This is a genomic window from Sphingobium sp. BYY-5 (genome assembly GCF_022758885.1).
GTDB lineage: Bacteria > Pseudomonadota > Alphaproteobacteria > Sphingomonadales > Sphingomonadaceae > Sphingobium.
On the sequence record NZ_JALEBH010000002.1, the window covers coordinates 287,739 to 403,081 of the forward strand.

General features: G+C 62.3%; 78 protein-coding genes (3 of these 78 running past the window's edge). 24 read left to right on the forward strand and 54 right to left on the reverse strand.

Annotated features, from left to right (window positions below):
• The 5 genes in view from MOK15_RS17535 to MOK15_RS17555 are tightly spaced (at most 16 nt apart) and all read right to left on the reverse strand, a layout consistent with a single transcriptional unit that may run on beyond the window.
• Window positions 1-911: the 5' portion of an LLM class flavin-dependent oxidoreductase gene (locus tag MOK15_RS17535; RefSeq protein WP_242933007.1), read on the reverse strand. Its footprint begins 178 nt before the window's first position; 911 of the gene's 1,089 nt are visible here — the first part of the coding sequence; it begins with the start codon at window positions 909-911; the stop codon falls past the left edge of the window.
• Between the two features lie 16 nt (window positions 912-927).
• The gene (locus MOK15_RS17540; RefSeq protein ID WP_242933008.1) at window positions 928-2,190 is read right to left on the reverse strand and encodes a rhodanese-like domain-containing protein; all 1,263 of its coding nucleotides are present in this window, start codon (window positions 2,188-2,190) and stop codon (window positions 928-930) included.
• Entirely contained in the window at window positions 2,187-2,801 is a 615-nt protein-coding gene (locus tag MOK15_RS17545; protein ID WP_242933009.1) for a cysteine dioxygenase, read from the reverse strand. The genes MOK15_RS17540 and MOK15_RS17545 overlap by 4 nt, the downstream gene beginning before the upstream one ends.
• A complete protein-coding gene (locus tag MOK15_RS17550) occupies window positions 2,798-3,589 on the reverse strand; it encodes an ABC transporter ATP-binding protein (protein WP_242933010.1) in 792 nt (263 codons plus the stop codon). Before MOK15_RS17550 ends, MOK15_RS17545 begins: the two co-directional genes overlap by 4 nt.
• Before the next feature lie 2 nt (window positions 3,590-3,591).
• The gene (locus tag MOK15_RS17555; protein WP_242933011.1) at window positions 3,592-4,425 is read right to left on the reverse strand and encodes an ABC transporter permease; all 834 of its coding nucleotides are present in this window, start codon (window positions 4,423-4,425) and stop codon (window positions 3,592-3,594) included.
• A gap of 304 nt (window positions 4,426-4,729) precedes the next feature.
• Here MOK15_RS17555 and MOK15_RS17560 point away from each other — a divergent pair, with 304 nt between their 5' ends.
• Complete coding sequence (locus tag MOK15_RS17560) at window positions 4,730-5,566, forward strand: LysR substrate-binding domain-containing protein (RefSeq protein WP_242933012.1); 837 nt, start codon at window positions 4,730-4,732, stop codon at window positions 5,564-5,566.
• A 20-nt stretch (window positions 5,567-5,586) separates the two neighbouring features.
• Here MOK15_RS17560 and MOK15_RS17565 read toward each other — a convergent pair whose 3' ends face one another.
• Genes MOK15_RS17565 through MOK15_RS17580 form a run of 4 tightly spaced genes read right to left on the reverse strand, consistent with a single transcriptional unit; the run spans window position 5,587 to window position 8,856 of the window.
• Window positions 5,587-6,534: a D-isomer specific 2-hydroxyacid dehydrogenase family protein gene (locus MOK15_RS17565; RefSeq protein WP_242933013.1), complete on the reverse strand. Its 948-nt coding sequence runs from the start codon at window positions 6,532-6,534 to the stop codon at window positions 5,587-5,589.
• Window position 6,535: 1 nt separating this feature from the next.
• A complete protein-coding gene (locus MOK15_RS17570; protein WP_242933014.1) occupies window positions 6,536-7,723 on the reverse strand; it encodes an acyl-CoA dehydrogenase family protein in 1,188 nt (395 codons plus the stop codon).
• 4 nt (window positions 7,724-7,727) lie between these two features.
• A complete protein-coding gene (locus tag MOK15_RS17575; RefSeq protein WP_347567231.1) occupies window positions 7,728-8,705 on the reverse strand; it encodes an ABC transporter substrate-binding protein in 978 nt (325 codons plus the stop codon).
• A 1-nt stretch (window position 8,706) separates the two neighbouring features.
• Entirely contained in the window at window positions 8,707-8,856 is a 150-nt protein-coding gene (locus MOK15_RS17580) for a hypothetical protein (protein WP_242933016.1), read from the reverse strand.
• Window positions 8,857-8,956: 100 nt separating this feature from the next.
• On the opposite strand from MOK15_RS17580, the gene MOK15_RS17585 reads away from it, so the two are divergent.
• The 4 genes from MOK15_RS17585 (at window position 8,957) to MOK15_RS17600 (ending at window position 16,658) form a co-directional block, all read left to right on the forward strand.
• A complete protein-coding gene (locus MOK15_RS17585; RefSeq protein WP_242933017.1) occupies window positions 8,957-10,309 on the forward strand; it encodes an FAD/NAD(P)-binding protein in 1,353 nt (450 codons plus the stop codon).
• A 103-nt stretch (window positions 10,310-10,412) separates the two neighbouring features.
• Window positions 10,413-11,750, forward strand: coding sequence for an LLM class flavin-dependent oxidoreductase (locus tag MOK15_RS17590; RefSeq protein ID WP_242933018.1), 1,338 nt, complete (start codon window positions 10,413-10,415; stop codon window positions 11,748-11,750).
• A 282-nt stretch (window positions 11,751-12,032) separates the two neighbouring features.
• Window positions 12,033-14,537, forward strand: coding sequence for a sulfite reductase flavoprotein subunit alpha (locus MOK15_RS17595; protein WP_242933019.1), 2,505 nt, complete (start codon window positions 12,033-12,035; stop codon window positions 14,535-14,537).
• Window positions 14,538-14,564: 27 nt separating this feature from the next.
• On the forward strand, window positions 14,565-16,658 hold the full coding sequence (locus MOK15_RS17600) for a TonB-dependent siderophore receptor (protein WP_242933020.1): 2,094 nt from the start codon (window positions 14,565-14,567) through the stop codon (window positions 16,656-16,658).
• 6 nt (window positions 16,659-16,664) lie between these two features.
• Here MOK15_RS17600 and MOK15_RS17605 read toward each other — a convergent pair whose 3' ends face one another.
• Both MOK15_RS17605 and MOK15_RS17610 read right to left on the reverse strand, forming a co-directional pair.
• Window positions 16,665-18,131 (reverse strand): alginate export family protein, encoded by a 1,467-nt coding sequence (locus MOK15_RS17605; RefSeq protein WP_242933021.1) that lies wholly within the window; start codon window positions 18,129-18,131, stop codon window positions 16,665-16,667.
• Window positions 18,132-18,197: 66 nt separating this feature from the next.
• A complete protein-coding gene (locus MOK15_RS17610; RefSeq protein ID WP_278254318.1) occupies window positions 18,198-19,538 on the reverse strand; it encodes a dicarboxylate/amino acid:cation symporter in 1,341 nt (446 codons plus the stop codon).
• Between the two features lie 210 nt (window positions 19,539-19,748).
• On the opposite strand from MOK15_RS17610, the gene MOK15_RS17615 reads away from it, so the two are divergent.
• Together MOK15_RS17615 and MOK15_RS17620 are read left to right on the forward strand one after the other, a co-directional pair.
• Entirely contained in the window at window positions 19,749-21,503 is a 1,755-nt protein-coding gene (locus MOK15_RS17615) for an ATP-binding protein (protein ID WP_242933022.1), read from the forward strand.
• The gene (locus MOK15_RS17620; protein ID WP_242933023.1) at window positions 21,500-22,813 is read left to right on the forward strand and encodes a sigma-54 dependent transcriptional regulator; all 1,314 of its coding nucleotides are present in this window, start codon (window positions 21,500-21,502) and stop codon (window positions 22,811-22,813) included. Before MOK15_RS17615 ends, MOK15_RS17620 begins: the two co-directional genes overlap by 4 nt.
• A gap of 25 nt (window positions 22,814-22,838) precedes the next feature.
• Here the strand turns inward: MOK15_RS17620 and MOK15_RS17625 are convergent, their stop codons facing one another.
• Window positions 22,839-23,732 carry a LysR family transcriptional regulator gene (locus tag MOK15_RS17625; RefSeq protein ID WP_242933024.1) on the reverse strand — a complete coding sequence of 298 codons (894 nt, stop codon included), beginning with the start codon at window positions 23,730-23,732 and terminating at the stop codon, window positions 22,839-22,841.
• Window positions 23,733-23,899: 167 nt separating this feature from the next.
• Here MOK15_RS17625 and MOK15_RS17630 point away from each other — a divergent pair, with 167 nt between their 5' ends.
• Window positions 23,900-24,889: an aldo/keto reductase gene (locus tag MOK15_RS17630; protein WP_242933025.1), complete on the forward strand. Its 990-nt coding sequence runs from the start codon at window positions 23,900-23,902 to the stop codon at window positions 24,887-24,889.
• Window positions 24,890-24,954: 65 nt separating this feature from the next.
• Here MOK15_RS17630 and MOK15_RS17635 read toward each other — a convergent pair whose 3' ends face one another.
• The 3 genes from MOK15_RS17635 to MOK15_RS17645 all read right to left on the reverse strand — a co-directional run bounded on the left by MOK15_RS17635 (window position 24,955) and on the right by MOK15_RS17645 (window position 29,489).
• Entirely contained in the window at window positions 24,955-26,220 is a 1,266-nt protein-coding gene (locus tag MOK15_RS17635) for an aminotransferase class V-fold PLP-dependent enzyme (protein ID WP_242933026.1), read from the reverse strand.
• Window positions 26,221-26,237: 17 nt separating this feature from the next.
• A complete protein-coding gene (locus MOK15_RS17640) occupies window positions 26,238-28,613 on the reverse strand; it encodes a TonB-dependent receptor (RefSeq protein WP_242933027.1) in 2,376 nt (791 codons plus the stop codon).
• Window positions 28,614-28,718: 105 nt separating this feature from the next.
• Window positions 28,719-29,489, reverse strand: coding sequence for a helix-turn-helix transcriptional regulator (locus MOK15_RS17645; protein ID WP_242933028.1), 771 nt, complete (start codon window positions 29,487-29,489; stop codon window positions 28,719-28,721).
• An 87-nt stretch (window positions 29,490-29,576) separates the two neighbouring features.
• On the opposite strand from MOK15_RS17645, the gene MOK15_RS17650 reads away from it, so the two are divergent.
• Window positions 29,577-30,797 (forward strand): MFS transporter, encoded by a 1,221-nt coding sequence (locus MOK15_RS17650; protein WP_278254357.1) that lies wholly within the window; start codon window positions 29,577-29,579, stop codon window positions 30,795-30,797.
• Window positions 30,798-30,851: 54 nt separating this feature from the next.
• Here the strand turns inward: MOK15_RS17650 and MOK15_RS17655 are convergent, their stop codons facing one another.
• Window positions 30,852-32,762, reverse strand: coding sequence for a CocE/NonD family hydrolase (locus MOK15_RS17655; RefSeq protein WP_242933030.1), 1,911 nt, complete (start codon window positions 32,760-32,762; stop codon window positions 30,852-30,854).
• A 155-nt stretch (window positions 32,763-32,917) separates the two neighbouring features.
• Here MOK15_RS17655 and MOK15_RS17660 point away from each other — a divergent pair, with 155 nt between their 5' ends.
• A complete protein-coding gene (locus MOK15_RS17660; RefSeq protein WP_242933031.1) occupies window positions 32,918-34,042 on the forward strand; it encodes an MFS transporter in 1,125 nt (374 codons plus the stop codon).
• A 197-nt stretch (window positions 34,043-34,239) separates the two neighbouring features.
• Here the strand turns inward: MOK15_RS17660 and MOK15_RS17665 are convergent, their stop codons facing one another.
• Genes MOK15_RS17665 through MOK15_RS17675 form a run of 3 tightly spaced genes read right to left on the reverse strand, consistent with a single transcriptional unit; the run spans window position 34,240 to window position 39,854 of the window.
• On the reverse strand, window positions 34,240-35,655 hold the full coding sequence (locus MOK15_RS17665) for an efflux transporter outer membrane subunit (RefSeq protein ID WP_242933032.1): 1,416 nt from the start codon (window positions 35,653-35,655) through the stop codon (window positions 34,240-34,242).
• Window positions 35,648-38,725, reverse strand: a complete 3,078-nt coding sequence (locus MOK15_RS17670) for an efflux RND transporter permease subunit (RefSeq protein ID WP_242933033.1) — start codon at window positions 38,723-38,725, stop codon at window positions 35,648-35,650. Before MOK15_RS17670 ends, MOK15_RS17665 begins: the two co-directional genes overlap by 8 nt.
• Window position 38,726: 1 nt before the next feature.
• The gene (locus MOK15_RS17675; protein ID WP_242933034.1) at window positions 38,727-39,854 is read right to left on the reverse strand and encodes an efflux RND transporter periplasmic adaptor subunit; all 1,128 of its coding nucleotides are present in this window, start codon (window positions 39,852-39,854) and stop codon (window positions 38,727-38,729) included.
• 560 nt (window positions 39,855-40,414) lie between these two features.
• Here MOK15_RS17675 and soxR point away from each other — a divergent pair.
• Complete coding sequence (gene soxR / locus MOK15_RS17680; protein ID WP_242933035.1) at window positions 40,415-40,903, forward strand: redox-sensitive transcriptional activator SoxR; 489 nt, start codon at window positions 40,415-40,417, stop codon at window positions 40,901-40,903.
• Window positions 40,904-40,948: 45 nt separating this feature from the next.
• Here the strand turns inward: soxR and hutU are convergent, their stop codons facing one another.
• The 4 genes from hutU to hutI are packed head-to-tail and all read right to left on the reverse strand — an operon-like array spanning window position 40,949 to window position 46,156.
• On the reverse strand, window positions 40,949-42,616 hold the full coding sequence (hutU, locus tag MOK15_RS17685; RefSeq protein ID WP_242933036.1) for a urocanate hydratase: 1,668 nt from the start codon (window positions 42,614-42,616) through the stop codon (window positions 40,949-40,951).
• 14 nt (window positions 42,617-42,630) lie between these two features.
• Window positions 42,631-43,434, reverse strand: a complete 804-nt coding sequence (gene hutG / locus MOK15_RS17690; protein ID WP_242933037.1) for an N-formylglutamate deformylase — start codon at window positions 43,432-43,434, stop codon at window positions 42,631-42,633.
• Complete coding sequence (hutH, locus tag MOK15_RS17695; RefSeq protein ID WP_242933038.1) at window positions 43,431-44,960, reverse strand: histidine ammonia-lyase; 1,530 nt, start codon at window positions 44,958-44,960, stop codon at window positions 43,431-43,433. Before hutH ends, hutG begins: the two co-directional genes overlap by 4 nt.
• Window positions 44,957-46,156, reverse strand: coding sequence for an imidazolonepropionase (gene hutI, locus MOK15_RS17700; protein WP_242933039.1), 1,200 nt, complete (start codon window positions 46,154-46,156; stop codon window positions 44,957-44,959). Before hutI ends, hutH begins: the two co-directional genes overlap by 4 nt.
• A gap of 72 nt (window positions 46,157-46,228) precedes the next feature.
• Between hutI and MOK15_RS17705 the strand changes: the two genes are divergently transcribed.
• Together MOK15_RS17705 and hutC are read left to right on the forward strand one after the other, a co-directional pair.
• Window positions 46,229-47,593 (forward strand): formimidoylglutamate deiminase, encoded by a 1,365-nt coding sequence (locus MOK15_RS17705; RefSeq protein WP_242933040.1) that lies wholly within the window; start codon window positions 46,229-46,231, stop codon window positions 47,591-47,593.
• Complete coding sequence (gene hutC / locus MOK15_RS17710; protein ID WP_242933041.1) at window positions 47,590-48,288, forward strand: histidine utilization repressor; 699 nt, start codon at window positions 47,590-47,592, stop codon at window positions 48,286-48,288. The genes MOK15_RS17705 and hutC overlap by 4 nt, the downstream gene beginning before the upstream one ends.
• A gap of 23 nt (window positions 48,289-48,311) precedes the next feature.
• On the opposite strand, the gene MOK15_RS17715 is transcribed toward hutC, so the two are convergent.
• From MOK15_RS17715 to MOK15_RS17740, 6 genes are all read right to left on the reverse strand, one after another.
• A complete protein-coding gene (locus MOK15_RS17715; RefSeq protein WP_242933042.1) occupies window positions 48,312-49,679 on the reverse strand; it encodes an amidohydrolase family protein in 1,368 nt (455 codons plus the stop codon).
• A gap of 164 nt (window positions 49,680-49,843) precedes the next feature.
• Complete coding sequence (locus MOK15_RS17720; RefSeq protein WP_242933043.1) at window positions 49,844-52,642, reverse strand: TonB-dependent receptor; 2,799 nt, start codon at window positions 52,640-52,642, stop codon at window positions 49,844-49,846.
• Window positions 52,643-52,993: 351 nt separating this feature from the next.
• Window positions 52,994-54,325: an oligogalacturonate lyase family protein gene (locus tag MOK15_RS17725; RefSeq protein WP_242933044.1), complete on the reverse strand. Its 1,332-nt coding sequence runs from the start codon at window positions 54,323-54,325 to the stop codon at window positions 52,994-52,996.
• A 15-nt stretch (window positions 54,326-54,340) separates the two neighbouring features.
• The gene (locus MOK15_RS17730) at window positions 54,341-57,043 is read right to left on the reverse strand and encodes a Tat pathway signal sequence domain protein (RefSeq protein WP_242933045.1); all 2,703 of its coding nucleotides are present in this window, start codon (window positions 57,041-57,043) and stop codon (window positions 54,341-54,343) included.
• Between the two features lie 22 nt (window positions 57,044-57,065).
• Window positions 57,066-57,752, reverse strand: coding sequence for a DUF6250 domain-containing protein (locus MOK15_RS17735; RefSeq protein WP_242933046.1), 687 nt, complete (start codon window positions 57,750-57,752; stop codon window positions 57,066-57,068).
• Window positions 57,753-57,757: 5 nt separating this feature from the next.
• Window positions 57,758-60,433 (reverse strand): TonB-dependent receptor, encoded by a 2,676-nt coding sequence (locus MOK15_RS17740; protein WP_242933047.1) that lies wholly within the window; start codon window positions 60,431-60,433, stop codon window positions 57,758-57,760.
• A gap of 377 nt (window positions 60,434-60,810) precedes the next feature.
• Here MOK15_RS17740 and katG point away from each other — a divergent pair, with 377 nt between their 5' ends.
• The gene (gene katG / locus MOK15_RS17745; protein ID WP_242933048.1) at window positions 60,811-63,012 is read left to right on the forward strand and encodes a catalase/peroxidase HPI; all 2,202 of its coding nucleotides are present in this window, start codon (window positions 60,811-60,813) and stop codon (window positions 63,010-63,012) included.
• Window positions 63,013-63,058: 46 nt separating this feature from the next.
• Here the strand turns inward: katG and MOK15_RS17750 are convergent, their stop codons facing one another.
• From MOK15_RS17750 to MOK15_RS17780, 7 genes are all read right to left on the reverse strand, one after another.
• Window positions 63,059-66,016, reverse strand: a complete 2,958-nt coding sequence (locus tag MOK15_RS17750) for an amidohydrolase family protein (protein WP_242933049.1) — start codon at window positions 66,014-66,016, stop codon at window positions 63,059-63,061.
• A gap of 260 nt (window positions 66,017-66,276) precedes the next feature.
• Window positions 66,277-66,909 carry a DUF4198 domain-containing protein gene (locus MOK15_RS17755; RefSeq protein WP_242933050.1) on the reverse strand — a complete coding sequence of 211 codons (633 nt, stop codon included), beginning with the start codon at window positions 66,907-66,909 and terminating at the stop codon, window positions 66,277-66,279.
• 15 nt (window positions 66,910-66,924) lie between these two features.
• Window positions 66,925-69,000 carry a TonB-dependent siderophore receptor gene (locus MOK15_RS17760; RefSeq protein ID WP_242933051.1) on the reverse strand — a complete coding sequence of 692 codons (2,076 nt, stop codon included), beginning with the start codon at window positions 68,998-69,000 and terminating at the stop codon, window positions 66,925-66,927.
• Between the two features lie 323 nt (window positions 69,001-69,323).
• Window positions 69,324-70,910, reverse strand: coding sequence for an amidohydrolase (locus MOK15_RS17765; RefSeq protein WP_242933052.1), 1,587 nt, complete (start codon window positions 70,908-70,910; stop codon window positions 69,324-69,326).
• Window positions 70,911-70,927: 17 nt separating this feature from the next.
• Window positions 70,928-72,511, reverse strand: a complete 1,584-nt coding sequence (locus MOK15_RS17770; RefSeq protein WP_242933053.1) for an amidohydrolase — start codon at window positions 72,509-72,511, stop codon at window positions 70,928-70,930.
• Between the two features lie 24 nt (window positions 72,512-72,535).
• Entirely contained in the window at window positions 72,536-75,337 is a 2,802-nt protein-coding gene (locus MOK15_RS17775; protein WP_242933776.1) for a TonB-dependent receptor, read from the reverse strand.
• A 459-nt stretch (window positions 75,338-75,796) separates the two neighbouring features.
• Window positions 75,797-76,291 carry an Lrp/AsnC family transcriptional regulator gene (locus tag MOK15_RS17780; protein WP_242933054.1) on the reverse strand — a complete coding sequence of 165 codons (495 nt, stop codon included), beginning with the start codon at window positions 76,289-76,291 and terminating at the stop codon, window positions 75,797-75,799.
• A 131-nt stretch (window positions 76,292-76,422) separates the two neighbouring features.
• Between MOK15_RS17780 and MOK15_RS17785 the strand changes: the two genes are divergently transcribed.
• The gene (locus tag MOK15_RS17785; RefSeq protein WP_242933055.1) at window positions 76,423-78,858 is read left to right on the forward strand and encodes a zinc-dependent metalloprotease; all 2,436 of its coding nucleotides are present in this window, start codon (window positions 76,423-76,425) and stop codon (window positions 78,856-78,858) included.
• 123 nt (window positions 78,859-78,981) lie between these two features.
• The gene (locus MOK15_RS17790) at window positions 78,982-79,293 is read left to right on the forward strand and encodes a hypothetical protein (protein ID WP_242933056.1); all 312 of its coding nucleotides are present in this window, start codon (window positions 78,982-78,984) and stop codon (window positions 79,291-79,293) included.
• Between the two features lie 45 nt (window positions 79,294-79,338).
• Here MOK15_RS17790 and kduI read toward each other — a convergent pair whose 3' ends face one another.
• The 4 genes from kduI to MOK15_RS17810 form a co-directional block, all read right to left on the reverse strand.
• Window positions 79,339-80,175: a 5-dehydro-4-deoxy-D-glucuronate isomerase gene (kduI, locus tag MOK15_RS17795; RefSeq protein ID WP_242933057.1), complete on the reverse strand. Its 837-nt coding sequence runs from the start codon at window positions 80,173-80,175 to the stop codon at window positions 79,339-79,341.
• Window positions 80,176-80,192: 17 nt separating this feature from the next.
• Entirely contained in the window at window positions 80,193-81,338 is a 1,146-nt protein-coding gene (locus MOK15_RS17800; RefSeq protein ID WP_242933058.1) for a glycoside hydrolase family 88 protein, read from the reverse strand.
• 90 nt (window positions 81,339-81,428) lie between these two features.
• On the reverse strand, window positions 81,429-84,299 hold the full coding sequence (locus tag MOK15_RS17805) for a TonB-dependent receptor (RefSeq protein WP_242933059.1): 2,871 nt from the start codon (window positions 84,297-84,299) through the stop codon (window positions 81,429-81,431).
• Between the two features lie 87 nt (window positions 84,300-84,386).
• Window positions 84,387-85,112 carry a FadR/GntR family transcriptional regulator gene (locus MOK15_RS17810; protein ID WP_242933060.1) on the reverse strand — a complete coding sequence of 242 codons (726 nt, stop codon included), beginning with the start codon at window positions 85,110-85,112 and terminating at the stop codon, window positions 84,387-84,389.
• Between the two features lie 167 nt (window positions 85,113-85,279).
• Here MOK15_RS17810 and MOK15_RS17815 point away from each other — a divergent pair, with 167 nt between their 5' ends.
• A complete protein-coding gene (locus MOK15_RS17815; protein ID WP_347567232.1) occupies window positions 85,280-86,170 on the forward strand; it encodes a DUF4861 family protein in 891 nt (296 codons plus the stop codon).
• Window positions 86,171-86,181: 11 nt separating this feature from the next.
• Window positions 86,182-87,450, forward strand: coding sequence for a DUF2264 domain-containing protein (locus MOK15_RS17820; RefSeq protein ID WP_242933061.1), 1,269 nt, complete (start codon window positions 86,182-86,184; stop codon window positions 87,448-87,450).
• Window positions 87,451-87,467: 17 nt separating this feature from the next.
• Here MOK15_RS17820 and MOK15_RS17825 read toward each other — a convergent pair whose 3' ends face one another.
• Window positions 87,468-88,649, reverse strand: a complete 1,182-nt coding sequence (locus MOK15_RS17825; protein ID WP_242933062.1) for an MFS transporter — start codon at window positions 88,647-88,649, stop codon at window positions 87,468-87,470.
• A gap of 152 nt (window positions 88,650-88,801) precedes the next feature.
• On the opposite strand from MOK15_RS17825, the gene MOK15_RS17830 reads away from it, so the two are divergent.
• Window positions 88,802-89,716, forward strand: a complete 915-nt coding sequence (locus MOK15_RS17830) for a LysR family transcriptional regulator (protein ID WP_242933063.1) — start codon at window positions 88,802-88,804, stop codon at window positions 89,714-89,716.
• A 53-nt stretch (window positions 89,717-89,769) separates the two neighbouring features.
• Here the strand turns inward: MOK15_RS17830 and MOK15_RS17835 are convergent, their stop codons facing one another.
• Window positions 89,770-90,519 carry an SDR family NAD(P)-dependent oxidoreductase gene (locus tag MOK15_RS17835; RefSeq protein ID WP_242933064.1) on the reverse strand — a complete coding sequence of 250 codons (750 nt, stop codon included), beginning with the start codon at window positions 90,517-90,519 and terminating at the stop codon, window positions 89,770-89,772.
• Window positions 90,520-90,817: 298 nt separating this feature from the next.
• Here MOK15_RS17835 and MOK15_RS17840 point away from each other — a divergent pair, with 298 nt between their 5' ends.
• Together MOK15_RS17840 and MOK15_RS17845 are read left to right on the forward strand one after the other, a co-directional pair.
• Window positions 90,818-94,423 (forward strand): TonB-dependent receptor, encoded by a 3,606-nt coding sequence (locus MOK15_RS17840; RefSeq protein ID WP_242933065.1) that lies wholly within the window; start codon window positions 90,818-90,820, stop codon window positions 94,421-94,423.
• 168 nt (window positions 94,424-94,591) lie between these two features.
• Window positions 94,592-95,905 carry a patatin-like phospholipase family protein gene (locus MOK15_RS17845; RefSeq protein WP_242933066.1) on the forward strand — a complete coding sequence of 438 codons (1,314 nt, stop codon included), beginning with the start codon at window positions 94,592-94,594 and terminating at the stop codon, window positions 95,903-95,905.
• Between the two features lie 15 nt (window positions 95,906-95,920).
• Here MOK15_RS17845 and MOK15_RS17850 read toward each other — a convergent pair whose 3' ends face one another.
• The 11 genes from MOK15_RS17850 to MOK15_RS17900 form a co-directional block, all read right to left on the reverse strand.
• Window positions 95,921-97,786 carry a sugar phosphate isomerase/epimerase and 4-hydroxyphenylpyruvate domain-containing protein gene (locus tag MOK15_RS17850; RefSeq protein ID WP_242933067.1) on the reverse strand — a complete coding sequence of 622 codons (1,866 nt, stop codon included), beginning with the start codon at window positions 97,784-97,786 and terminating at the stop codon, window positions 95,921-95,923.
• Window positions 97,787-97,804: 18 nt separating this feature from the next.
• Entirely contained in the window at window positions 97,805-98,677 is an 873-nt protein-coding gene (locus tag MOK15_RS17855) for a shikimate dehydrogenase (protein ID WP_242933068.1), read from the reverse strand.
• Window positions 98,678-98,737: 60 nt separating this feature from the next.
• The gene (locus MOK15_RS17860) at window positions 98,738-101,677 is read right to left on the reverse strand and encodes a TonB-dependent receptor (protein WP_242933069.1); all 2,940 of its coding nucleotides are present in this window, start codon (window positions 101,675-101,677) and stop codon (window positions 98,738-98,740) included.
• A 71-nt stretch (window positions 101,678-101,748) separates the two neighbouring features.
• Window positions 101,749-103,041, reverse strand: coding sequence for an MFS transporter (locus tag MOK15_RS17865; RefSeq protein ID WP_242933070.1), 1,293 nt, complete (start codon window positions 103,039-103,041; stop codon window positions 101,749-101,751).
• Window positions 103,038-103,493, reverse strand: a complete 456-nt coding sequence (locus MOK15_RS17870; protein ID WP_242933071.1) for a type II 3-dehydroquinate dehydratase — start codon at window positions 103,491-103,493, stop codon at window positions 103,038-103,040. The genes MOK15_RS17865 and MOK15_RS17870 overlap by 4 nt, the downstream gene beginning before the upstream one ends.
• 98 nt (window positions 103,494-103,591) lie before the next feature.
• Window positions 103,592-104,710 (reverse strand): hypothetical protein, encoded by a 1,119-nt coding sequence (locus MOK15_RS17875; RefSeq protein WP_242933072.1) that lies wholly within the window; start codon window positions 104,708-104,710, stop codon window positions 103,592-103,594.
• 5 nt (window positions 104,711-104,715) lie between these two features.
• Window positions 104,716-106,323, reverse strand: coding sequence for a carboxylesterase family protein (locus tag MOK15_RS17880; RefSeq protein WP_242933073.1), 1,608 nt, complete (start codon window positions 106,321-106,323; stop codon window positions 104,716-104,718).
• On the reverse strand, window positions 106,320-107,309 hold the full coding sequence (locus MOK15_RS17885) for an alpha/beta hydrolase (RefSeq protein WP_242933074.1): 990 nt from the start codon (window positions 107,307-107,309) through the stop codon (window positions 106,320-106,322). Before MOK15_RS17885 ends, MOK15_RS17880 begins: the two co-directional genes overlap by 4 nt.
• A gap of 80 nt (window positions 107,310-107,389) precedes the next feature.
• Window positions 107,390-108,049, reverse strand: a complete 660-nt coding sequence (locus MOK15_RS17890) for a TetR/AcrR family transcriptional regulator (RefSeq protein ID WP_242933075.1) — start codon at window positions 108,047-108,049, stop codon at window positions 107,390-107,392.
• 102 nt (window positions 108,050-108,151) lie between these two features.
• Window positions 108,152-109,231 (reverse strand): PepSY-associated TM helix domain-containing protein, encoded by a 1,080-nt coding sequence (locus MOK15_RS17895; RefSeq protein ID WP_242933778.1) that lies wholly within the window; start codon window positions 109,229-109,231, stop codon window positions 108,152-108,154.
• Window positions 109,231-111,375 (reverse strand): TonB-dependent receptor, encoded by a 2,145-nt coding sequence (locus MOK15_RS17900; RefSeq protein WP_242933076.1) that lies wholly within the window; start codon window positions 111,373-111,375, stop codon window positions 109,231-109,233. The genes MOK15_RS17895 and MOK15_RS17900 overlap by 1 nt, the downstream gene beginning before the upstream one ends.
• Before the next feature lie 139 nt (window positions 111,376-111,514).
• Here MOK15_RS17900 and MOK15_RS17905 point away from each other — a divergent pair, with 139 nt between their 5' ends.
• The 3 genes from MOK15_RS17905 to MOK15_RS17915 all read left to right on the forward strand — a co-directional run.
• Complete coding sequence (locus tag MOK15_RS17905; RefSeq protein ID WP_347567244.1) at window positions 111,515-112,615, forward strand: helix-turn-helix transcriptional regulator; 1,101 nt, start codon at window positions 111,515-111,517, stop codon at window positions 112,613-112,615.
• 237 nt (window positions 112,616-112,852) lie between these two features.
• Window positions 112,853-113,695 carry a MucR family transcriptional regulator gene (locus MOK15_RS17910; RefSeq protein WP_242933078.1) on the forward strand — a complete coding sequence of 281 codons (843 nt, stop codon included), beginning with the start codon at window positions 112,853-112,855 and terminating at the stop codon, window positions 113,693-113,695.
• A 434-nt stretch (window positions 113,696-114,129) separates the two neighbouring features.
• Window positions 114,130-115,343: the 5' portion of an MFS transporter gene (locus MOK15_RS17915; RefSeq protein ID WP_242933079.1), read on the forward strand. 46 nt of this gene lie beyond the right edge of the window; only the first 1,214 of its 1,260 coding nucleotides appear in the window; the start codon lies at window positions 114,130-114,132; its stop codon lies beyond the right edge, outside the window.
• Window positions 115,339-115,343: the final stretch of a hypothetical protein gene (locus MOK15_RS17920; RefSeq protein WP_242933080.1), read on the reverse strand. Its footprint extends 142 nt past the window's final position; the window shows 5 of its 147 coding nt (coding positions 143-147); the start codon falls outside the window, past its right edge; it ends in the stop codon at window positions 115,339-115,341. The two genes, MOK15_RS17915 and MOK15_RS17920, sit on opposite strands and share 51 nt — an antisense overlap.

The following is a 115,343-nucleotide window of genomic DNA, read 5'->3' on the forward strand; positions in this document are numbered from 1 at the left end:
CCGACCAGGCCCGTGCTGTTGCCCGCCGCACCGGTCAGCGCCGCAACGCCGGTCCACAGGCGCGTATCGCGCCGGTTGCTGCTGGCGGTGTCGAGCAAGCGCAGCGACCCGGCATTGGGCGGACGATGGCCGCTGATCGGCAGGCCGGCGGCAACGCGATTCTCACGCACCTGCTCCTCAATCTCGGCCGCGCGTTTCCAGGCGGCTTCTTCGGTATCGGCGATCACCGGACGCAGCGAGAGCGAAAAGCCGGGGTCCCGGCCATAGCGCGCCGCCGACTTGCGTACCGCGCGAACCGTATCCTGCACCGCCTCCAGCGTTTCGCCCCAGAGTGCATAGACATCGGCATGGCGACCGGCGACCTCGATCGCGTCATCCGACGACCCGCCGAAGAAGACCGGCAGATTGTCCGGCTTGATCGCGCTGAATGCCTGACGAATATCATAATATTTGCCCTGATGGTCGAACGGCTGGGCTGCCGTCCATTCCTGCCGCAGGACGGTCAGATATTCGTCGGTACGGGCATAGCGTTCCGCCTTGACCGTCCGCGTATCGCCATCGCGTGCCATTTCCTCGTCAGCGCCACCGGTGATGATGTGGACAGCCACACGGCCGCCCGAAAGCTGATCGAGCGTGGCAAGTTGGCGCGCGGCCACGGTCGGCTGGGTGAAGCCGGGCCGGTGCGCAACCAGGAAGCCCAGCTTCGTCGTGATCGCCGCCGCATGGGCTGCGACGATCTGGCTTTCCGGGCTGTTGGACCCGAAGGGGATGAGAACGCGGTCGAAGCCGCCCTCTTCCTGCGCCTTGGCCGCCGCATTCACATAATCCGTGTCGAGCGCACGACTGCGCACCGCCGACTGGGTCTCCGACCCGTTGTTGAAGCCGATATAACCGATGAACTTGACGCTCATATGCGCCTCCTCAATATCAAATGACGTAGAAGCCGTGGGTGCCGTCACGCTCCAATTGAGCGACGAGGCCATATTCCCAGTCGAGATAGGCCTGCATGGCAGCCGCCTTGTTGTCGGTGCCCTCATAAGGGCGCTTGTAGCGGCCCTCCGGCCCGCGCGGAGAGGGCGCGCCATCCGATCCCTTTTCCAGGGCGATGGCCGTCCAGTCGACGTCGAGCACGGACACGTCCCAGCCAAGCTGAGCCAGCCAGGATGCGGTCATGTCGGCGCGCGGCCCCAGCGTGTCGGCCACGACGATGCGCGCACCGCGTACCGGCGCATTATGGTCGGTTTCCTGTACCAACTGACCGCCCTGCGCGTTGCGGAAGCCTGGCAGATGGCCGCTCTCAAATTCGCGCGGCTGACGGACGTCGTAGAGATAGAGGGTTCGCGCCGTATCAGCCTTGAACGCCTCCAGTTCCGCCCAGCCGATCCGTTTGACCCCGGCGCGGTAAGCGACGTCGCGGGCATAGGCGCGCGCTTCTTCGGTCGATATATCATCGACTTCCGGCGCGACGCGGGTCTGACCGGTTTCCAGCTCCTGGCCCGCCAGCGTCCAGCCAATCGTGCCGTTACGCAGCGCGAAAATCTTGTTGGGAATACCGGAATTGACCAGCGACTGGGCGCCGATGATCGATCGCGTGCGACCCGCGCAATTGACGATGATCGTCGTATCGGGATCGGGTGCGATCGTCCGTACGCGCAATACCAGTTCGGCGCCCGGTACACTGGTGCTGGTCGGAATGTTCATCACATTATATTCATCATAACGGCGCGCATCGAGGATGGCGATGTCGGCCTTTTCGCGGATCAACGCCTGCACTTCCTCCGCCGCGAGGCTGGGCGTGTGGCGGCGATGCTCGACCAGCTCGCCAAACGCCTTGGAGTAGCTGTTGACGTCCTCGAACAATTCAAAGCCAGCGTCGCGCCATGCGGAAAGGCCGCCTTCCAGCTCGCGAACATGGGTGTAGCCCAGCCCCTCGAAACGCACCGCCGCCTTGCGCGCGAACCCTTCGCCATTGTCATAGACGACGATCGGGGTGTCCAGGCGCGGGATGCGCCAGCGCGCTTCCTCATCGATGCGGCGCAGCGGGATCTGCGCGGCGAAGAGCGGATGGCCCTGCGCGAATTCATGTTCCTCGCGCACATCGATGATGGCGATTTCGCTGCCGACCAGCAGCGCGTGGCGGATGTCCTGCGGGGTGGCAGTCTGGATGCGTTCAAGCGTATCGGTGGTCATGCGGTTTTCGATCTGTCCCAGAGATTGGGGATCACGCCGTTGGCGTAACCCGAAATGAAGGTCTTGGGCGTGCCGTCGGGGGCATAGGTCGCCCGCTCGACCGCGCCGATATTGGCGCCATAGACATGGATGCTGATGGACGGCCGGTCGGTAAGGCCATTGGTCACGCGATGAATGTCGCCGACGCGCGGAGAGACGGCGTCCACTTCCCCCTCGCGCAGCAACTCTTCGCCTTCCGCGACAAGTCCACCGGTCGGCAGGCGGCGAAAGCGCTCCACCTTCTCGACGCCGCGCAGCACGCCGACCAGACCCCAGACCGTATGATCGTGGATCGGCGTCGCCTGGCCCGGTCCCCAAACGAAACTGACGACGCTGAACCGTTCGCGGCTGTCGCAGTGGAGCAGATATTGCTGATAACGGTCCGGATCAGGACGGGTGAACGCCTCCGGCAGCCAATCATCGGTCGCGATCAGGCGAGCGAGAAGCGAACGACCACTCTCCAATATCGCCTGCTCATCGCGCGTCGCCGCCAGCAAATCCGCGAAAGCGGTAACGAAACCGCGCAACCGCCCCGTATCGACCGGTCGCTCCAGAACGGCGAGTGCCGTCATTCGGCAGCTTCCGCGATCGGGGCGAACGGCACCACGCTGTCGCCATGATCGTCACCACCCAGATAGGAGAGCAGCTTTTCACGCAGGCGACCGGCAAAGCTGGCACGCTCGCCACGGGGGGTGGTGATGCGTTCCTGGGCGACGATGCGGCCCTTGTCGAGCACTAGCACCCGGTCGGCGAGCGCGATCGCTTCCTCCACATCATGGGTCACAAGCAGCACGGCCGGCTGGTGCGCGCGCCAGAGCGACAGGACCAGATCGTGCATCCGGTAACGGGTCAGCGCATCGAGCGCAGCGAAAGGTTCGTCGAGCAGCAACAGCTTTGGCTCACGCACCAGCGCGCGCGCCAGGGCGGCGCGCTGCGCTTCACCGCCCGATAAAGTCAGGGGCCAGGCATCGATACGATGGCCAAGCCCCACTTCCTTGAGCGCCGCCTCGCTACGTTCGCGCGTCCGGTCGCCACGAAGGCCCAATGATACATTCTTCCAGACCGGTTTCCAGGGCAGCAGGCGTGCGTCCTGAAATACGACGGCGCGCGAGTCGGGCACTTCGACATCCTGACCGCGCACCTCATCAAGGCCGGCGAGCGTCCGCAACAGGGTCGTCTTGCCTGAACCCGACCGGCCCAGCAGCGCGATGAACTCCCCCGGCGCGATGTCGAGGTCCAGGCCATCGATGATGGTGTTGGCGCCGAAGCGCCGACTAAAGTCGCGCAGGCGAACGACAGGGTCGGGATGCGGTTGGTGGGCAGCACTGTCCACCGTGGAAAAACCGAGGCGAGCGTCCATGCTTATTGCTCCACTATGCTGGGGCGCCAGATAAGGGCGCGGGCTTCGATGGTGCGGACCAGCCAGTCGGCGCCAAGGCCGAGAATGGCGTAGACCATGAGGCAGACGACGATGATGTCGGTCCGCATGAAATCGCGGGCGTTGTTGATGAGATAACCAAGCCCCGCGGATGCATTTATCTGTTCGGCGACGACCAGAATCAGCACCGAAATCGAGATGGCGTAGCGCAGGCCGACCAGAAGCGACGGCAGGGCGGATGGCAGCACGACGTGCCAAACCTGCTCCCAGCGGCTAAGGCCGAAGCTCTTCGCCGCATCGAGCAGACGCAGATCGACGCTGCGAATGCCGCTGTAGAGATTGAGATAGACGGGGAACATCGTCGCAAAGGCGATCAGCGCCACCTTGGGCGTCTCACCGATGCCGAACCAGACGATGAACAAAGGCGTCAAGGCCAGCGGCGGAATGGTGCGCTTGATCTGCATCAGTGGATCGACCGCCAGTTCCCCCGCTCTGGACAGGCCGGCAACCACGCCGAACCCCAGCCCGAGACCAACTCCGATCAGCAGCCCGACACCTACGCGAGCGAAGGACACCAGCAGGTTGGACGGCAATTCGCCAGAAACCACCATTCCGATCAACGTGCCCAGCACAGTCGATGGCGCTGCCAATGTACGCTCCGGGATCAGCCCGACGCGCGACCCCAACTCCCATAGCAACAGCAACAAAAGGGGAGAAAGCCACCGCCCCCCGAAGCGGGAAAGCGAAAAGCCACGGGCCGAGGAAGCCGACCGGCCGCGCCTTGCGCTGGAAACATCATTGATCGTCAGAACCGCCATGTTCGGGCCTTTTGTAAAATCCCGGATAAGCCAACATGATTTGTCTACTCATTCAATTAAGTTTTTCTAGGCCGACCTATCAGTATTCGTCATAGATGGTATTTCATCGCCGATGTGGCGCGGATGAGCGCGGATAACGGTGGTTTCTGGCCTGGGGAGCGGCCCGCCCAAGTTTTTTCTTCATCCTATAAATCTCTACTATTTTGATTGATATATAAGCATCGGCGATAGACGCTCATCCTATTATCGACACTGGCCGTTTCCGGCACCGGATCGGCACCATCCTTTTACGAAGAGGTCCATCGTGCCGGTCAACTTACCGACCAATTTGCTGCGCAGCTTCGTTGCGATCGTCGACACAGGGTCGATGCTCAACGCATCGGAACAGGTGTTCGTGACCCAATCCGCCCTCAGCCTTCAGATCAAGCGTCTGGAGGAACTGGTGCAGCAGACGCTATTTCTGCGGGAAGGCCGACGGCTCAACCTGACGGCGGCGGGGGAAGTCCTGCTCGACTATGCACGACGGGTGCTGTTGCTGCATGATGAAGCGGTGGCCGCCGTCAGCGCCGGGCGCTTTGCCGGCCCTGCCCGGATCGGCATGGTGCAGGACTTTGCCGACACGCTGCTGAGCGGCCTGTTGTCGCGCTTTTCCGAACTGCATCCCGATGCGCAAATCTATGCCCGCGTCGCCGGTACGGCCGAGTTGCAAACGATGCTGGAGCGGCGGGAGCTGGACATTCTGCTGGGCTTTGCCGCCCCCAACGACAGCCATGCCGTGACCGTCGCACCGATGAGCTGGTATGGCGACGCCGCATTGGCGGATCGGGACATCATTCCGCTGGCCGTGCTGGAAGAACCATGCCGCTTCCGGGAAGCCGCTATCCGTGGGCTGGAAGATGCGGGTCTGCAATGGCGGATCGCGGTGGAAACGCCCAATCTGGCGACGCTCAAGGCCGCCGTGGGCGCGGGCCTGGGTATCACGTGCCGCACGCATCTGTTCCTGGGGGACGGTCCCACGCTGGAACATGATCGGCTGCCGCAACTGCCGCGTGTGGCGGCGATCCTGCGATCGGGCGAGAAGCTGGACAAGGCCGCCAATCGGCTGGCCGAACTGGCGCGGGAGACGGTTCAGGCGCTCTGAACCGTCCCGCCGCAACATCGTCAATATCCCCGCGCCGGATCGACAATATCGCTCGGCGCCTCACCTCGTACGAATCGCGATATATCGTCCCGCACCTTTTCCAGCAGGCGATGGCGCACCAATGTATGATTGCTGGAGATATGCGGCGTCAGCCGCACGCGCGGATGGGTGTAGAGTGGATGCCCATCCGGCAGCGGTTCGGGATCGGTCACGTCCAGCGTTGCGAAGCCCGGCCCGCTTTCGCCATCCAGCGCACGCACCAGCGCTTCCTGGTCGATCACTGATCCCCGCGCGACATTGATGATATGCGCGCCAGGCTTGACCTTCCGCAACAGATCATCGTTGAATAAATGCTGGGTTTCCGCCGTCGCCGGCACAGCAATGACGATATGGTCGGACCGCGCCACAAGCGTCTCTATATCGCGAACATGCTCGACACCGCTGATGCTGGATTGCGCACCGGAGCGACGCAGGCCCACAACCTGCGCGCCCAGCGCCAGCCCGCGCCGCGCCACCGACTGGCCAATCGCGCCCAGCCCGACGACGCCGATCGTCGTACCCGACACGCGGCCAAGGGGCACGTTGATCCATTCGGCCCGAGAGCGGGCGGTCACAGCCTCCAGATTCTTGGCATAGGCGTAGATGGCGGCGATCACATAATCGGCGATTTCATCGGAAGCAACGCCGCGCCCACATGTGACGAGCGGCGCGTCGAGCAGCCATTCGGGATAGAAATCGATCCCGGCCGACGCGCTATAGACCCATTTCAGCCGACCCGGCCACACGGGCGGGCGCACAACCGTGGGTTGCCGCCAGGCGGGTGAAGGTCGAATCAGCAGAAGATCGGCCTCGCTCGCCGCCGCCCACGGCTCATCATCGGCGACATCGATCAAAATCGGCGCGATCGGGTGCTGGCCAAGGCCCCGGTTGAAATCGGCGTCCAACTGGCTGGCGATAATCAGGGACATGTCAGTTTCCCAATGCCGCGCGGCCGGCGGCGATCAATATGGTGTCGGTCTGGGGCGAATGGATGCGGCTGCACAGCACATCGCGATAATGGCGCTCGAGCGGGTTCTTCCGGCTGATCCCCGGATTGCCGGTAAGCTCCAGGCCGATCTCCACCGCCCGAATGGCGTTAGCGGTAGCCAGATATTTGATATTATTGACTTCCACCGCGCCTGGCGGATCACCTCCATCATAGCGGGCTGCCGCATCACGGATCAGGGTGCGATTGACCTGCAGCAACGCCTCTATCTCGCCGAACTTCTCCTGCACGCGCGGCAGGGTGGCGAGCGACGCGCCCAGATTGGTCGGCACCCGATCATTGAGATAAGCGCGCAACCAGTCGCGCGCAGCCCGTGCCACGCCGTCATAGATGGTCGAGATGGACAGCGCATTCCAGATCGCCAGACTGGGATCGCCCGCGCCAGCCGCCCATTGTTCGGGCGGGCGGATATCGACCGCATGGTCGAGTGGGGTGGGCGTGTCCGCGAAATGCACGGCATGACTGACCGTCGCACGCATCCCCAGATGATCCCATACCGGTTCGATCGTAATGCCCGGACTATCGGATCGGACCAGGAAATTGCCGACACGGGGGCTGTCCTCATCGGTCTTCGCCCAGACCGAGAACCAGTCGAGGCCGGTCGAGCCGGTCGAATAGATTTTCGTACCGCTCAGCGACCAGCCATCCGCCGTGCGCCGTGCGATCGTGGCGGGCAGTCCGCCCCGGACCGGCGTGCCCAATTCCGGCTCGACGCGCAAACCGCCGATGAGACCACGGCCTGCAACGGCTTCGCGCGCCAGCCGCTCGTAAATGTCCTGCGGCCAGTTGCGCGCCCGTGCCGGCGTCGCATGATAATGATAGGTCATGAAAAGGATGAGCGCGGTCGACGGCTCCCCCTTCGCCACCGCACCCAGCACACGGATCGCTTCGGAAAGCGATGCGCCCTGCCCGCCCAGTTCGCGGGGGACGGTAAGGCCGATCAGCCCTTCCTGCGCCAGCAGATCGAAATTGGCGCGGGGAAACTCCGCGCTGCGATCATAATGTTCCGCCGTCTCGGCAAGCTGCTTCGTCAGCCAGTCGAGCCGCTCGGCGCTCACTGCCGGGAACAGCGGGTTGGTGACTTGATCGTGGATAATCGCCTGACTTGCCATGATTTCAGACTCTCTTGGGAATGGCGTCGTTGAAACGGGCGTCCCACAGCGGGCGGACATCGACCGCCTTGGGCAGCAGCTTTTGCTGGAAGAACAGGTCCGCCACCTGCTGCTGTGAGGCGATGGCCTGATCGCTCACCGGTCGCAGCTCGTAGCTCGCGCTCTTGCGTTTGAACTGGTCGGCGACATAGTCGCGCGGCACACCGATATCCTGGGCGATGATGCCCGCCCATTCCTCCTGGTTGTTGACTGCCCAGCCATAGGCTTTCTGCACCAGGCCCAGATATTCGCGGATGATCTGTGTCTTGTCCGGGTCCTTGAGCGCATCGACATGGGCCGACACAAGATAGTTGCCCGATAATATGCCATAGGCCGTCTTGAGAATGCGTGCGCCTTCGGTCGCAATGGCGCGCTGGATCGGAAAGCCATAGATCGCCCAGGCATCGAACGCACCCTGTGAAAAGGCTGCTGCGCCATCCGAAACGCCCATGGCGACCGGCTTGATATCGTCCCAGCTCAGGCCGACTTCTTCCAGCATCCGGATCAGGAAATATTGCGCCGTGGTGGCGCGGACATAGCCTACGCGCTTGCCCTTGAGATCGGCGATGGACTTTGCCTTCGATCCCTTGGGCACCAGCACGACCTGGTTGTTGACGTCGCCATGCGCCACCGCGATCTGGCGAAAGCTCTGGATGGTGGATGCCGCTGCAAAGATCGGCGGAATCTCGCTCATCCCGCCATAATCGAGCGAACCGCCGTTCAGCGCCTCCACGACCAGATGGCCGGATTGAAATTCGCTATAGGCAAGGTCGAATCCCTCCGGCTTGATGCCGGCGGCCTTGAACAACAGCCGGGTATCGCCCTCGCCCTTGCCAGTGACCGACACGCGCAGGGTCGGGCGGGCGCCCTTCCCTGCTCCGCAACCAGCCAGGAGCAAACAGGACGCGGTCCCCGCACCCACAAATGCGCGCCTTGACAGCATCTTAGCGGCCACCCCTGCCTTCATGCGTTAATGTGGCCGCCTGCTCCGGCCCGCGCTCGAACAGCACGACATTGGGATCGCGCAAAAATTCGCGTCGCGCGGCATTCCTCAACTGATTCCACCTCTGGCCCCAGGACCGCAACAGGCTCATAATCGTCCTTCCGACAAATGCAGATGCCTCTTTATCTATTCATGAAGTAGAGATATGTCCCACAAGCAATGCTGCCAGAACCATTAGAAATGCTTGATCCATGATGAGGGTCGACCATGTCGCCGTCGTCGGCGGCGGCTTCAGCGGCGTGCTGCTGGCCATCAACCTGCTGCGACACGGCACCGTCCGGGTGACATTGATCGAGCGCCGGCCCGATCGACTGGGGCGCGGCCTGGCCTATGGCGCAGCGCAGGCGGATCATGTCCTCAATGTCCGCGCCGCCAATATGAGCGCGCTGCCTGATCAGCCCCGCCATTTCACCGAATGGTTGCAGGCACAGGGTTTGGGACAGGAAGGCAGTTTTGCGCGGCGGCGTGACTATGGCGGCTATCTCTGCGCGATGCTGGATGAAATGCGTACGGCGGCAGGGGAACGGCTGACGGTTCTCCCGGACGAAGTTATTGACCTCACCATAGCGGAGGATGGCGCATTTCTGGCGCTCAAGTCCGGCGGCACCGTCGCGGCCGATGTCGCGGTGGTCGCGGCGGGCAATCTGCCACCGCATGACCTGCCTGCCCTCGTCGGCCAGCAGCGCCCCGCCTATGTCAATGATCCCTGGGCTGCAGACATTGGGGAGGGCTTGACCGCAAGGGACAGCGTCCTGCTGCTGGGCAGCGGCCTCACTGCGGTGGACTGCGCGTTGAGCCTCGAAAGCAGCGGCTTCGAGGGCAGGATCATCGCCCTGTCCCGGCGCGGCCTTTCCCCCTATGCCCATACGCCGACCCAGCCCTATGCCGTGCGTAGCGACCGCCCGAATAGCCCTGCTTCCGCGCTGGTCCATGCCGTTCGCGCACGCGCCGTGGAAATTGGCTGGCGCAATGCGGTGGACGAACTACGCCCCTTTACGCAGGATATGTGGCGTGCCGCCAGCGCGACCGAACGGAGCCGCTTTCTGCGTCACCTTCGCCCCTATTGGGACGTGCACCGCCATCGCATCGCGCCGGAGGTTGCCGCCCGACTGGACGCATTGCGCGCCCAGGGCAGACTGGAAGTCCGTGCAGCGAAGGTCGTCGCCTCTCGGACGGACGGCGATGGGTTGAAGGTGGATCTACGCCCGCGCGGTCGCGAAGCGGTCGAAACGCTCCGGGTGGCGCGCGTCGTCAACTGCACAGGGCCGCTGGGCGATCTTCGCCGGGTGAAAGACCCATTGCTGCGCAAATTGTTCGATCGCGGCGACATCCGTCCCGATCCGCTGGCCATCGGCATTGATGTCGACCGTCAATGCCGCGCGATCGACGCGAATGGCGATGCGCAGGAACGCCTGATGATCGTCGGCCCGATGACGCGCGGCGCGCATTGGGAGATCGTCGCCGTACCCGACATAAGGCGGCAGGTCTGGGCGCTCGCGCGTCAGATCACCAGCGCGCACTGGGTTGAGGCCGAAGGCCTGTAGCCCGTCTATTTGACCAAATCATAAGTCATCGAGGAGTCCGCGTTGGTCACATTTGGCGTGCCGTCCTACCAATAAGGGATAGCTCATCCCGAAAGGCACCGCCATGACTCAGCAACGGCACATCAAGCTCGGCTTCATCCTGCACGGTGTCGGGCGAACCTGGAACGACTGGCGGCACCCGGATCGCGACGTCGGCGCCAGCACCAGCTTGACCCATTATCAGAAGCAGGCGGCGACCGCCGAACGCGGCAAGTTCGACTTTCTGTTCGTGGCCGACAGCCTGTCGATCAATGAAAAGTCCAGCCCGCATTATCTCAACCGGTTCGAACCGATCACCATCTTGTCGGCGCTGGCCGCCACGACGTCCCGCATCGGCCTGGTCGCGACCTTGACGGTCAGCTATTCCGAGCCGTTCAATGTCGCACGGCAATTCGCCTCGCTGGATCATCTGAGCGGGGGCCGCGCCGGCTGGAATGTCGTCACCTCCTGGCTGGGCGACACGGCCGCCAATTTCAGCAAGACCGAACATCCCGCCCACGCCGTCCGCTATCGTATCGCTGCCGAATATCTGGATGTGGTCCAGGGCCTGTGGGACAGTTGGGAGGATGGCGCCCATGTCGCGGACAAGGAAACGGGTCAATTCGTCGATCCCGACAAGTTGCACCGCCTGGACCATCAGGGCGAATTTTTCCAGGTTCGCGGGCCGCTCAACATCAAGCGGACGCCGCAGGGACAACCCGTCATCTTCCAGGCCGGTGCATCCGACGATGGCCGCAGCTTCGCCGCCCGGCGTGCCGAGGTGATCTTCACCCACGCACCGGCGCAGGAAGACGGGCAGGCCTATTATGCCGACGTGAAGGCGCGGGCAAAAGGGTTTGGCCGCGATCCCGATCAGCTTTTCATCCTGCCCGGTATCGCGCCGATCGTGGGCGACACGGACGAGGATGCGGAAGCCCGCTATCGCGAACTGGCCGCGCTGGAATCGATCGACACTGGCCTGGGCTTTCTGTCGCGCACCTTCAACGATCATGATTTCCGCCAATATGATCTGGATGCGCCCTTCCCGGATGTCGAGCATATCGGCCTCAACAGCCAGCAGAGCGGCACGCTGCGCATCTTTGCCGAAGTGCGGGCGGAAAATCTGACGCTCCGGCAGGTGGCTGAACGGCTGGCAACGCCGCGCGGCGCTTTTGTCGGATCGGCCGAGACGGTAGCGGATCGGTTGCAGCTATGGTTCGAAAGCCAGGCGGCCGACGGTTTCGTATTGTTCGAGCCTCTGCCGGGCCAGCTTGACCTGTTCGTCGACAGGGTGATTCCGATCCTGCAGGCGCGCGGTTTGTTCCGCACCGATTATGAAGGAACGACCTTCCGCGAACATCTGGGCCTTGGCACGCCGGACAATCGCCATAGCGCAGCAAGGGACCACAAGAGCGCCGCCTGACGCACCCCGGCACATCCATGCGTGTCGAAGTCGATGCGCGTCAAATCAGCCAAGCAGCAATGCGCCCGCGACCAGTGGCGCATTGCTGTTTTTCCGTATGAACGCCGCGCCGTAAAGCGGCCATGACCTCCCTTGCCCTCGCGCAAGCTTGCGCAAAATAACAATTGCAAATGGATTGCAATATCACTAGCCGGCGGCTCAGGAGATAATGGGCGCCCGGATGTCAATCGGCACGGGCCTTTCTCGGGTCGGTTTGCGACCCTTCCGCCAGGGGCAGCCGAAGTGACGCGTCGCATATTGTTCCAGATTCATTGGTTTCTTGGGATCACTGCCGGACTCGTGCTCGCTGTCATGGGCGTAACCGGCGCCTCGCTGAGCTTCGAGGACGAGATCATGGCGACGATCAGTCCCGGCATCGTGACGCTCGCCCCCGACAATATACCCAGTCTCACGCCCGATGCCGTCATCGCCCGCGCCTCTGCCCAACGCGACGGCCTGCGGGTCGCTTCCCTGACGGTGGAGGCTGACCCGGCGCGCGCCTGGCAGGTGCAGTTCGATCCGGTGAAGGGCAAGGGCCGGCGTGGCGAGCGCAGCTATATCGATCCGCGCAATGGCCGTCTCCTGGGTCAGGCCAATGGCGCCACTTTCTTCCGCACGATGGAAGATCTGCATCGTTGGCTCGCCTTGCCGGGCGGTGGCAATGGCATTGGCCGGCAGATCACGGCCTTTTCTGCGATCGCCCTCTTCTTCTTCGCCCTGTCCGGCCTCTATCTGCGCTGGCCACGCAAGCCGCTCGACTGGCGCGCCTGGTTGGTGCTCGACCTGCGCAAGAGCGGCCGCAATCTCTATCGCGCCCTCCATGCCGTGATTGGCGGCTGGGTCGTGATCTTCTATTTGTTGAGCGCCTGCACGGGTCTTTGGTGGTCCTATGACTGGTATCGGCAGGGTATGCTTTATGCGCTGACCGGCCAGACCAGCCGTGGCGAGGCTGAGCGTCCCGGCAAGCCGCAAAAGAGCGCCGCCGATGTGTCCGGCTTGTCGTACGCTTGGCCGACAGTGCAGAAGGCCATAGATAACCGGTTCGAATCCATATCGATCACCTTGCCCAAGGGTAACGAACCGGCGCGCTTCCGGGCTCTTCTGCCCCATGCCCGTCACGAACGGATGACCGACAATCTGCAGGTCGACCTCGCGCAAGGCCGCATCCTCAAGGTCGAACGCTATGCCGACCGAAGCCTGGGACAGGTCATCGCGACATCGATGTACGAACTGCATCGCGGCGCCTTCTTCGGCCTGCCGGGGCGAATCATCCTGTTCCTCACCAGCCTCGCCATGCCGCTCTTCACCGTGACCGGCTTCCTGCTCTACATCGCCCGCCGGCGGCGAAAGAGACCTTTGGAGCCTCTGTCGCTGGACAATCTTCCCGCGACGATCGACGCGCAGGCCACGCTGGTGGTCTTCGCCAGCCAGACCGGCGGCGCGGAACGGCTGGCCCGCCAGACCGCCGCATCGCTGGGCGGCGCGCGCGTGGAATCGCTTTCCTCGATCGACGCTGCGCTGCTAGCACAAGTCGATCGGGCGTTGTTCGTCGTCAGCACCTATGGCGAAGGCGAACCGCCCGACGGCGTCCGTCGCTTCGCGCGGCAGGCGATGGCGACGCCCTCGGATGCCGCGCATCTCCATTATGCCGTGCTGGCGCTGGGCGATCGGGAATATCCCGATTTCTGCGCCTTCGGTCATCAGGTCGATCATTGGCTCCATGCCGGTGGCGCACAGCGCCTGTTCGACATGATCGAAGTGGATGGAGAGGATAGTGACGCCCGGCGGCAATGGCAGCAGCAACTGGCCGCACTCGGCGCGCGTCCCGATGTTCCTGACTGGACACCGGCGCGCTACGAACCCTGGCGATTGGCCGAACGACGCCTGCTCAATCCCGGCAGCGCGGGCGGCAGCGCCTGGCTGATCGCACTGGAACCCAATGGCGGACCGCTGCCCGATTGGGAAGCGGGTGACATTGCCGAAATCCTGCCGCAAAATGATCCGATACGGGTCGCCGCCCTGATCGAAACGCGGAATGATGGCGTGGAAATGATGGTCGAAGACCATCTCCTTGCCGGTCAGCTAGCCCGCAGCATCCTGCCCGACTCTCTCGCGCCGGCGAATGCCATACCGGACCTGCGCCCCCTGCCCCATCGGGAATATTCGGTCGCCTCCATTCCCGGCGATGGCCGGATCGAATTGTTGGTGCGACAATTCATCCGCACCGACGGCAGCCTGGGCCTGGGTTCGGGCTGGCTGACCCAGCATGCGCCTCTGGGGGCGGAGATCAGCCTGCGCGTCCGCGCCAATAGCGGTTTTCGCGCACCCCACGGGGATCACCCGCTGATCTTGATCGGCAACGGCACGGGCCTTGCCGGACTGCGCGGCCATCTGCGCCAGGCAGCGGCCAGAGGCAGCAAGGGCCATTGGCTTTTCTTCGGTGAACGCAACGCTCTCCATGATGCCCTTCTGGCCGACGAACTGGATGCCCGGCTGGCCGACCGCACGCTTGCCCGGCTCGACCGTGCCTGGTCGCGTGATCCCGGTTGTGGTCGCTATGTCCAGCATCTCGTGATGGAAGCTGCAGAAACCATTGGCGAGTGGGTCGATCGGGGCGCCGCCATCCTGGTTTGCGGCAGCCTGGAGGGGATGGCCCCCGCAGTCGACATCGCCCTGCGTGCGGCGCTGGGCGATGAACGGCTCGAAGCAATGGCCGAGACCGGTTTCTATCGCCGCGACATTTACTGATTTTCGAACCTACAGGACTTAAATCCCATGGCAGCCCGTTTTCTGGCCCCGTCCCTTCTTGCCCTTGCTTTTGGCAGCATCATGCCCGCTCACGCCGCAGAAGCGGCTGCCGACAACATCATCATCACCGCCCGCGCCCAGACGCTCTATCGCGTGCAGGATACGGAGGTGGGCAAGGTTCCGGCCAATCCGCTCGACATGCCGCAGTCGGTACAGGTCATCAACAGCGACATGATAGAGGATCAGGGCGCTCGCGACATTCGCGACCTTTACCGCAATGTGCCTGGCCTCAGCGCCAATAACTACGCCACCGTCACCTTCCGCGGCTTCCGCCAGGACACGACCTATTATGACGGGCTGCGCGGCGATCCGTTCCAGACCTTCTCCGTGCCGCAACTCTTCACCATCGACCGGGTGGAGTTTCTGAAAGGCCCGGCCGGTATGCTCTACGGCGCAGGATCACCAGGCGGAACGATCAACTATGTGACCAAGAAGCCAAGCGAGACCTTCGCCGCCAATATCCGGGCCATCGCCGGCGGGCGTAGCCGCTATGGCGGATCGGGCGACGTTACCGGGGCGCTCGACGCCAGCGGTGCGATCAGCGGTCGCCTCGGCCTTGTCTACGAGGATTTCGACAGTTACCGCGTAAACGCCAGCAGCAGGACGATCATCGCCGATGGCGGCCTTAAATTCCGGCTGGACGAAAACACCAGCCTGACGGTGCAGATCACCGACTATGACCAGGATCTTCCCGGCAACCGGCTGCGTGGGATTCCCGTGGACGCGAATGGCAATTTCCTGACCTACCGTAGCTGGAACCACAATGAACCGGGTGATTTCATCCGCTATAATGGCCTCGTCAGTCAGGCCCGGCTGGACAGCAAATTGTCCGAAGCGGTGTCCTTCAACGTCGCGGGCCGCTGGTTCCGCTATCGCGAGCATCAGGAATATCATGAACCGGTCGCCCTGCGCGACACCGATGCCGACGGCATCTTTGACAGCATCACCCGCGAATTCCGCGCCCAGCGACGCAATGTCGAAGGACTGTCCTTCGGCTCCAATTTCGTGGTCAAGACGAACACCGGCCCGATCAATCACACCATCCTGCTGGGCGGCGACTGGTATCGGGAGGATGCGAACAGCCGTCTGCAATCAAGCCGGAATGTGCCAATGCTGTCGCTGAACGACCCGCAATATGGCACGGCAAACCCGATCGACCTGTCGACCTTGCCGATTACGCGAAGCGACGCCCGTGTGACCCGCTACGGCGTCTATGTTCAAGACCAGATCGGCTTCGGCGATCATATCATCCTGGTCGGCGGCGTCCGGCGCGACTGGTTCAAGGACGAGGATCATATCGCCGGGACCCAGGCGGACGCCAGCGCCACGACCTGGCGCGGCGGTGCGATCTACAAGCCGCGCAAGGACGTCTCGCTCTATTTCAACTGGTCGCAATCCTTCGAACCGCAAAGCGTGGCCAACCAGTCGCCATTGGTGGGCGGCCCCTTCTCGCCCGAAACCGGGAACCAGATCGAGGCGGGCGCCAAGACCGACCTGCTCGACGGCCGTATCCAGGCGACGGCGGCCCTCTATCGCATCGTCCGGCGCAACGTGCTGCAAATCGACGACAACCAGGATGCCGTCAATGGCGTGGATCAAATGGCGCCAGTCGGTGAAGTGACCAGCAAGGGCATCGAACTGACTCTGACCGCTGATATCACCCGCAACTGGCTTGTGTCGGGCAGCTATGCCTATAATGACACGCGCATCACCGGCAGTGCCGAAGGCCAATCGATCGACAATAGCGTCGGCGATCGTTTTCCCAACGCACCACGGCACCAGGCCGGCTTCTGGACCCGCTATCAGATCCCCGCGATAGACACGGCCATCGCCTTTGGCGGCCAGCATGTGTCCAGCCAACTGGATCGTTCGGGCGACCGGTTGAAGCCTTTCACCATCTTCGATACGACGCTCACCAAGAGTTTCGCCTTTGCCGAGGTGAAGTTGCGTATCGAGAATATCTTCGACAAATATTATGCCGTGTCCGGCTTCACCGGTCCCAAGGGCGCCTATATCGGCAATGCGCGCAGTTGGTTCATCGAATTGCGCAAGCGGTTCTGACGATCGCTAGAAGCGGAAACTGATCCAGCTTCCGAGGAAAGCGGAGTCGGTATAGCCGGCGCGCCGGAGGACTGTGCCGGCCTTGAGATATTCCGCCCGCGTCGTCAGCGTCAGCCGGGGAGCGATGTTGTAAATCAATTGCGCGCGCGCCAGGCGCGCGACGGACTTGCCCGCAACCGTCTCCGTCCCGACATAGGGCGTATAATTGGCGCGATAGACGGCATCCTTCTCATCGTCGCGCCATGTGAACTGATATTCGAAGGACGCGCGCAGCTTGTCGGTCGGGTTGAAGCTGACATTCGGCGCGATCGCGATCATGTTGGTGGCGGTCAGGAACAGGCCGTAGCTGAAATAGATATTGTTGCCGTAGGGCGCATAGGCGTTGCGCAGCGTGCCCTTGTCATAGCCTCCGCCGCCGCTGCCATAGTCGACATGCACGCCAATCTTCGGGGCGGCCTTGTCTTTGCCCAGGCGCCAATTCTGCGCAAAAAAGGCCTGCCAGGCACGGATCGGCCGATCCTGGAACTCGCCATATTGATGGACCAGCGTCCAGTCGAGATTGAGCCGACCAACATCGCCCCAGAGCCGCGCGCCCGCATAATAGCGTACTGCCGGTGCAATGACGCCGCCCCAGGTGCCGACGCGGTTGCGTCGCCGCCAGAAAAAGGGGTCGAAGAACAGCTTCGATCCACCCAGCCACTGTTGCGGCACCACGAAACCGGCGGAAACCCCGCTGAACCGCCGATTCCTGTCGGGCACGTCATCGCCCAGGCCGCCATTGCCCAGATCCGTGGTCTCGAAATCGAACAGCGTCGCGCGCATGGTCGGCGTACGCACCCAGGTGCGGGCGCCGTTCAGGACGAACCGGATGGTGTTGTTGTCGCGTTGGGAAATCAGCAGATTGGGGCCATCGGTGAATTCCTGCCGCCCATATCTTACGCCCAGTTCGACATTGTCGATCCGCGTCTTCGCCTCCGCGAAATATTGCTGATAGACAAAGCTGTTGCTGAACGTACCCGAAGGCGTGCCGATATTCTTGCCGCCGATCTGGCCATGGGCAACCTCCCCATAGAAGCGCAGATGATCGCCGACATGCAGGTCCGCGCCGGCAACCAGGCGGACAATGTCCTGCCGTTGTTCCGGCCCTTCGATCAACTGCGGGTTGCTGGTCAAGTTCATGCGCAGCCGCGCTTCGCCGCTCAGCGTCAGATAAATGTCGCCGTCAGCGGCAATCGGTATATATTTCAGCCGGTCGAGCAGGTCGTCGCGCTTAGCAGGATCGCGATAGACCCGCCAGTCTTCGGCCCAGCGTGACAAGTTATAGCCGTTGACGGTGGCGCCATCGCTCTGCGCCGCGGCGGGGTAGCTGGCGGGCGGCGGGGTTTCCGGAGCGCTGTCGGATGGCGGTGCTGTCGCCATGGCGGGGGTAGCGCAGGCAAGCGCCGCCAGGCCCCAAAGCGGGCGAATTATCATGTCATCCTCTCCAATATGGAGGCGCTATCCTCGCCGGGCGCGCCTTCCTCTATACTTCAATCCGTATCAGGCGGCCGCCAGTTCCCGCGCCGCTTCCGTGGCGACAGGCGCAGGCAGGCGGCCCGACAGCGCATCGTCCAGCTTCTGCCGGTCCAGCTTGCCCTCCCAGCGGGCAACGACGATGGTCGCCACCGCATTGCCGATGAAATTGGTAAGGCTGCGGCATTCGCTCATGAACCGGTCGACACCCAGGATCAACGCCATGCCCGCGACTGGCACGGTCGGCACGATGGAAAGCGTCGCGGCGAGCGTAATGAAACCCGCACCGGTGACGCCAGCCGCTCCCTTGGATGACAGCATCGCCACGCCCAGCAACAATATTTCCTGGCCAAGCGTCAGTTCAACCCCAGTGGCCTGCGCGATGAACAGCGCCGCCAAGGTCATGTAGATATTGGTGCCGTCCAGGTTGAAGCTGTAACCGGTCGGCACGACCAGACCGACGACCGACTTTTCGCAGCCCGCCCGCTCCATCTTTTCGATCAGGTTGGGCAACGCAGCTTCGGATGAGGAAGTGCCCAGCACCAGCAGCAGTTCCGCCTTAAGGTAGCGTAGCAACTTGAAGATGGAAAAGCCGGTGAGCCGCGCCACCGTGCCCAGCACGACGGTCACGAAGAGTATCGACGTCAGGTAGAAGGTCGCCACCAGCGCCCCCAGATTGACGAGGCTGCCGACGCCATATTTGCCGATGGTGAAGGCGATCGCGCCGAACGCGCCAATCGGAGCGGCCCGCATCAATATCGACACCAGCTTGAAGACGATCAGGCTGACCCGCTCCAGGAAGCGCACGACGGGTTGGGCCGGTTCACCGACCAGGCTGATCGAAATGCCAAACAGGATAGCGATCAACAGGATCTGAAGGATATTGCCGCCGGTGAAGGCACCCACCAGCGTGGTGGGAATGATGTCCAGCAGGAAACCCGTCAGCGTGCTATCATGCGCCTTGGCCGCATAATCCGCGACCGCCGCGCCATCGAGCGTCGCCGGATTGATGTTCATCCCCGCGCCGGGACGAACCAGATTGGCGACGATCAGGCCCACTACCAGTGCCAGGGTCGAGAAGGTCAGGAAATAGGCAAAAGCCTTGCCCGCCACGCGACCGACCGATCCCAGTTCCTTCATGCCCGCGATGCCCGTGACGATGGTCAGGAAGATGACCGGCGCGATAATCATCTTCACCAGCTTGATGAAGGCGTCGCCGAGCGGCTTCAGCGCCTCGCCATAGCTGGGCCAGAAATGGCCAAGCGCCGCGCCCGCCATGATCGCGACCAGCACCTGCACATATAGCTGCGAGGCCAATCCACCTTTGCGCGGTTGCGCAACAGCGGTCGGAAAATTCTGTTCGATCATCGCAGGCGCTCCATCTCCACGACTGCAAACTATGCCTGTCTGCAATCGCCTGAAGCGTCACCCGATGCGGAAGATACCGCAAGGCTGGTCTGAGATTGTGAGCAAACTGTTGTTATTAATATGATATATTTGAAACAGGCGCCGAGCTTGACGCATGAATGTGCGATTTTCCACATCGCGCGTGCCATTTTTGTGTGATAATCCACACAAATGACCGTTTCGCGATTTCTGCGCCTGTGGCCGCTGCTCCTTGTCGCCGTGGCGATGCTGGCAGCCTGCCTGCTGTTTGCCGATCGCTATGGGCAGGCTATGCGCGACCAGTTTCTGGCGGACCAGCGCAGCGATGCTGCGGTACAGACCCGGTCGATGCTGCGCCTGCTGGAATCGGAGTTGCAGAAATTCCGTCTCATTCCAGTCGTCCTTGGTGAATATTCCGATGTCCGGGCTGCGCTGCAATCGGACCATGTCGACGCAGCACTCAACGACAAGCTGGCCCTGCTCGCCGACAAGACCGGCGCAGCGGCAATCTATGTCCTCAATGCATCGGGCATGTCGGTTGCCGCATCCAATGCGCGCCAGCCCAACAGCTTCCTTGGCCAGGACTATAGCTTCCGTCCTTATTATCAGCTTGGCTGGCGTAAGGGCGGCGGTGAATATTTTGCCCTGGGCACGGTCAGCCACCGACCCGGCCTTTATCTATCGCGCCGGGTGGAAGGGCCGAATGGACCGATCGGGGTCATCGTCGTCAAGATGGAGTTCGACGCGATCGAGCGCGCCTGGGCGGATCGGCAGGCCTGGACCTTCGTCGCCGACCAGAATGGCATATTGTTGTTGAGCAGCGATCCTGCCCGCCGTTTCCATGGGCTGCATCCAGTTTCACCGGCGTTGCGCGCCCGTATCCAGCGCGCGCTTCAATTCGGCAACGCGCCGCTGCAACCGCTGGGGTTGACCCTCGCGTCCGATGGCAGCACCCGCCTGCGTGACGGCAGTCAGGCGATGACGGCCAGCCTGGCGGTCCCGGTAGCCGGCTGGCGGCTCTACCATGTCACGCCGATCGATACGGGATTGGCGGCAGCCGCGCAGCGAACGCAGATTGCGACCTATTTGTTCGCCGCCTTGCTGCTCCTGCTCTTCGCCGCCCTCTTCTGGATCACGGCACGCCGCCGCCGGACGGTGCGCGACCGCATCCTGCTCAAGCGGGAAGTGGCGCTGCGGACCGAAGCGCTTGCCCATGAGATGGAGGCGCGCACGCTGGCCGATCGCCGCTATCGCCAGGCGCGCGAGGAGCTTGCCCATGCCAACCGGCTGGGGACACTTGGCACCATCTCGGCCGGGGTGGCGCATGAAATCAACCAGCCGGTCGCGACGATCCGCACCTTTGCCGAAAATGCCGCCCTGTTCCTGGGGCGCAACCAACCCGACAAGGCCGGCGCCAACCTGCGCGAGATCGTCGCGATGACTGACCGGATCGGCAGCATCACCGCACAATTGCGCCGCTACGCCCGGCGGGGCGTGGGCGAGATCGGGCCAGTGCCTCTGATCGACGCTATCGAGGGAGTCCGCCTGCTGGTGGCGGATCGGTTCCGCAGCGCAGGCGTTCGGCTGACCCTGCCCCGGCCCGATACCGCACTGAAAGTCCGTGCGGGCCGCGTCCGGCTGGAACAGGTATTGGTGAATTTGCTCCATAATGCGCTGGAGGCCGTGGGGGATCAGTCGAATGGCTGGGTGGAAGTCACGCTGGCGGACCATGATGACCGGCTGTTCCTGGACGTGCGCGACAGCGGGCCGGGCATAGCCGAAGCGTTGCGCGACGACATCTTCATGCCCTTCGCTACTTCCAAACCGAGCGGCCTGGGTCTGGGGCTTCATATCGCGCGCGACATCATGGTCGAATTTGGCGGCGCGCTAGACCATATCGCCAACGATCCGCACACCATGTTTCGCATGACATTGGTAAAGGCATGAACGACGCTCCTTCCATCCTGCTGATCGACGACGACGATGCATTGCGCACGGCGCTCGCCCAATCCTTCGAACTGGCCGACCTGCCGGTGCAATGCTTTGCCGACGCGGGGGCGGCGCTGGCCCGGCTGGACGCTGGTTTCGACGGCGCCATCATCTCCGACATCCGTATGCCGCGCATCGACGGGCTGGAACTGTTCCGCCGCATCGCCGCCATCGACCATCAGATCCCCGTCATCCTGATGACCGGCCATGGCGACGTGTCCATGGCGGTGTCGGCGCTCAAGCAAGGTGTGTTCGATTTCATCGCCAAGCCTTTCGCCACCGATCACCTGATCGCGGCTGCACGGAGGGCGCTGGAGATGCGGCAATTGGTGCTCGACAATCGCCGCCTGCGCGCCGCGGCGGACGAGAGTGCGGCGGGCGAACCGCTGATCGGCGAAAGCCCCGCCATGGTGCGCCTGCGCGAGAATATGCGCCAGATCGCGGATGCCGATGTCGACGTGCTGATCGAGGGCGAAACCGGAACGGGCAAGGAACTGGTGGCGACGCTGCTGCATCGCTGGAGCCGGCGACGGGGCCGTCCCTTCGTTGCGATCAACTGCGCAGCGCTCCCCGACACCATCGCCGAAGCGGACCTGTTCGGGCAGGAGGGGCGAGCGCAACTCACGCAGTCCGGCCGTATCGCCCGCGCCCATCGCGGCACCCTGTTCCTTGACGAGATCGAAAGCAGCCCCGCGCGGCTCCAAGGCTCATTGTTGCGCGTGCTGGAGGAACGGGAAATCCACCCCGTTGGTGCGGACCAGCCGCAGCCGCTCGACACGCGCGTGATCGCCGCGACCAAGCCCGGCATCGAGACGAGCGTTGCGGAGGGGCGTTTCCGTGCCGACCTGCTCTACCGGCTCGACATGGTGCGGCTGCGCATCCCGCCGCTGCGTGACAGGCGGGAAGATGTGCCGTTGCTGTTCGGTTATCTGCTACATCAGGCGGCGGAACAGATGGGGCGTGAAGCTCCACAGGTCGGCGCCGAGGTGCGCGCCAGGCTGACCGAGCATGACTGGCCCGGCAATGTGCGCGAGCTCGCCAACTATGCCAAACGCATCCTGCTGGGTATGCAAACGGACGGAAGAGAGACAGAGCAGCATATGCCGTTAAGCCAGCGTATCGAACGCTATGAAGCCGCCGTCATCCGCAAGGTGCTGGAACGGGTTCATGGCGATGCACGATCGGCGATGGCCGAACTGCATCTGCCCAGGAAAACCTTCTACGACAAACTCAACCGTCACGGGATCGAGATTGGGGATTATCGGTAAATCGGATTGAGGGAGCGCTAGATGTTCAACCTCGATAACGGAGCGCCTCGACCAGCAGGGTGAATGCCGCGGATTGTTGCCGGCGGCTGGGATAATAGAGATGATAGCCTGGAAAAGGAGGACACCATTCTTCCAGCACCCGAATGAGCGTGCCGTCCGCAATCTGCTCCAGAACATGGTCCTCAAGCGTGCAGGCCAGGCCAAATCCGTCCATGGCGGCCTTTATGACCATCTGCGCGTCGTTGAAGATAATCTGTCCATCGACCCGTACACGAATTTCCCGCCCGTTCTTCTCCATCTCCCAGGCATAGAGGCCGCCTGCCGACAGCAGCCGCAGGTTGACGCACGAATGATCGGCCAGATCCTGCGGCGTCAGCGGCTTGGGATGGTTTTCGAAATAGGCGGGTGATCCCACAACCGCCATGCGCTGTTCCGGGCCGATCCGGACAGCGATCATGTCCTTCGCCAATTGCTCGCCCAACCGGATGCCTGCGTCGAGGCGTTCGGCCACGATATCCGTCAGGCTACTGTCGATGCTGACTTCGACCTTGATCTCCGGATAGTCCCGCAGCAACGGTTTTAGCGCCGGCCACAGGATCGTTTCGGCTGCACGCCGGGACGATGTGATCCGGATCGTCCCCGATGGCTTGTCCCCCAATTCGACGATCGCGGCCAGTTGCCGGTCGATGTCGTCCAGCGCCGGCCGCAGCGTATCGACCAGTTTCTGGCCTGCCTCCGTCACGGATACCCGGCGTGTGGTGCGGGTCAGCAAACGCACGCCTAGATGAGTTTCCAGACGACGAATAGTGTGGCTAAGGGCGGATTGAGAAACATTGAGCTTGGCAGCCGCGCGTGTGAAGCTCTGCTCGTCCGCCACGGACAGGAAAGCGTTCAGGTCGATCAATCGGTCCCGTCGCATCTAATCTCCTCTCATGAATCTATTACATAGGTTTATGCCGATTTCATGATCTAATCCAATAATTCATTTTGCCCTATATGATGGTGAATGGAGCAGGGTTGCATGTCGACCGCGCCAAACCGCCCCCGTCATAGGCCTGCGGTCATTCCTGCAACTGGAGGAAAGAAATGAAGAAGCGTTTTCTCGGAAAAAGCGGGCTGGAAGTCTCCGCCCTCGGCCTTGGCTGCATGGGGATCAATTTCGGCTATGGCCATGCGCTCGGCAGGGAAGATGCCATTGCCCTGATCCGTCAGGCGGTGGATCGCGGCGTCACCTTCTTCGACACGGCCGAAGTCTACGGTCCCTTCACCAACGAAGAAATCGTGGGCGCCGCGCTGGAACCCGTGCGTGACCAGGTCGTGATCGCGACCAAGTTCGGATTCAATATCGTAGACGGCAAGCAGACTGGCCTGAACAGTCGGCCGGACAATATCCGGGCCGTTGCCGACGCTTCACTCAAGCGCCTTGGGGTCGAGGTAATCGATCTCTTCTACCAACATCGCGTCGATCCCGATGTGCCGATCGAGGATGTGGCCGGCACCGTAAAGGACCTGATCGCACAGGGCAAGGTCCGGCATTTCGGCCTGTCCGAACCGGCTGCCGCGACGGTGCGGCGCGCCCATGCGGTCCAGCCGGTATCCGTCCTGCAAAACGAATATTCGCTCTGGACGCGCGGTCCCGAAACCAACGGCATTCTCGACATATGTGAAGAACTGGGGATCGGGCTTGTCCCCTACAGCCCGCTCGGCAAGGGATTTCTGACCGGTGCGATGCGTGCGGACGCCCCCCTTGGCGACAATGACTTCCGCAAGATATTGCCGCGCTTCACGCCCGAAGCCATGGCCGCCAATCAGGCGCTGGTCGATCTGTTGACAGGCATCGCCCAGGACAAGGGGGCTACCCCGGCGCAGATCGCCCTAGCCTGGCTGCTGGCGCAGAAGCCCTGGATCGTTCCCATTCCCGGCACCACCAAGCTGCATCGTCTGGAAGAAAATCTGGGTGCGATCGAAGTCGAACTGACGACCGATGACCTCGCCCGGATCGAAACGGCGGCTGCCGCCATTCCGATCGAAGGCGAACGCTATCCGGCGCAACTGATGGCTACCATCGGGCGCTGAGCCGCCTGTCTCCGAATATCCCATGCGTACGCCTCGCCGAACGCATGGGAAGGGAGCGGCCAGGGTTAGAGCGAACGTCCGATGGCTTTGATCGCACCCGTCAAAGCATCGATGTCGACCGCACTGTTGAACAAGGCCGGCGTTATCCGGACACAGGCGCCCCGTTCCGGCCCATCCCGGTGAACGGAAAAGATGCGATGCTCGTCCAGCAGCCGCTTGGCGATGGCCATATTATCGGCGACGCTGGTCCGCCCGGCAAAGCGGAAGGATGTGATCCCGCCATGCAAACGCGGATCGGCGGGCGTCAATATCTCCAACCCCTCCATATCGCGAAGCGCCTCCGCCCAGCGATCTCGCAAGTAGCGCAGCCGGCCCGCACGCGCGGCATCGCCGATCGCATCCTGGAAATCGAGCGCGGCGGGCACCGTCAATTGCGCCGCATAATCCACCGTGCCCGTATGCACCCGCGCATAGCTGTTGGCGGCAAAGGGCGGTGCATTGGCGCTGTCCGGATCGATCAGGTCGACCTTCGACTTGCGAATATGGATGACGCCGACACCCAACGGCGCGCCCCACCATTTGTGCAGATTGAAACCGATGAAATCCGCGTCGAGATCGGCCGGACGGAAATCGAGCTGACCCCAGCTATGCGCGGCATCGACGATCGCATCGACCCCGCGTGCGCGGGCCATGGCCACGATCTCCCGCACCGGCACAACCAGCCCGGTGCGATGGCTGAGATGGGTGAGCAGGATTAGCCGAACCTTGGGATTGGCAGTGAGCGCCGCTTCATAGGCGTCGATCAGCCCCTGATAGGTCGCCGGTTCGGGCAGCGCGATCCGCACCACATCAACACCGCGACTATGTTTCAACGTCTCGAAGCACGCCTGCATACTGTCATAGTCAAGATCGGCATAGAGCACGGCGTCGCCGGGACGCAGCCGGTTATAGCCGCCGATCAGCGCCTTCAGCGCCTCCGTCGCGTTCCGGGTGAAGGCGATCTCATCCGGCGCGACGCCCATCTTCGCGGCCACCCGGTCGCGCACCGCGATCAGGTCCGGCATCAGGCCGCGCCGGGCATAATAGCTGGTCTCGCGATTGACCCGCCGCACCGCCGCTTCATATTGCTCCAGCACGGGACGGGCCATCATCCCCCAATTGCCGTTCTCCAACTGGATGACGTCGCGGGTGACATCATATTGCGCCGCGACCTTCGTCCAATGGGCTTCGTCATCGGACCGGACGGCGGCAGGCGAACGGGCGGCCTCGATCCTTCCCGCCATCGGCGTTGCCGCTACCGCCATCATCATCTGCCTCCGGCTCAGGTTCATCGCGCCAGCCTAGCCGATCAGAAGGTCAGGCCCAAGCGGACATAATATTGTCCGCCATCGGTGTCATAGGGCGCGTTGCGCGAATAGATGAGGCCGCGCACGGCCTGATTGGTCGCCTCGTCGGGATAGCTGTTGAAGATATTCTCCGCGCCGCCCCGGATGGAGATGTTCGGCGTCACCTGGACGCTGGCCGACAGATCGAACAGCACCATCGATCCAAAGCGCTGGAACAGGTCGCCACCGGCGTTGCCGCTGACATCGGTCCAGGCGCCATAATAGCGTGCGCGACCCTGAATGCCGAACTTCCCCAGCGTGTAGCCGAGCGAGGCGGTGCCGTTATGCTTGGGCAGTCGCTCCTCGAAGATAATCCGCTGCGTCTCGTTGGCGATCGCCGCCGACGTGCCGCTCGTCACCTTGGTCTGATTATAATTATAGGCCAGGCTGATATCGGCGGTGCCCGGTCCGACCTTCCTGGTATAGGCCAGCACAACGTCGATACCGCGCGTGCGGGTGTCAAAGTCGTTGGTGAAATAGGTGACGGAGGTGAAGCGCTGCGGATTGGGCAGGCTTGCCGGAACCGCGAACGTCGCCGACTGACCGAACCGGTCGCGCAGCTTGATCTGATAGAGGTCGATGCTGCCGGTCAGGCCGAAATCCGACTGGAAGGTCAGGCCCGTCGTGATGGTGCGCGACTTTTCCGGTGTCAGCGGCTTTGCACCCAGCGCGATCGCGATCGGATCGTTGGGAGACAGGCGACCGGTGTTGAAGATCTGAAGCGTGCGGGTGTCGAGTCCCTGGCTGGTGTTGACCGCATTGAGCTGCGCCGGGGTCGGCGCACGGAAGCCGGTCGAGTAGGTGCCGCGCAGGGCGATGCCCTTCACCGGCTCGAACCGGGCCGACAGCTTGTAGTTGAACGTGTCGCCGAAAGCGGAGAAATCCTCATAGCGACCGGCTGCGCCCAAGGTCACAGCCTCGATCGGACGCACTTCCACATCAAGATAACCGGCATAGCTGGTCTGCGACCATTCGCCTGCGTTCAGCGGGCTGAAGCCGGGAAACCCGTTACTATTGGGCGCCAGACCCGTCGCCGCGCCTGGGCCGATCTCGTAGGAGGCCGGGTCGCCCGGACGAATACCATAGCTTTCCCTGCGCCGTTCCGCGCCGAAAGCGATATTCGCAGGCTCGACCAGGCCGAGTGGCAGGCGGTAGACGAAATCGGCGTTGATGTTGAACTCGCTCTGGCGCAACCGACCCAGATAAAAGCTGGTCGGGCTTGCCGGCCCCATGGAGGCGTTGAGCGATTCCTTCATGTTGTAATTGATGCGGCTGCGCCCGGCCGAGGTGCTGATGTCATAGGTCAGCCGCTCGCTGAGTGCGCCGCGCAGACCGGCGTCAGCCTGAAAATCATCATATTTTGTGCCGAAACGCGGGGTGAAACCGGTCGGATAGAGGCTGGAGAAATTGAAGCCGGGAAAGGCCGAGCTATTGCCATAGACATTCGCCGTGCTCGCCGGATTGCGCCAGTTGAAGTCAGTCACACCCTCGCCATTGCCGACCGTGCCAAAGGCATAGAGGGTAACGGCGTCGGAGAAATCATAATGCGCGTTCACGCCCGCACGAACCGAACGCAGATCCGGCTGACCCCAGCGCTGCACCGGATCGGGAACGTCCAGGGTCGGATTGGCCGCCTGGAATGCTGCGGCGTCAGGCCGCTGGCGGGTTCGGGATGTCGCGTCCGATTTGGAAAATTCCCCGGTAAGGACGATGCTGCCCCGATCGCCCAGTGCGACGCCACCCTGCCCGCCGGTCTGATAAGTGGCGCCGTCACCCTTATAATATTGCGAAAACTGGCCATAGGCTTCCATGCTTGGCTGGTCGTCCAGGATGATGTTGACCACCCCCGCGATCGCGTCCGAACCATATTGGGCCGACGCACCGTCACGCAGCACCTCGATCCGCTTGATGGCGAGGTTGGGAATGGTGGCAAGGTCGGCGGCCTGCGCCCCGCGCGTGCCGAGCAACGCGGAACGGTGGTAGCGCTTGCCATTCACCAGCACCAGCGTCTGGTCGGCGGACAGCCCACGGAGCGTCGCGGGACGAACGAAGGCTTGACCATCGGCAGCAGGCAGGCGCTGCACGTTGAATGACGGCAGAAGCTGCGCCAACGTATCGGACAGATCGTTGGAAATACTGTTGTCGATCGATTTCGATGACAGCACGTCAATCGGCGCCAATGCATCGAACTTCGTTCGCTTGGCATCGCGTGTGCCTGTCACGATGATGCTGTCGCCCGTATCAATATTATCACTGGCGGGGATAGTTTCTTCCGCGCTGGCGGAAGAACACGCAAAGATATGCAGCGCAACGACTGCGCCGGCAGTAGTGAATTTCATGATTTACCCCGATGTGCGACGGTCTTTTATGATTGGGAGCGCCCTAGGAGCGATTCGTGACAATCATGCGTCGCGTCGGGGGATTATCGGAGGGATGCCGCCGCATCAGGATGGGTGATAGCGACTGGGCGGAACGCCCAGGGCGCGCTTGAACATGGTGGAAAAATTGGCAGGCCCATCATAGCCCAGATCGAGCGCGATCATGGTGATCGGTTCGCCCGCCGCAAGGCGTGGCAGCGCCACTGACAGGCAGGCCTGTTGCCGCCATTCCGCGAAGCTCATGCCTGTCTCCCGCCGGAACAAGCGGGTGAAACGGCGGCGGTTCATCGCCAGAGCATCGGCCCATTGGTCTATCGTCGCGGTTGCGCGCGGCTGCTCCAGAAAGGCATGGCAGCGCGCAGCCAGCATGGCGTGGCGTGGAAAGGGCACCAGGATCGGTATGACCGGCGCCCGGTCGATTTCCGAAACGAGCAATTGCATGACCAGCCCGTCGCGCCCTTCCTCCACATAGTCGACAGGGATTTCGGCAGCGGCGACCAATAGCTGGCGCAGCAGCAGCGAGACGCCGACGATGCAGCAGGTCCGGGCAAGGGTCGGGCACACGGCCGGATCGATCAGCACGCTGCGCGTCTGCACCGCGCCAACCATGCGCACCGCATGTGGGGTGCCGCCCGGTATCCACACGCCCCGTTCCGGCGGCGCGACCCATGCGCCCTCTGGCGTGCTGACCGCGACCACCCCGCTCGCTGCGTAGAGAAATTGTCCGCGCCGGTGACGATGCTCGGCCAGTTCGAAGGACGGAGGATAATCATTGCCGATGCCGACCACCGGCCTCGGCACATTCTCATAATCATCCGGATGGCGCGGTTCGCTCATTGTCCCATTCTCAAAATCGAATGACCCATATTCCGAAGCGGGACAGGAAGGAAAGGGTTAATCGCGCATGGTCGAAAGGAACAGATGATGAGCAATATGATGAGAGCGGCGATCAAGCCTCAAACGGCGGCGAACAACACGGTGTTCGGCGTAATCGTGGCGATCAGCTTCTGCCATCTGCTCAACGACATGATGCAGTCTCTGCTTCCCGCCATTTATCCCGGTCTCAAGACCGACCTGGGTCTCAGCTTCGGCCAGATCGGCCTTGTCACCTTTGTCTATCAGATTACCGCCTCGATTCTCCAGCCGCTGATCGGCCTCTATGCCGACAAGCGGCCCGTGCCTTTGGCGTTGCCGGGCGGCACGCTCTTTTCACTGGCGGGCCTCACCGTGCTCTCGATCGCGCACAGCTATGGGCTGGTGCTGGTCGGCGCATCGCTGCTGGGCATGGGGTCATCCGTCTTCCATCCCGAATCCTCCCGCGTCGCGCGCATGGCGGCGGGCGGCCGTCATGGACTTGCCCAGTCGCTGTTCCAGGTCGGCGGCAATGTCGGCCAGGCGTTAGGGCCGCTCGCGGCCGCCCTGGTCGTGGTGCGCTGGGGGCAGTCGAGCCTCGCCTTCTTCGCGCTGCTGGCTCTGCTTTCAGGGGCGGTGCTGTGGAATATCGCGACCTGGTATCGTCATCACGGACTGACGCGCCTGAAGACCGGCGGACATGCGGCACTGGCGATCGAATTGCCCAAGGGGCAGGCCGCGCGAGGCATCGCCATTCTGTTGACGCTGATCTTTTCCAAATATGTCTATCTCGCCAGCCTGACCAGCTACTTCACCTTCTACCTGATCCACCGCTTCGGCGTTTCGGTGCAGAATGCGCAATTGCACCTGTTCGCTTTCCTGGCCGCAGTGGCGGTCGGGACGGTCGCGGGCGGGCCGCTGGGTGATCGGTTCGGGCGCAAATATGTAATCTGGTTCTCGATCCTGGGCGCCCTGCCGTTCACGCTGATGCTACCCTATGCCAACCTGTTCTGGACGACTCCGCTGACCATCATGATCGGCCTGATCCTGGCATCGGCCTTCCCGGCCATCGTGGTCTTCGCACAGGAACTGGTTCCCGGAAAGGTCGGCATGATCTCAGGCCTGTTCTTCGGCTTCTCCTTCGGCATGGGTGGCCTCGGCGCCGCCCTGCTGGGATGGCTGGCCGACAGGATAAGCATCGAGGCGGTCTATCAGATCTGCGCCTTCCTGCCGGCGATCGGCCTGCTGACCGCCTTCCTGCCGAACATCGAGGTTGGCCGTAAACGCCCCTGATCCTACGAGAACGACGCCAGCGGCAGGGGCATCCCCGCTGCCGGCGTCATCGGCTTATTGCGCCACCGGCAGCCATATGGCGCTGGCCGCATCGCCGCCCCAATGAATCGTCTCGGTCGCCTTCACATAGTCGGTGGGCTTCGCTTCCATGATCGACGGCACCCAGCTTTGCGGGTTGCGATCATAGAGGGGAAAGAGGCTCGACTGGACCTGCACCATGATCTTGTGGCCCGGCAGGAACACATGATCGACATTGGGCAGCGACCATTTGAAGGCATAGGTCTTGCCCGGCTCCAGCGGCGCGGGGCTTGAGAAACCGTTGACGTATCGCCCGCGGAAAATCTCGATACCGATGCCGAGCTGATAGCCGGCCATGGTCGGGTCCGCCGAATTTTCCTGCGGATAGACGTCGATCAGCTTGACCACGAAATCGCTGTCGCGCCCCGTGGTCGCCGCGCGCAGGTCCACCTTGGGCGCGCCCATGATATGGACGGGCTTGTCGAGCGTACCGGTCGTATAGCTCAGCACATCGGGACGGCCGTCGACGAAACGCTGGTCATGGACCAGCCAGGTGCGCCATTCCTCCCCCTGCATGTGAATGGGGCGCGGCAGCATCGGCACCGGCTTGGCCGGATCGGAGACATAGCTGTCGCTGCCCTGCTGCGGCTTGGTCCAGGACAGACCGAACCCCGCGCCCAGATAGAGCGGCGTATAAGTACCCGCCGGCCATTGCCGCGACACTTCCCAGCGGTTCTCGCCGGTGGCGTAGGTCAGCACCGGCGGCGTATCGCATTTGGGCGCGATGGTCTTGAGGTCGCAATCAAGGAAAGGCTTCATATAGCGGGTGCGGAACTGCAACCCGGTATCGCCTTCCCATTTGAGCGGACCAAGCTCACGCGCTTCATAATTGACCTGGCTATGACGCCACGGGCCGATCGCCAGGCTGACCATGTCGTTGTTGGCGTCCTGCTTCTCCAGCGCCTGATAGACGGCCGGGGCGCCATAGCTGTCTTCCTGGTCCCACTGGCCGACGATCAGCATAGTCGGCACGGTCAGCTTGCGCGTCTCCAGCAGCTTGTCGACCGCCTGCCCCTGCCACCAGGCATCATAGGCAGGATGTTCCAGCACCTTGCGCACCACCGGCAGGTCGGTCAGGCCATAGGCCTTGGCATAGTCCATCGCGGACCCGGCCTCCAGATAGGCGCTATATTCATCGCCCGTCCCCTTGGGCACGGCCCCGCCGCCCTTCTTCACCGTCTGGCCCAGATCATAGTCGAAGCCGAAGGTGCGAAACGCGCCATTATGGAACCAGTCGTCGCCCATCCAGCCATCGACCATCGGGCTTTGCGGCACGGCCGCCTTCAGCGCAGGATGCGGATCGATCAGCGCCATCAGCGACGTGAAGCCCAGATAGGAGGAGCCGGTGATGCCAACCCGCCCATTGCTTTCCTTCACATTCTTCACCAGCCAGTCGATCGTGTCATAGGCGTCGGTGGCGTGATCGACCTTGGTCGGGTTGAGCGGACCGCGCAGTGGGCGGTTCATGACATAATCGCCCCCCGACCCGTCCAGCCCGCGCACATCCTGATAGACCCGGATATAGCCATCATTGACGAACGGGGCATCCATGACCGGCAGGATTTCCTCGATCTTCTGGCTGCGGTTGCGGCTGGTCGTCTTGTCCGCATTATAGGGTGTGCGGCTGAGCAGGATCGGCGCATCCTTCACGCCCTTGCGATAGACGATGACGGTGTAGAGCTTCGTGCCGTCGCGCATCGGGATCATCACCGTGCGGCGGACATAGTCGGCCTGGGGCCGGACCCAGTCATAGGCCTTGACCTGCTCGTTCAGCATCGTGTCGGTTCGCCCGCTCCCACCATCCTGTGCGGAGAGCGGCGCGACGGACAGGGTGAAGGCGAGCGACGCAAGAGCGAGGCCAGCGACGATCCGAGAAGGTTGTTTCATGACCGTAGGAGGTGACTCTTCCGTATCGAGCGGTCAAGCAGGGAAATGAACGACATATCAGGCGCGTCGCCCTTGACCCGCGGATACGTTTTGCAGATGGGCAATTCCATCTCGCTTCGGCGGAGGCGAGGCTCCATCTGCTGGGAAGATCGATCGTGCGCCTGGGCCTTCTGACAGCAACGCGACTGGCCAATATCGTCGCCGGCTACACCATTTCGGCCTGGGCGCCGTTGATCCCTCATGTCCAGGCGCAGATCGGGCTGAATACCGGACAGCTTGGGCTGGCGCTGCTCGCCCTAGGGGCGGGATCGATGACGACCATGCCCATTGCAGGCGGCCTGGTCGGCAGGACCGGTTGTCGGCGACTGTTCGCGGGCGCGGGCTATGCGATCGTCCTCATCCTTCCCCTTCTCGCTATCGTCCGTTCCGCAGCAGCCCTTGCCGTCACGCTCTTCGCTCTGGGTGTAGCCCTGGGGCTGTTCAGTTGCGCGCGCAACCTGCACGCCATCTACACCGAACGCGCGCTCGACCGTCGCCTCATGTCCGGCTTTCACGGCTTCTACAGCGTCGGCTGCATCCTCGGCGCCGGGACGATGAGCCTGCTCATGGGTGCGGGCGTCGCGCCATCGTTGGCCATCCTGACGGTCGCCTTCGCGATCATGGTCGCCGTGACCCTGTCCGCGCCCCGCATCACCGACGAACGCAGCACGTCCGGTCCTGCCTACGCCCGACCGCGCGGTGTGGTGCTGACCATCGGTATCCTGTGCTTCATCGCCTTCATGGCCGAAGGGTCCGTGCTCGACTGGAGCGCCCTTCTCCTGTCCGGGCATTTCCGGCTCGACGCCGCCCGTGCGGGTCTGGGCTATGTGGCCTTTGCTTCGACGATGACCGCCGGAAGACTGTTGGGCGACCGGCTTGTCCGACGCTTCGGAGACCGGTTGATGCTCACTTTTGGTCCTCTGATCGCCGCTCTCGGTTTCGTAGCGACCGCCCTGCCGCTGCACTGGACCCTGACAGTGGGCGGCTTTGCGCTGGTCGGCGCAGGATTGGCGAATGTCGTCCCCCTCCTCTACAGCGCGGTCGGCCGGCAGACGATCATGCCGCAGAATCTGGCGCTCACCGCTGCGGGATCGATCGGCTTTGCAGGCGTGCTGACGGGACCGGCGGCGATCGGGTTCGTGGCGCAATGGACCAGCCTGTCCACCGCCTTCCTCATCCTGGCGATGTTGACGACCATCGTCGCCCGCTATGCGCCGCGAACCATCTCCAGAAGCGGGTGACTAGGGCCGATCGACATTCACCCTTTAAGGCGCTTCCTACGCCGTCATGCCGGACTTGATCCGGCATCCAGGGCCACAAAGGGCGGCACCTGCGACTCTGGATGCCGGATCAAGCCTGTCCTGAGCCTGTCGAAGGGTCCGGCATGACGTTGAAAATGAGGCCAAGGCTTCCGCTTTAACCTGAATGTCGATCCGCCCTAGCCGGATGGCGCCATATTCTCACCCCAGCCGCCGCCCAACGCCTTGAACAAATCCACCCGTAGAGAGGAAAGACGCTGGAGCGAAGCGGCATGGGCGGCGCGGGCATCAAGCAGCGCACCCTGCGCCACCAGCACATCGAGCAAGGCAATCGAACCGGCCCGATAGCGGCTGTCGGCCAGGCGCCAGGCGCGATCCGATCGCATCTCCGCCTCTTCCAGCGCCGCCATCCGCTCCTGTTCCCGCGCCACATTGCTCAGCGCCTGCTCCACCTCCTTCAACGCCGTGACGACCCGCCCGTCAAACGCCGCGAGCGACACGTCCCCCTGCGCCTGCGCCTGGCGGATACGCGCGCGCGCCACGCTGATATTGGGGAAACTCCAGCTCAGCAGCGGCCCTACCGAGAAGGACAGGCTGTCATTGCCGCGCACACTGTCGTTGCGGAAGAAATTGCCCGATCCGCCCAGGCTGATCTTGGGATAGAGCGACGCGGTAGCGACGCCGATCCGCGCGGTATCCGCCGCCAGTTGCCGCTCGGCCTGACGCAGATCAGGGCGACGGCGCAACAGGGATGCGCCGTCGCCCACCGGCAGCGCAGCCGCGGGGGCGGGCGGCGTGGCGCATTGCCGGGCAGCAAGGGGAATATCCGCGGGCGTCCCGCCCAGCAGGGCGGCCAGTTCGAACAGCGCGACCTGATGCTGCGCCTCGAACCCTGGAATAGCGGCGCGGGCCGTCGCGGCGGCGGCGGCGGCACGCTCGACGTCCAGCTTGCCAACCGAACCCGCCTTTTCCTGCGCCGTGACCAGACGCAGGCTGTCATTGCTGGTGCGATAGCTGTCCTGCGCCACACCGAGCGCATAGGCGTAGGAGCAGGCGTCCAGATAGGCGCGCGTCGTTTCCGCCGCCACCGTCACCCGCACCGCATCGCGCACGGCCTCGACCGCCTGCGCATCCGCGCGTGCCGCTTCGACCGCACGGCTGACCCGGCCGAACAGGTCGACCTCCCAATTAACGGCCAGGCTGCCATTTTGCGACCATTGCGCCTTATCCTGGGTGAAGGCGCCACCGGCGCCCTGCATCCCATCGCCATAGCCGACACCGGCGTTGATGTCAGTGCTCGGCAACCTGCCTGCTTTGGCCTCACTAAGCGTGGCGCGCGCCTTGGCGAGATTGGCGACGGCGATGCGCAGATCGGTGTTCGCCGTCAGCGCCCGTTCGACCAGCGCATCGAGCGCGGGATCATCATAGAGTTTCCACCATTGGTCGGGTAGCGCCGTCACAGAATCGAAACTGGCATCACGGGTGACGAAAGACGCGCTGGCGGCGGCTTTCGGTTCGGGCCGGTGATAGTCGGGACCGGCAGCGCATCCGCCGGCCATGAACACCGCGACCAGGGGCAATATCGATTTACGCATGAATGGGTTCTCCCGCATGCAGGCCGCCTTCATCGCGGTGCTCGACCTTGCGATGATCGCCGGCCAGCAGCGTGTAGATGGTGGGCAGGACGAAGAGGGTGAACAGAGTGCCGATCAACATGCCCATCACCACGACGATGCCGATGGCGAAGCGGCTGGCCGCCCCTGCCCCCCCGGCGAACAGCAGCGGCACGAGGCCCGCCACCATCGCGGCGGTGGTCATCAGCACCGGCCGCATACGGACGGCGGCGGCATGGCGGATCGCATCCATGCGGCTCAGCCCCTCCCGCGCCTGCATCTCGTTGGCGAAGGACACCATCAGGATGCCATGCTTGGAAATGAGGCCGATCAGCGTCACCAGCCCGATCTGGGTATAGATGTTGAGCGTGGTGAAGCCGAGATAGAGCGGCACCAATGCCCCGCACACCGCCAGCGGCACCGTCACCAGGATGACCAGCGGATCGCGGAAGCTCTCAAACTGCGCGGCCAGCACCAGGAGGATGACGATCAGGGCAAAGCCAAAGGAAATGGTCAGCCGATCGCCCTCCGTCACATATTGACGACTGTTGGACAGCCAGTCGATGGTCGTGCCGGCGGGCACCGGCTGCGCCTTAAGGAATTCGACCGCCTGCCCCATGGTAACGCCGGGCATCAGCACGGCGGAGAGGGTAGCTGAATTCATCTGGTTGAACTGCGGCAGCTTGTTGGGCTGCGGGCGCATTTCGACCTTCGCCACGGTGGACAGCGGGATCAGTTGACCCGACCCGGCCTTCACATAATATTGGCCGAGATTGTCGGGCGTCACCCGTTTGTCGCGAGGCACCTGCGCGATGACGTCATAGGACCGGTCGTGCCAGTTGAAGCGGTTGACGTAGTTTTCGCCCACCAGCACCGCCAGCGTATCGGCGATCTCCGCCATGGTGACGCCCAGTTGCCCGGCCTTGGCCCGATCGACGATGATATGCGCCTCCGGACTGTCAAAGGCCAGGTCGCTGTCGACGAAGGCGAAAAGGCCGCTGCCCCAGGCCGCGCCCTTCACGCCCTCCAGCGTCTTGTAGATTTCCGGGAACTCGTCGGAGGACCGGATCACCATCTGTACCGGCAGGCCGCCGCTGCCCGCGGGCAGAGGGCTGTCCTGGAAAGCGGTCGCATAGATGCCGGTAACGGCGCTGGTGCGGCCCGCCAGTTCGCCCTGAATCTGGTCCGCGTTGCGCGTACGGTCGGCCCATTCCGACAGGATGATGCCGCCAAAGCCGCTGTTGGTGCCATTGGCCCCACCCGCATCGAACCAACTGCCGCGATATTCGGGGAAGCCGTGGAAGATCGCGTCGACTTGGCGGTTGAACCGCGACATATAGTCGATATTCGCATATTGCGGCGCTTTGGTCGCAACGAAGACATAGCCCATATCCTCCTGCGGCGCGAGTTCGCGCTGGCTGCCGGTGAACAGCACCACGATCGCGCCCAGCATCGTCACGCCGACGATCAGCACGGCGGCACGGGCCGCCAGCGTCCGGTCGAGCAACCGGCCATAGCCCTGCGTCAGCCGATGCATATGATGCTCGATCGCCTGGCTCAGCTTGCCTTCCGCCAGCTTGCTGTTGAGCAACATGCCGCTCATCATCGGTGAAAGGGTGAGTGCGATCACGCCCGACACGATCACCGATCCGGCGAGCGTGAAGGCAAACTCCCGGAACAGCGCACCGGTAAGACCGCCCATCAGGCCTATCGGCGCATAGACCGCCGCCAGCGTGATGGTCATGGCGATGACGGGGCCGACAATCTCGCGCGCGCCGAGCAGGGCGGCGTTGAAGGGCGACAGGCCTTCCTCGATATGGCGATGGATATTTTCGACCACGACAATGGCGTCATCCACCACCAGACCGATGGCCAGCACCATGGCGAGCAGGGTCAGCAGATTGAGCGAAAAGCCGAAGGCGAGCATCAGCGCCGCCGTTCCCAGCAACGACAGCGGGATGGTGACGATCGGAATGATGACCGCCCGCACCGACCCCAGGAACAGGAAGATGACGATCACGACGATCACGATCGCCTCGACCAGCGTATGCTCGACTTCCTCTATGGAGGCATTGACGAAATGGGCGACGTCGAAATCATTATGAACCTTGACGCCCGCCGGCGCGACCCGCTGGATTTCCGGCAGCAGCGCCTGCACCGCCTTGACGATCTCCAGCGGATTGCCGTCAGGTGTCGGCGATATGGCGATGGAAATGGCCGGTACGCCCGACGACAGGGCGCCGGCGTCATAATTCTGCCCGCCCAGTTCTACGGTCGCCACATCGGCGAGTTTCACGATGCTGCCCGCACCGGTCTTGAGCACCATGTCGCGAAACGCTTCCACATCGCGCAGGTCGGTCGCGGCCGTTATGTTGATCGCGGTGCTTGCGCCTTTCAACTGGCCCGGCGAAGCCTGCACGTTGTTGGCGCGCAGTGCATTGGCCACGTCGCCCGCCGTCAGGCCGCGCGCGGTCAACTTCACCGGGTCGACCCAGATACGCATGGCGAGCGGCGCGCCGCCCGACATCTCCGCCGATGCGACACCGGGAACGGAGGTAATCATCGGCTGGGCCACGCGGGTCGCGAAATCCTGGATCTGCGGCGGCGGCAGCGTCTTGCTGGAAAAGGAGACATATTGGATCGCCGACGCGCCGTCGGTGATCTTGTTGATGACCGGATCGGTAACGCCTGCGGGCAGGCGATATTTGACCTGCTGCACCTTTGCCAGAATTTCGGTCATGGACCTGTCCGCATTGGCGTTCAGCACCAGCTTGGCGGCGATATGGCTTTTCCCCTGGCTGGAAGTGGAGGACAGATATTCGATACCGTTCGCCGTCGCGATCGCCTGCGCGATCGGGGTGGTGACGAAACCCTGCATCACATCCTGCGTCGCACCGGGAAAGGCGGTGTCGATGGTGATCGTCGCGCTTTCCATCTTCGGATATTGGCGGATCGGCAGGCTGAACAGCGCCGCCAAACCCACCAACAGGATCAGCAGGCTGACGACGATCGACAGGATCGGACGGCGGATGAAGATATCGGTGAAGGCCATCTCAGCGGCCTCCCTGCGCTGCGGGTGCGGCGACCTTGACCTCGGCGCCCGGCTGGACGCGCAATTGCCCTTCGGTCACGACCATGTCACCGGCCTTGATGCCGCTGGTCACGACCACCTCGTTGCCGATGCGACGCCCGGTCTGGACCGGCACTATCTCCGCCTTGCCGCCCGCGCGGGCGTTTTTCCCGCGAATGACGATGATGCTGTCGCCCTGGGCCGATGTCTGGATCGCCGTGGCGGGCACCAGCAACGCGCCCTGCTGCACCGGCAATTCCAGCGCAGCGGTCACATACATGCCGGGGCGCAGCGCACGGTCGGGATTGGGCAACAGCGCCTGAACCGTGACATTGCGGGTATCCTCACCGATCTTGGGTTCGATCGCGTTGACCCTGGCGGTGAAGCGACGGCCCGGCCAGGCGTCGCTGGTGACGATGACGGTCGATCCGGGCTTCAACCGGCTCAATTCCTGCTGCGGCAGGGCGAAATCCACGAACAGCGTGTCGAGCGCCGTCAGCGTCGCGACCGCGTCGCCGGGATTGAGATATTGGCCCAGATTGACGCGGCGGATGCCTAGCACCCCGGCAAAGGGCGCACGCACCTGCTTCTGGACGAGACGGGCGTCGATCTGCTGCACGGCCGCCGTCGCCTGATCGCGATCGGCGACGCGCTGTTCCATCAATTCGCGCGGCTCCGCGCCCGTCGGCGCCAGCTCGCGGGACCGGGCGACCTGCACGCCGGCAAAGGCAGCCTTGGCCTGCGCAGCGCGGCGGTCGGCGCGTTCCGGCCCGTCGAACAGTTGCACCAGCAGCGCGCCCGTGCCGACATTGGCCCCCGCCTCGAAATGAATGGCGGACACCCGTCCCCCTATTTCAGGGGACAGCGTCACCTCCCGAACGGCGCGCAGATTGCCTACAGCTTCCAGCGCCGCAGGAATATCGCGCGGAGAGACCAGGGTTGCGGCCACAACCACGGCTTGGGGTTGCCAGGCCTGCGCCTGCCCCGCCCGCCATCCGCGCCATAGATAGAGCGCGCCCAGCAAGACCAGCAATATGATGATCGTCAGGATGATCGCGCGCGTCGGCCGAGCCGTGACGCGGGGCCTATCGGAAGACGGCAGGTCGTTCATGCCAATGCCTCCTTCCGCTTTGCCCAAAAGGGCCGGGTCCAGAACAGAACGGCAAGGCAATGGGGATCGATGCTCATCGGTGATCCGTTACAAAAAATGGGAATGGGGCTGGAAAGCGGCGCGCAATCAGGCGCGCCACGCGGGGCGGCGTTTCCAGGGTGATGAAGAGGCATTGGCAATTGCCAGGCACAGACACGAACGCTCCTCCACTGGGGACGAAACGTGCAGATGCGAAAGCCGCAAGCCCCACGCGCCATCCCAGACCATAAGGTCAGGTTGACGCCGTGGCGGGGAAGAACTTGCCACAGGGGCAAGCGCAGGAGACACCACCCTGCGACTCTATTTTCGGCCCGGTTTGGCTATCCATGTTGCAAAGGACTTGCAACATATTTTGCGCCGTCGGTCGGTGAACGGAAACAGAACGGCAATTGCCGTGGCCGGAGAATCTCAAATGCGCCTCCCTTGCGAATCAGGGAGTGCCTCTATAAAACCTCAACAATGGTTGAGGTAAAGCCTCTTCTATCCAATCTCTCGATTTTATTCACGACAGGATTCGACCCATGGTACTCGCCGCGACCAATCTGACCGTGGGAGAGGTCGCCCGGCGCGCAGGCGTGCCGGTGTCGACCCTGCATTTCTACGAAGCGCAGGGTCTGATCGAAAGCCATCGTACCAGTGGCAATCAGCGGCGCTATCACCGATTGGTGCTGCGCCTGATCGCCATTATCAAAGTGGCGCAGCGCGTCGGCATCCCCCTTGCCCAGATCAGGGACAATATTGCGCGGCTCCCCTCCGGCCATGTGCGCAACGCGGCGGACTGGGCAGCCTTGTCGAGCGCCTGGTTCACCCAACTGGACCATCGGATCGCGCTGCTCACGCGCCTGCGCGATCAGTTGGACAGTTGCATCGGATGCGGCTGCCTGTCGCTGTCGGACTGCCCCTTGCGCAATCCGGACGACATTGCCGCCGACATTGGCACAGGCGCATGGGCTTTCCCACCAAGCGGCGACGACCCGCGTGAGGATGCCGATCCCGAAAACTATCACTGACCCGGCCTCCCGCTCCTCATAGGAGGCCGGAACCGTTCACGCCCTTCAGCCCGCTATACTCGGCAGATCCAGCCCTTTGTCGCGCGCGCAGTCGATTGCCTGTGGATAGCCCGCATCGGCATGACGCATCACGCCGGTGGCGGGATCATTCCAGAGCACGCGCTCCAGCCGCCGTGCGGCTGCTTCCGTCCCGTCGGCGACGATCACCATGCCGGCGTGCTGTGAATAGCCCATGCCCACGCCACCGCCATGATGCAGCGACACCCAGGTCGCGCCGCTGGCGGTGTTGAGCAGGGCGTTGAGCAGCGGCCAATCCGACACGGCGTCGGAACCGTCCCGCATCGCTTCCGTCTCGCGATTGGGGCTGGCGACCGAACCACTGTCCAGATGATCGCGGCCGATCACCACCGGCGCCTTGAGTTCGCCCTTGGCCACCATCTCGTTGAAGGCAAGGCCAAGCCGATGCCGGTCGCCCAGTCCGACCCAGCAGATACGCGCCGGCAGGCCCTGAAACTGGATCTTCTCGCGCGCCATGTCGAGCCAGCGGTGGAGATGCGCGTCGTCGGGCAGCAATTGCTTCACCTTGGCGTCGGTGCGGTAGATATCTTCGGGATCACCCGATAGCGCGACCCAACGGAACGGGCCGACGCCCCGGCAGAAGAGCGGGCGGATATAGGCCGGGACGAAACCGGGAAAATCAAAGGCGTTGACCACACCCTCATCCTTCGCGACCTGCCGGATATTATTGCCATAATCGACGGTCGGCACGCCGGCCGCCTGAAAGTCCAGCATGGCGCGGACATGCACGGCCATGGACGCCTTCGCTGCCTTCGCTACCGCCTCCGGCTCGCGCTCGCGCCGTTCGATCCACTGGGCGACGGTCCAGCCGGCGGGTAGATAGCCGTTCACCGGGTCATGCGCCGATGTCTGGTCGGTCAAGAGGTCGGGACGGATACCCCGCCGGTAGAGTTCGGGCAGCAGCTCGGCCGCATTGCCGAGCAGGCCGACCGAAACCGGTGTCCCGGTCGCACGGCTTTCCTCGATGATCGCCATCGCTTCCTCGATCGTTTCGGCCGCGCGGTCGAGATATCCGGTACGCAGCCGCATCTCGATCCGGCTGCGCTGGCATTCGATCGCCACACAGGACGCGCCCGCCATCACCGCGGCCAGCGGCTGCGCACCGCCCATGCCGCCCAGCCCTGCCGTCAGCAGCCACCGCCCCGACAGGTCGCCGCCATAATGCTGCCGCCCCATCTCGACGAATGTCTCATAGGTGCCCTGCACAATGCCCTGCGTGCCGATATAGATCCAGCTACCCGCCGTCATCTGGCCGTACATGGCCAGCCCCTTGCGATCCAGTTCGGCGAAATGCTCCCAGTTCGCCCATTTGGGCACCAGATTGCTATTGGCGATCAGCACGCGCGGCGCATCTTCATGGGTGCGGAATATGCCGACCGGCTTGCCCGACTGGATCAGCAGCGTCTGGTCATCCTCCAGCCGGCGCAGCGCCTCCACGATCCGGTCATAGCTTTCCCAGTCACGCGCGGCGCGGCCGATGCCGCCATAAACGACCAGCTCCTCCGGCCGTTCGGCAACGTCGGGATGAAGATTGTTCATCAGCATCCGCAACGGCGCTTCGGTAAGCCAGCTTTTTGCCGACAGCGCCGTCCCGGTCGCAGGCTTGATGATGCGGCTGTTGTCGAGACGGGTCATGGAAACTCTCCTGTTCAGACACTGGCGAAGGCGATGCACGCCGCGATGATGGTCTTGAGATCGTCGATCAGCGGGGTCGCCGGATCGAAGGGCGTCGGCCAGTTATCGGGGGCAAGACGCACTGGTTCGGTCAGGTAGCCGCGCATCGCCAGTTCCATCTGGATGGCGTGAAACCCTTCCGCCGGGCGGCCATAGTGGCGCGTTGTCCAGCCGCCCCGAAACCGGCCATTGAGGACATGGCAGCGCCCCGTCGCTTCCACCGCGCCAACCACCGCCGCTTCCAGCGCAGGATCGCAAGTCACGCCGCCATCCGTGCCGATGTTGAACTGCGGCAATTCTCCATCGAACAGGCGCGGTACATGGCTGACGATCGAATGGGCGTCATACAGGACGACCTTGCCATGGGCGGCGCGCAGCCGGTCCAGTTCGGCCGACAGCGCGGCATGATAGGGATCGAACCAGCGCTTGCGACGCCGCGCGATTTCCCCGGCGTCCGGCACCTCATCGCGATAAAGCGGTTCCCCGTCGAAGGTCGTGGTCGGGCAAAGCGCAGTCGTCGCCTGACCCGGATAGAGCGATCGGCCCGCCGGATCGCGGTTCACATCGATCACGCTGCGCGAAATGCGCGTTCGCACGATCGTCGCGCCCATCTCCACCGCGAAGCCATAAAGGCGATCAACCCACCAGTCGGCATCCTTGCGCGCTAGCCAGGGCGAGACGAAGTGCGCCTCCATCCCATCTGGAATACCGGTGCCGGTATGCGGCAACCCGATCACCAGCGGCGCGTCACCGCGATATATATCGAGCCAGTCGGTCATGTCAGCCCCGGCAATGGCAGGCCGACCGCCTCGATCAGCGCACCCGACCGGATGATCGCGTTCGCGGCCTCCATGTCGGGATGGAAATGGCGGTCGTCCTCCAGCATTGGCACCACGGCGCGCAGACAGGCACGAGCGCGCTCAAGCGGCGCACTGGACCGGAGCGGCGCATGGAAATCGCAGCCCTGGGCGGCGGCGAGCAGTTCGATCCCGACCACCGCCCCGGCGTTGCGCGCCATGTCGAGCAGGCGGCGGCTGCCATGCGCCGCCATCGACACATGATCTTCCTGATTGGCCGATGTCGGCAGGGAATCGACGCTGGCGGGGGTCGCGCGCTGCTTGTTTTCGGACACCAAGGCGGCAGCCGTGACCTGCGGGATCATGAAACCCGAATTAAGCCCCGGCCTGGGCGTCAAGAAGGCGGGCAGCCCCGACAGCGCCGGATCGACCAGCATGGCGATGCGCCGCTCGGTAATGGAGCCGATCTCGCAGATCGCCAGCGCCAGCATGTCGGCGGCGAAGGCAACCGGCTCGGCATGGAAATTACCGCCCGACAGTGCCTCATCCGTGTCGGGAAAGATCAACGGATTGTCCGAAACGCCATTCGCCTCGATCTCCAGCGTGGTCGCCGCCTGCCGCATCAGGTCCAGGACAGCTCCCATCACCTGCGGCTGGCAGCGCAGGCAATAAGGGTCCTGCACGCGGGTATCATCTTCCAGATGGCTCGCCCGGATCGCCGATCCCACCATGAGTTGACGCAGGGTGTCGGCCGTCTCGATCTGGCCCGGCTGGCGACGCAGCGCATGGATGCGCGGATCGAAGGGCGTGTCCGATCCCTTGGCCGCCTCGGTCGCCAGCGCGCCGGTAACAAGCGCGGACTGGAACAGCGTTTCCGTCTCGAACAGACCGGCAAGCGCGTTGGCGGTCGAAAATTGCGTGCCGTTGAGCAGCGCCAGCCCTTCCTTCGGACCAAGCGTCAACGGCGCGAGGCCGGCCCGATCCAGCGCGGCCTGAGCAGGCAGGCGCTGCCCATCCACCTCGATCGCACCGACGCCGATCATGGCGGCGGCCATATGAGCAAGCGGGGCAAGGTCGCCGCTCGCGCCCACCGATCCCTGCGACGGTACTACCGGCGTCAGCCCGGTGCGCAGCATCGCATCCAGCAAGGCGATCGTCTCCGGCTTCACCCCCGACGCTCCCTGCGCCAGGCTGGTGAGCTTGAGCGCCATCATCAGCCGCACGATCGCGACGGGCGAAGGATCGCCCGTGCCAGCCGCATGGCTGAGAACGATGTTGCGCTGGAGCGTCGCCAGATCCTCGTCGCCGATCTTGACGCTCGCCAGCTTGCCGAAGCCGGTATTGAGGCCATAGACGGGCTTATGCTGGGCGATGATGCGCTCGACCGCAGCGGCGCTGGCGGTGATTGCCGGGGCGCTGGCGGCATCCAGACGCGGCGTCGCCCCGCGATAGACGGCGCGCCATTGCGCCAGGCTGGTTTCGCCGGGGGTCAGGATGATCTCGCTCATAGGCCTTTCCAGATGCGGGCATGGAGCGGGTTCAGCCCCATGCGATAGACAAGCTCGGCGGGACGCTCGACGTTCCAGATGGCAAGGTCGCAGCTCTTGCCGACCTCGATCGTGCCGACTTCCCGGCTCAACCCAAGCGCGCGGGCCGCGTTGCGGGTAACACCGGCCAGACATTCCTCGACGGTCAGGCGGAACAGGGTCGCCCCCATGTTCATCGCGAGCAGCAGGGATGTCAGCGGCGATGTGCCGGGATTGCAATCGGTCGCAATCGCGATCGGCACGCCCGCCGCGCGCAGGCCATCGACCGGCGGTCGCTTCGTCTCGCGCGTGAAGTAGAAAGCGCCCGGCAAGAGGGTCGCGACCGTCCCGGCCCGCGCCATGGCGGCGATGCCATCCGCGTCCAGATGTTCCAGATGATCGGCGGAAAGCGCGCCTGACTCAGCGGCGAGCCTTGCGCCATGCAGGTTCGACAATTGTTCGGCGTGCAGCTTGACCGGCAGCCCCAGCCGCCGCGCGGCATCGAACATCCGTGCCGTCTGGGCCGCCGAAAAGCCGATCCCCTCGCAAAAGGCGTCGACCGCGTCGACCAGACCGGCCTTGGCCGCTGCCGGCAACATATCGTCGCACAATGCCGCGATATAGCCATCCGCGTCGCCCGTATATTCAGGCGGCAGCGCATGGGCGCCCAGAAAGGTCGTGCAAACCCGCACCGGCCGCACCTCTCCCAATGCGCGGGCCGCCCGCAGCATCTTCAACTCGTCCTCATGCGTCAGCCCATAGCCGGACTTGACTTCAACCGTCGTCACGCCCTCGGCGATCAGCGCATCGAGACGGGGCAGCGCGCTGTCGATCAGGGCCGCCTCGCTGGCCGCCCGTGTCGCCTTCATGGTCGAAACGATGCCGCCGCCGGCCCGCGCAATCTCCTCATAGGACGCCCCGGCCAGACGCAACTCGAACTCATGCGCGCGATCGCCGGCATGGACCAGATGGGTGTGGCAATCGATCAGGCCCGGCGTGATCCAGCGCCCGTCGCAGCCGATCATTTCCACTGCCTCAAAACGCGGCGCATCATCTGTCGCCCCGGCATAGAGGATGCGGCCGTCAGCGGCGGCGATCACGCCCTGCTCGACGATGCCGAGCGCGTCGCCCGCCATCGTCGCCAGCCGCGCATCCTTCCAAAGCCGATCGCACCGCATCCCGAATCTCCCTGCCCCAAAGCATTGCACCGAACATCAATAATGTATAGACATAATTGCGGAGGCCGTCCGATGAACGCAAATGCACGCAGTAGCTTTCACCTTGCCAAGGCGCTGCTGCCCGACGGCTGGGCCGATCATGTCCGAATGACCGTCGCCGACGGCCTGATCGCCGAAATCGAAACGGACGCCACCCCGCAAGCGGATGACGCGCGCCTTGGCATCGTCCTGCCGGGCCTGCCCAACCTGCACAGCCACGCCTTCCAGCGCGGCATGGCCGGTCTGGCCGAGAGGCGCGGCAGCAGCGACGACAGTTTCTGGACGTGGCGCGAAACCATGTACCACTTCGTCGATCGGCTGACGCCCGATCATCTCCAGGCGATAGCGGCGCTGGCCTATATCGAGATGCTGGAAAGCGGCTTCACCCGCGTGGGCGAGTTCCATTATCTCCACCATGATCGCGATGGCCGTCCCTTCGCCGATCCGGCGGCCATGAGCGCCGCGATCGTCGCGGCCGCGCAGGACAGCGGCATCGCCCTCACCCATCTGCCGGTCTTCTACGCCCATGCCGGTTTTGGCGGACTGCCACCTGGCGAAGGCCAGCGCCGCTTCATCCATGACATCGACGATTTTGCCACCCTGCTGGACCGGCTCCGCGCCCTGCTTGCGCCCCTGCCCGACGCCGTGCTGGGCGTTGCACCGCACAGCCTGCGCGCCGTGACGCCGGAGGAGTTGGGCAAACTGGTTTCCATCGCTGACGGCCCGATCCACATCCATGTCGCCGAACAGGTGAAGGAAGTGGAGGATTGCATCGCGTGGAGCGGCGCCCGCCCCGTAGAATGGCTGCTCGGCGCCATGCCCATCGACAGACGCTGGTGCTTCGTCCATGCGACCCACATGACGCAGACCGAAACCCAGGCGATGGCGGCGAGCGGCGCGGTGGCCGGACTATGCCCGATCACCGAAGCCAATCTGGGCGACGGACTGTTCCCGACCGAACCCTTCCTGACCGCTGGCGGGGCCTATGGGATCGGGTCTGATTCCAACATCCTGATCGACGCGACCGAGGAATTGCGCCTGCTCGAATATGGACAGCGGCTTGGCGCGCGCGGGCGCAACATTCTGGCTCCAGCGGGCGGATCGACGGGCGGCACGCTGTATCGCGACGCGGTCCGGGGCGGCGCACAGGCGCTTGGCGCGCCAGCCGGACTGGCGGTCGGCGCATCGGCGGATTTCCTGACGCTGGACGATGACCATCCCTCCCTTGTCGGAAGAAAAGGCGACGCCTTGCTGGACGGGCTGATCTTCGCCGCCGGCCGCCCGGCGATCGACGGTGTTTGGCGGCGCGGGCATCGGCTGGTCGAGAAGGGCCGCCATGCCCATCGCGATCGTATCGTCGCCCGTTATCGCCGCACGCTGACGGAGATTCTGGCGTGAAACCCGCCTCGCTCCATGACCGCATCCGACAGGACATAGAATCCCGGATCATGTCGGGCACATGGGAAGCCGGACACCGCATCCCGCCCGAACATGAACTGATGGCCGACTATGGCTGTTCGCGCATGACCGTCAGCAAGGCCATTTCCGCCCTGGTCGAACGCGGCCTGATCGACCGGCGCAAGCGCGCTGGCAGTTTCGTCGCCGCACCCACCGTCCATCGTGCGACGATCGACATCCCCGATATCGCAGCGGAGATTGAAGGCCAGGGCCGCAGACATGCCCTCGACATGCGCGACCAGATCGAACGCGAGGCCGGGCCGCTGGATCGCACCCTGCTGGCAATGGACAATGGCCCGGTGCTGGCGCTGTTCTGCCTCCACCGCGCCGATGGCACGCCCTTCGCGCTGGAGGAACGGCTCATCAATCTTTCGATCGTCCCGGCCGCCCGCACGATCGACTTCACCCGCGAAAGCCCCGGCCGCTGGCTGCTCGGCCATGTCCCCTGGACCGACGCCCGGCATCGCATCACCGCAATCGCCGCGACCTGCGCCATGGCCGACAGCCTCGGCCTTGGCGAGGGCGCGCCGTGCCTGTCGATCGAACGCTGGACCTGGCGCACGGCGGAACGGATCACCTATGTCCGCCAGATCTACCCCGGCGACCACGAACTGACCGCCCGCTTCATCGCCTAAAGCGGATCGCCGGCCCGCGCCGATCAATCGTCACCATCCCCCATTTCCACCTTCGTCACCGGTCGATAATCCTGCCTCGGATAGGCGCGGCCACGCTTCACCGTAATTTCGAGGCTGCGGACATTGCGGATGTCCGCCGATGGGTCCTTTCCCAGCACCAGGAAATTGGCGAGCTTGCCCGGCTCGATCGAACCCATATCCTTGTCCTGCCCCGCCGCGCGCGCGCCGATCAGGGTGGCCGACCGGATCACCTCCAGCGGCGCCATGCCGACGTCGCGGGCTAGGAAGAATAGCTCCTCATACACATCCGGCCAAAGCGCTTCCGGCCCCGCGACATGATCGGTCCCCGTGGAGATAGCCACGCCCGCGCGCCAGGCCTGCTGCGTCAGCCGAATGACGGTCGGGCCAGTGCAGCGCAGCGGCTTGCGTTCGGGATGCGCCTTGCGGATCGCGTCGAACTGCACGAACAGGCTGCCGGTCGCGTCGAGGATTGTGCCTTTGCGCAACATCTCCTGATACAGCCGGACCATCACCGGATCGTCACCCTCCGGCGCCAGCATCGCCTCGTTCACGGGTGTCCTGTCCTCATAAGCGGCCAGCATGACCGGCTGGGCCTGATAGGCCAGGTAACAGACATGACTCACGCTATCGGGCGCGGCGGCGATGACCTTGGCCGGACGGGTGGGGAAAACGGCGCTATGCGCCCAGACCATGATCTTTTGCCGGTGCGCCTCGCGGGTGACGGCTGCGACCAGGTGCGGCGGCAGGTCTGCATAGATTTTGATGGCGGTGGCCCCGGTGCCCCGCGCCAGGGTGATAGCGGTCCTCAGGTCCGTCCGATCGTCGATCGCCTGCATCCAGGGCGCCGTGCCCGGTTCAAATCCCTTGCTGGCGGCGCCCACACGGGGATCGGCGAAAAAGGGGCGTCCCGCTACGAGCGCAGCATAATAGATGTCGGGCGCCGGGATTTCGACTTGCCGCGCGGCGCGCGCCAGTTCGGCGACTGCCCGCAGGTCGTCCGCCATGTCGCGCACCGCCGTAACCCCGCCATAGAGGTTGCGGCGCAGCATTGCCTCTGCCTGGACCCGGTTCGGGGGTGTCGCCATATGGACATGACTGTCGATCAGACCCGGCATGACGAAACGGCCCGGCAGATCGACGACCCGGACATGTGCCATGGCCTCTGTCGGCAACGTGCCATGCGTCGCAATCGCCACGATACGCTCCCCCTGCACCAGAATATCCTGTCCCGGCTGCGGAGCAGCGCCGGTGCCGTCAATCACCGTTACATTGCGATAGATGTACGCTTCGGTGGACGCGGACTGGGCGCGGGCGGCAAGCGGCAGGAGGCACAGAAGGCAACAGGCCGCGCGAAGATATTTAAGGATCATGCCCCACTATTCCGGCAGTTCAAGCCCAGCGCAATGGGCCGCATACGCAACCCGGCCCGCATCGGAAGGATGCGGGCCGAAGCGTGGAACCGGCGAACGGCTCAAAGCCGGTGCAAGGAATGCCGGTTCGGTTCGGCCGGGCGTATCGGCGCCCAGCGAACGATTTAGAACTTCACCGATGCGTTCACGAAGAAGGCGCGGCCATAGACGTCATAGGTCGATGGATAGGTGTTGGCCTGTTCCTGATTGTCGCCCATGATCGGCGGTTTCTTGTTGAAGACATTGTTCATGCCGATCGACCAGCCGAACTTCTCGGTCGGCTGCACCTGCAGCGCCAGATCGAACAGATTATAGGCCTTGATCTTCTCCACGCTGTAGGTGGTCGTGTCGTCGTCATCGCGAACGCTCGACAGATAACGATGCGTCACGCCCAGCGTGATCGGCCCGCTGTTCCAGGTGATGCGGTTGTTGAGCCGCACTTTGGAATAGGGGTTGCCGCAATAGACGCCGAACTTGCCCGCACAGCTCTGGTTGAGGTCGGGGATCGCCGCAACCGGGTTCAGATCATAGCGGATCAGGCGGGTGCCCGCGACGCGGAAGCTGAGCTTGCCCGTCTTGGCGCCGAAGACGCCGAAGTTGAGCGGCACGCTGTAATTCGCTTCGAAATCGACGCCAGCGGTCTTCAGGCCACCGGTATTGGACAGAAGATTCTCCGCACCCTCGATCGCGTAGCTGTTCGCGTTGCGCGGCAGCAGGGAGCAATAGCTGCTGTCATAGGGGGTCCAGCCATTGGCGGCCGTGCCGTAGCAGGCGGCGATGATGTTCGCGGTGCCGGGCGTCGAGATATAGTTGTCGATCTTGATATGATAATAATCGACCGTCATCGTGAAGCGCGGCAGGAAACTGGGCTGCAACACCACGCCCGCCGTCCAGGTATCCGACTTTTCCTCGCGCAGGTCCGGGTTTCCGCCGGTGACGGAATCGATCTGCGAACTGCCGCCATTGATCGCGGTGCCAAGCGCGCTGGCCGAGATACCGGTGGCGAGGCAGCTTGCGTTGAGGTTGGCGTTGCTGACCGCATCCGCCAGTTCACACGGATCACTCCCCGCCGGGAAATCCTGGGCTTGTCCCGAATAGAGATCATAGACCGTTGGCGCACGCACGGCGCGGCTATACTGACCGCGGAAAGTGACGTCTTTCACCGGCGCATAGACCAGACCGGCCGAGAAGGTGCTGACATTCTTCGCCGCGGTCGAATAATGCGAATAGCGATAGGCGCCGTTCGCTTCGAGCTTGTGGACGAATGGCAGGTCGGCAAGCAGCGGCACATCGATTTCGGCGAACAGCTCCTTGACATTGTACCCGCCCGACAAGCCTTCGCTGGCGTTGAAGCCGACGACATCGCCTGACGCCAGCGCATAGTCGGGATCATAGCTGCCACGTTCGGACCGATATTCCGCGCCGATGGCGATGCCCGCCGGCCCGGCGCCCAGATCGAACAGATTGCCGTTGGTGATCGCCAGGCTCGCCACCTGTTCGGTGATGGTGCTGACATTCTTCACCGGGATGGAAATGAAATCGACCGCTTGCTGGCTGATATTGCCCGCACCGAAGATATTGATCGGTACGCAGCCATTGCTGGTATCGGAGCAGGCCAGATTGCCGTCACTGTCATAGACGGTCTTGAGCGCCTGCTCGACGCGGCTGCGCGACACGTTGCCGGTCTGGGTTTCGACCTGCTTGGTGCGCGAATAGCTGTAATAGCCGTCATAATTCCAGTCGCCGCCAATCTGTCCCTTGGCGCCGATCAGGGCACGATAGGCGGTATTGTCGACACTGGAGATGCGCGGCCCTACCTCGCTCAGGCGGCGATAGATGGCGGCGGTGGTGTAACCATCGCCATCGGTGTCGGCCGCTGCCAACAGAGCCTGCGAGTCCGCCGAAAGGAAGGAAGAATCGACGTCGAGCGACACCGATCCGGTGAAGGGCGTAGGCGCCAGGCGGTTCTGCACCCGATTGTTGATGAACTGTCCTTCGGCATAGACGGTCAGATGGTCATCGACCTCATAATGGGTCTGCGCGCTCATCAGGATACGCTTCTGGGGCACCTGCAGATAATTGTCCGGCGCATAATTATAGGCGTCGGCGGCTGAATTATAGGCCGAATAGCTGCCGTCCTGATTGAACTTATATTGATTACCGGACAGGGCGAAGCGGGTGCCCGGGATGGAGCCGGAGCCGCCCGCCGCCAAACCGCCCTCACCATCGTCGGTATAGGTCTGCTTGGTGTAGCTGCGCGAACCCTGCAATACGCCGTCGCGCTTGGTATAGTCGATATAGAATGTCGCATTGCCACGCCCATCAGCGAAATTGCCGCCGATCAGCAGATTGGTGTTGAAGGTGCCGCCATCGCCAGCCTGGTTAATGCGATAGTTGGCGTTCGCTTCGACGCCCGAAAAATCCTTCTTCATCACGAAGTTGATGACGCCCGCGATCGCATCCGATCCATAGACTGCGGAACGGCCGCCCGACACCACCTCGACATGGTCGATCAGGCCTGCCGGCACGGTGTTCAGATCGACGATCTGGTTGGAGTCGTAGGAAACATAGCGACGCCCGTCGACCAGCACCAATGTGCGATTGGGGCCAAAACCGCGCAGGTCGGCGGTCGACACGCCACCGCCCGGATTATTCGATGCGGCCGTCGTGCTGGGGATAAGCTGTGGCAGGTCGTTGATGATCGCCTCGACATTGACCTTGCCGCTCAGCTTCAGTTCCTGGGCGCTGACGATCGCGATGGGCGATGCCTGTTGCAGGTCGGGCCGGGCGATGCGCGATCCGGTGACGACAATCGTGTCCTCGCTGCCCGCGTCATCCTTCGCCGTCTGCGCAAAGGCCGGCGTCGTCAGGCCGAGCAGGATCGTCGACGCCAGAAGGCGCCGGCAGAATTGAGCCGATGTCATGATATGCTCCCTTCGAATTCGCTCTATGCGACCCGTGCAGATTGTGTGGTCGTCTGCATCGAGTTGGTGTGGCGATTTGCCGGGAGAGCGAGCGGATCGTCAATGTTTCACATCTGTTAAACGACAGCTTTTCCGCATCTGTGACTTTAAAAATACACTTATTTCAGAAGGTTACAGAACATATCGCAACATTGCGTCATATTGGAAATGTTACGCTGCATTGCGCCCGCCGCTACCGGCCTGCGCCCCTGCGAGTCCCCCGATATTGGGTGAATTACGCGCAGCACCAGTCATCACCCGCACAAGGTCCGACTTGCACGGGCACTGATGGCAATGACTAAATTGTGACGCCTATTGCGGCGCGATGGCCGACCGCGCGACGCGCACGGCATAGACCTGATTGCTGCCGTCCATGTTCGAACGGAAGATCATCCACTGGCCATCCGGCGTGAAGGTGATGTTCGGCTCCAGCCGATAGTCATGACGACGCATATCGACGACCTTTTCCGCATCCAGCGTGCCAGGCGCGATCAAGTCGGCTGCATTGTCGGCATGAATGCCCGCCACGTCCGGAATCGCCTTGGGCGTGAACAGGTAGAGATATTTGCCGTCCGGCGCATGGGCGACCATCTCGCTATCGCCGCCGTCGCCCGAAAAACGCTGAAGATCAGGAGTTTGGTTATAATGGACCGACCACATGTTGCGATCGACATGATACCAGGTCCGCCGTCCAGTCGCCAGTTCATAGCCCGCCAGCCAGAACACTTCGCCGCGCGGCGTCTGAAGATCGTACCAGATCCACTTGCCATCGGGCGAGAAGAACTCATGCCCGGCAATCTCCATGTTCATGGTGCGCTTGTGAATCTGCTGCTTGCCGGTCCCGTCGGTGCGGATGGTCCAGATACGGTCGACCTTGTGCCACGGCCCTTCATGGCAATACATGATGAGGCCGGGATCGGTCGGCGAGAACTGGACATGGTTCAGCCAGTCGGTCGAGGCCACCACGACCTTTCGTTCGCCGGTGCGAATGTCGATGGTGAATATCTCCATCGGAATCTTCGCTTCCAGCCGTTCGTTGAGGCGCACCTCTTTCGCTTCGGCGAAACTGAGCGGTTTGCCGTCCGGTCCCAGGGCGGCATAGTTAGCCTGGCCAAATTGCTGCTTGATTTCGGGCTGCTTCCCCTTTTGCGTGCCGTCGGGCTGGAGCGGCTTGTCACTCGCTGCCCATTGGCCGAGCAGCAGCGTTTCGTCGGCATTGATCGACCCGATCGATCCCTTCGCCACGGTGGCGATGCTGCGGACCTTGCCGCTGTCGATGTCCGCAGCGAAAATGGTCATCGCGCCTGCCCCATCGTCGCGTCGGCGGCTGGCATAATAGGCGCTGCGCGTCTTGCGACCGGTGAAGAGCAGTTGCAGGTTCGCGCCCTTGACCAGCGGCTTGATGCTCCAATCGGCCAGGGTCACGACGCTGATCCCTTCGGGCGTCGAGATGACCATCTTGTCGCCTTGCGGCGTATAGCTGTTCTGGTGAAAATAGAGGCTGGCTGCGCTGCCGGGCTGGTCGGTGATCTGGACGATCTCATGCCCCGTCAGCGCATCGGTCCATTGCTTCACTGGCCTGGCCGCCCCCGTGCCGCCCCAGGCCAGCGCCAGCAACGCCAGAACCGAAATGCCGCTCTTCATCCTCTTATCCTCTCTTCAATCCTGCGCCGGCACCGCATCGGGGATGAGCGCCAGATTTTCGATCGCGGCGAGTCCCCATTGGGCCGCTGCATTGGTGGAGACATGGGGCCATTCGACCGTCGGGGCGATGACCTTCGCTCCCGTCAGCGTCACGCGCGGATCGCCCTGCGACAGACCCAGGCCCGCATCCCCGGAAAGAAACTCCGTCCAGGCCCGACGCGCCAGTGTCGCGTCACCGGTTTCATGGGCAAGATAGGCGGTAAGGCGCGAATGGCCTTCGCGCAGATTGCGTCCCCTATACGGCTCATGGAACGCAGCCTCCCACTCCGCTTTGGGCGCATTGAACCAGCGGCAATAATCGAGCCATGCCTTGCGATAATGCGGCAGCTCGATCAATTGAAGCAGTTCCACATTGACCTCCAGCGCCCCGAACACGGCGTTAAGGTGGGAAATGCCGATCTTGTCCCCTTCCCCAAGGAAGCGACCGGTCGCCAGATCATAGGGCGCGCCGCCCGCCAGCCAGCCCCGTTTCAAACGGCCGATGCTGTCCATGCCGTTAGCCAGCCGATCGCGCCATTTTTTGTCGCCAGTCCGCTCCCACTCCGTCAGCCAGGCCGACGCGACCGAACACCACATGGTGCCGAAACTGAAATCGATGATGCCTTCGGACAGCGGCTTGCGCTCGGCGCCCGGCACCTTGCGGCCGATCTCGACATGGCGCAGCGCCTGATCGGATGTGAGCAAGTCGCGCATCAGGTCACCGACCCGTTCATCAGCGGTCAAATAATAGAAGATCCGCCGGTAGATGGCATTGCTGACGCGGGGTTGCTTGCTACTGTCGCTCCAATGCTGAACGCCATGGCGGGTGCCCAGTCCCTTGAAGCGACCGAGATGATAGACATCGACTTCGCCAGTATGGCGGGTCATCGCTTCGGCGAAACGGAACAGCTTAGGATCACCCGATCGCAGCACCGTCAGCCAGAGCCAAAGGTCGGGCGACAATTCGCTATTGTCCCAGGCATAACCGCCAATGTCATAGCGCCACTGATGCCGGTCGCTGTCATAGGTGTGCATGACATCGCCATGGTTCCAGAAACCATACCAGCGGCGGCGATCGACCTCGCCCTCGTAGAAAGCGGCAAGATTGCTGATCTGGTCCTCGATCCGCGCCTTCATCGGCGAGGAGCGATCGGGCAGGCCCCAAGGACCGAAGACGCCCGCCGCATGGATGCGTTCGGGCGTCGCCATCAATTGCGGCGGCACCGCATTGGCCTGCGCCATGGCGGAAAGCCGCTCGGCTTCCGGCGTGGCGGCGCAGGCCCAGAGCGTCAGTTCGCTGGTGCGGGCGACACCCGTCGCGCTGTCCCAACCGGGTTCATAATCCTCATAGGTAATGGCCAGCCCTTCATTTTGGGCGTCATAACCCTCCATCCCCAGCACGCCGCGATAAGGGCGCATGTCCATGGGCTTGGCATCGGGCGACCAGAGCCAGAGGCTGAGCGCCGCTTCATCCGTTGCCGCGCCGCGAATATCGATCTGCGCGGGGTGACGCTGCCAGAAATAGCGGGCTGCCATCGCAATACCGCCCACGGGCGATCCGACATAGCCCAACCCTAACGCACGGGTTCCCGCAGTGGAATCGACCCAGGCATGGCCCGGCTCGGTGCGCTTGGCGATCGAAAAACCGTCAGCCGTCAATTGACTGAGCGTGAAGTCACTCCAGGTCGGGATGCGATCGAGCAGCGGGCGGACACCGGCTGCGATGCTCTCCAGCGCAACCGCCTTGCCGGCGATCTGCGCACCCCGCACCGCCGCACCGGGATCGCGCCGCAGGCCGGTGAGCGGCCGCACGGCTTCGGAAAAGAGGCTGCCCGCAGCCGTGGCAAGACGGACATGGCGGTCATGCGGCGCACCAGCCATCGGCACTGCGGCGCTCAGGCCAATGCTGCTGACAAAATCCCTGGCCGGATCGCCGTCAAAGATGAAGCTGTGAACGATGCGGAGATGATCGCCCCCGGCATAAGCGTAGAGACGCAGGGTGAAGGGCAATAGCGCCCGCCCTTCCCCTTCATGTACGCCCTCCAGCTTGACGACGGCGCGGACTGGCCCCTTCTGTTCGACCGTCAGCCCGTCGATCCGACCGGTGAAGAGGGTGCGGCGGCCATTCTCTGGCGCATCATCGACGCTGGCTACAAGAGACAGCGCACCCATCACCTGCCGATCGCCGGACCAGGCGCCAGTGATGATGGCATTGCCCTTGCGCGGGATGCGCCAACGGGTCGTACCGCTGACGATCTCGACCTCATTTGCATTTTCGCGCAGCAACACGGGCATTGCAGGCGCCTGCGGTTTGCCTGGCACAACCTCCAGACCAGAAGGTTGGGCTATCCCCGCTGGTAGCGCATGAGCAGACCATTTAAGCGAACCGTCGGGCCAGGTCGCCAGCGGCCAATGTTGCGAGGCGAGCGGCATGCCGTCCGTCGCGCGCAGGCTGAGCGGCGCATTGGCGCGTACCGCGCCACGCGGCCAAGGCACGCCAAAGGTCTGCCCCAGGCTCAGCGAAGGTGCGTCTCCATCGATCCAACGCGCCGGCGTCCGCGGCACAGCGCCAACAGGCCGAGTTGCAGCCAAGGCCCCAGGCGGCAATATCATGGCCGCGCCGCCCAAAAGGCCAAGGCGCAGCATATCCCGCCGCCCTATCGTCAGATGCTCGTTCATGCCCCTTCCTTTGCTTTCCGGCCTACACCCGACTGATAGAAAAATTGCGTAGCTGGATATGGCTCTGCGTCGTCCGCACACCAAAATGGCCGCGTCGATAGGGATCATCATCGCTCATGCTGAACAGCGGCGCGCCGTCGCGCTCCACCGCAATCCGCTGACCATTCGCGATCAGGCGCAAGCGGAACCAGCGATTGGGCACCAGCATGTCCGCCTTGGCCAGCCGGTCATGTTCGGGCAGCAATGGGCGCTCACCGGCCTTGCCGACATAGCGGCGCATCCGCGTGGTCGTGTTGCGGTTGCCCCCTATGCCCACATAATAGGTGCGCAGCGTGTCATATTCCTCAAACACACCGCTGCGGCGGGTCGCCAGAACCGAACCCTTAGACGCGACGGGATCGGTCGCCATCCAGAAGGCATTGACGTCGCTGACTTCATCATCGGGGCCACCCTGCGCTACCGCCCGAACCTCATAATCGATCGCAACCGGACCGATCAGTTCGGGCAGGAACCACAGGGTAAGGCCGGCGGGCGTATCGATGTCGAGCACGCCGCCCGCCGCCTGCACCCGCGCCTCCCCCGCCGCTTCGATCCGCCATTGCTTGAGGCCGTGGCGGAAATCGTCGCGATGAAGGATGCGACCGGGCGCCCGTGCCGCGACCGGCAGAGCGGTCAGCGCGGCGAGCAGCGCCCGGCGATTCAATCCCATCGGGATCACAGCTTCAGGCGAACGCCGCCATAGACCCTGCGGCCGAAGGTTTCGATGATGGTGCGACGGTACACGCTGTTCGCATTCTCCTTGCGCGTGGCATCAAGCAGGTTCACGCCTTCGAGGAAAAAGGCCACGCCCGGCATCAGCGTGATATTGAGCGAGGCGTCCAACTGGCCATAGGCTTCGCCAAACTCAGGATTGTTGCCGCGACCCTGCGCCACGATCAGATATTTGGACCGCCAATTATAGGCGCCGCGCAGGCTGACGACATCATCCTCATAATAGGCCGAGATATTGTAGGCGTTACGCGACAGACCCTGGAAGGGCAGGGATTCGCCTGTGAACACATCCTTCCCTTCATAGCCGCTATCCTTCGAATAGGTGTAGTTGGCGATAATGCCCATCTGCTTGAGGACCGGCACACTGATAAAGTCGAACGCCAGTTGCGCGCCCGCCTCGACACCGTTGATCGTCACCTTCTGCGAGCCGTTGGTGGGTACGGTGATATTATAAACCGTTTGATCGGGGGCAACATAGCGTTCGGTCGTATTCTGGATGAACGAGCTGATTTCCTTGCGGAAATAGGTCACAGACGCAAAGCTGGTCTTGTTGATATAATATTCCAGCCCCGCATCATATTGACGGGCGCGGAAAGGCTGGAGCGACGGATTGCCGCGCGATCCGGACAGGCCCACGACATCCAGTGTGAAGCGCGGCGCCAGTTGCTGCGGCAGCGGACGGGCCATCACTTCGGTTGCCGTGGCGCGTGCCATCAGCTTGTTGGGGATCAGTTCCGCCTTCAGGTTGATCGACGGCAGGAATTCGGTGTTGTCGCTATCGTAGGAAACCGGCGAGATGACCCCGCCAGCGCTCAGATAGCCCGACGTGTTCACCTTGGTATTGACCACGCGCGCGCCGATGACACCGCTGACGGGAACCGGGCCGACATCAACAGCGAAGGCAGCCTGCGCATAGCCGGCGATGTTGCGCTCACCCACGCGCCAGGTGTCGGTGAACACTTGTGCGTCGAAGGGATCGGGCACGCCCACAGCATCGGCAACGCCCTGCGTCATGTTGAGCCAGCCATTATAATCGCCGGTAAAACCCAGATCGCCCGTATTGAAGAAGGGCGAGGTGCCCAGCGCCGCATTGGTGCCAACGATGCTGTCGATCCGCGCCTGAACCGCCGGATCACTGAAGCCGTTAAGCACGGTCGACCTATTGTAGAAGCGACTTTTCACCACCAGGTCGCGATACTGGCCGCCAATCTTGTATGATGTGAACGGACCGCCATCAGGTTTATATTCCGCGTCCAGCTTACCCATCTTCTCGGTCTGGTCGTCATAGCGCGGACGGCGCAGCACGGTGAGCTGGTTGATGCCGGCCGTGGTGGTGGGATTATTGGGCAGGATGATCTGCGGTGCATTCTGGCCGTTACGATAATCAACAATCAGGCTGTCCATGCCGGTGACAGCCGCCGTGGCGTTAATCTCGTTATTATAGGCCTTCGCCTTGGACAGCGAGATTTTTGGGGTCAGCGTCAGTTTGCCGGTGGTCCAATCAGCGCCCAGCGCGATATTATATGTGGTTCGCCGGATATCGCCCAATATATTGCGATAGGATACGCCGAGTTGCTGGGTTTGTGGCTTCGACTCATTATTGGTCATAACCAGATATTGGACGGTATTGTCCGGACCAATGATCGTATTGGCAGTGTCCACTATACCGCCACTGGTGCCGGTTTGCAGATATTGCGACGTTACCGATTGGTTCGACCGGGTCCAGTTGCTCTCTATATAAGCCTTGAAGTCGTCGCTGGGTCGCCATTCGAGGATGCCGTTCAGCGCATAACGACGGGTTTCGAGCCGGTTTATGACATAGCGCGGGATGTCGGGGAAGAAATCGCCCATGCCGTCATTGTTCAGGTCATAAACTGTTCCGCTTGCATCCTTGAGCTGCACCCAACCGGTGGTGCGTGCCTGATGGCTTTCGACATTACGGTTCTCGAACGTACCCGACACCAGAATACCCAGCGTGCCGTTGGCGAAAGTATCGCTCCCGATGACGGCGAGGCGCGGGTCCATATGGTCGCCGATGTCGGCATAGATAGCCTGGGCGGAACCCGCCAGATAGGGCTTGCCCCCATTGTCGAACGGACGACGTGTGATGACGCGCACCGTGCCGCCCACGCCGCCTTCGGTCATGTCTGCGGTCGCGGACTTCACCACTTCCAGGCGGTTGACGAATTCAGAGGGTAGATCGCGAAAATCCACGTCGCGGCCGCCACCGACGGTGGTTGACAGCGCGGTGGTGCCGTTGATCTCAACGCGGTTCAGCGACGGATCAGCACCGCGAATGGTGACGCCCGACCCTTCACCGTCGGATCGCGTCAATTGCACACCGGTCACGCGCTGAAGCGCTTCGCCGACATTCTTGTCCGGAAACTTGCCGATATCCTCCGCGGAAATCGCGTCCAGCACCTGCGGCGCATTGCGCTTGGCATTGAGCGCCCCTTGAAGGCTGCTGCGAATGCCCGTCACGACGATGTCCGCTGTGTCGGCATCTGCCTCTTGCGACCTCTGCGGCAGCGCGACGTCCTGCGCCAATGCTGCGAGCGGCATCACAGCCACCAGCGCCGCATAAGAAATTGAGGCCAGTTTCACATGTCGCAACCGCACCAGATATCCTCCCTTTTACCAATATTCCACATATTGAACTTCAATTGCGTTATTTGGAAAAAACTGCCCCACTTTGTCAAGGCACTGTTTCTTCACGCGGCCAGAATGAGCCTGATGCACGACGAAAGGATTCGCATCGATCGACATAACAACTTGAAAATATGATATTTTCTAAAGCCTGCGTGAGGCGATCGGCCGGATGCCATCGATGCTCCCATTGCCGAGGATGCGGCGAGTCGCATTCAAATGACGTCGCCGGTTCAATGGCTCCCCTTGTAACTGTCAGCGGATTTTCCAATTTCCGGAGCAGCGGGATGCGGGCCTATAAGTTCCCGGCGGCCGGAGGGTAGCGGCTGACCAATGAGAGGAGTCGATCCATGGACGCGAAGACGAGCGGAAGTCCCCTGAACGACCCGGCCAAGGAGCCGGTGGCGCTGAGAACCCTGCTAGGAAGAACCAATCGGGACTGGTGGCCCAACCAGCTATCGCTGGATATTCTCCACCAGCATGGCCGCACCGGTGATCCGCTGGGTGACAGCTTCGATTATGCAAAGGAATTCAACAGCCTTGATCTCGCCGCTGTAAAGCGGGATCTGACAGCGCTCATGACCGACAGCCAGTCCTGGTGGCCGGCCGACTATGGCCATTATGGCCCCTTCTTCATCCGCATGGCTTGGCACTCCGCTGGCACCTACCGCACCGGCGACGGACGCGGCGGCGCATCATCGGGCACGCAACGCTTCGCTCCCCTCAATAGCTGGCCGGACAATGCCAATCTCGACAAAGCGCGCCGCCTGCTCTGGCCGGTCAAGCAGAAATATGGCCGTAAACTGAGTTGGGCGGACCTAATGATCCTGGCCGGCAATGTCGCGATCGAATCGATGGGTGGCCCGGTCTTTGGCTTCGGTGGCGGACGCGAGGATGTGTTCGAGCCGGAAAAAGACATCTATTGGGGCACGGAAGAGTATTGGGTCGGCCAGGAAGGCAATGAAACCCGCATCCAGCCCGAAAAGAATATGGTGTTGGAAAGCCCACTGGCGGCGATCCAGATGGGTCTGATCTACGTCAATCCCGAAGGCCCCGGCGGCAAGCCCAACCCGCTCGAATCCGCGCGCGACATTCGCGAGACGTTCAGCCGCATGGCGATGAATGATGAAGAGACGCTGGCGCTGACTGCGGGGGGTCATACCTTCGGCAAGTGCCATGGTGCGGGCGATGCGTCCAAAGTCGGTGCAGACCCCGAAGGCGCGGACATCGCGCAGCAAGGGCTAGGCTGGCAAAGCGGTCATGAAAGCGGCTTTGGCGACCATACCATTACCAGCGGGATCGAAGGTTCCTGGACGCCAACGCCAATCCAATGGTCGATGAACTTTTTCCGCATGTTGCTCGACTATGACTATGAGCTGGTGAAGAGTCCGGCCGGCGCCTGGCAGTGGCGCCCCAAGGATCAGAAGCCCGAAGATATGGCGCCGGGCGCCCATAGCCCCGACAGGCGCGTGCCAACCATGATGACGACGGCCGATATGGCGTTCAAGGAGGACCCCACTTATCGGGCGATCGCCGATCGCTTCTACAAGAATCCCGACCAGTTCGCCGATGCCTTCGCCCGCGCCTGGTTCAAGCTGACCCATCGCGACATGGGGCCGAAGGTCCGCTATCTCGGCCCGGAAGTTCCGGCGGAAGATCTGATCTGGCAGGATCCGATTCCTGCAGGCCAGACATTGAGCGACACGGATATCGTGGCGCTCAAGGACAAGATCGCGGCCAGCGGCCTCAGCGTCAGCCAGTTGGTCAAGACGGCCTGGGCCTCCGCCGTCACCTATCGCGATTCCGACAAGCGCGGTGGCGCCAATGGCGCGCGCCTCCGCCTGGCGCCACAGAAGGACTGGGACGTCAACGAACCGGCGGAACTGGCCAGGGTGCTGACTATCTATGAAGGCATCAAGGCGGAGTTTGGCGGCAAGGTGAGCATCGCCGACCTGATCGTGCTGGGCGGCAATGTCGGTGTCGAGAAAGCAGCAAAGGCGGCGGGTCATAATATCGCCGTCCCCTTCGCTTCCGGGCGCGGCGACGCCACCGACGCGCAGACCGATGTCGAAAGCTTCGAGCCGCTCGAACCACGGGCCGACGGCTTCCGCAACTATCTACAGGTCCGCTTCAACGTACCGACCGAGGAACTGCTGGTCGATCGTGCGCAGTTGCTGGGCCTCAGCGCGCCGGAGATGACTGTGCTGGTAGGCGGACTGCGTGTGCTGGGCGCCAACCATGGTGGTTCGCCCCATGGCGTGTTCACCGACCGGCCGGGGCAGTTGACCAACGACTTCTTCGTCAACCTGCTCGATATGCGCACGGCGTGGAAGGAGGTCAGCGATCGGGGCGACGAGGTGTTTGTCGGCACCGACCGGGCGACCGACAAGGAGAAGTGGACGGCTACGCGCACCGATTTGGCGTTCGGGTCCAATTCGCAGCTCCGCGCCCTGTCGGAAGTCTATGCCGCAGCGGATGCGGGCGACACATTCGTCGCCGATTTCGTCAAGGCCTGGACCAAGGTCATGAACGCCGACCGTTTCGACCTGTGATATCGATGATCGCCGCCGGGGCACCCATCCCGGCGGCGATCGCCTTTTACATGGCCACGTCGCCGATCAGCTCCCCGACATCGTGGCTGACACCGTTCGCCACCACCTTCCGCACCTTGAACGTATTGGCGATATTCTCGCGCGGATCGCCGTCCAGCAGGACGATGTCGGCGAGCTTGCCTGCCTCCAGCGTTCCCGCCTCCAGGTTCAGCGCCCTGGCCGAATTGACCGTCGCGGTCTGGAGCGCCTGGAAGGGCGTCAGGCCCGCATCGACATAGGAGGCGATCTCCGCATGGAGATTGGTGGCGATCATCGTGTCGGTGCCCGCCACGACCCATGTACCGGCGTCATACATCTTCTTGAGGCTAATCAGCCCACCGGCCAGAAGCGGCCGGGTGAAGACCGCCATGGGATCATTGTTCCCGGTGACGGTTTCCTGCGCCCAACCGGGATAGAGTTTCACGCGCGGGTCGCTGCGATAGTCGGGATTCTTTTCCAGATAGCCGGTCAACGCGCCGAAATTGGTTGGGGTGAGCGTGCGGCCGCTGCGCCCGAATAGCTGGATCACATCCTCATAGGCCATGCCGCCCGGCCCCTGCTTGGGCGAATAGCCGCGCCGGCTGGTCGCGCCCATATGCTCGGTGCCGTCGACGCCGGTATAGGCGGCGGGAAAGATTTCGTGGCCCGATACCGGTATGCCCATGGCGTGCGCCGCCTCCACGATCCGGCGCTGATAGAGGTCGGGCATACGGACATAGCTTTTGACGATGTCATATTTGAGCGACCGCGCCCGATCCAGCTCCCGCTCCAGATGCGCCGGACTGGAAACGGCGATACCCATCTTGTAGTAGACGCGCTGCCATTCGAGCAGCGGCCCGCCGACATAGAGGCGCGGGCTGAGCCGCACACCCGCTTCGGCCGCCTCGCGATCCTCGACCGCGTCATAGACCTGGGTGCCGGGGTCGCGAACCGTGGTGATGCCATAGGCGAGCCAGGCTTTTTCCAGGTTAGACCCGAAATCCTTCTGAACGTGCGAGTGGAACTCGATCAGCCCCGGAATGGCGGTGAGGCCCGTCCCGTCCACGAACTTGCCGGTGCCGTGCAGCGCCGGATCATGATCGCGTATCGCGGTGATGCGGTTGCCGTCGATGACGATGTCCTTGTCATGCTGAGTCGTGTCGGTGACGGAATCGACCAGATTGCTGACATGGATGATGGTGCGGCCGCTGGGCTTGGCGAGGCGATAGCTGAGATCGATCGGTACGTCGGAAACGACGCCGGTCTCGACATTGATCGTCTTCAGCCTGTCGTTCGACTGGTAGAGGATTGTGCCCGAATCCGCGGTCCAAGTCGGATAGAAGGCTGTGTCGACGGTATAGCTGCGCACTGGTCCCAGCGGCTTGGCATCCTTGTCCACTGGCCAGATTTTCAGCAGACCTTCATAGATGCCCGCCATCTTGGTGCCATCAGGCGACCAGGCCGGGCCGCTGCCGCTGCGCGTGTCGAGCGACATGTTCGGTTCGGGTAGCTGCCAGAAGGGTTCACCCTTGCCATCCGCCGGGATCACATAGACCTGGTTCGTCCCCTCACGGAAACTGTTGGAATATTTGTAGGACAGGCTGATCGCGACATATTTGCCGTCGGGCGACCAGCTTGGACTGCCGGGCTGGCCGAGTGAACCCTGGAGGCGCGTCACCTTGCCAGTGGCGACGTCGATCACGCAGACGCCCGCCACGCCCCAGCGGCCGTCCACATCGATGAAGGCGATACGTGTCCCGTCAGGGGACCAGGCCGCGCCCAGCGGCTGGGTATCCATATGGGTGAGTTGCCGGTCCTTGCCGGTCTTGAGATCCTTGATCCAGAGTTGCGGCAGGCCGCCGACCCGGTCGGAGCTGAAGACAATGCTCTGCCCGTCGGGCGACCAGGAAGGGTCGGCGTCGAGGGCGGCGTCCTTCGTCAGGTTTTCGGGCGTACCGCCCCTGGATGAGACGACATAGAGGTCGCCCAGGGCAACGAAAGCGATACGGCTGCCATCGGGGGAGATATGCGGATGGACGATGCCCAATGCCCTGCGCGGCTCGGTGGAATCCCAGTCGCGCTTGGCGCGGGTATAGACCGGATGCACCACCTCCAGCGTGGCGGCGAAATCGACGGTCGAGAGGGCGTTGCCGCTGCGACGTCGGATATTGCCGTCTGAGACATAATAATAGCCACCCTTCCCCCAGGAGACGCGGAAGGGGAAGACATTCTCCTTGCCGCTCACCGGCGTGCCGTCGATTTCCAGATGGCTGCCAGCATCATCCGCCACGACATAGGCCAGTTCACCGGACGGGCCGAAGGAAGGGGCGTCAGCCTTGCCCTTTACCTCCTTGAGCAGGCTTTCCTGACCAGTGGCGAGTATGGTGGCGTAGATCGCGCTCTTCGTCATTCCCTCCGCCCCCGAATAGGCGATGCGCGCGCCGTCGGGCGACCAACTGGGCAACCGGTCCTCACGCGGGTTGCTGCTGATCTGCTTCAACGCGCCGGTCCCGATGTCCAGCGTCCAGATGTCGTAATTGCCGCTGCGGTCAGAGGAGAAGGCGATCGTCTTGCCATCGGGCGAGAAGGTCGGGTCGCGATCGTCATAGGGGCCGTCGGTCAGCTTCTTCATGTCGCTGCCGTCGGGTTTGATCGTCCAAAGATCATAGCCGCCATCGCGATAGGCAAAATAAATGAGCCGCGATCCGTCCGGCGACCAGACCGGCTGGCGCGCATCGTTGAAATAGTCGGTGATCCGCTTCGCCTTGCCACCTTTGGCCGGGATGATCCAGAGGCTGCCCTGCAAATCAACCGCAAGCCATTTGCCGTCGGGCGAGACCGACACGGCCATGGAGGTGCCTTCATGGACATCGAAAGCGACAGGCGTTTCCCCACCGGGCGGTGGCAGGTTGGCGGGTTGAGCCAGAGCCTGTCCGCCGCTGCCGAGCATCAAGGCGAGCGCAAGGCGCTTGAACGATGACATCATGTCGGATGATCCCCTTTCCGTACCGGCTGCTGCATCGGCAGTTCGTAACCATTGGGAACGAAAGAGGGTATGAAATCCGCAAGTTGATTGATTGGGAAAGCGAAAGCGAACCGGGCGGAACCCTCTCCTCCCGTTTCAACGCATTCCCCTTAGCTTCGCATGTTTCCCGCTGATTTTGACATGATATTACGCCGCCGCGATCCTATCGGAAAGCGGCAGCGTGGAGCATAGCAGGGCACGTCCCGATAGGACAGCGCGGGTCAGTCGTTCGCGAAGCTGAGCGACGCCATGTGATAGATGGTCGCGACTTTCTGGCCGGCCAGGGTCAGGTCGCCCTTTTCCTCATGCGTTGCCGACAGGATGTAGCGGCCTTTTTCCCTGAGCGGCAGCGCCACCTTGCCCTGCGCGTCGGTGGTGAAGGCCTTGGACCATTTGTCGGGCGTGAAGACGGTCAGCTTCGCGTTCGCCACCGGCTTGCCGTCGCGGACCAGGGTAAAGCTGTCGGCACCGGGCGCGGTCGGCACGATCTCCAGCGGCAACACCGCCTTCGCCTCGGTCCGCCCCGCGCGGGCATAATAGATGACGCCCTCCTTCTTGCCGTCCTCACCCCAGGGTTCGAACACGCTGTCATCGGTCACGCGCACATCGCCTGCGGGCACGGCGACTTCGATATAGCCTGCCTTGCGAACCTGCGCAGCCTGCGAGGCCGGGACGAGGCGCGGCGCCTTGAGATGATCGAACTCAGGATCGCCACCTTCGGGCAGCACTTCGCCCGGTTCGCCCAGATAGATGCGTGCCGGACCGGCGCCATCGCGCTCGACCCAGATTTCATGCGCCTGCGCCAGCGAAGGCAGGCAGGCGAGCGCCAGCAGCGCGGAAGTCCATTTCATCATTATTCCTCTCCCTTGTCAGAAACGATAGCCGATGGTGCCCATCACGTTGCGCGGCGCGCCCATGAAACAGTCGCCGCGCGCCAGGCAGGACGCATAATATTTGTTGTTGAGAAGGTTGGTCGCGTTGAGCGCGAAACGCCAGCTCTGCCAATTGATCTCCGCCAGCGCGTCAACCGTGGTGCGCGACGGGGTGACGATCGACCAGAGGGCATTGGTCGATATGCTCTTGCCGCTATACACTACGCCGCCGCCGAGGCGAAGCTGGGCTTCGTCCGCGAGGCCAAAAGTCTTGGTCGACCAGATCGAGGCGGTATGACGCGGCATATAGTCGAGGCTGGTGTTCACCTCCGACTTGAGCTTGCTGTAGCCATAATTGGCCAGCAGTTCGAAATTGCCCGGCAGGGTATGGCTCGCCTCGATCTCGAAACCCTTGGTGGTCAACTCGCCCGACTGGGTCGTGGCGCTGCCAGCCAGATAGAGTACACGGTTACGTTCCTTGATGTGGAAGGCCGTGATCGTGACGAGCGTGCTGGGCGCAGGTTGCCACTTCACCCCTGTCTCGAACTGGGTGCCGGTCTGGGGCTTGTATGGATCGCCAATGCTGCCGTCGAGGTTTACGATGGAGCCGGCGACCGGCAGGAAGCTTTCGGTATAGCTGAAAAAGGGCGAGAAGCCCGCGCCGATTTCCCCGATGATGCCAGCGCGGAATGTGATGGCGTGATCGGTGCTGCCGGCCGAGGAAGTTACGCGGTCGCGGCGGGCCCCCAGAACGACCGAAACCCGGTCGAAGAAACGGATCTGATCCTGAACATAAACGCCAAGCTGTTTCTGCGAATCAATGTTGAAGGGGCCAGTCGGCTTGTAGGCCGCCAGCGCATCACGATCGATGTCGTAGAGATCGACGATCTCGGCAGCGCCGTAGGTTTCCTGCTTGGCGACCTTGTTCCAGCTATAGTCGAGGCCGACCAGCAATTTATGCTCGATATTCGCGCCGGTGTTGAAGGTAAACTGGAGATTATTGTCGGTCGAGAAGACGTTCATCCGCGCATTGGAGGCGCTGGAATAAAGGCCGATGGTACGGCCATCCGTACCATAGACGGAGAAGGGATCGATCGGATTGGTGTAGCTGTCGGCATAATGGGTGTTATATTCAAGGTCGCTGTCGATATAGCGGGCCTTGAGGCTCAATCGTACATTGTCCGAGAATTTATGGGTAATCGAACCGCCGCCCTGGAGTAAGCGGCCATTATAACGATCCCAGCCTGGCTTACCGACGAAAGTATAGGGATCAAGCTTGCCGGCCGGATAGGCGGTGTTCGGGCGGAAGGTGCCGACGATCGGCAGGAACTGCGAGGTCGATCCGGTTTCGTCCTTCTGGTAAAGGCCAGTCAGCACCACGTCCGTATCGGGCGTAGGCTGCCAGCGGATCGACGGGGCGAACATCCTGCGGTCGTCGGGGACATGGTCGACATAGGTGTCGGCATCGCGAACGCGGGCAACGAGCCGGACAGCCAGATTATCCGCCAGCGCGACGTTGACGTCACCCATGGCTTCCTTGCGATCATAGCTGCCATAGACGAGGTTCAGTTCGCCGCCTGTCTTGAATTCCGGAGTCTTGGAGACGAGGTTGACCAGGCCGCCGATCGACCCCTGACCGAAGAGCACCGATGCCGGGCCGCGCACGATTTCCACGCGAGAGAAATTATAGGGATCGGAGGTGATGCTGGCATAGTAACTGAAGATGTCGCGCATACCGTCGCGGAACTGCAGCGCGTCGATACCACGCACGATGAAGCCATCCACGCGGGTGTCGCGGCCATAGGGATTGGCAAGAACGCCGGCGGCATATTTGACCGTGTCGCTGATGCTGATCGCACCCTGCGAGATGAACTGATCCGATGTGATGACCTTGATCGGCTGCGGCAGTTCGATGAGCGGCGTTTCGGTCTTCGTGCCCGCATTGGCGGCGGTGACGATGATCTGGTCTTCGTCGCGCGGAGCGTCGGCAGCCGCAGCTTCCGCAGCCTGTACGGCTGGATGCCACAGCGCGATGAGTGCCGCTCCGCTCAGCGCCAAAACTCGGATATTCATGTCGTCCCCCTTTTGCGACTCGTTCGCGATCGCACCTAGCGATAATGCGACCAATTCGCAAATTTGGGGAGCGTAACAGGCATGAGCGACGATCGGGACCATTGGCGAAGCGGATCGCGATCGCGATCGCCGGGAACACCTAGCCCAGATCGACATTCATAGTTTTAGGCATTTCCCAAACCGTCATTCCGGACTTGATCCGGCATCCAGGGCCACAAAAGGCGTCGCCTGCGACTCTGGATGCCGGATCAAGTCCGGCATGACGTTGAAAATGAGGCTGAGGCTTCTGCTTTAATCTGAATGTCGATCGGTCCTAGCCCTGATTAGTTGCCATAGTGGATGCCCAACTGGTCAAGATAGGTGCCATATCTGGCCGGATCATAATAATATTTCTCCATCTCCGGCCGCAGTTGCTTCATGATATTCTCATTGCGATGGATGGCCGGCTGATCGTCCGGCGCCAGAACCGGATCATATTTCTGCGTCTTGAGCTGCACGTCGTTGAAATAGGCCTTGGCGCTGGCCAGCAATTTCGGATCGGTCATCAGGTCGATCACCGTCATCGCGACCGCCTTGGCCCCTGCAACCGTCCCCTTGTGCGCGATCGGCGTCGCCATCGCCATGGCGGCGGTGGCATGGTGGAAGATGATATTCGGGATATTGGCCGGATAGCCGATAGTGATGGTCGGCACGTTCCACATCACGTCGCCAATATCGTCGGAAGCCCCGAAACCGCCGCCCGCGCCGCGCGTCTCAGGCGTCGACAGCGGCGTGACATTGGTGGCGAGAGGTTGCAGCTTCAGATGATTATTCTCCTGCACCGCTTTGGCGAAGGCCTGGTCCGCGGCCGACCAGGTCGGCATACCCACGGCCTTGATATTGGCATAGGCGGCTTCGGCCATCGGCTTGTTGCCGAAATTGGGCGCGGCATAACCCAATATGGTGCGCTTGACGCTGGTGCCGGTCGCCTGCGCCGCCGCTTCCGCAACGCTGGTCCCGGTTTCGTAGAGCGCGCGGACCGACGCGAAATCCTTGTCGCGGAAATAATACCAGACCGACGCCTTGTCAGGCACCACATTGGGCTGGCCGCCACCATTGGTGATGACGTCATGCGACCGCTGGCTGAGCGGCAGATGTTCACGCCGGAAATTCCAGGCCACATCCATGAACTCAACCGCGTCGAGCGCGCTGCGCCCTTCCCATGGCATGGCGGCCGAATGGGCGGTCTTGCCGCTGAACGCATATTCGACCGACACCATGCCGTTGAGGCCGAGGTCGCCATAAGCCGTGCCGAAGCCGGTATTCACATGGCCGAATATGCAGGCGTCGACATCCTTGAACAGGCCCGCGCGCACATAGAAGGCCTTGGTCGCGAGCAGTTCCTCCGCGACGCCGGGCCAGAGCATCAGCCGCCCCTTGATCCCGTTGTCCTGCATCACCTTCTTGGCCGCGAGCGCCGCCGCGATCATCATCGGCATACCCGAATTATGCCCTTCGCCATGGCCCGGCGCACCGGCGATGATCGGCTTGACGGTCGCAACCCCTGGCATCTGCGATACGCCCAGCAGATCGTCTATGTCGCTGCCCAGCGCGATCAGCGGGCCACCTTCCCCCCAGGTCGCGGTGAAGGCGGTAGGGATGCCTGCGACCCCGCGGGTCACGATAAAGCCATTATCCTCCAATATCTTCGCCAGATATTCCGACGTGCGGACTTCCTGGAAACCCGGCTCGGCAAAGCTGAACACCTGGTCGACCATGACCTGGATCTGCTTGGCCTGCGCCTCGACCCCGGCGGCGACCTGCGCCTTCATCGCTTTGGACGAGGCCGCCTGCGCGGGAATGGAAAGCGCCGTTGTGGCCAAGGCGAGAGCAAGAGCGATGGTGCGACCTAAAGGCTGTTTCCTCTTCATAACCGTCTGGTTCCCGATCATTGCGGCGTCAGGGTTGGATATTTGACGCCCAACTGGTCGAGATAGGTGTCATATTTGGCCGGATCATAATAATATTTCTCCATTCCCGGCCTCAGCAATTGCATCGTCTTTTCGTTGAGCCAGATGGCGGGCTTGTCCTGCGCGGTGATGACCGGGGCGTAGCTGTCGGTCTTGAGCTGGACGTCCTTGAAATAGGTCTTGGCGTCGGCCACCAGCTTAGGCGTGGTCATGAGGTCGAGCACAGTCATCGCCAACGCCTTCGCGCCCGCCACAGCGCCCTTGTGCGCGATCGGCGTCGCCATCGCGATGGCGGAGGTGACATTGTGGCCGATCATGTTGGGGATGTTCGACGGGAAGCGGATGGTGATAGTCGGCACCGTCCACATGATATCGCCGATATCGTCCGAACCGCCCCCCATCGATGGTTTGCGATTTTCCGGCGTGGACAGATCGCCGATTTCGGTGCGCAGCGGCTCCACCTTGCGCTGGTTGGTTTCCTGCACCACCTTGGCGAAAGCCTGATCGTCGGCCGACCATTTGGGCATCCCCACGGCCTTGATATTGGCATAGGCGGCTTCGGCCATCGGCTTGTTGCCGAAATTGGGCGCGGCATAGCCCAGTATCTGGTGCGTCACCGTGGTCCCGCTGGCCTTGGCCGCCGCTTCTGAGATGGTGTTGCCCAGTTCGTAGAGTTCCCGGATCGACTTGAAATCACGCTCGCGGAAATAATACCAGACCGACGCCTTGTCCGGCACGACATTGGGCTGGCCGCCGCCATTGGTGATGACATAATGCGACCGCTGCGTCAGCGGCAGATGTTCGCGCCGGAAGTTCCAGGCGACATCCATCAACTCCACCCCATCGAGCGCGCTGCGCCCTTCCCATGGCATACCGGCCGAATGGGCGGTCTTGCCGTGGAATGTATATTCCACCGACACCATGCCGTTATTGCCCATCTCGCCATAGCCGGTGTTGAAGTCGTTGCTGACATGGGTGAAGATGCAGGCGTCGACATCCTTGAACAGGCCGTCGCGCACATAATAGGCCTTGGTGCCCAGCAATTCCTCCGCAACGCCGGGCCACAGCATCAGTCGGCCGGGTATCTTGTTCTTTTCCATCACCTGCTTGACCGCGATGGCGGCGGCGATCACCAGCGGCATACCGGCATTATGCCCCTCGCCATGGCCCGGCGCGCCTTCCACCAGCGGCTTGATATTGGGGATGCCGGGAATCTGCGACACGCCCAGCACGTCGTCAATATCGCTGCCCAGCGCGATCAGCGGCCCGCCGCTGCCCCATGTCGCGGTGAAGGCAGTGGGGATGCCCGCCACGCCGCGCGTCACGGTGAAGCCGTTATCCTCCAATATCTTCGTCAGATATTCGGATGTCTTCACCTCCTGAAAGCCAGGCTCGGCATAGCTGAACACCTGGTCCACCATCACCTGTACCTGCTTGGCCTGCGCATCGACGGCGGCGGCGGCGGCGGTCTTCATCGCCTTGGGCGCGGCGGCCTGGGCCATGGGCGTGAGCAGCGTGCTGGCGAGCGCCAGGCTGGCGACGATTGTCTTCATGCGTGTCATGGAATGTCTACCTTCTGGCGGGTGTTAGAACTGGAAACGGGCGGAGATGCGGAAGACGCGGCCGATCACGTCATAACGGCCACGGCTGGTCTGGGCATAGGCCGGGACATTGTTGCCGTCAGGACCGTTGCCGATCAGCACCGGATCCTTGTTGAAGACATTATTGACGATGAAGCTGAGCTTGCCGTTGCCGCCATAGGCCTTGAACTTCACGCCGATCGACGCATCGACATACATGGCGCCGTTGATATGATTGTCGTTGATGGTGCGATATTGCGTCGTCGACGCCGGGCAGGCGCTGGTGCATTCGATATAGTCGTTGCCGTAAACGCCGTCGCTGAAACCGCGTGCGACAAGGTTCAGCGTGAAGGGATCCACCTCGTAGAAGGCGCTGACACGATAGACCCAACTGGGCGCGCTGTAGGTGCCGGACAGCGATCCCCCGTTCACGCCCGCATAGTCGATCGGAAAGCTGGAGGGAATGCCGTTATCGATGACATTCTTGATATAATGGGTTAACGTGCCATGCAGGCTGAAAGTACCCGGAATCTTATCTGAAATATTGGATAGCGGCAGGCGATAGCTCGCCTCTATATCGAACCCCTCGGTCGTCTGCTTTGCGAAATTGATCGGTTGAAGGACGATACTCGTCAGCGTGTTTCCGCTGAAGATGATATTGTTACAATAGGATGTGGCACCTTGATCGTAGCATAGGTCAACCGTGTCCTGCGCCGTTACATTGCCGATCGCCTTGTCGATCTTGATCGAATAATAGTCGAAGGATGCGGTAAAGCCCGGCAGGAAGCGGGGCGTCAGGACGGTGCCCACGGTCCAACTGTCGGCGACCTCCGGCCGAAGATTGGGGTTGCCGACCTGGTTCTGCACAAATTGCAGGGAGCCGGTCGTAGGGGCGTTCGCGCCAGTCGGAATGATGACCGTGTTGGTACGCGCCGTACCAGCCGCGAACAGTTCCTGCAGATTGGGCGCGCGGATATCGTGGCTGATATTGCCGCGCAGGCGGATGTCGGGAATGGGCTCGAACGTCGCGCCCAGCTTCCACGTCTGGACCGATCCGGATGTCGAATAGTCGGTGAAGCGGCCCGCGGCATTGAGGTTCAGACCCTTTACCACCGGCAGATCGACTTCGACGAACCCTTCCTTCACATTATATTCGCCACGATTGACCAGGAAATTGCCGTAGAGCCAGCCGCTATTAAACTGCGGATCGACCGACCCGTTAATCTGTTCCTTGCGCCATTCCACGCCGAAGGCGATGGCCACGGAACCGCCCGGCAGGGCGAACAATTCGCCGCTGGCGCTGATGGCGGCAACGTCCTGCTTGATCGTCTGTTCGCGCTGGGGCTGTTCGTCACCATAGATATAGGCCAGCGCATCAGCGGACGGCCCCATGGTGCCGAGGCGATTGATCGGCACGCAGCCATTGGTCGGATCGGTCAAGGTGGAGCGGCAGACGATGCTGCCGTTGGGCGCGAACACCGCATCCTGCGCCAGCGTCATGCGGGCGTTGTTCCAGGTGTTGGTCAGTTCCTCATGCGCCTTGGTGACGCCATGCTGATAATAGCCGTTCCATTCCCATTTGCGGTCGAACAGCTCGAACCGTCCTTCCGCGCCGCCGACGAAGCGATAGACTTCGCGCTTGATGTCGCTGCCGGGCACCGGGAAACCGGCATTGCTGGTGCCCATGGTGAAGGACGCCAGGCCCTGCGTCGCCATCTGCGCCGCGACCTGCGGATAATAGGTCTGGAGATAGGCATTGTCCGCGCGAATGCTGACGCCGGTGCTGGGGGTTTGCTGATAATAGCTGCGGCTAGTCGACCGATTATAGGAGAATTGGCCGAAGAGCGTGATGTCGGGCGTGATGTCGAACGCAGTGCGGTTGAAGAAACTGAGGCGTTCGTCGCGCGGGATCAGCGAGTTGGTGCCGACATGCCCCGCCAGCGTCACGTCGGTGTCGCCGCCGACCATCCAGGGGCTGAGCACCGTGCCATAGGTCAACTGCCCCGTCTGACCCGCGCCCAGGAAATAGGTGCCGCGCAGCGGTCCCGATCCGATAAGGCCCCCCGCCGTGTAACCCGACGGTCCGAAACCCGATCCGACCAATCGCTGCGGCTGGCCATTGGTGCCGTTATAGGCGGGGTTGTTAATCATGAAATAGCCGCTGTCGTTCCAGTCGCGGTCAATCGTATCGACGCCATTCTGCTTGAAATATTCGCCGTTGAACAACATGTGCAACCGGTCATCGAGCAGCGACAGGCCGGCGCTGGCCGTCAGCGTGGCGTTGCGCCCGTCGCCATAAGTACTGATGCCCTGGTCCAGCCCGATCCGAAAACCCTTATATCCCTTGTCGAGGACGAAGTTGACGACGCCGCCCACCGCGTCCGATCCATAGGCGGCCGATGCGCCGCCGGTCACGACCTCCACCCGTTCCACCAGATCCTGCGGGATGGTGTTGATGTCGACCACGCCGCCCACGGTCGAGGCGACCGAACGCTGCCCGTCGATCAGGACGAGGGTACGACCCACGCCCAGCCCGCGCAGACCGATCGAATTGATGCCGGCGCCGGCGTTCGACAGGCCGCCCGAAGAAGTGCCCGACGTGCCGCTTCCGGCGATCGCCGGAAGCTGGTTGACGAAGTCGGAGATATTGGCAGGTGCCTGGGCGGTAATGTCCGCCTTGCTCATGACCGTCACGGGCGTGGGCGCATTGTATCCGTCGCGGACGATGCGCGAGCCTGTGACCACGATCTGGGCGGGCGGGGCATCATCCTGCGGCGTGACCTCCTGCGCCAGCACCGGCGTCACCATGGCCGCCACGATCAGCGCGGCGGTGGTTTTCAGCAGGGATCGGCCCAACCGGCGGCGACGGTCGAAATTGTCACCCGTCATCATATGCATCATTGTCTATCCCCTGTTAGCGCGTCCAGTCGGGCCTTTCATTCTCCTCCGGCCACGCATCAGGAGCCGCGCCCGTATGGACGCGCGTTCGCCAGGGGTTGGCGGTGTTGCGATTGTCGACTTGTCCCCCGGACATAACCCTGTTTATGGCCCCGGCTTTCCGGGCACCTGCGCTGACCCTGATCCCGGCTGGCCCTTTGTCCCTCCTGCGGGCCTGCCGGAGACAAGGTGATGGTACACAAGAGCGGTTAGCGCTTCCCGCGAAATTCGGCACGGAACCTGGCTAATATTGATCGATTCCTGCGCATAAATCCTGATCCATGCCATATTGCTGCGCACTTGCCCGCGATTGCTTTGCCGATTCGTTCGTCAGCGCAACCCTTCGAACAGGGCGGGTGGGACGGTCCGCTGCGTGACCGGCTGCATCACGAAGCTGCTGCGGATCTTGGCGACATGCGGCAGGGTCGAAAGTTCCTTGCGATAGACGCGGTCATAATCGTCGAAGGAACGGACATGGACCGTCATCATGAAGTCGGTGTCGCCGGAGACGAAGCTGCAATAGCTCATCGACGGGCATTTCACGACGGCCTCCTCGAACTCGGTCAACACCTGCTCGGTCTGCGCCACCAGTTCAATCGAGACATGGACGACAATGCCGAAGCCCAGCCGGACCAGATCAGGACTGGCGGCATAGCGCGGCACCATGCCCCTCTCTTCCAATATCTTTCGACGCCGGGCGGCTGCGGTGCTGGACAGATGCACACGTTCGCCCAGCGCAACGTCGGAAATGCGGCCATCCTCCACAATCTCGCGCAACAGACGCAGATCTGTGCGATCCAGTTCATGATCGTGGGATTCCGTCACGAAATGCCTCCATCCAGTTGGAAAACATCAATTTTGATGCCAAGTTCTTTTGAATATGCCGACATGCCCAACGGATCGCATGATATGATCCGCCATCGGCCGTGATGCGATCGGCATGAAAAGGGGGATTTATGGCGCTTTCACCACGGGCTGTGGGCATGGTTTCGGCGTGGGCGATCGCCCTGGCGGCAGGCGGCACATTGCCCATCGCGGCGCTGGCGGAGCCTGTAACGATCGCCAATAGCGCCGACGGCGCCCTTTTGCCGGTGAAAGCGGACGTAACGGATGGCCGCATCCTTTTGACCCTGCCCGCGCCCGATGCTCAGGGCGTGTCCGGTCGCTTCCTCTACACGCCCTCGATCAAGACCGGCCTTGGTTCCGCACCGATCCGCATCGATCGCGGTATGCAGGGCGAAACGCAGCTTCTGGCCTTTCGCCGTTTGGGCAAGAAGGTTGCCATCACCTACGAAAACCCCCGCTATCGCGCCACCGGGGACGCCGATGTGCAAAGAAGCGCCACGAACAGCTTCCCCTTCAGCACGGTCGCGATGGTCGATATCGTTGCACCGGCGGCGAGCGGCGGCCTTGTCATCGACATCGCCCCCTTCCTCACCAGCGATACGATGAAACTGGCCGATGCGCTCAACAGCAATGGCAAGGGGTTCAAACTGGCCGAGAAGCTGAGCGCCGCCGACCCGGCATCGGTCAGGGTCTTTCCCGACAATATCGAGATGGAGGCGATCCAGACCTTCGCGTCCGATACGCCAGGCCAGGAGGTCGACACGATCGCGCCAGATGGCCGGCAGGTCAGCTTCACCGTGCATCATTCGCTGGTCCGTCTGCCCGCGCCGGGTTTCCGCCCGCGCAAATTCGACATCCGGTCCGGCAGCCACGCGACCCAGGCCTATGATTTCGGCAGCAAGCTGGGCGATCCGGTGATGGTCCAGTTCGCCAACCACTTCCGCCTCGACAAGCTCGATCCCGCCGCGCCGCGATCGCGCGTGAAGAAGCCGATCATCTTCTATATCGACAATAGCGCGCCCGAACCGATCCGCACCGCGCTCACCGAAGGTGTCGCCTGGTGGAACCAGGCTTTTGACGCTGCCGGCTATATCGACGCCTTCCAGGCCAGGATACTGCCGCCGGGCGTCGATCCGCAGGACGTGCGGTACAATGTCGTCAACTGGACCAACCGCCAGACCCGTAGCTGGTCTTATGGCGGCGGTGTGATCGATCCGCGCACGGGGGAGATCATCAAGGGCAATGTCGTGCTGGGGTCGCTGCGGCTGCGGCAGGACATCATCCTTTATGAAGGGCTGGTCGGCACCGCCCAGAATGACAGCGGCGGCCCCAACGACGCCGTTCGCGTCGCACTGGCGCGCATTCGCCAGCTTGGTGCGCACGAAGTCGGTCATGCCATCGGCTTCGTCCATAATTTCCAGGCGAGCCTGGACGATCGCGCGTCGGTGATGGACTATCCCGGACCACTGGTGAAGATCGTCGATGGCAAGCTGGACCTGTCCGACGCCTATGCCGTGGGGATCGGGAAATGGGACAAATATACGGTCGACTGGCTCTATGGCCAACCCGCGCCCGGCGTCGATGCCGACGCGGAGGCTGCGCGCAAGGCTGATGCGATCGAGGCGGCGGGGCTGCATTATTCGACCGACATCGACGGACGCGCCTCCGACCTGGCCGTGCCGGGCACGAATATGTGGACCGAGGGCGCCGACACGCCGGAGGATCTGGCGCATGTGATGGCGGTGCGCCGGATCGCGCTCGCCAATTTCGGACCTGGAGTCCTGCGCGCGGGCGAGCCGCTGTCCGACCTGCGGCGCAAATTCGTGCCGGTCTGGCTGTTCCACCGCTATGCGGTGGCGGCGATCGGCAAGATATTGGGTGGCGTCAACTATCGCTATGCCGTCGTCGGTGGGGCTTCCCCCACTCCTACCGTCGTGAATACCGCAGAGCAGCGCGCCGCGCTCAATGCGCTGATCGGCACATTGTCCGCAGATGTGCTGACCGTCTCCCCCCAATTGACGATGATGCTGTCTTCGGGCCTCAACGGCCGGTCCGACCCGCAATATGAGAGTGAGATATTCGACACAGCAGGGGCATCGGCGTTCGATCCGCTGGTCGCGGCCGATGTAGCGGCTCAGGTGACGCTGGAAAGCCTGCTCGCCCCATCGCGCCTGACCCGCATCCACATCCAGCATGGCAATGACCCGGCGCAACTGGGGTTGGGCGAATTGCTCGACCGGTTGCAGAGCGGGGTGATCGACCGGCGTGGATCGGCCGTCGAGCGCCGCATCGCCCATCGCGCCATCCTGACGATCGCCAGGACGCGCCAGTCGCCCGACACGTCGATCGACGTCGTAGCTGTCCTCGACGGGCGTCTGCGCCGCATCGCCGACCAGTTCGCCCAGGCCAAGGGCGATAGCGAGGATGCAAGCTGGCAGCGCAGCATGGCCGCGCTGCTACGCGACGATGCACGATTGATGAAGGAGATCGGCAAGACCAGCCGGCCCGAACCCGCAATCCCGCCGGGTATGCCGATCGGGGGTTGATTCTCGACCGCTTTCGGGATGGGGCAAGGGCTTGAAAAATGCGCATTTTGGCGCATGATGCGCGTCATCATTCGCTGCCCGTGTCAGAAGAGAATATCCATGCGATTTATGCCGGTAACTATCATGGCGAGCCTGGCGCTTGCATCCTGCGGCAGTCCTGAAACCGCCGAAAAAGCCGGTGCCAAGAATGAGGCCAATGCGAGCGGCGTCGATTATGCCGCTGCGGTCGCCGCCCTGCCACCGGGCCAGCGCAACGGCGTCTTCTTTCGCGCGGTGCGGGACGCGGGCCTGCCCTGTCAGAAAATCGTTTCGGCCGAGCTTTTGAAAACCAAGGTCAGCAATGGCGAATGGAAGGTCCAGTGCGACAATGGCGATGCGCACCTGATCTCCATCGCGCATGATGGACAGGCGATCGTCACCAGCCGGTCGGACTGAGCCGTTCGACTTCGGCCGCCAGTGATCTGCGACGCATCCTGGGCCTTATTTCAACTGGCAAATGTCGAGGACATCCATGTCCTCATAGTCGAGATTTTCGCCGGCCATGGCCCAGATGAAACTGTAGTTCCTCGTCCCTGCCCCCATATGCACCGACCAGGGCGGCGAAATGACGACATCCTCATTCTCCATCACGATATGGCGTAGCACATCTGGCTGTCCCATATAATGGAATATCCGATCATCATCCTCCAGGTCGAAATAGAGATAGATTTCGGAGCGGCGTTCATGGACATGGGGCGGCATGGTGTTCCAGACGCTGCCCGGTTCCAGGCGCGTCAGGCCCATGCAGAGCGAAGCGCTTTGACAAGTATGCGGCAGGATCAACTGGTAGATGGTGCGTTCGTTCGACGTCTCGATGCTGCCCCGCTGCATCCTGTTGGCGTCGGCGAGACCCATTTTGCGTAGCGGGAAGGCTGCGTGCGCCGGCACGCTGAGCAGATAGAAGCGCGCACCCTCTCCCGCGAAGGAGACATCCCTCGATCCCATCGGCACATAGAGCGCTTCATATTTGGCAAGCGAAACGGATTCTCCATCCACTATCACCTGCCCCTCGCCCACACCGATGTTGATGACACCCAGTTCGCGCCGTTCCAGCAGAGGATGCCCGGCGGCGCTTTCAGGTTCGGTCTGCAGCGGCAATGCAAGCGGCGTCGAACCCGGCACCGCACCACCGATGATGAACCGTTCTCCATGCGAGTAGGTCAGCACAATCTCACCCGACCGAAACAGGCCCGACACCAGATGACGATGGCGCAGCGCATCATTGCTGGCACCGTCCATCATGTCGGGATGCGCGGCATAATAGATTTTCTCGAACACCAACTCTTCTCCGTCTGTCAGCGGGGCTGGTCGTCGAGAGCCGCGACGGCCGTGGCGGCGAGCAGGAAAGCGCCAACGCCGAAATATTGCGTGTCGTTGGCGGCGACCTTGTCGGGTCGGTCGCCCACCTGCTGGACCCAGCCTAACCGACCATCAGGCTGGATCGCCTTTTGCAGCGCGGCCCACCCCTTGCGCACCACCGGCTCATACTCCGCGCGCGGCAGCAGGCCAGCCTTGATGCCCCAGGCAAGGCCATAGGTGTAGAAGGCCGTGCCGCTGGTTTCCGGCGGCGCATTTTCCGGCGCCAGCAGCGAGGGCGCCCAATAGCCGTCGGACTTCTGCAACGCCTTGATCTTGACCGCCATGTCCTTGAACAGCGCTTCCATCCGCGTGCGGTCGGAACTGCCGCTGTCGAGCAGCGGGATCACCCGCGCCATGCCACCGAAGACCCAGCCATTGCCCCGGCTCCAGAACTGCTTGCGCCTCTTGTCGTCGCGCCGTTCGAAAAACCGGCTGTCACGATAATAAAGATGTTCGGCCGGATCATAGAGAAAGTCGGTGGTGGCCCAGAATTCCTTCATCGCGAAGGTCAGGTAGCGATTGTCCCCCGTCTGCCGCGACAGTTCGACAAAGGCGGGCGGCGCCATGAACAGCGCGTCGCACCAGCACCAGCGCGTCAGGCACTCCGTCGCGCCATAGCCCTCTGGCGGGATAGCAAAGGCCAGCGTCGTCACCGCCGGCTTGTCGACCACCGTGTCGAACGCCGCTCTGGTCGGACCCAGCGCCTGTGTGCCCGCACCATGGCTCGCCGCCCAGATATAGGCCTGGGCGATCGCCTGATCGTCCGCAAAATAAACCTTGTCGCCCGGCCGCCAGCCATTGCTCCGTCCCATGGCGAGGATGGCGTCCTTGATCCGCGGCGGCGCACCGGCATCGGCGAGCGCGGTCATGCCCACCCAGAAAACCGCCTGCTCCCAGCCACGCGTCTTGCGCGTCTCGTCGGTCGCGCTGGGGATATGCGACAGGTCGTCAAGGCGGGCGAGTTGCCAGTCCGCAAGCTTGACCGCCGCCTCAATGGGCGCCCTGGACGGCTGGGCGGCCTGAACCGGGGCAGAAACGGTAGCGCAGACCAGTGCGACGGAAGCGAAGGGACGGAAAGTCACGATAGACGCGCTCCTGGCGTTGAGAGAGGGAGTATCTTGAACCAAAAATAGGCGTCCGACCGTGCAGCAGCCGGACGCCCAAGGGGAGAGCTAGAATTTACCACGAATGCCGAAAGACAGGGTTCGGCCATTGAAGAAGCTGTTGTCGCGCCGCGACTTGCCATTGCCCTTCGGACCGTCCGGATCCTCATAATAGATATAGCTGTTGACGTTGGTGATGTTCAGAGCATCCACGCGCAACTCTATCATATCGTTGATCTTGTAGCTCATGGTAGCATCCAGGAATCCTTGAGAGGAATTATAAGGAATCTGGTCGTTGCCATTGTTGATATTGGTGATACCGCTGCGCGCACGATAATTATAGGAACCGCGCAGGGCGAACGGCCCTTTCTCATAATAGCCGGTCAGGCTGTAGGATGTCTTGGGCACCAGCGCGACCGAGACGCTGGTTCCATCGCTGGTCACGAAATCATTGCCCTCCGTGAAGACCTTCGTGAAGCTGGCGATCGCGCCCAGTCCGTCAAAAGGCGCGGGCAGGAAATTGAAGGATTGCTGATAGGCAAATTCCAGCCCCTTCAGCTTGATCGTCCCCTGGTTGATATAGCTGGTCCGACGCAGCAGGAAATCGTCGGGGATGTTTCCATCCGGATAACCCAGCGCGATGGCGTTGAACGCGCTGTCGGGCAGGCCTGTCGATCCCAGCGTCACCAAATCGGTGATGGGGGTCGCCGTGCCCTTCAGTTTCTTATAGAAGCCGCCGACGCTCAGCAGGCCACCCTGGTTGAAATACCATTCCAGGCTGCCGTCGAACTGGGTCGCAACCTGCGGTCGCAGGTTCGGGTTGCCGACAGTGATGTCGCCGTTGAACACATTGGGAACCAATGTGCCCGAAGCGATATTCGCCAGCGCGGCGCGGGTGATGGTCTTGCCGCCCGAAGCGCGCGCCACCAGCTTGGGTGTAATATCGAACGCCAGGCTGGCCGATGGCAGCCAGTTATCATAGCCGCCCTTGCGGTTTTGCGGCGTGAAATTGCCGCCGCCGGCGCTGATATAATTGTCGATGATCGTCTTCGTGTCGGAATAGCGCAGACCGATATTGCCGCGCAGTTCATGTCCGCCAATATCCGCCTTGGCATTGAGTTCGATCCAGGCCGACGTTACATGCTCTTCCGCCGTGAAGGCAGAGTTGAGGCGCACCGGCGCCGCAGCATTGGCGCCGTTGGCATCGAGATATTTCATGACGAACGAACGTGGAAAAGTTGCAAATTGCGAAGGAAATCCAGCATTTCCGCCATTTTCCAGCGCCCCATATTGGACATAGGGGTTCATGTAGGAATAAACGTCGATCCCCGCGAGCTTGGCTGCCCCAATACTGCTGCCATCCTGTAGTGAGATGCTCTTGGTCGTTTCCACCCGGCTGCCGCCGGCCAGTGCAGACCATTCGACCCCGCCCCATTCGCCACCATCCCAATCCAACTGGATGCGTCCCGTTTTCTGCTTGTCGATCTCGCGGTTAAGCGCAAAGCCAAGTGCGGGATCGGCATAGACGCGCGGATTGGTCGCATCGACCGGCGTGGTGATCGTCGGATAGGTGACGTTGCCGGTCGGATCGAAGGTCGCCTCAACCGCATAGAGGTTCGATACGATCCGGTTAGCGGTATAGCGCGCATTGCTCTTGCTGGCGTTGAGCTGGGCAGACAGCTTCAAACTGTCAGTCAGGTCATAAACACCCCGGATGATGCCATAGGTGAATTTGGTCCGCGCATTGCGGAAGAAATTCTCGTTGATGAAGCTGGCATTGGCGAAGGTGCCATATAGATTATTATATTGGTCAATCGATACATTGACCGGAACCAGCCCTGAATTGGTGCCACGCCCCGGCAGGGATGTCGTCCCCGGCACGGTGCGTGAATTGCGCACCGCGACGCCGTAGGTAAACTCGTCGGCCTGATCCTTGAGGTCGGCATAAATACCGTCCACGCTGATCTCCAGCCTATCGCTCTTATATTGGAGCGATCCCACCATGCCGAGCCGTTCACGCTCATTATTGGACGAAAAGACGCGGAAGAAGCGCGGCAGATAGGCGTTCGCCACCTGATCCTGGGCCAGGCTGCCCAGATTGGCGCGCGGATCGTTGAAATCCAGTGCGAAATTGAACGGACCCGTCGTGTTCGGCGCAGGCGCCGGCGTGGCATAGGCCTGCGAAGCCAGAGCGGAACTATTATAGCCGCCAGTCGACTGGAAACCGGACCGTTCATTGATGCTGCGCGCATAGGCGATGCCGAAGAGCGCACCGAAGTTGCCCCAGGTGTCGCTCAGCATGAGCGAACCGCGGGGCGTCCATTCCTTAGACTGGGTGTTGTAATTGGCGGAACCGGCATAGCGGATGACCCGGCCCTGGCTGTCGAACGGACGCGGCGTCTGCAGGTCGATATTACCGCCAATGCCGCCCTCCTCCAGGTTCGCTAGCGGTGATTTGTAGATGTCGACCCGGCCGAACAGTTCGGACGGGAAAACGTCGAAATTGAAGTCACGGGTCGATGTTCCGACATTCTGCGACGATGTGGTACGGACGGGTGCGCCATTGATGGTCGTCACCGAATATTGCGATCCAAGGCCACGGATACTGATACGCTGGCCTTCATTGCTGGCGCCGTCGCGGCTCAGGAAAACGCCGGGGATACGCTGAAGCGATTCCGCCACATTCTGTTCAGGAAATTTGCCGATATCCTCAGCCACGATGGAATCGCGCACGCCCACAGCCTCGCGCTTCAGGTCGATGCCTTTTTGCAGGCTGCTGCGAAAGCCGGTGACGACAATATCGGCGGCGCTTGCCTCTTGCGGAGCGGTCGCCTGCGGCTGACCGTCGGCCCCACCGGTTTGAGCCAATACGGGCGCACAGGCCGCCGCGATCGCCATCGCGCTCACACCAACTGCGGCAGTTTGAACCCACCTTTTCATACATCCTCCCTCCATGCACGATTTGTGTCACGTAAAGAGAGTTATCATATAACTTTTCGAGACTGTCAATTGTCTGACTTTTCGGGGTCAACCAGGCATATCCGCCTCTGCTATGGCTTCGCTCAGCTCGGAATGGCGATGCAAACTCTCCAGCATATGGGCGCGCGCTGCCCCGCGCGCTTTCTCGATGTCCATCCGGATGATGGCGTCCAGCACCGCTTCATGTTCGTCCCGCACCTTGTCCGCATAGGCATGGTGCGCGTCATCGGACTGGTCACGCAGATAGAGGCTGCGCGGCGGCACCAGGCGGACACCGAGGAAATCGATGAAGCGCGCGAAATAATCATTCCGCGTCGCCCGCGCGATCGCCAGGTGGAATTGACTGTCCGCTACCGCAGAGGCAGCCGGATCATCGCTAACGTCCCGCATCTGCCGCAGGGCCGCGCGCATTGCGCCAATATCCTCCTGCGTACGGCGGGCCGCCGCCAGTCCGGCCATCTCCGTCTCGATCGCCAGACGCATTTCCAGCAGCTTGATGACGTCGGACAGCTCGGACAATTCTTCCCGCGTGACCTGAAACGCACGATAACGCGCATTTTCCGATACATAGACACCCGATCCCTGACGCGCCACGGCGAAGCCCTGCGCCTCCAGCCGCGCCACAGCCTCTCGCACGACGGTACGGCTCACCTCCTCCTCTTCGGCGATATCCTTTTGCGAAGGCAATTTTGACCCGGCCGGAATGTCGCCCGAAACGATACGCGCTTCGAGCTTGGAGTAGAGAATGTCCGCGAGGGAGACGGCTTTGGCCATGAAGGGAGACTTTCGTGAATCCGACAGAAACGACATTGCTGCCATGCGAATCTAACGCAAGCCCTTGGCAAACGACAGATGCTAATTTATCATCTTATCATATAAATATTGGGGATGCCTTTATGGGTTGGCTTCTGCATAAAACTGCATCGCGTTGCGGAATTGGTTTGATCGCCCTCCTCGCCGCGGCAAGTGCGCCGGCCCAGCCGCCCATGCCGGTGGACAAGCCCCTTCCCCCTCCACCGAGCAAGACCGCAGCGGCCGTCGCGCTGGTCGCCCCCTATCGCTATAACGACCTGCTCTGGGAGAATGACAAGACCGCCCATCGCATCTACGGCCATGCGCTGGAAGCGGCCGAGCCGCCATCGGGTTCAGGCATCGATAGCTGGGGCAAGAATGTCGCCTGGCCCTTCGCCGACCGGCAACTGCGATCAGGCGACCAGCATGGTTATCATGGCGAGGGGCTGGACTTCTACAATGTCGGCACCGGGCGCGGCGCTGGAGGCCTGGGCATCTGGCAGGACAACAAGCTCTGGACTTCACGCAACTATATCCGGTTCCACATCCTGCGATCGGGCGGCAAGGCGGCGGATTTCACTGTCGATTACGCGCCCTGGCCGGTGGATACCAGTCGCAAGGTTTGGGAATCGCGGCGCTTTACCCTGCCGCTCGGCACCCATTTCACCCGAATGATATCGACGCTGCAATCCGACAGTCCGGCGGCGCTGACCGTGGGCGTGGGCATCGGCAAGCGCACAACCGGATCACGCGACGGCGAGGTGACGGTCGATCGCGCTAAGGGCCTCATCAGTTGGTGGGGGCCGGAGGACGGCGATCATGGCCGCATGGCCATCGCCATCCGCGTCGATCCCGCCCGCATCATCGAGATACGGCAGGATTTCGACAATCATCTGATCCTGCTTATCGTCAAGCCGGGCGAACCCTTCGTCTATTATTCGGGCAGCGCCTGGAACCATGGGAAAGGGGGCTTCACCACGCGCGCCGCCTGGGACGCCTATGCCGCCCAACCCCTCGATTTCAGCCTGCCCAAGGAGTGACAATGCCAATCATGATGGATCGCCGCGCGATGCTGGCCGCCGCCGGGAGCAGCGCCTTGACGACCGCCCTGCCCGCCCTCGCGCAAGGACAATCTACGGCATCGGCCCCAGCCACCGGCCCGGACGACCGGCGCTATATGCTCGACCTGCTCGAACGCATGGCCACGCCCATCCTGTCCCGCATGGCGCAGGGACGCCTGCAACAACAATGGACACCCGAACTCAGCCCGACCTGGGACGGGCGCAATCCCAAGGTCGCCTATCTGGAGGCGTTCGGTCGGTTGATCGACGGCATCGCCCCATGGCTGGCGCTGGCCGATGACAACGGCCCGGAAGGACGGCTGCGCGCGCAATTGCGCACCCAGGCACTGCAAAGCTACGTCCATAGCGTCGATCCGCGCAGTCCCGACTATCTGCTGTGGAGCAGCGAGGGCCAGGCGCTGGTCGATTCCGCCTATTTCACCAGCGCCCTGCTGCGCGCGCCGCAAGCTCTGTGGGAACCACTGGATCGCAAGACCAAGGATCGCATCATCGCCGAGATACAGGGGCTTCGCCGCGTATCTCCGCCCTATACCAACTGGCTGCTGTTCGCGGCGATGAACGAAGCTTTCCTGCTGTCGGTCGGCGCACAATGGGACCCGGTGCGCATCGATCTTGCCATTCGCAAATTCGGCGAATGGTATGTCGGCGACGGCTGGTATGCCGATGGCGTCCATTTCCATTTCGACCTGTACAACAGCTATGTCATCCACCCGATGCTGACGCAGATATTGGAGGTTCTGGTCCGCACCGATGCCCGTTTCAACAGCCTGGGCGCCAAGGACCGGTTGCCGGTGCAGATCAAGCGGATGCAGCGTTTCGGTGAGGCACTGGAGCGGATGATCGGGCCGGACGGCGCCTTTCCGCCGGTCGGCCGATCGCTGACCTATCGGACGGCGGTGCATCAGCCGCTCGCCTATCTCGCCTGGCGCAAGCTGCTCCACGACAAGCTCCCCGAAGGACAGGTGCGCGCCGCCACCCTGGCGACGCAGCGACGCATCTTTGCCGATCCCAGCAATTTCAACGCGGATGGGTTCCTGACCATCGGCTTCGCCCGGCATCAACCGTCGCTGGGTGACATCTATTCCAACGCCGGCAGCATGTATATCACGGCCGAAAGCCTGCTGGCGCTTGGCCTGCCCGCCAGCGACAGCTACTGGACTGCGCCCGCCCAGCCCTGGACGATGCGCAAGGCTTATGACGGGCAGGATTTTCCCAAGGATTATTATGTCGACTTCTGATCGCGGAGGGAGACAGGTCAGACCGTGTCTCCGCACAGCGACGCATTGACGGCGGCGGTCTTGGACGGGCGAGCGAGGAAGATCGCCCCAAGGCCAAGCGCCGCCATCACTGCCCCTGCCAGCGCCACCGCCGGCAAGCCCAGACCCATTGCAATCACGCCACCCCCGATCGCCGCGCCAATCGCATTGCCCAGGTTGAACGCACCGATATTCATTGCGGAAGCCAGGTTCGGCGCGTCTGCCGCCGCTGTCATGATCCGCACCTGCAACGGCGGCACCAGCGCGAAACTCGCAACGCCCCACAGGAAGACCAGCACCGCCGTCGGACCGGCATAGGGCATCAACAGCGCGAACAGGAACAGGATGATCGTCAGCGATGCCAAGGTGACGATCAACGTCCTATCCACCGATCGATCAGCGAACTTCCCGCCCAGCCAGTTACCGACGGTCAGGCCGACACCATAGGTGACGAGCATAGCCGTCACAAAGCCGATCGAGGCATGGGTCTGCTCACGCAGGATCGGGGTGATGTAGGTGAAGACGGTGAACATGGCGCTGGCGCCCACCACGGTCAGGCCCAGCGCAGCAAGCACCGGCCCGCGCATCAACACACGCAGTTCAGATCGGGCATCGCCGTCAGCAGGCGCCGCCATCTTCGGCAGGGTCAGTCGCAACGCCGCCATGGTCACAAGGCCAAGGCCGGCTATGCCCCAGAAAGCAGCCCGCCAGCCGATCTGTTCGCCCGCCCAGGTGGCGAGCGGAACGCCCACTACATTGGCGATGGTCAAACCCATGAACATCGCCGCCACCGCCCCCGCCTGCCGCTGCGGCGGCACCAGCCCGGCCGCGACGATGGAACCAACGCCGAAGAAAGCGCCATGATTGAGCGAGGTGACGATCCGTGCGAACAGCAACATCCCGTAGCCGTCGGAAAGGGCGGCGATCAGATTGCCGAGCGTGAATATGCCAGCCAGACCGATCAGCAATGTGCGGCGCGGTATCCGACCGGTAGTCAAGGTCATCAGCGGCGCGCCCAGCATCACGCCGATCGCATAGGCGCTGATAAGCAGGCCTGCCGCCGGGATCGACACATTCAGGTCGCGGGCGATGACCGGCAGCAGGCCCATAGGTGCAAATTCGGTAACGCCGATGCCAAAGGCTCCGGCGGCGAGCGCCAGAAGGGGGGGATTGATCTTCATCTTGCGTCTCCAACCCATGCCAGCAACAGGTTCGAACGGGCGAAAAACTGCCGATATTCCATGTCACATCCCTTTCCGATTGATATGTGTGCGCATAGATGGAAAGCGCCTTCAAGTTGGAGTAGCGCCGATTGACGCGAAGGATTTTTGATATGGATGCAAAAATACCACTTCACGCAGATCGCGCCCGCGCGCTGGAAATATTCACTTCAGTCGCAGCCGAAGGCAGTTTCTCGGCCGCCGGACGCCAGTTCGGCTTGACCCCCTCTGCCGTCAGCCGGACGGTCGATCGCATCGAAGCGCGGCTGGGCGTGCGCCTGCTGCTGCGCACGACCCGCGCGCTCACCCTAACCGCTGAGGGCCAAGCCTATCTCGCCACGGCACGCCGCATCCTCGCCGATCTCGATGACGCGGAACAAGCGATCGCCGACCAGGGCGCACCACGCGGACGGTTGCGCGTCAACGCGGCGCACGCGCACGGGCGGCTGCGCATCATCCCCCTGCTGGGCGATTTCGTGCGCCTCTATCCCCACATCCTGGTGGACATCAGCCTCAGCGACCGGATCGTCGACGTGGCGGGCGGTCAGGCCGATGTTGCGATCCGGTTCGGTCCGCTCGCCGATAGTCCGTTGACGGCGCGCAAATTAGGCGAAAATCGGCGCGTTATCGTCGCTTCGCCTGACTATCTCACCCGGCATGGCACCCCCCGAACGCCGGAGGATCTGCACGACCATGTTTGCCTGAATTTCAACTTCCGCCGCGCCGAACCGGTCTGGCCGTTCCACAAGGACGGGCGCGATTATGCGCTGAGCGTCAAGGGAAGCATCGAGGCCAATAATGGCGAGACGCTGGGGCAATTGGCGGCCGATGGAGTGGGCATCGCGCGCGTGGGACGGTTCAGCGTCGAGGCCGAACTGGCGTCCGGACAGCTCGTCGCCCTGTTGGAAGACTATAACCCTGGCGACATAGAAACCGTCCATGCCGTCTTCGTCGGCGGTTCCAACATGCCCGCCAGGGTACGTGTCTTCGTGGATTTCCTGACCCAGAGGTTGGGCAGTTCGCTGTGAGGCCCGCAAGCAAATGCTCAGGATGATCCGAGGGTCATCAAAAACGCTTGCGCCTATCCGTCACGCGCAACCTGAAAACCGGCAAAAGACTGGCTGACCGGCATCAGTTCGATACGGTTGAAGTTGAGGTGGGGCGGCTGTTCCGCAACCCAAAGCAGCGTCTGCGCGATGTCCTGCGCCGTCATGGGGTTGGCATTGCCATAAAGCGCATCCGATGCGGCCTGGTTGCCGGTGCGTACCAGCGTGAATTCGGTTTCCACCATGCCCGGCTCGATCGAGGTGACGCGCACGCCCGTTCCGAGCAGGTCGGACCGCAAGCCCAACGAGAATTGCTTCACAAATGCCTTGGTGCCGCCATAGACGTTGCCACCCAAATAGGGATAGGTCGCGGCAACCGAACTCAGGTTGATGATCGCCCCCTTGCGCGCGACTAGCCCCGGCAGCAATTTATGGGTGATCGCCACCAGCCCGCCGATGTTGGTCTCGATCATCTGCTGCCATTGGGCAAGATCGGCCTGCTGCGCGGGCGCCGTGCCAAGCGCCAGGCCTGCATTGTTGACGAGCAGGTCGACGCCCCGGAAACCCTCCGGCAACGACGCCAGCGCGGCGTCGATCGCCGCATCATCGCGCATGTCGAAGGCCAGCGCCCGCATCTGCGGCCCGATCTCGGCGGCCAGCGCCTCCAGCCGGTCGGCCCGGCGACCGGTGCCGATCACCTGCCATCCCGCCGCGGCAAAGGCGCGCACGGCCGCCTCTCCAATCCCCGCAGTGGCTCCGGTGATGAACGCCGTCCTGTTCGTCATGCTATCTCCTGTTCCAAATCACTGCCCACTGCGAGCGGCACGCATATGGTCCCATAAAAGGCTTCAATCGAAGCGGGAAACAATATCGGCGAGCCTAGATTCGCGTAATTCTAATTTGGCAAGACCAATTCATTTTTCGGATTGATTTGTCCGACAAGGCGTGTCACCCACAGGCATCGAATCCCAAATAGGGGTTTGTGGGGTTACATGCTGGGAGCAGGTGGGGACGCTCCGGGTCCGACGAGAGGGGCAAAGCTCTGAAGGACACCAGCCTCAGCGAACAGGGTGGAGAGGGTGCATGAAACATCGATTCGATGTCCGTCATACTATGGCCGCGACCGTGTCGTGGTCGGTACTGGGACTGGGCTTGCTGTCCGGCGGACAGGCCGTTGCGCAAACCATAGGGTCGTCCGAAGTCCGCGATGCCGACATCGTCGTCGTCGGCTCGCGCGCAAGCCAGCAGTCCGCGAACAACCGCAAGAAGGACGCCAAGACGGCGACGGACTCGATCGTCGCTGACGATATCGGCTCCTTCCCCGATCGCAACGTCAACGAAGCCATTTCGCGTATTCCAGGCGTCGCGCTGGGTCGCAACGAGTTTGGCGAAGGCGAATCCGTCGCCGTACGCGGCAACGGCCCTGACCTGACCCGCGTCGAGCTGGACGGCATCGGCGTGCAGAGCACGACCGGCCTAGCGCTGGGCACGTCGGGCGGGCGCAGCGCGGACCTGCGCGAACTGCCGGCCGAAATCGTGAAGAGCGTGGACGTGGTGAAAGGTTCCACCGCCGATATGACCGAAGGGTCGCTGGGCGGATCGGTCCAGATCAAGACCCGTACCGGCCTCGACTTCAAAAAGCCCTATTTCTCCTTGCGCGGGGGCGCGGGGCAAAATTCGCTGGGCAAGGACTGGACACCCGATTTCAACGGCGTCGCCGCGCGCAAATTCTTCGACGATCGTTTGGGCGTCATTGTCAGCGGCAGCTATTCGAAGATCCAGAATAACGGCCATGGTTATGAAACCACGACCAGCAATAATCGCGGCTATGGACGCCTGTTCGATTTCGACCAGTCGCCCGAAAAAACCTTCGAATATAATCCAAGCACGATCGGCACCGATGCCGCCGACGTCCTCTTCCCCAACAGCACCGAAACACCCCGCACGCTCATCACCAAGGCCGCGTCGGCCCAGAGCAAGGCGGAATGTTTCGACATGTTCCCGCATAATCCCACCGGCACCGCCGGGCAGCGGTCGCAGCGCATCCTGGAACAGCAAAGCTGCCTCAATCAGTGGAACGACTATACGCCGTCGCTGATCCGCAACTTCATGAATACGCAGACCGACCAGCGTTATGCGCTCGATGCGCGCCTGGATTATCGACTGACCGACAATCTCACCATCTTCGCGAAGGGCACGATGGCCAATCGCAAAGTGCATGACCAGAATCGCAGCCGCAACCCGGTCACGCTGTTCGGCCAGAACATCAACGGCACATTCGCCGACAGCGCCACGGGCTATCCGCGCACCCGCACCGTATCGCCTACGGCGCCGGCCGGCTATTATCTGTTCGATGGCCTCAACAATCAGGGCAACAATGCGGTTTTCGGCAATGTGCTGAATGTGGTGCCAGGCAGCGTCGTCGTGGATGGGAACCACAATGTCACCCAGATGACGCTCACCAACAATTCGGTGAACATCGACCAGATCGAAAATACGATCGACACCAAGACCAAATATGGCCAGTTCGGCGCCGAATATCGCAGCGATCGGCTTGAAATCGATGCGATGGCGGGCATGACCCAGGCCAGGTCCAGCCGCGGCGACATGCGCACGTCGCGCAACTATGCCTATGGCGACGCGACTCTGACCCTTCAGCCCAACGGCCTGTGGGACATCGCCCTGCCGTCCAATTATGATGACACCAACCCGGCCAACTTCGTCCAGTTGAACCGGCCGGCCTGCATCGGCGGCGGCACCGCGCCCACCTGTACTGGTCAGACCGCCGTCGTGGCCGGCCCGAACGGCCCGGCGACCCCGGTCTATACAGTCGGACAAATGCCGCTCACCACGCCCTCATTCGGCGTGTCCTACTCGCCGCAGATGGGCGAATCCTCCGAACGGATCGCGAAGCTCGACCTTGCCTACAAGACCGACGAGTTTCTGCCCTTCATCACGCGGGTGAAGGTCGGCGGCATGTATCGCAAGAATAAACTCGATCGGTGGGGCGGCGGTGGATATACTGCCAGCAGCGCGGTCGGCACCTTTGGCCAGCCGGGCTATGTGCCCGCCGTGATCGTACCGACCGCCAATGTGCGCGGCACGTTGCGCGCGTGCGAACCGACAGCCGGTTCCTCGGCGGCGGGCGGCCTGTCGTGCAATTATGGCTTCGTGCCCAGCGCCAATCCAAACAATATCCGTTCGGGTGTCGATACGCTGACCCCGGCCGATCTGGAGGCCCTGTTCCGCCGGACGCTGGAGAACAGCGATTCCCAATATTTCGGTGGCCTGCCCAATCGCGGCAACCTGCCCAACGCCTGGCAGGGCATAAGGACCGACGAGCTGTTCGATGCGCTGGGCGGCTCGCAATATATGAATTTCGACTGCCTCAAGACCTGCATGGGCAGCGACGGCCAGATGTATGACCAGCCGGTCACGCGCGTGCGCGAAGAGATCAAGAATATCTACGCCATGGCCGATTTCGAACAACGCCTGCCCTGGGGGCTGGTGTTCAACGGCAATGTCGGCGTGCGCGGCGTCTTCGCCAAGGTCAGCGGATCGGCGCTGCTGACGCTCAGCACCATCCGCACGACGCCAACCTTCAACCCGGCCGATCCGGACAATCCGGGCGGCATGATCGTCCAGACCTTCAGCCAGAACACGACGCTCAATTCCAGCACCAGCGACTGGCTGCCCAGCTTCAACTTCAACCTCTGGGGTTTCAACGATTCCGTGGTGTTGCGCCTCTATGGCGGCAAGACCGTGGCGCGTCCGTCGATGGATCGCCTGATCGCCGGCGGCACCTGCACCATCGACCAGCGCACCCTGCTCGACACATCGGGGGACGACATCTTCGGCTGTACGGGTCGCGTCGGCAATCCGGGGCTGAAGCCCTTTACCGCCTGGAGCTACAACGCCTCGCTCGAATGGTATCCCAATGCGGATACGCTGTTGTCGGTCGCCTATGGCAAGCTGGACGTGAAGACCGGCAATCCGATCGCCGTGACCCGCGTCGATCGCCCGTTCGCGGGCAGCGATCAGGTCGATCCCGCGACCGGTCAGTCCTTGTCCGACTATGAGTTCAGCTATCCCACCTGGGATAATGGTCCCGGTTACAAGCGGTCCATCTGGGAGTTTTCGGCCAAGACCGCCTTCACTTTCCTGCCCTGGTTCCTCAAATATACCGGCGCGGACGTGAATATGTCGATCCTGGGATCGTCGGCGACCACCGGGCAGCAGGACCCGCTGACCGGCGACGTCATGGCCCCGCCCAACGAATCCAAGCGCTATACCAACGCCTCGCTCTGGTATGACGACGGCAAGCTCAATATGCGCATCGCCTATCAGAAGCGGAGTTCGACCTTCAACTGCATCACGCCCTGCGGCGGCAACAATATCGACATCAACTATCCCGGTGAACAATGGACCAATGTTCGCCTGGTTGCGCCCGGCTATAATCCCGGCGTGCCGCGCTTCACCGACGCCACGACCTTCATCGATATGAAGATTTCCTACAACATCACGCGCAACTTCCAGGTCTATATGGAAGGGCGCAACATGACGCGGGAATCGGCGACCGCATCGACGGGCAGCTATGTGCCTTTCGAAGACGGCACGCCGCGCGTCATGCGCCTGTCCTATGGCGGCCGCCGCATCATGGCCGGTATGCGCATCCAGTTCGGCAACTGATGCGTGGCCGGCGCGGGGCTTTCGGTTCCGCGCCCGATCAAGCTGGCAGAGCCATGCCCATTCGTTGGCGCGCGAAAATCCGCATGATCGAAACCATAATGGCCACAACCGGTGGCCGCAGGCTGTCAGCTATGGCATCGTCCCCCGCAAATGCAGAGGGGGGAATATATGCGGAAATTCATCGGGCTGATCCTGACATGCATGATGTTGACCGGCTGCGCGACGCGCGGCATGTTGACCGTCGACTGCAAGAACTTCGATAATTATCGCGTCAAGCTCGGCAAGACCGCACTCGAAAACGACATCCATAATCTGGCCCAGGACAGCGAACGGCTCGATCTTGACGTCTTCCGGGCCGATCTCGCCGAAACCAGCGGAGACGCATTGGACGGCACGGCGCGAGACGAAGCCATCCTGTTGCTCTCCGGCGGCGGGCAATGGGGTTCCTATGGCGCCAATTTCCTGCGCACGCTGCATGAGAAGAACAAGCTGCCGGATTTCCGGATCATCACCGGCGTCAGCACCGGCGGCCTCCAGTCCCTCTTCCTGGCGGTGGGCACGGACGCAGCCTATCAATTGATGACCGACAATTATGCGCCGACCCGCGAGAGCGAAGTGGTGCATCGCAACCCCCAGTTGCTCGCAATCGTCACAGGATCGATGGCGGGCCTGAAGCCGCTCAAGAAGAAGATCGAACGGTCCTTATGCCCCGATCTCTCCCAACGCTGCTTCATGGATGCGATCGCCGAAAGCGGACGACATGCCTATATCGGCTTCGTCGAGGCAGAAAGCGGCGATTTCTATTTCGTCGACGCCGTGAAACTGGCCGCGATCAAGGATCGCGAGCAGGCCCGCACCTGCCTGACCGGCGCGGCCCTCGCTTCCGCCGCCATGCCGGCCTTCTTCCAGCAGGTGAAGGTCGGAAAGAAGGTCTATTATGATGGCGGAGTGCGCCAGTCGGTGTTCGAGGCGCGGATCAACAAGGCTGCGGAGGAACTGACATCGGAACGGGTCGACCGCTATCTGTCGACCCATCCGATCAGACCGGAGGCGCTTGCCAACGACCGGCGAAAGGCGTTGTTCGGGTCCGCCCGCCTTCCCATCTTCGTGGTCCGCAATGGGCCGACCACTGCAAAGATCGACGAAAAGGCGAACGACACCGGCAATCTCGTCACCAATGCGCTGCGCGCGGAAACCATCATCGTCAATCAGTTGGAGATAATCTCCATCGCCGCCCTGCGGATCGAAAATCCGGTTGGACCCATCTACCTGACCACTGCCGACGGCTATGACCAGGAGATCATCCGGCCCGATGGCACGAAAGGGCCACGCTGCGAGAAGCGCGACAGCAATGCTATGTTCGAACCACAGTTCATGCAATGCCTGGCACGCTATGGCCAGGAACAGGGCAGCCGGAACGTGGCGTGGATAGCTTTGCGCGATCTGGTGCTTCCGTCTTCCGTCCGTGCGGCAACACCTTGATAGCAAGAAATGTAATCAGATGTTCCGTCCCTCATCAACCGCCTTGAACCGTTCCTGGGAGGCAAGACGCACACCGGCATTGGCGGCGCCATAGCCTTCATAGCGCCGCCGCTCGACAAATTCGAAGAAGAAGCGTTTGTGGAAGGCGCGCGTGTAAAGCTGGTGATAGTCCCCTTCCGCATCCGCGTCATAGAGCATGTTCGTGGCAGCCATTGTCTCGATCGCGCTATCATCGAGACCAAAGCGCGCGGCAAGGTCATCATAATAATTATCGAAGATTGGCAAAATATCCGCACCATCAGCGATGATCTCGCCAGCTTTTCGGATCAGATCCGGTGTCGCGAAAGCGATATGCTGATATCCGCCACCGAAATTATGCTCGACGAAACGGGAAGACAGAGTGCCCATAGCATCGGACGCATTGAGGGTCAGGCGCAAACTGCCATCCGGGGATTGAAGCGGCTGGCTGAGAACCAGGCCCGACGGATCGATGACGTCGGCCTGCAATGCCTGCTGCAAACCGAAAAGCGACCGCCAATATAATTGCCAGGACAGATATTCCTCGATCCGGACGACAGCCGCCAGATGATCGATCACCAACGGCGCTTCAGGAACCGAAGCGCCGGTCGCCTGAAATTCCCTTGCCCAGATCGAATCGACTTCCTGTTCAGCCATCAAATAGATGAGACTTCCGCCAATGCCGCGCAACGCCGGCAGCGCAAGATTGTCCGGAGCATCCTGCTCATCTACGGCCTGAATGCCAAGATAAGCTGCCCGCGCGGCGACCGCGTCGCGGTCCGGCACAACCAGCCCCACCGCACAGATGGACGGTCCGTGCGTCGTCTGGAAACTATGCCCGAAACCGGCTCTTTCAGCGTTGACGACCAGATTGACAGAGCCAGCCTGCCATCGCGACACGGCCTTGATCGGATGAACGCCCGTCTTGGCAAAGCCGATGGATTGGAACAAAGTTTCCAATGCAGGCGCATCCTGCCGATCGACGGCAAATTCGACAAACTCCGGACGAACATCGACAGGTGCGGCAGGCACGGCAGAGGGCCTGTCAAGGATGCGGCACGCAGCATCCTCGATATGGCGGAGCGATCGCAAACCATCGGCCGCGATCAGGTCGGCGGACCAGCCGCGGAAGCGATCGTTGAAAATTTCGAGCGAGAGCGGCCCGTCATAGCCGGTCTTCATGATCTCCACGACATAATCGGCGACGGGCAAGCCGCCTTGTCCTGGGAAGTTGCGATAGTGACGGCTCCAGTAGAGCAGATCCATGTCCAACCTTGGCGCATCGGCGAGCTGGACGAATGCGATCTTCTCGCCTGGAATGGCGCGGATGCTGTCACTGGCTATGCCGCGCGAAAGCGAATGGAAGCTGTCCAGGATGATGCCGATATTGGGATGATCGACCGCCTCGACGATAGCCCAGGCATCGCGATGATCGAACACATGTCGACCCCAGGCCAGCGCCTCATAGCCGACGATGATGTTGCGCTTGACCGCGCGATCGCCCAGTTCGCGCAGGTCGGCCACGATGCGGTTACGCTCGCCCAATGCCTGGGGCGAGCAGTTGGAGCAGAGGAGGATGCGGTCGGCGCCTAATTCGCCCATAAGGTCGAACTTCGCTTCAGCCCGGTCCAGCGCCTTTTGCCGCAGCGCGCCCGGCATCCCTTCGAAATCGCGGAAGGGCTGATAGAGCAGGCAGGCAAGACCCAGATCGTCCATCATCGCGCGCACGGCTTTGGGTCGCAGCGGCGAAGCGATGAGGTCATTCTCGAAAATCTCGACCCCATCGAACCCGGCGGCGGCCGCCGCCCTGAGCTTGTCCTCCAGCGTGCCGCTGAGGGAGACTGTGGCGATACCGAACTTCATCTGGAACCTCCTGCGCCTTCAATCCGCCAGCGCGGCGCGAAAATTGGCGGCCATACGCCGTGGGTCCGCGTGGCGACCGGTGAAATGTTCAAACGCGCCGGCAGCCTGATGCACGGTCATACCGCTGCCATCCAGCGTGACGCAGCCCGCCGCCTTCGCTTCGCGGAGCAATTGGGTCTCCAGCGGGAAATAAACGATGTCCGTCACCCAAAGATCGGGCCGCAGCAGGTCGCGCGGCACCGCCGAGCCGGGATAGCCCACCATGCCGAGCGGCGTCGCATTGACGATGCCATCCGCTTCGCCAATCCCGCTGGAAAGATCCTGACCCACTATCGCCCTTCCCTCACCATAATAGGAGCACAGCGACACACATAAATCCCGCACGCGATCGGTATTCGGATCGAACAGGACAAGCGTCCCCGTATCCATCGTCATCAGGGCATGGGCGGTGGCGGCGCCCGCACCGCCACCGCCCATCTGCACGACCTTCCGGAATTGCGACCCGGAAGGCAGCCCAGCACGCAAATTCTCCGCAAAGCCCTGGACATCGGTATTATGTCCGATCCGCCGACCGTCACCGAAGACGATAGTGTTGACCGACCCGATCTGCGCCGCTTGCGGCGACAGTTCATCGAGATGCGCGATGACGGCCTGCTTATAGGGGTGGGTGACATTGACGCCGGCGAAGCCCGCCAATTGCAGTGCATCGAGCAGGCGGGGTAGATCGCCAGCGTCCATACCTTCCGCCGCCAGATCGAACAGGCGGTAAACCAGCCGAAATCCCTGCGCATCCGCCTCGCTTTCATGAAGGAAAGGCGAAAGCGATGCCTGGATGTCGCGTCCGATGAGGCCTGTAAGGTAACGCGAAGGGACGGGGTGGAACTGGGTCAATGTCTTCCAATCCAAAGAGAAGATGAACCGCCCCCGCCCGATGGACGGAGGCGGCGAAGGTCAGAATTTGAACTTGGCGCCGACGTAAAAGGACCGTCCGACCATGTCGTAAGTTCCCGGATCGGTGCCATTTTGCGAACTGGCGACGAAGGGAATGCCCTTGTCGAACAGGTTGGTGATGCCGCCGCGCAGTTGAAGATTGTCGTTAATGTCCAGTGTCGAGAAGATATCGAACAGATTATAGGGCTTCACCCCCACCTGCTCGGCTGCAGGAGACGTTACTGCGCTGATGTCGCGCAGCTTGCCCTGGTAACGCCAGCGCAGGCCGACGCCGAAAACATCGGAGCTATAGCCCACGGTAGTCAGCGCCTTCCATTTGGGCAACGGACGGCCCGGCGTGCTGGTGCCGACAAAATCCTGCGATGCGGTGCCCGGCAGGGTCTGAACCTTATAATGGTTCAGCCAGCCGATGGCGGAGGAAGCATAGATCTTGCCCGAACCATCACCGATGCCGGCATCGGACAGTTTCAGCGACCAGTTGACCTGCACGTCGACGCCATCCGTGTCGAGCGCACCAAGGTTCAGATAAGGTTGGGCGATCGCGACCAACTGACCGGTGGGGTCGCGCTGGATCAACTGGCAGAATTCATTGCTGTTCGAATAACCGCTGTTGGACCCGTCCAGATTATAGCATTTGGCCAGCACGGTCAGGCCGTTGATGGTCGAGATGACGTTGCGGATCTTGATGTTGTAATAGTCGACCGAGAAGGAGAAGCCTGACAGCCAAGGTGTCGAGAATTTCGGATTGAAGACGAAGCCGACATTGAAGGTATTCGCCTTTTCCGGGGTCAGCGCATTATTGCCCTGGATGTTGCCGCCAGTTGCGGTGGTGGCGAACTGATAGGCGTCGATCGCGGCGGCCGGAATGCCCTGCGCCAGACAGAGACCGCGCACTTGCGCCCCATTGATGCCCGTCCGCGCGGTCGAACGGATGTCGCACGGATCACCGATCGCTGCCGGCGGCGTGCCGATCGCGAGTTGCGATCCGGTGACGGGGGAGAAGAGTTCGCCGATATTGGGCGCGCGGACTGCGCGCTGATAGCTGCCACGGATCAGCAATGCCTGCACCGGCTGCCAGCGCGCATCGAACTCATAGCTTTTCACGCTGCCGGTCGGATTATAGTCCGAATAACGGAAGGCGGCGCCCACGCCCAGTTCGTGGAAGAAGGGCGTATCCGACAGCAAGGGCACATCGATCTGCGCCGCAAATTCCTTAACGCTGATCTCGCCCCGTGCCGGGTTGGAGCCGACCACGGATTCCACATTGTTGGACACCAGGTCCGGGCTGGGATCATATTTATACGTGTTCTTGCGATAGCCAGCGAGCAAGGCGAGCTGCACCGGCCCGGCCGGCAGGTCGAACAGCGCGCCATTGACCTGACCCTGTGCCTGCGTCTGAGCCAGACGCTCGCGGCTCTGGACGGTAGCGGTCATATAATTCTGGCATTCCTGCGACAGGCTGGTCGCATTGGTGATGCCGAACGGGTTGAACCCGCCCGCACAAAGCGACGCGCCGCCATCCGCCGCGTTGAGCAGCGTCTGCACGCGTGACTTGAGCACGGCGTTGAACATCGACTGGCTATGGATCGTCTCGTCATAGGAAACGAAGGCATCAAATTTCCACGATCCGCTGATCGTGCCCTTGAGACCGCCCAGATATTGTTGGACCCGGTAATTCTCGTCCCAGCCCTTGTCGCCGATGCCGACATAGCGCCCGCTCCAGCGGAAGGGTGCAGTCGGATCAGCGCGTGAAGCCAGCAACGTGCGCAGATCGGTGGGGATGTGAGGGTTAGTGACCGGAATGGTGGTGAAGGGCGCAAACTGCGTCAGGCTGCCGCCACTCTCGGTCGTGACCGTGGAATCAACGTAGAGGAATTGGCCATAAGCGGTCAGCGATTCGGTCAGGTCGAACTCACCCTTGGCGAAGGCCGACTTGCGTTCGAACGCGTTCAGGATCTGGAGCTGCGGTCCCACCGGCATACGGACATTACCGCCGACCACGGCATAGCCGTCGCTGGTCGGTCCCTGATAATTGATCGCGCCGGTCTGAGCGAACAGCGACCCATTATTGTTGAAGCCCAGGTTCAAGGTCCGGTTGATCGGGGTCGTCACGCCATATTGGGCAAACACGCCGTTGAGCGCCGCCTGGCTCGGCAGGTTGAGGGCATCGGGAACGAAAGCGCCTGTGCCAATGAAGGAGGACGGTACCTTGTCCGCAAAGAAATCGCGTTGCGAACCGGAGAGCGGATCGCGCTTGCCATAGCTCAGCGCCAGCATCAGCCGACCGCGATCACCGGCGAACTTGGTGCCCAGCGCCAGCGAAGCGTTGAACTTGCCATAGTCGCCACGGAAGGAATCGCCATTCTGGATGTCGACGCGAACGCCGTCGAAATAACGGTCGGTCTTGAAATTGACCACGCCCGACATCGCGTCCGACCCATAGATGGCCGATGCGCCGCCGGTGATGACGTCGACCGATCCGATGATTGATTCCGGCAGGATGTTGATGTCGACATTGCCGTTAATATCCGACAGCGGCAGGCGACGGCCGTCCAGCAGGACAAGGTTGCGGTTGGAACCCAGGCCTCGCAGATTGAGCGTAGCCCGCCCACCCGCGCCCTGGCCGCCGGTCCCGGCATTGCCCGACGGGGTGAAGCCGGGAAGCTGGTTGAGCGAGTCCTCCAGCGTGATCTGGCCGCTCTGCTGCACCAGTTCGCTGGACACGGTGACGATCGGGCTGACCGCGACATTGTTGGGACGCGCGATCAGCGATCCGGTGACGACGATGTCGGCAACGGGTGGCTGATCGACGGCGGATGGCGTGGTGGTGGTGACCGGAGCGGCCTGGTCTTGCGCGATCGCAGGCACGACAAAGCTGCTCAAGGCAAGCGTCGCGAGCGATCCGCCCAGGCGCAGTCGGCTGTTAAGTGTCGGTGTCATTCTATCCTCCCTATTATAATACGAACTAGTTCGTACATTCAATATTATGCGTCGTGCGGTTTTCCGCTTTTTCAGTCCAGTTCCACCCGGCGCACATCCCCCACAATGAAGACATAGGCGGCGGCCCCCACCAGCGCGAGCACCCCGATGAAAGCGAGCGCACCGTAGAAGGAGCCGGTCTGACCCACGATCAGGCCGACCACGATCGGCGTCACGATTCCTGCCAGATTGGCGCACAAGTTGAACACACCGCCAGTCAGCCCGATGAATTGCCGCGGCGCGACATCCGAAATCAGCGTCCAGCCCAGATTGACCATCCCCTGCCCGAAAAAGGCGACGGACATGATCGCGATCACCAGTGCATTGCTCTGCACGAAATTGGCGGCGACGATGGTGGATGCCAACAGCAGCCCGGCAACGATCGGTAGCTTGCGCCCGATATTGGCGGACCCTGTTCGCCGGATCAGCAGGTCCGATACCTGCCCACCCAGCAGCACGCCCGCCGAAGCCGCGATATAGGGCAGCACTGCGAAAGTGCCGGACTTCAGCCAGTCCATCCCCCGTTCGGTCGCCAGATAGGTCGGGAACCAGGTCAGGAAGAAGACGAGCGTCGAATTGCCGCAAAACTGCCCGATCGACGCGCCCAATATCTGGCGACGGGACAACAGCTTGCCGACATTGCTCCAGGAAAAGGGGATGTTGTCATCCATCTTGGCAGCAGCCAGCCCGCCACCGGCGCGAATATAGTCCAGCTCCGCCGCATTGACACGATGGCTATCACCCGGATCGCGATAGCGGGCGTACATGAACAGGCCGAAGGCGACCCCTAACGCGCCGGCGATCAGGAACAAGGCGCGCCAGCCGAAGCTGCCGACCACCCAGAAGAGCACAGGACTGAAGAAAGCCAGGCCCGCATATTGCCCCACCGCATAGACCGAATTGGCGCGCGCCCGTTCATCCTGCGGGAACCAGCTACTGAGAATGCGGCTGTTGCACGGGTAGCAAGGCGCCTCCGCCACGCCCAGCGCCAGGCGGAAGCCGAACAGCATCGCTACATTTCCAGCTATGCCATGAAGGAGGGTGAAGAAGGACCAGAGGATCAATGATCCCGCATAGGTGATCCGCGTGCCCAATCGGTCGAGGATCAGCCCTCCCGGTATCTGCGCCGCCGCATAGGTCCAGGAAAAGGCGGAGAAGATGAAGCCCATCATCTCCGGCGAAATCCGAAGTTCGGCCGTCAAAGACGGAGCCGCCACACCCATGGCGGCACGGTCCATATAGTTGAGCAGCGTGGCAACGCTAATCAGCGCCAGCACGCCCAGCCGCGCCCTGGTTGGCCGCACCATGTCGGTCGGCGCCCTCATGCCGCGTCCCGCCGATCGATCTGGAGCAGATGGCGGACCGCCAACGCATAGCCGTCAACCCCCAGCCCGGACAGGATCGCAGTCACAGAGCGAGTCATGATGGAGCGCGCACGCCATTCCTCCTCTCGCCGGTGAATATTGGAAATATGCACTTCGATGATCGGGCAGTCGCACATTTTCAGCGCGTCCAGCACGGGATAGGCCGCGTAGGAAAAGGCGGCGGGATTGATGACGATGCCGAAGGCTCCCACCCGCGCCTGGTGCAGCCAGCCGACCATTTCATGTTCGGCATTGGTCTGGCGAAAGATTAGACCGATGCCGCTCCCCTCCAGTTCATGCAGGCAGTCGGCCTTGATATCGGCCAGGGTCCGATGACCATAAATTTGCGGTTCCCGCACACCCAGAAGATCCAGGTTGGGTCCGTTGAGAATATGAATGAAACGCTGGCCCATGGTTGGCCCGATCCTCCCCTAGTCAGGATATATCCCGATCTTGCTGAACCGCATCTACGCGGATTATCGACCTTGGGCAAGAAAAATGTACTAACTAGTTAATTCATTCCCGGCAGTCGCTTGATCGCGATCCGATCCGCCTGATAGGAGCCCAGCCACAGTTCATTGCCTATCACCACCGCCGCTGACACGCCGTTGAAAACCGGATCGGCCATGCCATGGGCGATCAGGGAAAACCGCCTGGTCATCGGATTCAGTTGCGCCACCGCATAGCCGCGATGGCAGGTCATGCCATCGGCCACGCCATTGATAATCTGCCGCACGCCTCCGCAGGCCGGCTCATCGCGCATCATGCCCGCCAGCAACAGGCGATCTCCATCCCAATGAATATTGTCGGGCATGAATTCCGGCGCTTGCGCCCGCCATAGCGGTTCATGCGTATCGCGCCGTGCATAGGCGACAACCTCGCGCAGACCGAACGCGATGACATAGAATCCGCTGTCGTCCTTCGCCGTTTCCAGCCCGTTATTGCCGGGCAATTCCGTCCCCGGTAGCAGGCGAAATGCCTTGTCGCTCGGCGCCCGCTCATAGACGCCGCCGGTCGCACGACCCAGCACGAAGTCCGTGATGCTGGTCCCCGGCCGGGTCAGGACCGTCGCGATCACCGTACCATCGCTGTAGGAAGCGACGCTGTTCGCGACATGTCCGTCCGGCATCGCCAAACAGCCTTGCCAGCGCAGTCGCGGCTGCGCCTGCGGATTGCCATAGTCAATGGCGAAAATCTCGATCGCCTCGCGCCCGCCATGGTTGACCACCAGCAACCGCGCGTGGCCGGGCGCCGTCACGCGCAGGCTGAGGCCCCGTGCGGTGAACAGCACCGGATCGGGCGGGGTGGCGCAATCGGGATATTGGGGATCGCGTGCGATCTGCCCGCTCGCACCTTCGAACCAAAGCCTCCCCTTGCGCGTCCGGCTGTCAACGATCTTGAGACCCGCGCCGGTCGCAAAGCCACTTGCGACCACCCAGGGCGTATCTGGAATATGCGCCAGATCCTCCGGCTTCATCGCTCCGCATATGAAGGCGAATTGCGCGGTTGGCGCACATGCCTCATGTGCTGTCGCGTCAGGCCGCGCCTTGGGCAAGGCGACGCATCCGCCGAGCAGGATCGCCGCCATCAGAAGGGTGAATGCCGCGGCGCGTTCCGTGCGATCGACCATGGCGCTCAATCCCTGATCCGGGGCCGTTCTGCCGGAACGGGTGGCGCGGCATCCTTGAACAGGGGCAGTGTCTTGAAATGTGGCCAATCCACCATTCCGCCCGCTTCGCCCAAGAGGTGCACACGCGGTTGCGAAACTTTCCAGGCAGGCCAGTCACGACCGGGATCGCCATCACGGGCGAAGGCGAGGAGTCGATCCATCATCTCGGCCGACAATTGCCGGTCGCCCTGCGTCCAGTCGCGCGTCACGCGGAAGAGGTTGAGGCTGTCCAGCGTCCCCAGCCAATAGGGGACATCGGCGGTATGATAGGCGCCAACCGTCGCCGGATCATGATCGGCAAAGGTGACACCCGGTCGATAGGGATGGGTGCGGGTGAAGAAATAGGCATAGGCCGGGGCCTTGCCCTTCATGGATTGCCCTTTCGCCCATTCCGCCATTTGCAGGCCCAGCGTCGCATCACGCTCAATGTCGCGAGCGGCACGGCGCGCTTCCTCTGCCATTCGCGCCGGATAGGCCTGCAATATCTGCGCGGCGTGTGCCGGGAAGGTCAGGCGCACCGCCCTCTCATATTCGGCGACGCCCGCAATCGGACCGAGGGACCGAAAACTCTCATCGCGCGTGAAACCGATCATCACCGGCACGTCACTCTGCTGACCCGCCGCAAAGGCGGCTTCCGGCGGCACCGGCACCACCCGCCCATCCAGCACGATCGGTCGACGCTTTACGGGCGCGGCTAGCGCGATCAGCCTGTCAGCGGGCATATCGCGCATCGCCTCGATCGATGACGCGCCCAGCGCTTTTTGCAGCGCGACACCCTCTACCTCCGCTTCGGCAAGGGGCGCAGGCGCCATCTGTCCGCCGAAGACGCCCCCGCTCATTCCAACGACGCGATGAAACAACCCCTTGGCCACCGGACTGGCTTGCAACAGCGACACCGACATCGATCCGGCAGACTGGCCCGCTATCGTCACATTGCCGGGATCGCCGCCGAAACCGGCAATATTATGCTGTATCCATTGCAGTGCGGCGATCTGGTCCTTCAGGCCGTAATTGCCCGAACCGCCATTCCCTTCTGCCGTAAGGGCGGGATGCGCCAGGAAACCGAGTGAGCCGACGCGATAGGCAATCGACACATAGACCGCGCCTTTGCTTGCCAGCGGTTCGCCGGAATAATTGGCCATGGAGGCGGAGCCGACATTGAAGCCGCCGCCATAGATCCAGGCTATTACCGGATAAGCCTTGCCCGGCGGTGGCGGCTCTGGCGGCGCCCAGATATTGAGATAGAGGCAATCCTCACTGGTCGCCTCCTCCCCGAAATAATGGTTGATGTTGCGCCCCCGCAGCGGCTGAATGCATTCAGCCGCTGCACGATCGGCGTTCCAGACGCCATTCCACGCCGCATGAGGCTGCGGATCGCGCCAGCGCAGGTCACGCACGGGCGGCGCGGCGAAGGGCACGCCAAGCCACGCGCGCACGCCGGACGGCAGTGTCTTGCCCGCCACCAATCCCGCCTCGGTCGATACCGGATCGCCCGCAGGCCGATCAACCACCTGCGCCGGGGCCACCGACGTCAGCGCCAGCAACCCCAGGGTCAACCCCAGACGGCGCATCATTGTACAGCCTTCAACTGCGTGTCGAAAAAGCGGAAAGTCAGGTCCAACGCGCGCAGGCTGGCCGCGCGCGTTGCGGCGGCATCCACGCCGATCCAGCTATGGCCGACATTGGGAATGATCTCCAACGTGACCGGCACATGCGCCGCCTTTAGCTTCGCCGCCAATTCCTGGGACTGGGACACGGGCACAGTCTTGTCGTCGGTGCCGTGGATCAACAGCATCGGCGGGTCCTTCGCATCGACATGGGCGGCTGGGCTGGCGGTGGAGATGCGGTCCGCGGGACAATCGCCCTGTACGCAATCGAGATACCGGTTCTCGGCGCGAGGGGTGGCCGATTGCGGCATGGTCGCGAAATCATAGACGCCATACCAGCCCACAGCCGCCTGCACGCAATCATTCTGCCCGGCATTGCTCTTGTCCGCACCGGCAGGCGCATGGCCGCAATCAAGCGCAGCGAGCGCGGCAAGCTGCCCGCCTGCGGAACCACCCCAGATCGCGACATGCCCGGTATCGATGCCGTAACGGTCGGCATTGGCCTTCAAGAAACGGATCGCCGTGCGAACATCGTCGATCGCAGCCGGGAAAGGCGCTTCTCCCGACAGCCTATATTCCAGGGAAGAAACGACATAGCCCTTGGACGACAGGTCGGCCAGTACGGCAGGAAAGTCGCTGAACGCCCCTGACTGGCGCGTATGACCCGCCATCCATCCACCACCATGGACATAGATGACCAGCGGCAGGCGCGCCGTCGCCTTGGTCGGGCGATAAAGGTCCAGTGTGAGCGGGCGATATCCGGGGATCGTGGAAAAGCTGATGTCCGTGCTGACGCGGACGCCGTTGGCGAGGCTCAATATGCGTTCCGGCATCGGATCGCCAAGGGCAGGCTCTGGCGATGTTGCGAGCCGCTCCATCTGCGCCTGGGCCGGGCCGGTTTGCATCGCCAAGGCGGCGATCAAGGTCAGGCTTGCGCCAACCCATTTGCGCATGTCTCTCTCCCACGTTGTTTAATATTGAGCGAACTATTTCGTACATATCTAATCAAAGCAAATATGGGAAGCAAGCCATGTTAGCGGCGGCACCAGCTTTCAATGACATCGATAACGCTCATGCGCCGGCGCGCCAGCGCCTTGGGAGAACTCATGTCCCGCTCAAAGCCATAGGAAAAGGTATAGCGGTTGGAGACATTGTAGAAGCACAGGGCGCTGATCGTCATGTGCAGTTCGACCGGGTCTATGCCTTCGCGAAAATGTTCGCTGGCGACCCCGCGCGCCAATATGCCGCGAAGCTGCTCGACAACCTTGCGATTGCGTTCGCGAATGCCCGGCACTTCGCCGACATGGGTGCCACGCAGGATATTCTCATTCATGACCAGCCGGACAAATTCGGGATGCTGGTTATGATAGTCGAAGGTCGCGCCCACCACGTCCCGCAACGCCGCGTCCGGCGCGAGATGGTCACGCCGATTATCCGCATCCACTTCCCGGACCGCTGTGTAAGCGCGTTCAAGCACGGCCCGGTACAATCCCTCCTTGCCGCCGAAATAATAATAGATCATGCGCTTGGAGGCATTGGTCCGCTCCGCGATTTCGTCGATCCGCGCACCGCTCAATCCCTTGTCGGCAAATTCGGCCGTGGCCACGTCCAGAATATTGAGGCGCGTTTCCTCCGCATCCGCAGCCCGACCGTTCCCACCGCCCTCAACACCCGTCAGTGTCGATTTGACCACCGCATCCGCTCCTTTCCATGTTCCGCCAAGCGCCATAGCATCTTAGCCACGAGACGCCATATTTCGAAAACGGAAATGAAGGGCGTGCTGATGCCCCCTGTTTCAGATGTCGACGCGCCGAACTTGTGCTCTGGCCGCCTTGGGCTTCTTGAACCAGAAGGTCCACACCGCCAATGTTCCCAACATTGCCAGAGCAAGGCCGGACAAGGTCATGACGATCCGGAACGGCAACCCGCCTACCTTGGCCGCATGGAGCGGATAGAGAAGATTATACCCCTTCACGGAAGACGGAAGCGTTGCGGCATCGCGCGCAGCCACAAGCGCGCCGGTATCAGCGGCGAACCAGAGGGTCGTACGCCCATTGGGCAGCCATTCCTCCGGCGACCGCATCCGCAAGGTGATCAGGCCATTGTCCTTTCGCGGCAGGCTGATGCTGCGCAATTCGGCGTCCGGAAATCGCGCGCGCGCCGTCCGGATCATGGCCGCCCAGTTCAGCGTGTCGGCGAGTTGCGCTTCGCGCGGCGGCGGCGCTTTGAGCGATGCGTCGATGGTCGCAGGCGCACCGGGGCCGAGCAACAGGGCAGCCATCGGCCTGAACACCAGCACCGCGCCCGTCACCAGCGACAGCAGCAATAGCGGCGCGATGACTATGCCCAGGTCTCGATGATGGCGCACGATGGCCGGACGGTTCATCCGCGCGGGCATCAGGCGGAACGCGAAGGTCTTGCGTGTCCGCCACCACAGCAGGACCCCGCTGATGACGAAAAACAGCCCGCAAAGGGCCACGATGCCGATCACCGTTTCACCCGCATCGCCGGAGAAGAGATGGTGGTGGAGATCGAACAGCCAGATTTCGGGCCGTTCCCATTGGCTCTGCCATTGCGCCACGATCGCACCATTCTGGTCGAGATAGGCACCACCGCCATCCCCATAGGCGGCCCGCAGCAATCCGAAACTTTGCGACGCATAGGTCAACGCCTGTGGCTGGACTGCGGAATCGGCCATGACCCTTTGCGTGACCATCGCCAGATGCGTGGTGTCCTGTACCAACGCATCATGCGCATGGGGCAGCATCACCCAGGCATCCTTGTGGACCAGCAACGCGCCGGTCAGGCCAAGCATCGCCAGCAGGAGGCCGACAATGCCGCCTGTCCAGCGATGCAACAGGTCGATCAGCTTCATCAGAAGCGATAATCCCATGACAGGGTGAAGTTACGCCCGCGCCCGGCGAAATAATTATTGACGAAGTCCGGCCGCACGGTCTGGCTGTAATAATCGATATAGAATTTGTCGAAGATGTTCTGCGCCGCCAATGTCAATGTGCCGAACCCGGTCTGATAACGGATGCTGGCGTCGGTCACGCTATAGCCGTCGAAGCGATAGAGCGGATCATAATTGCCCGGCGTCCGTTCGAACTGACGCGACAGGAAGAATTGCGTCTGCACCCGGAGCGACAGCGGCCCGCGCGCATAATTGGCGGCAACGTTCAGCCGGTCGGGCGAGATGTTCGCGCCGTCCAGATCGCGGTCCACCATGTCGATACCATTGTCCGACCCATCGGTGCGGCCGATCAGATGTGCATAGCCGGTCGATAGGCTCAGCCCCGGCACGGGCATCTTGACCGACAGGTTCAATTCCAGCCCCTGTATCTCAACTCGCTGGCGCTGCACCTCATAGACGCCGCCAGTCTGGACCAGCACCGACCCGTTCTTACTGGTCGACCAGAAATAGGCGGCGCTGGCATCGACCGGCCCGCGCTTCAGCTCGACCCCAATCTCTCGATTGTTGGACACGATCGGGGCGACATTGACGTTGCGGCCGATATCGAAGCCCGGCTTGGCCACGGCACGTGCGATGCGGCCGACATCTGGCACGGTATAGCCCTCGGCATAGCTGGCATAGGCGCGGATGCCCGCCCACGGCTCCAGGATGACGCCGCCGTTGAACAAGGTTGAGTTGAAGCGGGGCGTACCACCCTTCACATCCACGCCGCCGCCATAGGTCCACAGCGTATGATAATCGTTGATATGGATGCGCACATCCTCATAGCGCACACCGCCCGCAAACCGCAGCTTCTTGTCGAACAACGCCAGGTTGAACTGGGCGAAGGGCGCAAGGCTGCGATAATCGGTTGGCGGCACCCAGGTCCGACCCGTTGCGATCAACCGCTGTTCGGTCAGGTCGTAAAGCACATCGAGGCCCAGCGTCGTGGTCAGCGCATCGAAGCCCGGAACGGTCCGCTCATAGCTGATCTTGCCGCCATATTTGCGGCTGCGGTTCTGCGACTGGTCGAACAATGTGCCGACCGGCGCGATAGCGGGGTCCTGGAAGCTCGCGAGCGGTGCGATCTCCCCGCCATAGGTATCGCGGGAGCGGTTGAAGAAGATCTGCGCGATGAAATTGCCGCCCCACAAATTGCTGTCGGTCAACGACAGGGCTGCGCTTTCGGTACGGTTGGTCGCGGGCACGCCCGGCGGCGTCCCCCGGACAGAGGTGGTCGGGCGGTCGATGGAGGGAATACCGGGAATCGAGACATAATCGCCTTCACCCTTCAACTCGAACCGGCTCATTGTCAGGTCCAGTCGGGCACTGTCGCTCAGCGCATAGCCGAACCGGCCGAACAGAGACCAGCTCCGGCTGTCCTGCGTCTCACCCTGGGTCAGGTCGGTGCCGACCCGGCTGCCATGGCCGTCATAGAAGGCACCCCGCTTTTCGAAGGCCGCGCCCGCCATCGCATCCCATCGACCGCCCTTCCAGGCGATCAGACCCGCGATCTTCCCGCCTCGACCGTCACTGTTGAAACCGCTGTCGCTATTACCCTGCACCAGCACGCGACCGGAAATACCGTCATTAGCAGGCGGCGCAACCGTCACCTGATTGACGATGCCGCCAGCGCCGCCGATCCCCTGCAATGCGTTCGACCCGTAGATCAGCTCGACCCGATCGATAAAGAAGGGATCGATGGTGAAACCATCACGCGACCCGTCGCGCAGCGGCGTGGTCTGCGGAATGCCGTTGATGGCGTAAAGCGGCGACCGCCCCCGCAATGTCTCACCCGCGCCCGACAGCTTTTGCCGCGTGGGGGAGAAGGAAGGGGTCAGCGCCGACACGGCGTCGACAATCGATCCGCCAATCGCGACCTGCTGATTCAGCGTTTCCTGATCGATGACATCGATGGTCAGCGGCAGCGCATTAGCCGGCAGGATGGTGCGCGCAGCGGTGACAATGATGGAATCGCCCGATTCCGACGCATCCGGCGCCTGCGCCAAGGCAGGCGTGGAGAAGAGCAAGACCGAGACCGACGCGGAGCAAATAAGATGACGCATGATACCCCCAGAGAGCCGGGGCGCTCTATGCAATGTGCGATGCTTTTGCAAGTCATTCGCATGGACATGAGGCGAGCAATGGCGGGAGAGATGCCGGTTTGGCGATTGAACCTCCCAAATGGGAGGCTATATATCGATCATGCGACTGGATGATGATGGACTGCTGGCCGCGCTGCACGAAGGCATATTCGAGCAGCCCCTGTGGCATGGATTTCTGGAAAAGCTACGCGCGCGCACCGGCTCCCTCTATACCGCCCTGGCATTTCGCCCGATCGACGAAGATGCGATCATCGAACTGCATACCGGACCTGCAACGCCGCCACATCTCGATCGACTGTTCAGCGAAAAATACGGACAGCGCGACCCGCTGCCCTATCGAAACATGCGCGAAGCGCGCATCTACACGCTCGATGAACTGCTAAATCCCCTCGATCCGGTTCAACGCGCCTATCGCGACGAATTTCTTCATGCCCTTGGCATCATCAACATGCGCTCGGTGCGCGTTACCGAACCCAGCGGGGTCGATGCCTGGCTGACCTGCGCAGGCGACCGCGCTATAGGGTCGACCGTCAGCGCCCTTTTGACCGCGCTGGTGCCACATCTGAGGATCGCATTACGGAGCTTCGTCGCCCTGGAACGCGAACGCTTTCGGTCTTCGGTGACATCCGACGCCTTTGGACGGTTGAACTTCGGCTGGTTGACCCTGGATGCGCGCTGCCGGATCATCGACATGACCCCGCATGTCGAGCAATTGTTCCAGCGAACCACCGTCCTTCGTCGCGGCCGCTATGATCGGCTGACCCCTGCCTCTCCCGAAATGGACCGGAAGCTGACTCAACTCGTCAAATCCTATGCGGCAAAGGATGAAGGCAGACCGCGCGCATTCAACCTGAGCCGTGATCCCTGGATGGATATGCTGGTAACGCCCATCCACAACCGCTTCGCATCGCCGCATTCAAAGCCGGTCGCCATCGCCTATCTGAGTGGCGACCGTTGGTCCCATGCGGATCGGTGCGAACAGCTTGCCGATCTCTTCGGCCTGTTGCCGAGCGAGGCAAGATTGGCATGGGCCATCGCCAGCGGCTTTTCCATCCAGGAAGCCGCAATAGAACTTGGCATCACGGTGGAAACGGCGCGCAACTATTCAAAGAAGGTCTACGCCAAGACCGGCGCACGCGGCCAGGCTGAACTGGTTCGCAATATATTGACCAGCGTTTTGTCGATCGCGGGCAGTCCATGATCACCTCCAATGCAGGATCGGGAAAGTCCTCATCCCCCGCAGGACGATGAGCATCTTGATCGAATAACAGCCTACGTTCGCCGCAAATGCTTTCCCTGGTCGAAACACAATGTTCTTGTCGAACTTCCCGCTAATTTCTAACCTTTGACAAAATCAGTCATTGGCAGCTAAATAATAGCCATATCCGCAAGAATGACGAACATCGTGGATTGACATCGATATGGACAGGAAATCGCCATGGCAGATATTGAAAAGCCCGATTACACAACGCTGACTGTGCAATTGTTGAGCGCTTATGTTGCCAACAATCCCGTCCCCAGCAACGAGTTGGCGACCCTCATTCAGTCGACGCGATCCGCATTGATTGCAGAAACCGCGCCGCCAGAAGTTGAAACGCCGGAATTCAGCCCTGCAGTCAGCGTTCGCAAAAGTCTCGCGTCACGAGACCATATTATCAGCCTGATCGATGGACGCCCATACAAGACACTGAAGCGGCACCTGGCAACCCATGGACTGACTCCTGACGAATATCGCGAACGCTTCGGACTGGCCAAAACCTATCCGATGGTTGCCCCAAGCTATTCCGAGCGACGCAGGGCGGTTGCGCAGAAAATCGGCCTCGGTCAACGCGGCTCCGCCACGAAAGTCGTGACGCCACCCTCAACGACCAACGATACGGCAAGTGCGAAAGTTACGGGACGCAAGAAGCAGGGGAAATCCGAAGCCAAAGTCACCGCACCACGCTCCATAGCATCCGCACGCGCAACCAAGGCAAAACAGCAGCCGTCCGAACCGCAGCCTGTAATCACCGCTGCCGTGCCGCGCGCACCCAAAAAGAGCAAGCCTGAGGCCGAAAAGCCACCCGTATCCACCGGCAAGGCTTCCCCCAAGGTGAAATCGGCGGGAGCCCCTATCGATACTCACGAAAAGGGAGCAAAGCCCCGGTCTCCTAAAGTAAGAGCAGCGGCGCAGGGAAAGACCGAGACATCTGTGGCAGCGACCGGGACCTCGAAACCTGTCCGCCGAAAGCTCGGTATCAAGACCACCAAGTCGAAAACCGCAGCCGCATCAAACGGTTAGGAGTTTGTTTGAGAATGCGCCTTTCGGCGCATTCTCAAACAGGCCAAAACCCGGCCGATTGCCATCATGGCCAACGGAAAGCGCGAGCTATAGGAGACGGAGCCAGCCTGTCATCGAAGCTGGCTCCCGCAGCGTGTGGATCGAGGACGTCCATACGCGAATATTGACGAATATTTATCAGATCCTCCGTCCAACTCGCTGAGCACCCGATATCAAACAGATCGTTCTGGGCGAGATACTCATTCCTTTATCCGTGCCTTGAGGCAATCGACAAACCCCTTCTCCGGTTCGGCTACACCGTCTTCCACTACGCTGTCGCCCGCTATAAGGATCATCTCAGGTCCGACAGTTTCCAAGTCGTCGACAACATAAGGACGGGGGAGAGAATGACGCAGAGCGGATCGGCCATCAGACGCCAATTGGATGAAAGCCCCATGGGCCGAATCCAGATCATAGCGATTATTCTCTGCATCCTGCTCAACGCGCTCGACGGGTTCGATGTGCTGGCGATCAGCTTCGCATCCCCCGGCATCGCCACCGAATGGGGCATAGATCGCGCCGCGTTGGGCCTCGTTCTTTCGATGGAGCTGATCGGCATGGCGGTCGGTTCGGTCCTGCTCGGCAACCTCGCCGATCGCATCGGGCGCCGTCCGACCATATTGGGCTGCCTTGTGGTCATGGCCGCCGGGATGGGCGTGGCGACCCAGGCCTGGAGCATTCTTTCCCTTTCCATCATCCGCCTTGCGACGGGTTTCGGCATTGGGGGAATGCTCGCCTGCACCAACGCAATGGTCGCAGAACTGGCCAATGCCCGCGCGCGCAGCCTTGCGGTCGCGATCATGGCGGCAGGCTATCCGATCGGCGCGATCGTGGGCGGCTCGGTCGCCTCGCACTTACTGATCGCCGGGGGATGGCGCGACATCTTCCTGTTCGGCGCTATCGTCACCGCGCTCTTCCTGCCCGTCACCCTGTTGTTGCTGCCCGAATCGGTAGGATTCCTGATGCAGAAGCGGTCGCCCGACGCGCTGGCGCGGATCAACCGGATACTGACCCGCATGGGTCATGCCGCTGCCGACGCCCTGCCCCCCATCGATGCCGCTGCTCCCAAACCGTCCTTGTCCGCCCTGTTCGCGCCTGGCCTTGGGCGCACGACCGTTCTGCTGACGCTCGCCTATTTCTGCCACATCATGACCTTCTACTTCATCCTGAAATGGGTACCGAAGATCGTCGTCGACATGGGTTATGCGCCGGCAACGGCAGGTGGCGTGCTGGTCTGGGCCAATGTCGGCGGCCTGCTCGGCTCGCTGTTGCTCAGCGCATTGAGCTGGCGCTTGTCCGTCCGTGCCCTAGTGATCGCCGCCATGGTCGCATCGACCATCATGGTCTCCATTTTCGGCCAGGGACAGACGAGCCTGCAAGGCCTCAGCCTGGTCGCGGCGGCCGGCGGCTTCTGCACCAATGCCGCGGTCGTCGGCCTTTACGCGCTGGTAGCCCAATCCTTCCCCACCGCCGTCCGCGCGGGTGGCACCGGCATCGTCATCGGTGTCGGACGTGGTGGAGCTGCACTGGGACCGATCATCGCCGGCTTCCTCTTCACCCTCGACTTCGGCCTGCCGCTGGTCGCCTTCGTCATGGCGCTCGGTTCACT

Coding starts and splice junctions, on each gene's coding strand:
- MOK15_RS17540 (WP_242933008.1), bottom strand. CDS start 2,190: ATGACCACCGATACGCTTGAACGCATCCAGACTGCCACCCCGCAGGAC.
- MOK15_RS17545 (WP_242933009.1), bottom strand. CDS start 2,801: ATGACGGCACTCGCCGTTCTGGAGCGACCGGTCGATACGGGGCGGTTG.
- MOK15_RS17550 (WP_242933010.1), bottom strand. CDS start 3,589: ATGGACGCTCGCCTCGGTTTTTCCACGGTGGACAGTGCTGCCCACCAA.
- MOK15_RS17555 (WP_242933011.1), bottom strand. CDS start 4,425: ATGGCGGTTCTGACGATCAATGATGTTTCCAGCGCAAGGCGCGGCCGG.
- MOK15_RS17565 (WP_242933013.1), bottom strand. CDS start 6,534: ATGTCCCTGATTATCGCCAGCCAGTTGGACGCCGATTTCAACCGGGGC.
- MOK15_RS17570 (WP_242933014.1), bottom strand. CDS start 7,723: ATGGCAAGTCAGGCGATTATCCACGATCAAGTCACCAACCCGCTGTTC.
- MOK15_RS17575 (WP_347567231.1), bottom strand. CDS start 8,705: ATGCTGTCAAGGCGCGCATTTGTGGGTGCGGGGACCGCGTCCTGTTTG.
- MOK15_RS17580 (WP_242933016.1), bottom strand. CDS start 8,856: ATGAGCCTGTTGCGGTCCTGGGGCCAGAGGTGGAATCAGTTGAGGAAT.
- MOK15_RS17585 (WP_242933017.1), top strand. CDS start 8,957: ATGATGAGGGTCGACCATGTCGCCGTCGTCGGCGGCGGCTTCAGCGGC.
- MOK15_RS17590 (WP_242933018.1), top strand. CDS start 10,413: ATGACTCAGCAACGGCACATCAAGCTCGGCTTCATCCTGCACGGTGTC.
- MOK15_RS17600 (WP_242933020.1), top strand. CDS start 14,565: ATGGCAGCCCGTTTTCTGGCCCCGTCCCTTCTTGCCCTTGCTTTTGGC.
- MOK15_RS17605 (WP_242933021.1), bottom strand. CDS start 18,131: ATGATAATTCGCCCGCTTTGGGGCCTGGCGGCGCTTGCCTGCGCTACC.
- MOK15_RS17610 (WP_278254318.1), bottom strand. CDS start 19,538: ATGATCGAACAGAATTTTCCGACCGCTGTTGCGCAACCGCGCAAAGGT.
- MOK15_RS17615 (WP_242933022.1), top strand. CDS start 19,749: ATGACCGTTTCGCGATTTCTGCGCCTGTGGCCGCTGCTCCTTGTCGCC.
- MOK15_RS17620 (WP_242933023.1), top strand. CDS start 21,500: ATGAACGACGCTCCTTCCATCCTGCTGATCGACGACGACGATGCATTG.
- MOK15_RS17625 (WP_242933024.1), bottom strand. CDS start 23,732: ATGCGACGGGACCGATTGATCGACCTGAACGCTTTCCTGTCCGTGGCG.
- MOK15_RS17630 (WP_242933025.1), top strand. CDS start 23,900: ATGAAGAAGCGTTTTCTCGGAAAAAGCGGGCTGGAAGTCTCCGCCCTC.
- MOK15_RS17635 (WP_242933026.1), bottom strand. CDS start 26,220: ATGAACCTGAGCCGGAGGCAGATGATGATGGCGGTAGCGGCAACGCCG.
- MOK15_RS17640 (WP_242933027.1), bottom strand. CDS start 28,613: ATGAAATTCACTACTGCCGGCGCAGTCGTTGCGCTGCATATCTTTGCG.
- MOK15_RS17645 (WP_242933028.1), bottom strand. CDS start 29,489: ATGAGCGAACCGCGCCATCCGGATGATTATGAGAATGTGCCGAGGCCG.
- MOK15_RS17650 (WP_278254357.1), top strand. CDS start 29,577: ATGAGCAATATGATGAGAGCGGCGATCAAGCCTCAAACGGCGGCGAAC.
- MOK15_RS17655 (WP_242933030.1), bottom strand. CDS start 32,762: ATGAAACAACCTTCTCGGATCGTCGCTGGCCTCGCTCTTGCGTCGCTC.
- MOK15_RS17665 (WP_242933032.1), bottom strand. CDS start 35,655: ATGCGTAAATCGATATTGCCCCTGGTCGCGGTGTTCATGGCCGGCGGA.
- MOK15_RS17670 (WP_242933033.1), bottom strand. CDS start 38,725: ATGGCCTTCACCGATATCTTCATCCGCCGTCCGATCCTGTCGATCGTC.
- MOK15_RS17675 (WP_242933034.1), bottom strand. CDS start 39,854: ATGAACGACCTGCCGTCTTCCGATAGGCCCCGCGTCACGGCTCGGCCG.
- soxR (WP_242933035.1), top strand. CDS start 40,415: ATGGTACTCGCCGCGACCAATCTGACCGTGGGAGAGGTCGCCCGGCGC.
- hutU (WP_242933036.1), bottom strand. CDS start 42,616: ATGACCCGTCTCGACAACAGCCGCATCATCAAGCCTGCGACCGGGACG.
- hutG (WP_242933037.1), bottom strand. CDS start 43,434: ATGACCGACTGGCTCGATATATATCGCGGTGACGCGCCGCTGGTGATC.
- hutH (WP_242933038.1), bottom strand. CDS start 44,960: ATGAGCGAGATCATCCTGACCCCCGGCGAAACCAGCCTGGCGCAATGG.
- hutI (WP_242933039.1), bottom strand. CDS start 46,156: ATGCGGTGCGATCGGCTTTGGAAGGATGCGCGGCTGGCGACGATGGCG.
- MOK15_RS17705 (WP_242933040.1), top strand. CDS start 46,229: ATGAACGCAAATGCACGCAGTAGCTTTCACCTTGCCAAGGCGCTGCTG.
- MOK15_RS17715 (WP_242933042.1), bottom strand. CDS start 49,679: ATGATCCTTAAATATCTTCGCGCGGCCTGTTGCCTTCTGTGCCTCCTG.
- MOK15_RS17720 (WP_242933043.1), bottom strand. CDS start 52,642: ATGACATCGGCTCAATTCTGCCGGCGCCTTCTGGCGTCGACGATCCTG.
- MOK15_RS17725 (WP_242933044.1), bottom strand. CDS start 54,325: ATGAAGAGCGGCATTTCGGTTCTGGCGTTGCTGGCGCTGGCCTGGGGC.
- MOK15_RS17730 (WP_242933045.1), bottom strand. CDS start 57,043: ATGAACGAGCATCTGACGATAGGGCGGCGGGATATGCTGCGCCTTGGC.
- MOK15_RS17735 (WP_242933046.1), bottom strand. CDS start 57,752: ATGGGATTGAATCGCCGGGCGCTGCTCGCCGCGCTGACCGCTCTGCCG.
- katG (WP_242933048.1), top strand. CDS start 60,811: ATGGACGCGAAGACGAGCGGAAGTCCCCTGAACGACCCGGCCAAGGAG.
- MOK15_RS17750 (WP_242933049.1), bottom strand. CDS start 66,016: ATGATGTCATCGTTCAAGCGCCTTGCGCTCGCCTTGATGCTCGGCAGC.
- MOK15_RS17755 (WP_242933050.1), bottom strand. CDS start 66,909: ATGATGAAATGGACTTCCGCGCTGCTGGCGCTCGCCTGCCTGCCTTCG.
- MOK15_RS17760 (WP_242933051.1), bottom strand. CDS start 69,000: ATGAATATCCGAGTTTTGGCGCTGAGCGGAGCGGCACTCATCGCGCTG.
- MOK15_RS17765 (WP_242933052.1), bottom strand. CDS start 70,910: ATGAAGAGGAAACAGCCTTTAGGTCGCACCATCGCTCTTGCTCTCGCC.
- MOK15_RS17770 (WP_242933053.1), bottom strand. CDS start 72,511: ATGACACGCATGAAGACAATCGTCGCCAGCCTGGCGCTCGCCAGCACG.
- MOK15_RS17775 (WP_242933776.1), bottom strand. CDS start 75,337: ATGGTGACGCCGGTGCTGGCGCAGGAGGTCACGCCGCAGGATGATGCC.
- MOK15_RS17785 (WP_242933055.1), top strand. CDS start 76,423: ATGGCGCTTTCACCACGGGCTGTGGGCATGGTTTCGGCGTGGGCGATC.
- MOK15_RS17790 (WP_242933056.1), top strand. CDS start 78,982: ATGGCGAGCCTGGCGCTTGCATCCTGCGGCAGTCCTGAAACCGCCGAA.
- MOK15_RS17805 (WP_242933059.1), bottom strand. CDS start 84,299: ATGAAAAGGTGGGTTCAAACTGCCGCAGTTGGTGTGAGCGCGATGGCG.
- MOK15_RS17810 (WP_242933060.1), bottom strand. CDS start 85,112: ATGGCCAAAGCCGTCTCCCTCGCGGACATTCTCTACTCCAAGCTCGAA.
- MOK15_RS17820 (WP_242933061.1), top strand. CDS start 86,182: ATGATGGATCGCCGCGCGATGCTGGCCGCCGCCGGGAGCAGCGCCTTG.
- MOK15_RS17825 (WP_242933062.1), bottom strand. CDS start 88,649: ATGAAGATCAATCCCCCCCTTCTGGCGCTCGCCGCCGGAGCCTTTGGC.
- MOK15_RS17830 (WP_242933063.1), top strand. CDS start 88,802: ATGGATGCAAAAATACCACTTCACGCAGATCGCGCCCGCGCGCTGGAA.
- MOK15_RS17835 (WP_242933064.1), bottom strand. CDS start 90,519: ATGACGAACAGGACGGCGTTCATCACCGGAGCCACTGCGGGGATTGGA.
- MOK15_RS17840 (WP_242933065.1), top strand. CDS start 90,818: ATGAAACATCGATTCGATGTCCGTCATACTATGGCCGCGACCGTGTCG.
- MOK15_RS17845 (WP_242933066.1), top strand. CDS start 94,592: ATGCGGAAATTCATCGGGCTGATCCTGACATGCATGATGTTGACCGGC.
- MOK15_RS17850 (WP_242933067.1), bottom strand. CDS start 97,786: ATGAAGTTCGGTATCGCCACAGTCTCCCTCAGCGGCACGCTGGAGGAC.
- MOK15_RS17860 (WP_242933069.1), bottom strand. CDS start 101,677: ATGACACCGACACTTAACAGCCGACTGCGCCTGGGCGGATCGCTCGCG.
- MOK15_RS17865 (WP_242933070.1), bottom strand. CDS start 103,041: ATGAGGGCGCCGACCGACATGGTGCGGCCAACCAGGGCGCGGCTGGGC.
- MOK15_RS17870 (WP_242933071.1), bottom strand. CDS start 103,493: ATGGGCCAGCGTTTCATTCATATTCTCAACGGACCCAACCTGGATCTT.
- MOK15_RS17875 (WP_242933072.1), bottom strand. CDS start 104,710: ATGGTCGATCGCACGGAACGCGCCGCGGCATTCACCCTTCTGATGGCG.
- MOK15_RS17880 (WP_242933073.1), bottom strand. CDS start 106,323: ATGATGCGCCGTCTGGGGTTGACCCTGGGGTTGCTGGCGCTGACGTCG.
- MOK15_RS17885 (WP_242933074.1), bottom strand. CDS start 107,309: ATGCGCAAATGGGTTGGCGCAAGCCTGACCTTGATCGCCGCCTTGGCG.
- MOK15_RS17895 (WP_242933778.1), bottom strand. CDS start 109,231: ATGAAGCTGATCGACCTGTTGCATCGCTGGACAGGCGGCATTGTCGGC.
- MOK15_RS17900 (WP_242933076.1), bottom strand. CDS start 111,375: ATGCGTCATCTTATTTGCTCCGCGTCGGTCTCGGTCTTGCTCTTCTCC.
- MOK15_RS17905 (WP_347567244.1), top strand. CDS start 111,515: ATGCGACTGGATGATGATGGACTGCTGGCCGCGCTGCACGAAGGCATA.
- MOK15_RS17910 (WP_242933078.1), top strand. CDS start 112,853: ATGGCAGATATTGAAAAGCCCGATTACACAACGCTGACTGTGCAATTG.